Origin of the sequence: Achromobacter animicus (assembly GCF_902859585.1) — a bacterium.
In the GTDB taxonomy this organism is placed as follows: domain Bacteria; phylum Pseudomonadota; class Gammaproteobacteria; order Burkholderiales; family Burkholderiaceae_B; genus Achromobacter; species Achromobacter animicus.
The window spans coordinates 55,995-168,814 of record NZ_CADIJM010000007.1; the positions used below are offsets into that span (position 1 = coordinate 55,995).

Annotated in this window: 116 protein-coding genes (1 of these 116 only partly in view); 41 read left to right on the forward strand and 75 right to left on the reverse strand. The window is 64.2% G+C overall.

The window, feature by feature from the left end; genetic code table 11:
• The 3 genes in view from HV681_RS17470 to HV681_RS17480 are tightly spaced (each overlapping or abutting the next) and all read right to left on the reverse strand, a layout consistent with a single transcriptional unit that may run on beyond the window.
• Positions 1–193: the 5' end (the start) of an imelysin family protein gene (locus HV681_RS17470; protein ID WP_175124255.1), read on the reverse strand. The gene continues 896 nt to the left of window position 1, outside the view; 193 of the gene's 1,089 nt are visible here — the first part of the coding sequence; the start codon lies at positions 191–193; its stop codon lies off the left edge, out of view.
• On the reverse strand, positions 193–1,710 hold the full coding sequence (locus HV681_RS17475; RefSeq protein WP_175124256.1) for a di-heme oxidoreductase family protein: 1,518 nt from the start codon (positions 1,708–1,710) through the stop codon (positions 193–195). Before HV681_RS17475 ends, HV681_RS17470 begins: the two co-directional genes overlap by 1 nt.
• Entirely contained in the window at positions 1,707–3,005 is a 1,299-nt protein-coding gene (locus HV681_RS17480; protein WP_175124257.1) for an imelysin family protein, read from the reverse strand. The genes HV681_RS17475 and HV681_RS17480 overlap by 4 nt, the downstream gene beginning before the upstream one ends.
• Before the next feature lie 202 nt (positions 3,006–3,207).
• On the opposite strand from HV681_RS17480, the gene HV681_RS17485 reads away from it, so the two are divergent.
• The 3 genes from HV681_RS17485 to HV681_RS17495 all read left to right on the forward strand — a co-directional run bounded on the left by HV681_RS17485 (position 3,208) and on the right by HV681_RS17495 (position 6,096).
• Positions 3,208–4,134: a LysR family transcriptional regulator gene (locus HV681_RS17485; RefSeq protein WP_175124258.1), complete on the forward strand. Its 927-nt coding sequence runs from the start codon at positions 3,208–3,210 to the stop codon at positions 4,132–4,134.
• Positions 4,135–4,241: 107 nt separating this feature from the next.
• Positions 4,242–5,042 (forward strand): class II aldolase/adducin family protein, encoded by an 801-nt coding sequence (locus HV681_RS17490; protein ID WP_175124259.1) that lies wholly within the window; start codon positions 4,242–4,244, stop codon positions 5,040–5,042.
• 97 nt (positions 5,043–5,139) lie between these two features.
• The gene (locus tag HV681_RS17495) at positions 5,140–6,096 is read left to right on the forward strand and encodes a Bug family tripartite tricarboxylate transporter substrate binding protein (RefSeq protein ID WP_175124260.1); all 957 of its coding nucleotides are present in this window, start codon (positions 5,140–5,142) and stop codon (positions 6,094–6,096) included.
• 7 nt (positions 6,097–6,103) lie between these two features.
• Here HV681_RS17495 and HV681_RS17500 read toward each other — a convergent pair whose 3' ends face one another.
• Complete coding sequence (locus HV681_RS17500; RefSeq protein WP_175124261.1) at positions 6,104–7,015, reverse strand: LysR family transcriptional regulator; 912 nt, start codon at positions 7,013–7,015, stop codon at positions 6,104–6,106.
• A gap of 255 nt (positions 7,016–7,270) precedes the next feature.
• On the opposite strand from HV681_RS17500, the gene HV681_RS17505 reads away from it, so the two are divergent.
• Genes HV681_RS17505 through HV681_RS17530 form a run of 6 tightly spaced genes read left to right on the forward strand, consistent with a single transcriptional unit; the run spans position 7,271 to position 12,324 of the window.
• The gene (locus HV681_RS17505; protein WP_175124262.1) at positions 7,271–8,278 is read left to right on the forward strand and encodes an ABC transporter substrate-binding protein; all 1,008 of its coding nucleotides are present in this window, start codon (positions 7,271–7,273) and stop codon (positions 8,276–8,278) included.
• A 3-nt stretch (positions 8,279–8,281) separates the two neighbouring features.
• Positions 8,282–9,151 (forward strand): ABC transporter permease, encoded by an 870-nt coding sequence (locus tag HV681_RS17510; protein WP_414631993.1) that lies wholly within the window; start codon positions 8,282–8,284, stop codon positions 9,149–9,151.
• Positions 9,152–9,973: an ABC transporter ATP-binding protein gene (locus tag HV681_RS17515; protein WP_056563596.1), complete on the forward strand. Its 822-nt coding sequence runs from the start codon at positions 9,152–9,154 to the stop codon at positions 9,971–9,973.
• Between the two features lie 42 nt (positions 9,974–10,015).
• Positions 10,016–10,198 (forward strand): DUF4089 domain-containing protein, encoded by a 183-nt coding sequence (locus HV681_RS17520; protein ID WP_056563598.1) that lies wholly within the window; start codon positions 10,016–10,018, stop codon positions 10,196–10,198.
• Positions 10,195–11,583, forward strand: a complete 1,389-nt coding sequence (locus HV681_RS17525; RefSeq protein WP_175124263.1) for an AtzE family amidohydrolase — start codon at positions 10,195–10,197, stop codon at positions 11,581–11,583. Before HV681_RS17520 ends, HV681_RS17525 begins: the two co-directional genes overlap by 4 nt.
• Before the next feature lie 33 nt (positions 11,584–11,616).
• Positions 11,617–12,324: a GntR family transcriptional regulator gene (locus HV681_RS17530; RefSeq protein WP_175124264.1), complete on the forward strand. Its 708-nt coding sequence runs from the start codon at positions 11,617–11,619 to the stop codon at positions 12,322–12,324.
• 174 nt (positions 12,325–12,498) lie between these two features.
• On the opposite strand, the gene HV681_RS17535 is transcribed toward HV681_RS17530, so the two are convergent.
• Positions 12,499–13,038 (reverse strand): antibiotic biosynthesis monooxygenase, encoded by a 540-nt coding sequence (locus tag HV681_RS17535; protein ID WP_175124265.1) that lies wholly within the window; start codon positions 13,036–13,038, stop codon positions 12,499–12,501.
• A gap of 200 nt (positions 13,039–13,238) precedes the next feature.
• Between HV681_RS17535 and hpxZ the strand changes: the two genes are divergently transcribed.
• Both hpxZ and HV681_RS17545 read left to right on the forward strand, forming a co-directional pair.
• Complete coding sequence (hpxZ, locus tag HV681_RS17540; protein WP_175124266.1) at positions 13,239–13,613, forward strand: oxalurate catabolism protein HpxZ; 375 nt, start codon at positions 13,239–13,241, stop codon at positions 13,611–13,613.
• A 126-nt stretch (positions 13,614–13,739) separates the two neighbouring features.
• On the forward strand, positions 13,740–14,294 hold the full coding sequence (locus HV681_RS17545; protein WP_175124267.1) for an NADPH-dependent FMN reductase: 555 nt from the start codon (positions 13,740–13,742) through the stop codon (positions 14,292–14,294).
• Positions 14,295–14,418: 124 nt separating this feature from the next.
• Here the strand turns inward: HV681_RS17545 and HV681_RS17550 are convergent, their stop codons facing one another.
• The 4 genes from HV681_RS17550 to HV681_RS17565 all read right to left on the reverse strand — a co-directional run bounded on the left by HV681_RS17550 (position 14,419) and on the right by HV681_RS17565 (position 20,534).
• Entirely contained in the window at positions 14,419–15,321 is a 903-nt protein-coding gene (locus HV681_RS17550; protein ID WP_175124268.1) for a hypothetical protein, read from the reverse strand.
• A gap of 182 nt (positions 15,322–15,503) precedes the next feature.
• A complete protein-coding gene (locus HV681_RS17555) occupies positions 15,504–16,406 on the reverse strand; it encodes a DUF6708 domain-containing protein (RefSeq protein ID WP_175124269.1) in 903 nt (300 codons plus the stop codon).
• 7 nt (positions 16,407–16,413) lie between these two features.
• Entirely contained in the window at positions 16,414–19,413 is a 3,000-nt protein-coding gene (locus HV681_RS17560; protein WP_175124270.1) for a T6SS effector BTH_I2691 family protein, read from the reverse strand.
• A 905-nt stretch (positions 19,414–20,318) separates the two neighbouring features.
• The gene (locus HV681_RS17565) at positions 20,319–20,534 is read right to left on the reverse strand and encodes a dodecin (protein WP_056563617.1); all 216 of its coding nucleotides are present in this window, start codon (positions 20,532–20,534) and stop codon (positions 20,319–20,321) included.
• 186 nt (positions 20,535–20,720) lie between these two features.
• Between HV681_RS17565 and HV681_RS17570 the strand changes: the two genes are divergently transcribed.
• Positions 20,721–21,239 (forward strand): DUF6496 domain-containing protein, encoded by a 519-nt coding sequence (locus HV681_RS17570; protein ID WP_175124271.1) that lies wholly within the window; start codon positions 20,721–20,723, stop codon positions 21,237–21,239.
• A 53-nt stretch (positions 21,240–21,292) separates the two neighbouring features.
• Here the strand turns inward: HV681_RS17570 and HV681_RS17575 are convergent, their stop codons facing one another.
• Positions 21,293–22,195, reverse strand: coding sequence for a LysR family transcriptional regulator (locus tag HV681_RS17575; protein ID WP_175124272.1), 903 nt, complete (start codon positions 22,193–22,195; stop codon positions 21,293–21,295).
• 113 nt (positions 22,196–22,308) lie between these two features.
• On the opposite strand from HV681_RS17575, the gene HV681_RS17580 reads away from it, so the two are divergent.
• Both HV681_RS17580 and HV681_RS17585 read left to right on the forward strand, forming a co-directional pair.
• The gene (locus HV681_RS17580) at positions 22,309–23,103 is read left to right on the forward strand and encodes an SDR family NAD(P)-dependent oxidoreductase (protein WP_175124273.1); all 795 of its coding nucleotides are present in this window, start codon (positions 22,309–22,311) and stop codon (positions 23,101–23,103) included.
• Between the two features lie 25 nt (positions 23,104–23,128).
• Positions 23,129–24,142: a zinc-binding alcohol dehydrogenase family protein gene (locus tag HV681_RS17585; protein WP_175124274.1), complete on the forward strand. Its 1,014-nt coding sequence runs from the start codon at positions 23,129–23,131 to the stop codon at positions 24,140–24,142.
• 63 nt (positions 24,143–24,205) lie between these two features.
• On the opposite strand, the gene HV681_RS17590 is transcribed toward HV681_RS17585, so the two are convergent.
• From HV681_RS17590 to HV681_RS27870, 4 genes are all read right to left on the reverse strand, one after another.
• Positions 24,206–24,562, reverse strand: a complete 357-nt coding sequence (locus tag HV681_RS17590) for a hypothetical protein (RefSeq protein WP_175124275.1) — start codon at positions 24,560–24,562, stop codon at positions 24,206–24,208.
• 67 nt (positions 24,563–24,629) lie between these two features.
• Positions 24,630–25,532: an aldose epimerase family protein gene (locus HV681_RS17595; protein WP_175124276.1), complete on the reverse strand. Its 903-nt coding sequence runs from the start codon at positions 25,530–25,532 to the stop codon at positions 24,630–24,632.
• A gap of 98 nt (positions 25,533–25,630) precedes the next feature.
• A complete protein-coding gene (locus HV681_RS17600) occupies positions 25,631–26,023 on the reverse strand; it encodes a YkvA family protein (protein ID WP_175124277.1) in 393 nt (130 codons plus the stop codon).
• A gap of 163 nt (positions 26,024–26,186) precedes the next feature.
• Positions 26,187–26,645 carry a hypothetical protein gene (locus tag HV681_RS27870; RefSeq protein ID WP_254595005.1) on the reverse strand — a complete coding sequence of 153 codons (459 nt, stop codon included), beginning with the start codon at positions 26,643–26,645 and terminating at the stop codon, positions 26,187–26,189.
• A 107-nt stretch (positions 26,646–26,752) separates the two neighbouring features.
• Here HV681_RS27870 and mutS point away from each other — a divergent pair, with 107 nt between their 5' ends.
• Together mutS and HV681_RS17615 are read left to right on the forward strand one after the other, a co-directional pair.
• Positions 26,753–29,407: a DNA mismatch repair protein MutS gene (mutS, locus tag HV681_RS17610; RefSeq protein WP_254595006.1), complete on the forward strand. Its 2,655-nt coding sequence runs from the start codon at positions 26,753–26,755 to the stop codon at positions 29,405–29,407.
• Positions 29,404–30,597 carry a ribosomal protein uL16 3-hydroxylase gene (locus HV681_RS17615; RefSeq protein ID WP_175124278.1) on the forward strand — a complete coding sequence of 398 codons (1,194 nt, stop codon included), beginning with the start codon at positions 29,404–29,406 and terminating at the stop codon, positions 30,595–30,597. Before mutS ends, HV681_RS17615 begins: the two co-directional genes overlap by 4 nt.
• Before the next feature lie 211 nt (positions 30,598–30,808).
• Here the strand turns inward: HV681_RS17615 and HV681_RS28190 are convergent, their stop codons facing one another.
• The 5 genes from HV681_RS28190 to HV681_RS17640 form a co-directional block, all read right to left on the reverse strand.
• Positions 30,809–31,150 (reverse strand): hypothetical protein, encoded by a 342-nt coding sequence (locus HV681_RS28190; RefSeq protein ID WP_175124279.1) that lies wholly within the window; start codon positions 31,148–31,150, stop codon positions 30,809–30,811.
• Positions 31,151–32,275, reverse strand: a complete 1,125-nt coding sequence (gene bamC, locus HV681_RS17625; RefSeq protein WP_175124280.1) for an NlpB/DapX family lipoprotein — start codon at positions 32,273–32,275, stop codon at positions 31,151–31,153.
• Positions 32,276–32,292: 17 nt separating this feature from the next.
• Positions 32,293–33,198: a 4-hydroxy-tetrahydrodipicolinate synthase gene (gene dapA / locus HV681_RS17630; protein WP_175124281.1), complete on the reverse strand. Its 906-nt coding sequence runs from the start codon at positions 33,196–33,198 to the stop codon at positions 32,293–32,295.
• An 87-nt stretch (positions 33,199–33,285) separates the two neighbouring features.
• Entirely contained in the window at positions 33,286–33,933 is a 648-nt protein-coding gene (locus HV681_RS17635; protein WP_175124282.1) for a site-2 protease family protein, read from the reverse strand.
• Positions 33,934–34,002: 69 nt separating this feature from the next.
• Entirely contained in the window at positions 34,003–34,629 is a 627-nt protein-coding gene (locus HV681_RS17640) for an L-threonylcarbamoyladenylate synthase (protein ID WP_175124283.1), read from the reverse strand.
• 85 nt (positions 34,630–34,714) lie between these two features.
• Here HV681_RS17640 and ypfJ point away from each other — a divergent pair, with 85 nt between their 5' ends.
• The 3 genes from ypfJ to HV681_RS17655 all read left to right on the forward strand — a co-directional run bounded on the left by ypfJ (position 34,715) and on the right by HV681_RS17655 (position 37,119).
• A complete protein-coding gene (gene ypfJ / locus HV681_RS17645; RefSeq protein ID WP_175124284.1) occupies positions 34,715–35,566 on the forward strand; it encodes a KPN_02809 family neutral zinc metallopeptidase in 852 nt (283 codons plus the stop codon).
• Between the two features lie 255 nt (positions 35,567–35,821).
• Complete coding sequence (locus HV681_RS17650) at positions 35,822–36,358, forward strand: hypothetical protein (protein WP_175124285.1); 537 nt, start codon at positions 35,822–35,824, stop codon at positions 36,356–36,358.
• Positions 36,355–37,119 (forward strand): DUF1828 domain-containing protein, encoded by a 765-nt coding sequence (locus tag HV681_RS17655; RefSeq protein WP_175124286.1) that lies wholly within the window; start codon positions 36,355–36,357, stop codon positions 37,117–37,119. Before HV681_RS17650 ends, HV681_RS17655 begins: the two co-directional genes overlap by 4 nt.
• 19 nt (positions 37,120–37,138) lie before the next feature.
• Here HV681_RS17655 and HV681_RS17660 read toward each other — a convergent pair whose 3' ends face one another.
• From HV681_RS17660 to HV681_RS17670, 3 genes are all read right to left on the reverse strand, one after another.
• Positions 37,139–37,414 (reverse strand): hypothetical protein, encoded by a 276-nt coding sequence (locus tag HV681_RS17660; RefSeq protein WP_175124287.1) that lies wholly within the window; start codon positions 37,412–37,414, stop codon positions 37,139–37,141.
• Between the two features lie 230 nt (positions 37,415–37,644).
• Positions 37,645–38,301 (reverse strand): N-acetyltransferase, encoded by a 657-nt coding sequence (locus tag HV681_RS17665; RefSeq protein WP_254595007.1) that lies wholly within the window; start codon positions 38,299–38,301, stop codon positions 37,645–37,647.
• 139 nt (positions 38,302–38,440) lie between these two features.
• Positions 38,441–39,169, reverse strand: coding sequence for an ArsR/SmtB family transcription factor (locus HV681_RS17670; RefSeq protein ID WP_175124288.1), 729 nt, complete (start codon positions 39,167–39,169; stop codon positions 38,441–38,443).
• Positions 39,170–39,247: 78 nt separating this feature from the next.
• Here HV681_RS17670 and HV681_RS17675 point away from each other — a divergent pair, with 78 nt between their 5' ends.
• The gene (locus tag HV681_RS17675; protein WP_175124289.1) at positions 39,248–40,618 is read left to right on the forward strand and encodes an MFS transporter; all 1,371 of its coding nucleotides are present in this window, start codon (positions 39,248–39,250) and stop codon (positions 40,616–40,618) included.
• 4 nt (positions 40,619–40,622) lie between these two features.
• Here the strand turns inward: HV681_RS17675 and HV681_RS17680 are convergent, their stop codons facing one another.
• Positions 40,623–41,255 carry an FMN-binding negative transcriptional regulator gene (locus tag HV681_RS17680; RefSeq protein WP_175124290.1) on the reverse strand — a complete coding sequence of 211 codons (633 nt, stop codon included), beginning with the start codon at positions 41,253–41,255 and terminating at the stop codon, positions 40,623–40,625.
• Positions 41,256–41,389: 134 nt separating this feature from the next.
• On the reverse strand, positions 41,390–41,584 hold the full coding sequence (locus HV681_RS17685; protein ID WP_175124291.1) for a hypothetical protein: 195 nt from the start codon (positions 41,582–41,584) through the stop codon (positions 41,390–41,392).
• A gap of 232 nt (positions 41,585–41,816) precedes the next feature.
• Here HV681_RS17685 and HV681_RS17690 point away from each other — a divergent pair, with 232 nt between their 5' ends.
• From HV681_RS17690 to HV681_RS17705, 4 genes are all read left to right on the forward strand, one after another.
• The gene (locus HV681_RS17690) at positions 41,817–42,515 is read left to right on the forward strand and encodes a DUF3313 domain-containing protein (protein WP_175124292.1); all 699 of its coding nucleotides are present in this window, start codon (positions 41,817–41,819) and stop codon (positions 42,513–42,515) included.
• A 117-nt stretch (positions 42,516–42,632) separates the two neighbouring features.
• Positions 42,633–42,800, forward strand: a complete 168-nt coding sequence (locus HV681_RS17695; RefSeq protein ID WP_174245436.1) for a hypothetical protein — start codon at positions 42,633–42,635, stop codon at positions 42,798–42,800.
• Positions 42,797–43,414, forward strand: a complete 618-nt coding sequence (locus tag HV681_RS17700; protein WP_246282960.1) for a YiiX family permuted papain-like enzyme — start codon at positions 42,797–42,799, stop codon at positions 43,412–43,414. The genes HV681_RS17695 and HV681_RS17700 overlap by 4 nt, the downstream gene beginning before the upstream one ends.
• Positions 43,415–43,451: 37 nt before the next feature.
• Entirely contained in the window at positions 43,452–44,441 is a 990-nt protein-coding gene (locus HV681_RS17705) for a DUF4105 domain-containing protein (RefSeq protein WP_175124293.1), read from the forward strand.
• An 89-nt stretch (positions 44,442–44,530) separates the two neighbouring features.
• Here the strand turns inward: HV681_RS17705 and HV681_RS17710 are convergent, their stop codons facing one another.
• The 12 genes from HV681_RS17710 to nadE all read right to left on the reverse strand — a co-directional run bounded on the left by HV681_RS17710 (position 44,531) and on the right by nadE (position 66,211).
• Positions 44,531–45,925, reverse strand: coding sequence for a metal-dependent hydrolase family protein (locus HV681_RS17710; protein ID WP_254595008.1), 1,395 nt, complete (start codon positions 45,923–45,925; stop codon positions 44,531–44,533).
• A gap of 30 nt (positions 45,926–45,955) precedes the next feature.
• Positions 45,956–47,776 carry an SLC13 family permease gene (locus HV681_RS17715; RefSeq protein ID WP_175124294.1) on the reverse strand — a complete coding sequence of 607 codons (1,821 nt, stop codon included), beginning with the start codon at positions 47,774–47,776 and terminating at the stop codon, positions 45,956–45,958.
• A gap of 27 nt (positions 47,777–47,803) precedes the next feature.
• A complete protein-coding gene (locus tag HV681_RS17720) occupies positions 47,804–49,234 on the reverse strand; it encodes a basic amino acid/polyamine antiporter (RefSeq protein ID WP_175124295.1) in 1,431 nt (476 codons plus the stop codon).
• A gap of 82 nt (positions 49,235–49,316) precedes the next feature.
• Positions 49,317–50,558, reverse strand: a complete 1,242-nt coding sequence (gene arcA, locus HV681_RS17725) for an arginine deiminase (RefSeq protein ID WP_175124296.1) — start codon at positions 50,556–50,558, stop codon at positions 49,317–49,319.
• Between the two features lie 16 nt (positions 50,559–50,574).
• Positions 50,575–51,996, reverse strand: coding sequence for a basic amino acid/polyamine antiporter (locus HV681_RS17730; protein WP_175124297.1), 1,422 nt, complete (start codon positions 51,994–51,996; stop codon positions 50,575–50,577).
• 73 nt (positions 51,997–52,069) lie between these two features.
• A complete protein-coding gene (locus HV681_RS17735) occupies positions 52,070–53,056 on the reverse strand; it encodes an AI-2E family transporter (protein WP_175124298.1) in 987 nt (328 codons plus the stop codon).
• Positions 53,053–54,543, reverse strand: a complete 1,491-nt coding sequence (locus tag HV681_RS17740) for an alpha/beta hydrolase (RefSeq protein WP_175124299.1) — start codon at positions 54,541–54,543, stop codon at positions 53,053–53,055. Before HV681_RS17740 ends, HV681_RS17735 begins: the two co-directional genes overlap by 4 nt.
• The gene (locus tag HV681_RS17745; protein WP_175124300.1) at positions 54,540–56,072 is read right to left on the reverse strand and encodes an efflux transporter outer membrane subunit; all 1,533 of its coding nucleotides are present in this window, start codon (positions 56,070–56,072) and stop codon (positions 54,540–54,542) included. The genes HV681_RS17740 and HV681_RS17745 overlap by 4 nt, the downstream gene beginning before the upstream one ends.
• On the reverse strand, positions 56,069–59,257 hold the full coding sequence (locus HV681_RS17750) for a multidrug efflux RND transporter permease subunit (RefSeq protein ID WP_254595009.1): 3,189 nt from the start codon (positions 59,255–59,257) through the stop codon (positions 56,069–56,071). Before HV681_RS17750 ends, HV681_RS17745 begins: the two co-directional genes overlap by 4 nt.
• An 11-nt stretch (positions 59,258–59,268) precedes the next feature.
• Positions 59,269–60,423 (reverse strand): efflux RND transporter periplasmic adaptor subunit, encoded by a 1,155-nt coding sequence (locus HV681_RS17755; RefSeq protein WP_175124301.1) that lies wholly within the window; start codon positions 60,421–60,423, stop codon positions 59,269–59,271.
• A gap of 696 nt (positions 60,424–61,119) precedes the next feature.
• On the reverse strand, positions 61,120–65,250 hold the full coding sequence (locus tag HV681_RS17760; protein WP_175124302.1) for a CheR family methyltransferase: 4,131 nt from the start codon (positions 65,248–65,250) through the stop codon (positions 61,120–61,122).
• Positions 65,251–65,371: 121 nt separating this feature from the next.
• A complete protein-coding gene (nadE, locus tag HV681_RS17765) occupies positions 65,372–66,211 on the reverse strand; it encodes an NAD(+) synthase (RefSeq protein ID WP_302478747.1) in 840 nt (279 codons plus the stop codon).
• A gap of 134 nt (positions 66,212–66,345) precedes the next feature.
• Between nadE and HV681_RS17770 the strand changes: the two genes are divergently transcribed.
• Positions 66,346–66,855 (forward strand): DUF421 domain-containing protein, encoded by a 510-nt coding sequence (locus tag HV681_RS17770; RefSeq protein ID WP_175124303.1) that lies wholly within the window; start codon positions 66,346–66,348, stop codon positions 66,853–66,855.
• A 68-nt stretch (positions 66,856–66,923) separates the two neighbouring features.
• Here the strand turns inward: HV681_RS17770 and HV681_RS17775 are convergent, their stop codons facing one another.
• Complete coding sequence (locus HV681_RS17775) at positions 66,924–68,474, reverse strand: PAS domain-containing hybrid sensor histidine kinase/response regulator family protein (RefSeq protein WP_175124304.1); 1,551 nt, start codon at positions 68,472–68,474, stop codon at positions 66,924–66,926.
• A 167-nt stretch (positions 68,475–68,641) separates the two neighbouring features.
• On the opposite strand from HV681_RS17775, the gene galU reads away from it, so the two are divergent.
• The 4 genes from galU to HV681_RS17795 all read left to right on the forward strand — a co-directional run bounded on the left by galU (position 68,642) and on the right by HV681_RS17795 (position 71,596).
• Complete coding sequence (gene galU, locus HV681_RS17780; RefSeq protein WP_175124305.1) at positions 68,642–69,475, forward strand: UTP--glucose-1-phosphate uridylyltransferase GalU; 834 nt, start codon at positions 68,642–68,644, stop codon at positions 69,473–69,475.
• Positions 69,476–69,524: 49 nt separating this feature from the next.
• The gene (locus tag HV681_RS17785) at positions 69,525–69,926 is read left to right on the forward strand and encodes a VOC family protein (protein WP_175124306.1); all 402 of its coding nucleotides are present in this window, start codon (positions 69,525–69,527) and stop codon (positions 69,924–69,926) included.
• A gap of 227 nt (positions 69,927–70,153) precedes the next feature.
• Positions 70,154–70,369, forward strand: coding sequence for a hypothetical protein (locus HV681_RS17790; RefSeq protein WP_175124307.1), 216 nt, complete (start codon positions 70,154–70,156; stop codon positions 70,367–70,369).
• Positions 70,370–70,522: 153 nt separating this feature from the next.
• Entirely contained in the window at positions 70,523–71,596 is a 1,074-nt protein-coding gene (locus HV681_RS17795; RefSeq protein ID WP_254595010.1) for an FUSC family protein, read from the forward strand.
• 78 nt (positions 71,597–71,674) lie between these two features.
• On the opposite strand, the gene HV681_RS17800 is transcribed toward HV681_RS17795, so the two are convergent.
• Positions 71,675–72,844: a zinc-dependent alcohol dehydrogenase gene (locus tag HV681_RS17800; RefSeq protein ID WP_175124308.1), complete on the reverse strand. Its 1,170-nt coding sequence runs from the start codon at positions 72,842–72,844 to the stop codon at positions 71,675–71,677.
• 455 nt (positions 72,845–73,299) lie between these two features.
• Between HV681_RS17800 and glf the strand changes: the two genes are divergently transcribed.
• The 4 genes from glf to HV681_RS17820 are packed head-to-tail and all read left to right on the forward strand — an operon-like array spanning position 73,300 to position 79,348.
• Positions 73,300–75,546 carry a UDP-galactopyranose mutase gene (gene glf, locus HV681_RS28135; RefSeq protein ID WP_217467860.1) on the forward strand — a complete coding sequence of 749 codons (2,247 nt, stop codon included), beginning with the start codon at positions 73,300–73,302 and terminating at the stop codon, positions 75,544–75,546.
• Positions 75,547–75,554: 8 nt separating this feature from the next.
• On the forward strand, positions 75,555–76,700 hold the full coding sequence (locus tag HV681_RS17810; protein WP_217467861.1) for a beta-glucosidase: 1,146 nt from the start codon (positions 75,555–75,557) through the stop codon (positions 76,698–76,700).
• Between the two features lie 3 nt (positions 76,701–76,703).
• Positions 76,704–78,500, forward strand: a complete 1,797-nt coding sequence (locus HV681_RS17815; protein WP_175124311.1) for an ABC transporter ATP-binding protein — start codon at positions 76,704–76,706, stop codon at positions 78,498–78,500.
• A 32-nt stretch (positions 78,501–78,532) separates the two neighbouring features.
• Positions 78,533–79,348, forward strand: coding sequence for a DUF2243 domain-containing protein (locus HV681_RS17820; protein ID WP_175124312.1), 816 nt, complete (start codon positions 78,533–78,535; stop codon positions 79,346–79,348).
• 445 nt (positions 79,349–79,793) lie between these two features.
• On the opposite strand, the gene HV681_RS27890 is transcribed toward HV681_RS17820, so the two are convergent.
• Positions 79,794–80,336 (reverse strand): SDR family NAD(P)-dependent oxidoreductase, encoded by a 543-nt coding sequence (locus HV681_RS27890; RefSeq protein WP_254595011.1) that lies wholly within the window; start codon positions 80,334–80,336, stop codon positions 79,794–79,796.
• Between the two features lie 258 nt (positions 80,337–80,594).
• Here HV681_RS27890 and HV681_RS17830 point away from each other — a divergent pair, with 258 nt between their 5' ends.
• Positions 80,595–81,488 carry a manganese catalase family protein gene (locus HV681_RS17830; RefSeq protein WP_175124313.1) on the forward strand — a complete coding sequence of 298 codons (894 nt, stop codon included), beginning with the start codon at positions 80,595–80,597 and terminating at the stop codon, positions 81,486–81,488.
• A 61-nt stretch (positions 81,489–81,549) separates the two neighbouring features.
• On the opposite strand, the gene HV681_RS17835 is transcribed toward HV681_RS17830, so the two are convergent.
• Both HV681_RS17835 and HV681_RS17840 read right to left on the reverse strand, forming a co-directional pair.
• Positions 81,550–81,789 carry a hypothetical protein gene (locus HV681_RS17835; protein ID WP_175124314.1) on the reverse strand — a complete coding sequence of 80 codons (240 nt, stop codon included), beginning with the start codon at positions 81,787–81,789 and terminating at the stop codon, positions 81,550–81,552.
• Between the two features lie 22 nt (positions 81,790–81,811).
• Positions 81,812–82,540, reverse strand: coding sequence for an SDR family oxidoreductase (locus HV681_RS17840; RefSeq protein WP_175124315.1), 729 nt, complete (start codon positions 82,538–82,540; stop codon positions 81,812–81,814).
• 141 nt (positions 82,541–82,681) lie between these two features.
• Between HV681_RS17840 and HV681_RS17845 the strand changes: the two genes are divergently transcribed.
• Entirely contained in the window at positions 82,682–82,906 is a 225-nt protein-coding gene (locus HV681_RS17845) for a hypothetical protein (protein WP_175124316.1), read from the forward strand.
• Between the two features lie 28 nt (positions 82,907–82,934).
• Here the strand turns inward: HV681_RS17845 and HV681_RS17850 are convergent, their stop codons facing one another.
• From HV681_RS17850 to HV681_RS17865, 4 genes are all read right to left on the reverse strand, one after another.
• Positions 82,935–83,081: a hypothetical protein gene (locus HV681_RS17850; RefSeq protein WP_175124317.1), complete on the reverse strand. Its 147-nt coding sequence runs from the start codon at positions 83,079–83,081 to the stop codon at positions 82,935–82,937.
• Between the two features lie 106 nt (positions 83,082–83,187).
• On the reverse strand, positions 83,188–83,694 hold the full coding sequence (locus tag HV681_RS17855) for a YciE/YciF ferroxidase family protein (protein ID WP_175124318.1): 507 nt from the start codon (positions 83,692–83,694) through the stop codon (positions 83,188–83,190).
• A gap of 152 nt (positions 83,695–83,846) precedes the next feature.
• Positions 83,847–84,410 (reverse strand): DUF4142 domain-containing protein, encoded by a 564-nt coding sequence (locus HV681_RS17860; protein WP_175124319.1) that lies wholly within the window; start codon positions 84,408–84,410, stop codon positions 83,847–83,849.
• Between the two features lie 132 nt (positions 84,411–84,542).
• Entirely contained in the window at positions 84,543–84,800 is a 258-nt protein-coding gene (locus HV681_RS17865) for a DUF1488 family protein (RefSeq protein WP_175124320.1), read from the reverse strand.
• Between the two features lie 457 nt (positions 84,801–85,257).
• Here HV681_RS17865 and HV681_RS17870 point away from each other — a divergent pair, with 457 nt between their 5' ends.
• The 5 genes from HV681_RS17870 (at position 85,258) to HV681_RS17890 (ending at position 88,250) form a co-directional block, all read left to right on the forward strand.
• Positions 85,258–85,482 carry a CrpP-related protein gene (locus tag HV681_RS17870; RefSeq protein ID WP_175124321.1) on the forward strand — a complete coding sequence of 75 codons (225 nt, stop codon included), beginning with the start codon at positions 85,258–85,260 and terminating at the stop codon, positions 85,480–85,482.
• A 216-nt stretch (positions 85,483–85,698) separates the two neighbouring features.
• Positions 85,699–85,950: a hypothetical protein gene (locus tag HV681_RS17875; protein ID WP_175124322.1), complete on the forward strand. Its 252-nt coding sequence runs from the start codon at positions 85,699–85,701 to the stop codon at positions 85,948–85,950.
• 354 nt (positions 85,951–86,304) lie between these two features.
• A complete protein-coding gene (locus HV681_RS17880; RefSeq protein WP_175124404.1) occupies positions 86,305–87,183 on the forward strand; it encodes a ZIP family metal transporter in 879 nt (292 codons plus the stop codon).
• 194 nt (positions 87,184–87,377) lie between these two features.
• Entirely contained in the window at positions 87,378–87,677 is a 300-nt protein-coding gene (hdeA, locus tag HV681_RS17885) for an acid-activated periplasmic chaperone HdeA (protein ID WP_056563757.1), read from the forward strand.
• A 264-nt stretch (positions 87,678–87,941) separates the two neighbouring features.
• A complete protein-coding gene (locus HV681_RS17890) occupies positions 87,942–88,250 on the forward strand; it encodes a hypothetical protein (RefSeq protein ID WP_175124323.1) in 309 nt (102 codons plus the stop codon).
• An 11-nt stretch (positions 88,251–88,261) separates the two neighbouring features.
• Here the strand turns inward: HV681_RS17890 and HV681_RS17895 are convergent, their stop codons facing one another.
• A complete protein-coding gene (locus HV681_RS17895) occupies positions 88,262–89,347 on the reverse strand; it encodes a calcium:cation antiporter (RefSeq protein WP_175124324.1) in 1,086 nt (361 codons plus the stop codon).
• A gap of 117 nt (positions 89,348–89,464) precedes the next feature.
• Between HV681_RS17895 and HV681_RS17900 the strand changes: the two genes are divergently transcribed.
• Entirely contained in the window at positions 89,465–89,935 is a 471-nt protein-coding gene (locus tag HV681_RS17900; RefSeq protein WP_437340389.1) for a low affinity iron permease family protein, read from the forward strand.
• Between the two features lie 49 nt (positions 89,936–89,984).
• On the opposite strand, the gene HV681_RS17905 is transcribed toward HV681_RS17900, so the two are convergent.
• The 29 genes from HV681_RS17905 to HV681_RS18040 form a co-directional block, all read right to left on the reverse strand.
• On the reverse strand, positions 89,985–90,572 hold the full coding sequence (locus HV681_RS17905) for a TetR/AcrR family transcriptional regulator (protein WP_175124325.1): 588 nt from the start codon (positions 90,570–90,572) through the stop codon (positions 89,985–89,987).
• 111 nt (positions 90,573–90,683) lie between these two features.
• Positions 90,684–91,274, reverse strand: coding sequence for a hypothetical protein (locus HV681_RS17910; protein WP_175124326.1), 591 nt, complete (start codon positions 91,272–91,274; stop codon positions 90,684–90,686).
• On the reverse strand, positions 91,249–91,641 hold the full coding sequence (locus HV681_RS17915; protein ID WP_175124327.1) for a phage holin family protein: 393 nt from the start codon (positions 91,639–91,641) through the stop codon (positions 91,249–91,251). The genes HV681_RS17910 and HV681_RS17915 overlap by 26 nt, the downstream gene beginning before the upstream one ends.
• Positions 91,642–91,801: 160 nt before the next feature.
• Positions 91,802–93,490: an ATP-binding protein gene (locus HV681_RS17920; RefSeq protein WP_175124328.1), complete on the reverse strand. Its 1,689-nt coding sequence runs from the start codon at positions 93,488–93,490 to the stop codon at positions 91,802–91,804.
• A complete protein-coding gene (locus HV681_RS17925) occupies positions 93,477–95,000 on the reverse strand; it encodes an ATPase domain-containing protein (protein ID WP_175124329.1) in 1,524 nt (507 codons plus the stop codon). The genes HV681_RS17920 and HV681_RS17925 overlap by 14 nt, the downstream gene beginning before the upstream one ends.
• A gap of 266 nt (positions 95,001–95,266) precedes the next feature.
• Positions 95,267–96,145 (reverse strand): putative Ig domain-containing protein, encoded by an 879-nt coding sequence (locus tag HV681_RS17930; protein WP_175124330.1) that lies wholly within the window; start codon positions 96,143–96,145, stop codon positions 95,267–95,269.
• A 477-nt stretch (positions 96,146–96,622) separates the two neighbouring features.
• A complete protein-coding gene (locus HV681_RS17935) occupies positions 96,623–97,444 on the reverse strand; it encodes a response regulator transcription factor (RefSeq protein WP_175124331.1) in 822 nt (273 codons plus the stop codon).
• 151 nt (positions 97,445–97,595) lie between these two features.
• Complete coding sequence (lysC, locus tag HV681_RS28195) at positions 97,596–97,796, reverse strand: Rz1-like lysis system protein LysC (protein ID WP_422652830.1); 201 nt, start codon at positions 97,794–97,796, stop codon at positions 97,596–97,598.
• Positions 97,699–98,097, reverse strand: a complete 399-nt coding sequence (locus HV681_RS17940) for a hypothetical protein (protein ID WP_175124332.1) — start codon at positions 98,095–98,097, stop codon at positions 97,699–97,701. Before HV681_RS17940 ends, lysC begins: the two co-directional genes overlap by 98 nt.
• Positions 98,094–98,504 carry a M15 family metallopeptidase gene (locus tag HV681_RS17945; RefSeq protein ID WP_175124333.1) on the reverse strand — a complete coding sequence of 137 codons (411 nt, stop codon included), beginning with the start codon at positions 98,502–98,504 and terminating at the stop codon, positions 98,094–98,096. Before HV681_RS17945 ends, HV681_RS17940 begins: the two co-directional genes overlap by 4 nt.
• Before the next feature lie 36 nt (positions 98,505–98,540).
• Complete coding sequence (locus HV681_RS17950) at positions 98,541–98,849, reverse strand: hypothetical protein (protein ID WP_175124334.1); 309 nt, start codon at positions 98,847–98,849, stop codon at positions 98,541–98,543.
• A 109-nt stretch (positions 98,850–98,958) separates the two neighbouring features.
• Positions 98,959–99,387, reverse strand: coding sequence for a hypothetical protein (locus HV681_RS17955; RefSeq protein WP_175124335.1), 429 nt, complete (start codon positions 99,385–99,387; stop codon positions 98,959–98,961).
• Complete coding sequence (locus tag HV681_RS17960; protein ID WP_175124336.1) at positions 99,387–100,604, reverse strand: glycine-rich domain-containing protein; 1,218 nt, start codon at positions 100,602–100,604, stop codon at positions 99,387–99,389. Before HV681_RS17960 ends, HV681_RS17955 begins: the two co-directional genes overlap by 1 nt.
• Positions 100,594–101,268, reverse strand: a complete 675-nt coding sequence (locus HV681_RS17965) for a DUF2612 domain-containing protein (protein WP_175124337.1) — start codon at positions 101,266–101,268, stop codon at positions 100,594–100,596. Before HV681_RS17965 ends, HV681_RS17960 begins: the two co-directional genes overlap by 11 nt.
• A complete protein-coding gene (locus HV681_RS17970; protein ID WP_175124338.1) occupies positions 101,265–102,476 on the reverse strand; it encodes a baseplate J/gp47 family protein in 1,212 nt (403 codons plus the stop codon). Before HV681_RS17970 ends, HV681_RS17965 begins: the two co-directional genes overlap by 4 nt.
• Before the next feature lie 7 nt (positions 102,477–102,483).
• Positions 102,484–102,834, reverse strand: coding sequence for a contractile injection system sheath initiator (locus HV681_RS17975; protein WP_175124339.1), 351 nt, complete (start codon positions 102,832–102,834; stop codon positions 102,484–102,486).
• Positions 102,831–103,562, reverse strand: coding sequence for a Gp138 family membrane-puncturing spike protein (locus HV681_RS17980; RefSeq protein WP_175124340.1), 732 nt, complete (start codon positions 103,560–103,562; stop codon positions 102,831–102,833). The genes HV681_RS17975 and HV681_RS17980 overlap by 4 nt, the downstream gene beginning before the upstream one ends.
• The gene (locus tag HV681_RS17985) at positions 103,555–104,418 is read right to left on the reverse strand and encodes a baseplate hub protein (RefSeq protein ID WP_175124341.1); all 864 of its coding nucleotides are present in this window, start codon (positions 104,416–104,418) and stop codon (positions 103,555–103,557) included. The genes HV681_RS17980 and HV681_RS17985 overlap by 8 nt, the downstream gene beginning before the upstream one ends.
• Positions 104,415–104,714 (reverse strand): phage baseplate plug family protein, encoded by a 300-nt coding sequence (locus HV681_RS17990; RefSeq protein WP_175124342.1) that lies wholly within the window; start codon positions 104,712–104,714, stop codon positions 104,415–104,417. The genes HV681_RS17985 and HV681_RS17990 overlap by 4 nt, the downstream gene beginning before the upstream one ends.
• On the reverse strand, positions 104,711–105,355 hold the full coding sequence (locus HV681_RS17995; protein ID WP_175124343.1) for a hypothetical protein: 645 nt from the start codon (positions 105,353–105,355) through the stop codon (positions 104,711–104,713). Before HV681_RS17995 ends, HV681_RS17990 begins: the two co-directional genes overlap by 4 nt.
• Positions 105,355–107,019: a phage tail tip lysozyme gene (locus HV681_RS18000; protein WP_175124344.1), complete on the reverse strand. Its 1,665-nt coding sequence runs from the start codon at positions 107,017–107,019 to the stop codon at positions 105,355–105,357. The genes HV681_RS17995 and HV681_RS18000 overlap by 1 nt, the downstream gene beginning before the upstream one ends.
• A gap of 168 nt (positions 107,020–107,187) precedes the next feature.
• Positions 107,188–107,622, reverse strand: coding sequence for a hypothetical protein (locus tag HV681_RS18005; protein ID WP_175124345.1), 435 nt, complete (start codon positions 107,620–107,622; stop codon positions 107,188–107,190).
• Between the two features lies 1 nt (position 107,623).
• Positions 107,624–108,055: a phage tail fiber protein gene (locus HV681_RS18010; RefSeq protein ID WP_175124346.1), complete on the reverse strand. Its 432-nt coding sequence runs from the start codon at positions 108,053–108,055 to the stop codon at positions 107,624–107,626.
• A 9-nt stretch (positions 108,056–108,064) separates the two neighbouring features.
• Positions 108,065–109,543 (reverse strand): DUF3383 domain-containing protein, encoded by a 1,479-nt coding sequence (locus HV681_RS18015; protein WP_175124347.1) that lies wholly within the window; start codon positions 109,541–109,543, stop codon positions 108,065–108,067.
• 4 nt (positions 109,544–109,547) lie between these two features.
• Positions 109,548–110,081, reverse strand: a complete 534-nt coding sequence (locus HV681_RS18020) for a phage neck terminator protein (RefSeq protein WP_175124348.1) — start codon at positions 110,079–110,081, stop codon at positions 109,548–109,550.
• Between the two features lie 292 nt (positions 110,082–110,373).
• Positions 110,374–110,643 carry a hypothetical protein gene (locus HV681_RS18025; protein ID WP_175124349.1) on the reverse strand — a complete coding sequence of 90 codons (270 nt, stop codon included), beginning with the start codon at positions 110,641–110,643 and terminating at the stop codon, positions 110,374–110,376.
• Positions 110,640–110,996 (reverse strand): hypothetical protein, encoded by a 357-nt coding sequence (locus HV681_RS18030; protein ID WP_175124350.1) that lies wholly within the window; start codon positions 110,994–110,996, stop codon positions 110,640–110,642. The genes HV681_RS18025 and HV681_RS18030 overlap by 4 nt, the downstream gene beginning before the upstream one ends.
• Positions 110,977–111,732, reverse strand: coding sequence for a hypothetical protein (locus HV681_RS18035; RefSeq protein ID WP_175124351.1), 756 nt, complete (start codon positions 111,730–111,732; stop codon positions 110,977–110,979). Before HV681_RS18035 ends, HV681_RS18030 begins: the two co-directional genes overlap by 20 nt.
• Positions 111,719–112,507 (reverse strand): YdaU family protein, encoded by a 789-nt coding sequence (locus HV681_RS18040; RefSeq protein ID WP_175124352.1) that lies wholly within the window; start codon positions 112,505–112,507, stop codon positions 111,719–111,721. The genes HV681_RS18035 and HV681_RS18040 overlap by 14 nt, the downstream gene beginning before the upstream one ends.
• Positions 112,508–112,820 lie beyond the last annotated feature (313 nt).

The window sequence follows — 112,820 nt, forward strand, 5'->3', positions numbered from 1 at the left end:
CGCACCAGCCGCCCAGCGCGCTTTCCAGCGCGGCAGCGGCGTCCGTCATCTTCGCAACCGCCGGCCGGGCGTAGTCGCGCGCCAGGCGTTCGCCCAGGTCGGCGGGCAGCGCGGCCTGTGCCGCAACCACGGCAATCGGCGCCGTCAGCATCAATGCCGCAGCCGCAGCGCGCATGAACAAATGGCGGGCCATCACAGGGACTCCAGGAAGCGGATCAGGTCCGCGCGTTCTTCGGGCGTCATGTCGACGACGCGGTCGCGCGCGGGCTTGGCGGCGCCGCCATGCCACAGCACGGCTTCCAGCAGCGTGCGGGCGCGCCCGTCGTGCAGCCAGGTCGCATTGGGATTGACGGTCTTGGTCAGGCCAATGCCCCACAACGGCGGGGTGCGCCATTCGCGGCCGGTGGCCATGCCGTCGCTCACGCCGTCGGCCAGGTCGTCGCCCATGTCGTGCACCAGCATGTCGGTGTACGGCCAGATCAGCTGGAAACGGTGTTCCGGCTGCTTGGCGTTGCGGCTGGTCACGTACTTGGGCACGTGGCAGGCCACGCAATTGGCTTCGTAGAACAGCTTCTTGCCCGCCAGCACGCGCGCGTCATCCGCATCGCGCCGCATGGGCACGGCGAGGTTGGTCGAATAGATGGTGACGAAGTCCATCAGCTTGCCCGGCACTTCCTCTGGCCCAAAGCGCGGCTGCGCGCCGTGCGGCATGTCCAGGCATTTCGTCTGCGCAGGCGTGCATTCGCCGGAATGCTTGGGGAACAGCGGCGTGGACAGGCCCATGTCGTTGGAGAACGCGGCAGCGCTCTGCTGCTCGACCGTCGGCTGGCCTGCCTTCAGGTTGAAGCGGCCCAGCACGCGCGCGCCGGTGCGCGCATCGGTGACCCAGTTGGCCTTGCCGACGATGCCGTCGCGCTTGTCCGCGCCGACGTTCGCCAGGATGTCCGACTCGTGGATCGATTCCAGCAGGCCCAGTCCGATCATCGGCGGCGCCAGCCGCGGCGAGATCTGCGTGTCCGCACGCATCGGCCCGTAACCCAGGTTCTCGATGCGATACGTGGGCTTCATCAGCGTGGCGGTCTCGCCGCCGCGCAGCGCCACGGGCACGGCTTCGTATTCAATTTCCATGCGGCCTTCGGCCGGCAGGCCCGCGACCGCGAAATTCTGCAACTGCACGCCGTAGACGGGTTCGGGCAAGGCCGCAATCTCGTCGGCGCCCAGCTTGGGATGCCCGCGATCGGCCCCTTCCGGCACGGCCAGGCGCAGCAGCAGCGCGACGGCATCCGTGCGTTCAAGCGGATCGAAGCCCGGCACCGTGCCGCGGCCGTCCTTGGTGTGACAGGCCTGACAGGAGCGCGCGTTGAACAGCGGACCCAGGCCGTCGGACGCCTGCGTGGACGAAGGCGCGGACACCCAATCCTTGCGGAACAGGCCGTTGCCGACGATGAACTCCTGGCGGCCTTCAAAGCTCATGTTGGCCGACGGTTGCGAAAAGATGTCGGCGTTGATGAGCTTGTTGGTCGTCGTGGCGCCGGCCTGCATGGTCTCGAAGGATTCGACCTTCGAAAAATCGCTGGTGGGCGCCGTGATGGCGGTGACGCGTTTCTGGTCTTCGGGCGTCAGATCGTCACGCCCGCCGGGAGCGGCGGGCGCGGCGGCGGCGACGGCATGAACCGACGCCGCCAGTACGGCGGCTAATGCGAGTTTCACTTGAATACGGCGTCAGGTTTATCCAGGCTGTCGGACCCTTCGATGGCGACCTTGCCCAGGTCCAGCAGCGCGATCACGCGTTCCAGGCTGCGCGTTTGCGCGACGAGGCTGTCGATGGCAGCCTGCACCACCGCGTTGCCCTCCTTGTTGCCTTCCGCGATCATCTGGTCATAGGTCTCGACCGTCTCGGCGCGCGTCTTCATGGCCTGCATGGCGGCGACGGTGGCGTCCAGCTTGGCGCGCACTTCGGCGTCCAGCTTGGAATCCTTGGCCTTGACCAGTTCGGACAGGCTGGCGCCGGTCACCTTCTTGCCATCGATGCGCGTGTACGAACCCAGATAGACGTTGCGGATGCCGATCTGGTCGTAATAGTGCGAATTGTGTGTGTTGTCCGAGAAGCAATCGTGCTCTTCCTCGGGATCGTGCAGCATCAGGCCCAGCTTCATGCGTTCGCCCGCCAGTTCGCCGTACGACAGGCTGCCCAGCCCGGTCAGCATGGCGATGAGGCCGGCCTTCGGATCCTCTTCGACCGCCTTGCGCGCCGCGCCGTCCTTCTTCCAGTTGCCCACCATTTCTTCGAGATCAGTCACCAGCAAATCCGTCACCGCCTTCAAAAACTCAATGCGGCGTTCGCAATTGCCGCCGGTGCACTGTTTCGGATCGAAATCCGTATGCGGGCGATTGCCCGAGTGACGCTCCTGCGGCGTGCCCTTGCGGTCCGCGGGCGCGGCGCCGGTGCCGTTCAGGTCCTGGCCCCACAGCAGGAACTCGATCGCGTGATAGCCCGTGGCCACGTTGGCCTCGTTGCCGTCGGCCTCGTGCAGCACGTCGGACAGCAGCTCGGGCGTGATCTTGCTGACGTCGACCGTCTTGCCGCCCACCGAGATCTTGGAATTGGCGATGACGTTCACGGCGTAGAACGCGTTCTGGTCGTTTTCCGTGCCGTAGGAGGCGTCGACGTAGTCGATCAGGCCTTCATCCAGCGGCCAGGCGTTCACGCGGCCTTCCCAGTCGTCGACGATGGGGTTGCCGAAGCGGTAGGCCTCGGTCTGCTGATACGGCACGCGCGCCACGATCCATGCCTCGCGCGCGGCCTTCAAGGTTTCCGCGCTGGGCTTGGCGACCAGCGCGTCGATGGCGTCGCGCAGCTTCTTGGCGGCCGTCAGCGAATCCTCGTAGCCGGCCAGCGCCAGGTCGGAGTACGTGGCGACCACGGCCTTGGGTTCGACGGCGGCCTGCGCCACTCCGCCATACACCGCGGCGGCCAGCACCGCACCCAAAAGCAACTTGCGCATCGTCTTTCTCCCGTAATTCGGACGGCCCGCCCCCGCGGCGGCCCGTTCCGGCTTGAATTTTGTGGATGCGAGTGTAAACAATTTTCGTTTGATATTCAGGCGTTGTTCAGATAGCTGACATATTTTTGAACGGAAAAAGTATGCTCCGGCAGGTCACCCGGGGCCCCGCCGGCCTCGTTTTCTTCAGCCTGGAAATCGCCTCATGGAACTGCGCCAACTCCGTTACTTCGTCCGCGTCGCCGAGCTGGGCAGCATCGGCCGCGCCGCGCGCGACCTCGGGGTGGTCGCGTCGGCGCTCAGCCAGCAGATCAGCCGGTTGGAGAGCGAGCTGGCGACGCGGCTGCTGACGCGCAGCCCCACCGGCGTGACCACCACGCCGGCCGGCGCCGCTTTCCTGCGCCAGGCCCAACTGACCCTGCGCCACGCGGAAAGCGCCGTGGCGGCCGCGCGCGAGGCGCGATTGGCCGGCACCGTCAGCGTCGGCTTTGCGCCCACCACTGCGTCGCTGCTGGCCCGCCCGTTCTACGCCGCCATGACCGAGCGCTATCCCAACGTGCGCCTGCATCTGGTCGAGGGGCTTTCGGGCAATCTGGGCGACCTGCTCAACGCCCGCCGGCTGGACCTGGCCGTGCTGTTCCAGAACGACACCGCGCAAGGCCGCAGCGTGGTGCCCGTGCTCGACGAGCGTCTGTTCCTGCTGGCGCCGCGCGGCATGGTGGAGCGACCCGATGGCGAGCCAGTCCGTATGACCGATCTGGCCGGATTGCCGCTGGCCGTCACCAGCAAGGCGCATGGGCTGCGCGCCTGGGTCGAAGCGGCCTTCGAGCGGGCCGGCATCGAACCCTGGATCGGCGTCGAGGTCGACGGCCTGACGACGCTGATGGACCTGGTGCAGGCCCATCCGATCGCGACCATCCAGCCCGGCGCGGCCGTGGCCCGCGTCGAGACCGGCCTGCTCAGCATGCATCCCATCGATGATCCGTATCTGTTCCGCCGCAACCACATCTACTGCATCAGTGACGACGAGCTGTCGCCCGCCGCGCTGGCCGCGCGCGTGGTGCTGCTGGACGCCATGCGCGGGCTGGTCCGGCACGGCGGCTGGCCGGGGGCAACCCTTCTGGATTCGTGATGCCCCCATAGCCTCGGGATGCCTAGGCGGTTGGATTTTCTGAAGATAAATTGATCCACATCAAGTCGCAGCGCGGTGCATGCGACGATCAACCTTCACGAAATCCGATGACCACTTCCCCCTCTCGTCCCGGCCGGCTGGGCATTTCCTCCATGCGGGCGCACTGCTCCGAAGCGGAATGGCAGGCCCGGGTGGACCTTGCCGCCTGTTATCGCCTGGTCGAGCTCTACGGCATGGCCGACATGATGGCCAACCATATCTCGTCCCGCGTGCCCGGCGAGGACAACGCCTTCCTCATCAACCCCTACGGGATGATGTACGAGGAGATCACCGCGTCCAGCCTCATCAAGGTCGACGTGGACGGCACCATTCTGTCCAAGCCCGATTTCGGCGATCTGGACTACGGCATCAACAAGGCCGGCTACGTGATCCACAGCGCGGTCCACGCCCACCGGCACGAGGTGGACTGCGTCATCCACACGCACAGCTGGGCATCGATGGCCGTGTCGTCGCTGGAGTGCGGCCTGCTGCCGCTGACGCAAACGGCCATGCGCTTCCTGAAGATCGGTTATCACGACTACCAGGGCGTGGTGCTGGGCACCGAGGAACAGGCGTCGCTGCTCGAGGACCTGGGCCAGCGCGAGGCGCTGATCCTGCGCAATCACGGCGCGCTGACCGTGGGACGCACCGTGGGCGAGGCCTTCAACTGGATGCACCGCCTGGAACTGGCCTGCCGCTCGCAGTTGGCGGCGATGGCGACGGGCGCCCCGCTGCAAGCCGTGCCGCCGCCCGTCCTGGAGGCCACCTGGAACAACTACCAGCCCGGCACGCGCCGCCCGTATGGCGTCATGGAGTGGCCCGCGCTGCTGCGCAAGCTGGACCGCATCGACCCTGGCTACCGGGACTGAGCCCGCGCCCGGAATCCCCCTGAACATTTCCAGCGCCGGCCGGCGTGGCGGCACGGCGCGATATCCCACACGACAACGACCACGCGAGGAGACATTCATGAACACTGCCCAAGCCCTGCTGGCTTGCGCGGCGCTGGCGGGCGCCTGTATCGCGCCCGCCAGCGCCGCCGGCTACCCCGACAAGCCGGTCAAGGTCATCGTGGCGTTCTCGCCCGGCGGCACCACCGACACGCTTACGCGCAGCGTGACGAACACGCTGACGCAGAAGCTGGGCCAGCCCTTCGTCGTGGAAAACAAGCCCGGCGCGGGCGGCAACATCGGCACCGAATACGTGGTGCGCGCCGCGCCCGACGGGCACACGCTGATCGTGAACTCGGTCGGCCCCATCGCCGTCAATCCCACGCTGAACAAGCTGAACTACGACCCGCTGACCGACCTGGTCCCGATGGTGCAGATCGCCACGGTGCCCAACGTGCTGGTCGTGCCGCCCTCCTCGCCCGCCAAGGACATCCAGGGCTTCCTGAAATACGTCAAGGGCGCGCGAGAGCTGAACTACAGTTCGACCGGCGTGGGCACGTCTTCGCACCTGTCCAGCTACATGCTGATGGACGAGCTGAAGGTGAACGCCACGCACGTGCCCTACAAGGGCGCGGACGCGGTCAACGATCTGCTGGCCGGCCGCATCGACTTCATGTTCGCCACCATTCCGTCCGTGATCGGCCACATCCGTTCGGGCAAGCTGCGCGCGCTGGCGGTCAGCACGTTGCAGCGGTCCGCCACCCTGCCCGAACTGCCGACCATCGCCGAATCGGGGTATCCAGGCTTTGACGCCGGCTCGTGGTTTGGTTTCTTTGCGCCCAAGGGCACGCCGCAGCAGGTGGTGGAATTGGTCAACCGCGAAGTAAACACCTCGTTGCCCGCACTGAACGAACAGATGATTCGCGAAGGCGCCGAGCCTGTCGGCGGCACGCCAGCGCAATTCGCCACGTTCATCAAGGGCGAGCACGACAAGTGGGCCGTGCTGGTACGCAAGTTCGACCCGCAGGCGCATTGACGCTCGGTTAATGGGCTGATCCCATACCCGGGGCCACGACGGCGGCCGTGAACTGATCCGAGGCGCGGCACGCCAGTTCCGCCACCAGCCGGATCGCGTCTGAGCCGCCGCTTTCCAGATAGCTCACCACCAATAGCTGCGGCGGCACCGGCAGATCGGTGCGGATGACCTGGATCTCGCCGCGCGCAACGTACTCGTACATGGGCGGCAACGGCACGAGCGCACGGCCGAAGCCGCTGCGCACCAGCCGCGCCAGCGCCGAGATCGAACTGACGAAATGCACCTTGCCCTGCGGCATGCCGACCTCGCGGTACAGCGCCTTCAGCGCCTCGTGCGGCTGCGATCCCGGGCTCATCGTCAGCACCGGCTCGCCGAGCAGATCGTGCGCCGTCATCGTCTCCTCGCTGCCTGGCGGCCCAACCCAGCCCAGCTCCATCGGCAGACAGGGCATGCTGATGATGCCCGTGTCGTTCAGCACGTCGGTCTGGAACGCGATATCCAGCGTGCCTTCGCGCAACCCGCGATGCAGGGCGCGCACCGTCTCGGACGTCAGCTGGACCTCGATGCCGGGATACGTGGACCGCAGGTTCGTCAGAAAGCCGATCAGCCACGTATGCACCACGGTCTCGATGGCGCCGATCCGCACCAGACCGGCGACCTCGTCGCCGCGCTTGCCCAGCGACAGGATCTGCTGGCGGATCTCGAGCAGGCGCTCGCCGTAATCCAGCAGCCGCGTACCGACCGCCGTGAGCTTCAGTTCCTTGGCGTCACGTTCGAACAGGCGCGCGCCGATGTCCTCTTCCAGCGATGCGATGCGGTTGGCCACGGCCGCCTGCGTGATATGCAGGCGGTCGCTCGCGGCGCGAAAACTTCCCAGCCGCGCGGACCACAGAAAGGCTTCGACAAAACGCGTGTTCATGCGCCGATGCTACTGCCAACGCAGCAGCTGCGGCGCGTCATTGCCGGCGAGCGGACACGGCGAGAGGACACGTTATGTCCCCTTATGTGGTGCGCCCCGCACCAACTTGGTTCACGCCGGGCACCAGCCTGAGGCGGCGTGACCCGGCGTCATGGGAGAAGCCGCCCCGCGCAAAACCTGGCACGGCTATTGCTTGATGACTGGTATGCAAGCTTGTCTACAAGCGCCCCCAATCAAGCCGCCCAGGAGCCTTACATGATCCATCGCAATGCACCCTACGCCTTCAACGCCACCCGCCGCCGCCTGATCCAGGGCGCCGCCATGGGCGCGGCGACGCTCGCCGCCCCGGCGCTGGTGCGCGCGCAATCGGGTCCGGTCATCCGCATCGGCTTCTGGCCCGTGGCCGCTGGCCTGCCGTTCTACGCCGCGATCGAGAAAGGCTATTTCAAGGAAGCCGGCCTGAACGTCGAAGCGCTTAAGTTCGCGGGCGCGCAGCAGGTCATGGAAGCCATGCTTGCGGGCCGCGCCGATGGCAGCGCCAACGGCACGGGCTCGGCCAACCTGGCCATCGGCGAGATCGCTTCGCCTGGCCTGTTCAAGATTTTTGCGTCCAATCCCAGCAACGCCAAGAACGTGCTGGATGAGTTCATCGTCGCAAAAGACAGTCCCATCAAATCCATCGCAGACCTCAAGGGGAAAAAGGTCGGTTCTGGTCCCGGCATCCAGAATTCCACGCTGGCCAAAGCAGTCCTGGAGCGCGCCGGCGCAACGGGGGCAACCGTGGTCGAGTTGGCGATCAGCCAGCACGTCGCCGCGGTTGCCGCCGGCCAGTTGGATGCGTGCTACACGCTGGAACCCACGGGCACGGTGGGCCGCCTGAACGGCACGACCCGCGTCCTGGAGACCGGCGTCATCGCCAAATACGTCCTGGGCGATCCGATGGCGCCGTGGTTCGGCGGTTCGGCTTCGCTGACCACCGCCTTCCTGAAGAAGCATCCCGAGGAAAGCAAGAAATTCATCGCCGCGTATGCGCGCGGCATTGAACTGATCCGCACCAAGCCTGAAGAGGCGCGCCCCTTCCTGAAGGGCTACACCGCCATCGAAGGCCCGATGACCGAGGAAGTGCCGTTGGCCGCCTACACGCTGCACAACGAGTTCACGCCCAGCGACGTGCAGTACTTCCAGAAGTTCTTCGACCTGTTCACCGACAAGGGCGTCTTCGCGCAGAAGGTCGACGTCTCGACCATGCTCTACAAGGGTTGATCCATGACCGCAACCACGGCTACGGGCGCCACGCCCGCCCCCTCCCAGGCCTCTGCCCCCGCGCCGGCGAAGACGCAGCCCGCCAAGGCGCAACCGGCCATGTCCAAGCCGCCGCGCAAGTTCGACACCTCGCGCCTGCTGCCGCTGATCGGCCCGCTCGCGCTCTTTGTGGTGTGGGACCTGGTGGTCCGCCTGCAGCTTGTCAGTCCGGTTTTGCTGCCCACGCCCAGCGCGACCATCGTGGCGCTGGTCAAGGGCATGGCGGGCGGCCCGCTGCTGGCTGACTTTCTGTCGTCGCTGAACCGCACCGTTCAGGCCTTCCTGATGGCCGGCGTGATCGGCGTGCCGCTGGGCGTGCTGCTCGGCAGCAATGAAAAGGCCTACCGCAGCGTCGAGTTCCTGGTGGACTTCTTCCGGTCCACGCCGTCCTCCGCGCTGATCCCGCTGTTCCTGATGATCTTCGGCGTGACCGACATGAACAAGATCGCCATCGCCGCCTTCGCGGCCGTGCTGGTGATCCTGTTCAACAGCGCGTACGGCGTCATCAACGCCCGCAAGCAGCGCGTGATGGCGGCGCGCGTGATGGGCGCGTCGCGCTGGCAGATCTTCAAGGACGTGCTGATCTGGGAAAGCCTGCAGCCCACGTTTGTCGGCCTGCGCAGCGGCGTGTCGATGGCGCTGGTCATCGTGATCGTGGCCGAGATGTTCATCGGTTCGGACAGCGGCCTGGGCAATCGCATCATCAATGCGCAGCAGGTGCTGAACGTGCGCGAAATGTACGCCGCGATCCTGGCGGCCGGCGCGCTCGGCTATGTGCTCAACATTCTCTTTCTCGTGCTGGAAAAGCGCGTGGTTCATTGGAGCGGCCGATAAATGTCTACCGTCATCAACCCCGTCATCGCCCCCGCGCCAGCCGCCGCGCCCTTCCAGCCCGGCCCGCTGGGCACGCACATCACCATCCGCGGCCTGACCAAGTATTTCGCCGGCTGGCCGCTCTATGAAGACTTCAACCTCGACATCCCCAAGGGCAAGATCGTCTCGGTCTTCGGTCCCAACGGCTGCGGCAAGTCCACGCTGATCAACATGATCGCCGGCCTGATCCCCATCGATTCGGGCGAGATCCTGTTTGACGGCAAGTCGCTGGCGCAGACCAAGATCGGCTACGTGTTCCAGAACTACCGCGAAGCCATGTTTCCGTGGCTGCGCACCATCGACAACATTGCCTACCCGCTGCGCCTGGAAGGCCGCAGCAAGGCCCAGGTCGATGCGCGGGTCGAGGAACTGGTGGCGTCGTTCGACGTGAAGTTCGACCTGAACCGCTATCCGTACGAGCTGTCGGGCGGACAGCAGCAGACCGCGTCCATCATGCGCGCGCTGGCCCCCGGACCGGAGGTGCTGTTCCTGGACGAACCGTTTTCCGCGCTGGATTTCGAGATGACGCTGTTCATCCGGGAAAAGCTGCAGGAAGTCTTCCTGCAGACCGGCACGACCATGCTGCTTGTCTCGCATGACCTGGAGGAAGCGGTGTACCTGGCGGATCAGGTGCTGCTCTTGACCAAGCGCCCCACGCGCGTCGCGGAGATCCTGGACTACACGGACGCGCGCCCTCGCACGGTCGAGACGCTGTCCGAGCCAAGCTTCATCCAGATGAAGAAACTGAGCCTGGAAATCTTCCAGCGCGAAGTGCGCAAGTGATTCCACGCTATTAATCCCAAGCCAATACCGGGAGCATTCGCCATGACACAGGAAACCATCGACCAATACGTGCGCAGCGCGCTGGCGCTGTCGGGATATGCATTGCGCGAGTCCGCCGCCGAGCAGGTCGTGCAGCAGTTCTCGCGCATCCACGACATCGCGTCGACCTTCGCCGACGAGCCGCTGCCCGTGGAACTGGAATCCGCTTCGGTGTTCCGTCCGTGACCGGCCCCGCTCACGACATCGCCCGCCAGGTCCGCAGCGGCGAACGCAGCGCCGCCGCCGTGCTGGACGCCACGCTTGCCCGCGTGCGCGAGCGCGATCCCCGCTACAACTGCTTCACGGCCGTCACGGAAAGCCGCGCGCGGCAGGAAGCCCTGGCCATCGACGCGCGCCGCGCACGCGGCGAAACGCTGCCGCCCTTGGCGGGCGTGCCGTACGCCGTGAAGAATCTCTTCGATATCGCCGACGAGGTCACGCTGGCCGGCGGGCGCGTCAACGCCTCCAACCCGCCCGCTCGGCGCGACGCGCTGCTGGTCGAGCGCATGCGTGAGGCGGGCGCCGTGCTGATCGGCGCGCTCAACATGGACGAGCACGCCTACGGCTTCACCACGGAAAACACCCATTACGGCGCCTGCCGCAACCCGCACGACACCTCGCGCATCGCGGGCGGCTCGTCAGGCGGCAGCGCCGCCGCCGTTGCTGGCGGTCTGGTGCCGCTGACCCTGGGATCGGACACCAACGGTTCGATCCGTGTGCCCGCCTCGCTGTGCGGCGTCTTCGGCCTGAAGCCCACCTTTGGCCGCCTGCCGCGCACGGGTTCCTTCCCGTTCGTGGGCAGCCTGGATCATCTGGGTCCCTTTGCAAACAGCGCCAGCGACCTGGCTGCGGCCTACGACGCGCTGCAAGGCCCCGATGCCGCGGACGTCGCCTGCGCGCAGCGCCCGGCCGCGCCGACATTGCCGGCCATCGCCGAAGGCACTGGACGGCTGCGCGTCGCGGTGCTGGGCGGCTACTTTTCGGAATGGGCGGGTCCCCAGGCGCGCCGCGCCGTGGAAATCGCCGCGCGCGTCCTGGGCGCGACTGACGTGGTCGAGATGCCGGCCGCCGTGCAGGCGCGCTCCGCCGCCTTCATCATCACCGCAGCGGAAGGCGGCGCGCTGCACCGCCGCCGGCTCGTCACGCATTACGACTACTACGAACCGCACTCGCGCGACCGCCTGGTCGCCGGCAGCCTCGTCCCCGCAGCCTGGGTGCAGCAGGCGCAGCGCGTGCGCCATCGCGCCTACCTCGAGGCGCTGGCCCTTTTCGACCAATACGATGTGCTGATCGCGCCCGCCACGCCCGTCAGCGCCACGCCCATCGACGCGGACTGGCTGACACTCGCGGGCAAGCAACTGCCCGCTCGCGCCAGCATGGGGCTATTGACGCAACCCATTTCCGCCATCGGGCTGCCGGTCTGCACGGCGCCCACGTGGCCGGAACTGGACGAAGACGGCCACCTGCCGCTGGGCGTGCAACTGATCGCCGCGCCCTGGCGCGAAGCCGATTGCCTGCGTGCGGCCCACACGCTGGAGCAGGCTGGCGCGGCACGCACACGGCCGGTCTGACGTTCCCTACACCGCAACGCCTGGAGCTTCGACATGGAATCCGCATTCGCCGCCATCGACATGCCGCGCACGCTGGCCGACTCCGCTTACACCACGCTCAAGCGTGACATCCTGGAGTTCCGGCTGGCGCCGGGCGACCGCTTCACCGAAACGGAGATCGCGGACCGGCTTCAGGTCAGCCGGACGCCGGTCCGTGAGGCGCTGTTCCGGCTAGAGCGCGAAGGCTATCTGGAGGTGCGGCAACGCAATGGATGGCTGGTCAAGCCGCTGGATTTTGAAACGCTGGATCATTTCTATGAGCTGCGCAGCGTGCTGGAAGCGGCAGCGGTTCATGCGCTGTGCACGCCCGGGCAATCGCCCGATCCGCTGCTGGCGCTGCGCCCGCTCGTGGAGACGTGGCTGGTGGATGAGAGCGAGCGGTCCAGCGATTGCGAATGGCTGGCCGACCTGGACGAGCGCTTTCATATCGAATTGGTGGCCGCCGCCGGCAACCCAGAGATCGCACGGGTGCATCGGGCTGCGACCGAGCGGATCCGCATCGTGCGCCGGCTCGATTTCACCCAGCCCGATCGCATCGGCACCACCTACCGGGAACACGCCGCGATCCTGTCCGCCGTACTGGCGCGCGACGGCGCGAGCGCCGCGGCGCTGCTGCGCGCGCATATCAAGGACAGTCAGGAGGCCGTGCGCAAGATTACGTTGCACCGGCTGTACGCGACACGCCGCGCGAAGGCGGCGTGAAGGCGGGCGGGCGGGGGGCCTGCGGGGGTTGCCAAAATTCGGGCTTGGGGGCGCGCGGGCTTTCGGGCTTTCGGGCCTTCGCGCTTTTGGGCTTTTGGGCTTTTGGGCTTTTGGGCTTTTGGGCTCTCGGGCGCTTTCGGGCCGCTCGTCGGGCGGCCGCCACGCCGGCCCGGTTCAGCTGGCGCGCAACCAGCGGTGCAGCACGCGCGTGATGACGGGTATGCATACAAACACCATGATGGGCGTCAATATCACGCTCGTGATCAACACGCGCCAGAACACCGGCAGGATGCTCAAGTGCTCGCTCACCAACACCGAGAACACCAGCAGCACCGGAAAGTAGGCCAGCCAGATGCTGACCGCCTGCTTCCAGCGCGGCGGCGTGCTGGCCTTCGGCGCAAACCACCCAGCCGTGCCGCTCACCCGATGCTCATGACTCGCGCGCACCAGCGTCGCGCCGCGCTCCAGCCACATGCGGCGTGGCAAGGACTTTTCCCATCGGTTCAGGCTGGCCTCGTCAGTGAAGCGCAGCACGATCTGATACTCATCGCCGCCTTCCGGCGGCTGCAGCACGCCAGATCCAAGGAACCCTGGAAAACCCGCCGCCAGGATTTCGCCCTGACGCATCCAGGACAGGAAATCGCTATAGCGCTCGGGCGCGATGTGGCGCGTCACCAGCATGGTGACCGGACTGGAAACGGCAGAATGAGACATGGCGGAACTCCTGGGCAGCGTGCAGCGTGTTATGCACGTTAACCCTAGCAATCCGTGTGCCAGCCTTGCGGCGCAGCATTTGCCCCTTGGCGGTGTCATTAAGCCAGACGGCCCAAGTAATTGCGCACCGCAACACACCCCATATTGGTGATAACCCCTACTCGACGCACCAGTTCGGTGCATATCGGAGATAAGCAGCAATGGACATCAACCTACCCGACGTCTTGGCCGAAGTCACGACCGCCGTTGAACGCTACGAAGCCGCACTGGTTTCCAACGACGTGCAAGTGCTCGACACCCTGTTCTGGAACAGCCCTCACACCCTGCGTTACGGCGCCGGCGAAAACCTCTACGGTTACGACGAGATCCGCGCCTTCCGCGCACGGCGTTCCCCGCAAGGCCTTGCAAGAGAGGTCCTGCGCACCGCCATCACCACCTATGGCCAGGACTTCGCCACCGCGAACCTGGAATTCCAGCGCGAAGGCAGCACGCGCATCGGACGCCAAAGCCAGACCTGGATGCGCACGCCGCAAGGCTGGCGCGTGGTGGCGGCGCATGTCAGTTTGATGACCTGACGCGGCCATCTGCCTTGGCATGACTCGCGACCGACGACGCCATATGAATATGCGCAATCGGCATTGAGCCTGGCCCCGTGCAGGTCTACACTGGCTGTTCCTTTTTCCTCGTTGGAGCACACGCTCATGAGCACATACAAGATTGCAGTCTTTGTCGGAAGCCTTCGTGCCGCCTCGATCAATCTGCGCCTGGCGCGTGCGCTGGAAAAGCTGGTTCCGGCCGACTTCAAGTTCGAGTATGTGAGCCTGGGCGACATCCCGCTCTACAACCAGGACAACGAAAACAACCTGCCCGCGCCCGCCGCCAAGCTCAAGCAACAGATCGCCGACGCGCAAGGCATCCTCTTCGTCTCGCCCGAGCACAACCGCTCGGTCCCGGCCGCCATCAAGAACGGCATCGACTGGGGCTCGCGCCCGTGGGGCCAGAACTCGTGGCCCGGCAAAGCCGTCGGCATCGTGGGCGCATCGCCCAGCGCCGCTGGCACCGCCATGATGCAGCAACACCTGCGCAACATCCTGGCCGCCGAAGGCGCCAACGCCCTCACCACGCCGGAAGTCTTCCTGCAGTATTCCGAAGGCCTGGTCGACGACCAGTTCATCATCACCAACGAAGGCACCCGCAAATTCCTGCAGGGCTGGGTGGACCGCTACGTCGACTGGGTCAAGAAATTCAACACCTGATCTGCCGCCGACGCCGGCCACGCGCAGCGTGCCGGCGCCGATCGCCCGACCTACCTCCGGGCGATCAAGCCCCTCGATTCGTCGAGGGGTTTTTTTTATCTAGGTATCTGGCACTTGAGCGCGCTCATCGTTGACGACTCGCCATGGCCTCGTCACGTCCCCTACCTGGAACAGGCGGCGGCAGACCTTGGACCTTCAACATTCGGCACGCCGAATACCAACAAAGTGCGCAAAACATGTTGTACGGAAAAAACACGAACCACAGCGGTAAGAGCCAATTGCTCTTTCCTTGCGTCTCATTGGGTTCCCCAGTTCGCCAAGGCAAGTAATGGCGTAACGCTTCGGCGGGAGTCAGGCAGATGCGAACGTTCGGACTGTTCCACCAGCTAGATTCGCCAGGTTCAGGCAGTTCATCTGGACCTTTATCCATAAAAGTTCGGACGAACTCCCATATTTGCGCCACATATATTTCGAACGGCTCGGTCGGCGCGTTGCTTTCGATCGAAACAAACAGTGAAACCGGCTTGGTTTTAGCACTGCCAATACTGGTTAATTCAGCCTGCATTCTGATTATCAAAGAATGGACTACAACTACAGCCCTACCGGTAAATTCCACCTCCGACTGATGACCGGCGGTCGCTGACCTCCAGTCGCCAGAGATCACCTGCCCGCGTTGTCTGTAGTAGACCTTTCCACTAAATCGGTCAAATACGAAGTCGGATAGATTTTTAATCATCCGAACCCTCATCACCAGCACCAGAACCATAAATACCCAGACAGAGGCCACCGTAATCAGAAGACCGTAACTAAACCAGGCATATCCAAGAGCTGCCGCCATGAAATAGCATGCCGCTGCTAGCCCACCCCCAATAACGGCCGACGCGTGCAGTTTTCCCATCATCGCGGAATCTGCGATCCATGGGTTTCGTATCCGCAAAAAGCCCCGGTCCACACTCACCAGTTGGTCTCCAATTGCTGGGGGCACACCGGCGCTGTCCTTAACTAACCAAATCCAGTCTATCGCCACTGGCAATCCTCAATTTATGTGCTAATAGTGCAATTTTGTATAAACGATTGATCGCCTTTTGATCTTCCGACCCGTGTGGCATTAAGAATAATCCTGAAAAACGCGTTCGATCTAAGCCCCAAACACCCATTGCCCATGTTCAGCGGACTCGACCGATTATTTTGAAACGATTCGCACTGCGCTCATCGTCGACGACTCGAAGCCGAATGGTCATGTCCTAAACCTTGAACAGGCGGTGGTAGGCTGCGGACTTTCAACAGTCCACATACCAAGCACCAACTAAGCGCAGATAACATGTTGAAGGGGAACAACACTAGCCACAGCGGCAACAGCCAATTCTTCTTTCCTTGCATCTCATTAGGTTCCCCCGTGCGCCAAGGGACGTAATGGCGCAATGCTTCGGCTGGTGTCAAGCAAATACGATGATGCGGTGTGTGCCACCAATTCGATTCCGCATGTTCAGGAAGCCTGTCCGGCCCTTCATCCATGAACCGCCGAATGAACTCCCATATTTGGGCCACATATAAAGCGTGTGGCTCGGTCGGCTCATTGCTTTCGACCGAAAAGATCAGTCGCGACGGCTCCGAAACGGTCTCACCGCGCTTGACTGTTTCAGCGGCCATTTTCAGAACGAGCGAATGAGTCACCACTACTGCCCTACCGGTGAATTCCAGTTTTGACTGATGACCTCCAACTGCAGAATCCCAGTCACCAAAAACCACACGACCGCGCTCTTCGTAATAAACCTTCCTGGTGGACCTATCGAACACATAATTAGATCGGCTTTTTATTAACCATATTCTCAATGCCAGCATCATAGATACAAATATCAGCATGACAACTACTGAAATCAATAACGCGTAATCGAATTCAACGCCATCACAAATTTCGGCGAGAAAAAACCACGCCGCAGCAGCCGCCCCACCAACCAATGTAAAAGCATGCATTCTCCCCATGAATGCAGAGTCCGAAACATCTGAATTTCGAATTTGCAAACAGGTGCCATCAATCTTTACAAGCTGGTCGCGAATCGCTGGCAGCACCCCGGCACTATCTTTGCTTGACCAATTCCAATCGGATAGCATATGGCGCTCAATCTTTGAACAGAAAATTGGCTTTGACAACGACGTCCTCATCCAACCCTTGATTAGGCGTGAATTCAGCCTTCATTAGCACACTGGCATAATCCACATTTTGTATTTGGTAATGCAACACCAAACCGGAGGAAGTGACAGTACACGTTGGGTCGTCTCCGAATATCGTGACCGTGGGCAGTTCGAGACTTGCCGTTTTTCCAAACCGCACGCGCCGATCAATACTCCAAACCCCGCCATCCCACGTGCTCTGTCCCAGAATGAAGCCGGGTAGGAGAACAACGAATTCAATCTTATCTTTAGACAACCAATTGTCGTGCCACCCGCTTCCTATATCTTTCATCTCTAAGGATTCGACTTGATCTGAGTCGAGTAATATTGGCGCAAAAAAGGCTTGATACCACCCTTTTATTTCGGACTCCGAGTCGGGGTATGTGGGGAGCTTGCGATCTTCATCAAGGACTATATCGTCGCGCTGCTCGCCGTCATTCTTAAGCGTTCCGAACCTGCACCGAGCGGCCCAAAGTTCGATCGGGGAATGCGCTTCTGCAGCAGCCCGAGCTTGAAACCAACCCCCAACCGCCATAATGGCCGCGCCCGTCAAAGCGACTACCGCCGCAATCCAACCCGCAACCGGCACCCCTGCCGACGCTCCTGCGACGGCAGAAAGACCTGCCGCAATTGCACCGGGATACGTAGCCATTCCGACCCCGGCCGCTAAAAACACTGCTCCAGCGTAAGTATATTTTTTCGCCTCGTCGTTCCCACCTCGGCCTAGGCGATAGCCTTTTTGGGCGTCTGCCAATAATCCGAGCAAAATGGCAAAACCACCCGTAAGTCTTCCATAGAGCTTGGACAGGACAACTTTCTTTATTGCAACGGAAAAGGCAAGGCCAGGAAGTTTGTATCCGAACTTCGCCATTACCGCTGAGTAAGCGGTTCGCGTACTCAGCGCTGCGGCGCCCATGGAAGCTATAATTCCCACAAGCGCCGAGGCGAGATTAGTAGCCGCTTCGTGCGTGTATTTTTTCTCTAGCGTCTTAAGCGCATACCCCAGATTAATAATATTGAAGTAGACCATTCCAAAGTTAAAACCAGTTCCGATCGCCGTAGCGCTCAAGGACTTGATCTTAGGTTTGACCGTGGCGGTCTGGGTTTTCTCGAGCAGTACCGTTCTATTTCCTTTAACTTTGACAGTACTGCTTGCCAGCTCCACCTCGGCCATACCTTTATCCACCATTTCCTGCAACTCCTTGGAAATCTCATGTTTCTTGATGAGCTCATCCAGAGTGATATAACGTCCCGCCATCAACCCCAGCGCTTTCTCCAAATTTGCCTCACGGGCAGCCGCGAGAACTTGTTGGCGCAGATTGCGGCTTGCGTCCCAGCGAGTTTTCCCCTTGAGCCGCTTTAGTACTACGGTGGTAACGGTTTGGGATGTCAAATCGGTGACGCCGTCGATGGCTGGAAATTTGAGGCCGAGCTCGGAGATGATGGAATCCGCGGCACCGAGTATGGATCCCACCGCATCCGCTTTATCTTTAAACGGATTAAATGCGGCCAATGAAACATAAACGGCACTTTCAGGATCATCACACCACTTCTCGAGCCGTTCATATCGAGAGTCTCCATCCTCTTTAATGGCGAGCGATTGCGTCATGCTCTGCAGCATCAACGCGATAGACAACTCCAATGCTGCCGCAGACTGGCGATTATTCCTGTCAAATGCTTGGAACGCTGCAGCCAAACTCTTCGGGTCGACCTTATGCTTCGATTCCGCAGTGGATATCCAGCAGTCATGATCTGAACTCGCCTGTTCCAAGTCATGCACCATCACACGCAGTTGCGCATCTGCTTCTTTGCGTTGCCTTAAAAACTCGAAATACCGCTCTGTATCTATTCTTTTAGCCAGGCGCGCCCCAGACGAAGACATTCTTTCGTCGGTCAAAACTTCATATTCCAGCTGCTCCTTCGATGGTATCGACCGATTCGTCGGCTGATTCCGATGCCACTCGCCTCGCCTTGACGCGATACTCTCCGGATCGCCGTGGTTAGTTGGAAACATTGACTTCAAGGTACGAGTCAGCAGCAAGGCGGTCAGATTCTTGTGATGAAACTCTGAACTGGCCAGGTGGATTTGTTCGACGTCCAAGCTGAGACAGTCGGGCAGGTGATGCTGACTGGCGCCTTCTGCCCGCTGGCCAGGCCTGCGTTTCAGATCCGTGATCTGATGCTGATACGCAGCGGCGATCAAACCCAAATCAAGGCTGATCCCCTCGGCGTCATTGAGCGCGACCACCGCAGGGACGCGCGGTCGCGTGAAGCGGTAATGGTTGCCCTGAGCGACAAAGGTCGCGACCGACAGGTCATCCTCGCTGGCGTGGCAACTCCATTCAAGCGGCATGCGCTGCCCAAGGGGCTTGAAGTCTTCCACCCAATCCGTCAAAGAATCGGCCGGCAGTATGTGGGCTTGACCAGACGGTGATTTGACGCCGGAGGTCAGTTCGACCATGTCCAAGGGTCGCATGTGAAGCTGGCGCGCTTCAGCATCTTTGGCAATCCTGGCCGTCATGGCATTCGTCCAAAGATGTGTGCTGTAGCCGATCCACACCTCTTTGGCGGTGTCCGGGCTGGTGTCTGCCCACACCCAGCCCATGCGCGCTCCCGTCCTGTACCTGTTCGGCTTGTCGTAGTCCTCCAGACCTGTGTACGTCAGTTCCTGATAATGTCCCTCACCGTCGTACTCATGGATAACGAGCTTTTCGCCCTTGGGACCCTTCATGAACACGTAGACGTATCCCGGACGAAGCGCGCGCAAGGTATAGGACGAAAGCCGCAGACGCTGGAAATCCGCTTCCAGATTGAAGCCGGACTTGGCGTACCGATACAAGGCAGATCCATCCGCATTCGGGACGACCGCATATCGAATAGGGAGAATGGGAATGCGCGGGCAGCAGGCCGGCGCCGACGTTGCTCCGCCGGCCGTTGTCTTGGACATAGGTGGTTTCCTTTGCGTGCAGACCTATCTCCACCTTCGGGGAGGATCCAGGCCGCCAATAGGAACGCGTCCACCGCAAATGGGAAGTCGCGATGGACGCGCATGGAGTGCGCTTGCATTACCCCATACCTACCCAACATCGGATATCAGACAAAAACTATTTTTCGCGGCAAGCAGCCTGAATGTTCACAAGCTCGCCGGCCTGCAAGCCGTGACGACATTTCGTCAACCCCAAGCGAGCTAGAACCGGCGTTGCACCACACCGCCCTTGATAGTTCCGGACCGAGCCTCCGGAGGTTCTTCCAGTCGGCCGCACTTATCCCCTTCAACTGTGGAGAAAGGTGAGGACAGCCTTGGGGCAGATGCAAAATTCCCTGACGCGCCAAGCACTTGCAGGGCGCGGTCAATAAATGCGCAATCATCCTTATGGACGATTTCTGATGGAGTTATCCCCGGCTTTTGGCGCTAGCGTCCAAGAAAGCCAGGTGTTGCGCACTTCAATGTGGATTTGTCCCCGCCTTCTGTGGAAAAGCATGAGGACAGCATGCGCACAGGTTGAAAATCCTGTTGCATATCAACGCCCTGCGGGGCGTGGTCACGAAACGCCCAAACGCAGTTTTTTTGGGCCTGTGTTGTCCCCGCCAAATGTGGATAAGCCTGAGGACAGCCTAGGGGGAGTCTGCAAAAAGCCTTGCAGGTCAGGGACTTGCAGGCCGCGGGCAAGAAACGCTCACTAGGCAACCGAGATGCGGGCCGCATCGTGAATGACAGGCCTCTTGCAAAAAGCAGACAGGCTTGTCCCCATGGAATGTGGACAAGCCTCTGAACAGTCGCACAACAAGTACAGAAACCCGTTATGCGACAGTCACTTGCGAGGTGCGGTCAAGGAATGACCAGCACCGGGATCAGGAATCGCCTTCGAGGCGCATGCCAATCTTCAATCCCACCTGCCAGTGCGCCACCTTGCCGTCCTTGATGTGACCGCGCACTTCTGTCACTTCAAACCAATCCAGGTTGCGCAAGGTTTCGGACGCGCGCTCAATGGCTTTCGCGATCGCATCGTCGGAGGATTTGGTGGAAGAGCCCACCAACTCGATCTGCTTATAGACATGATTCGACATAGCTCGTCTCCGCTGTGAGGTGAGTCGTGAATCGTCGGTGCTTGGCCGTGTTCCGGCGCTTACGACCGGCAATCCATTCGAACACACAGGATACCTGCGCAGCGATAGAGTGGTGTTACGAGTTCCGTCGCGCGGTCTCGACCGGCGACGGAATCGCTTTTGCAACGCGAAGCAAAGGAGATCACCATGCCTGAACGAAAGACCATCGACCGCGCCAAGCGCGACAAGCGGGAGGGAAAGTCCGCGTCGACGCAGGCCGGCGAATTCGTGCGCGAGGAAATCGACAACGTGCGCGAGGGCAAGCATGGCGTGCGGTCCAGCAAGCAGGCCATCGCGATCGGACTGTCCAAGGCGCGCCGCGCCGGTGTGAAGCTTGGCACGCCCAAGAAGGCCAGCGCCGAAACCAAACGCAAGGCCGAGCAGGACACGCGCGCGGCACACGACGGCCATGCCAAGTCGAGTACGCGCTCCAAGGCGGCGACCAAGGCCCTGAAGAAGGAAAGCACCAAGCCCGCATCGAAGTCGGCGCTGTCACGCAACGCGACCAAGACGGCGAGCAAGCGCACGGCTGCGGACCGCTCGGCTGCGGCTCGCAAGGCCGCGGCGACCAAGGGTGCGGCTGGCCGCTCGGCCGCTGCCAAGAAGGCGGCGCGCACGCGTGCGGCGAACAAGCAGGCAGCGGGCGGGCATCACGCGGCGCATTGATTTGGCGAACGGCTGCGCCGTATCCCTGCCGCGACCCCCCAATCAACGCGCCGCTAACCGGCCTCGAACGCCTTGAAACGCTCCTGCAAAAACTCCCGCAGCCGCCGCACTGCGGGGGATAGGAGCATGCGGTGCACGCACAGCAGGTACAGCGGTGACGATTCGCTGACGTAGCCGGTCAGCAGCTCGACAAGCCGGCCCGCACGCAGATCCGTCAGCACGTCGTAGCGTGATTTGTACGCCACACCGTGCCCGGCCAGCGCCCAGCGCCGCACCAGGTCGCCGTCATCGCCGACGCGATCGCCCTTGACCGGAATGGTGAGGCTGGTGCCGTCATGCTCGAATGTCCAGCGGTCATGCAGGGTTTCGCCGAGCACGAACGACAAGCAGTTGTGCCGCCGCAGATCCGCCGGCGTTTGCGGCACGCCATGTCGCGACAGATAGGCGGGCGCGGCGCACACCACGCGCCGGTTGTGTTCGGCAAGCGGCAGCGCAACAAGGCTTGAGTCGTTCGGGGTGCCGTAACGCACGGCGATGTCGACCGGCTGCCGGTACAGGTCCGCCAGCCGGTCGCTGATGCGCAACTGGAAATTGACGCGGGGATGCTGACGCTGAAACTCGTCCAGCCACGGCAGCAGCACGTGGCGGCCCAGGTCGGAAGGGATCGACACCGACAAGGTGCCGGCGATGTCCGTCTTGTCGCGCGCCATGGCGTTCTTGCCAGCCTCGAGCGTGGAGATCGCCGACCGGGCATATTCCAGATAGCGCTCGCCGTCGCTGGTCAGCCGCAGGCTGCGCGTGGACCGCACAAAGAGCCGCGTTTCAAGTTCCTGTTCCAGCCGCTTGAGCGCGGCACTGGCCACCGCCGGCGTCAGGTCGAGCTCGCGCGCGGCGGCGGAAAAGCTGCCCAGATCCGTCGCGGCGACAAAGATCCTCAAATCCTCGAATCGGACCAATTCCGGCCTCATTTTCAAAAAATTATTGAAACTGCCTGCGATGCTAGCCGGTTTTTCGTGGCTGCGGTGTGGGTAATCATGCACTCATTCCCCGACACGCAAGGAGTCACCGCATGAACATCGAACTGAAGGGCAAGAAGGCATTGGTCACCGGATCGTCCGGTGGCATCGGCCTGGCCATCGCCACCGGATTGGCGCAGGCCGGCGCGCAAGTCGTCCTGCATGGTCGCAATGCAAGCAAGCTGGCGCAGGCCGCGCAGACCATTTCACAGCAGGTGGAAGGCGCACAGGTCACCACCGTGCAGGCGGACCTGGCCACTGCGGACGGCGCGGCGTCGGTCAGCGCCGCGCATCCCGACGTCGACATCCTGGTCAACAACGCCGGCACGTTCACGCCCAAGTCCTTCACCGAAATCACCGACGACGACTGGCAGGCCATGATGGACACCAACGTCATGAGCGGCATCCGCCTGTCGCGCTATTACCTGCCGCGGATGCTGGCGGCCAACTGGGGCCGAATCGTGTTCATCTCCAGCGAATCCGCCGTGCAGATTCCCGCCGAGATGATCCATTACGGCGTCAGCAAGACGGCCCAGCTGGCCGTGTCGCGCGGCCTGGCCGAACTGACTGCGGGCACCAATGTCACCGTCAACGCCGTGCTGCCGGGCCCGACGCGGTCTGAAGGCGTCTCCGACTTCTTTGCGGAAATGGCCAAGGAGCAAGGCGTTTCGCAGGAACAGATGGAGCAGGACTTCATCGCCCAGCACCGCCCGACCTCGCTGCTGCGCCGCCTTGCCACGGTGGAAGAAGTGGCGAACATGGTCGTCTACACCTGCTCGACGCAGGCGTCAGCCACCAACGGCGCGGCCCTGCGCGTGGACGGCGGCGTGGTCCGCTCCATCATCTGATCCCTTGAATCACCAGAACCCCATCATGAAAGCCATTGCCTACTTCAAGAACCTGCCCGCCGACCACGCCGAAGCGCTGCAGGACATCACCGCCCCCGAGCCCGTGCCGGGCGACTACGACCTGCTGGTGGACGTGCACGCCATCTCGGTCAACCCTGTCGACGTGAAGATCCGCGCCAACCGCAAGCCGCAGGAAGGAAAGCCCGAAATCATCGGCTGGGACGCCGCGGGCGTGGTGCGGGCGGTCGGCGCCCGGACCAGCCTCTTCAAGCCCGGCGACCGCGTCTGGTATGCCGGCGCGTTGACCCGACCGGGCGCCAACAGCGAACGCCACATCGTGGACGAGCGCATCGTCGGCCACATGCCCAAGAGCCTGGACTTTGCACAGGCCGCCGCCCTGCCCCTGACCACCATCACCGCGTGGGAATTGCTGTTCGACCGCCTGCGCGTGCTGGACAACGCCGCGCCCAGCCAGCGCAGCCTGCTCGTCATTGGCGCGGCCGGTGGAGTTGGCTCGATCCTCGTGCAGTTGGCGCGTCAGCTCACCGGCCTGACGGTGATCGGCACGGCCTCGCGTCCCGAAACCCAGGCTTGGGTGCGCGAACTGGGCGCGCATCACGTCATCGATCACACGCGGCCGCTGACCGAGGAGCTCAAGCGCATCGGCTTTGAAAACGTCAGCTATATCGCCGGCCTGACGCACACGGACAAGCACTTTGCGCAGATGGCCGAGGCAATTGCGCCGCAGGGCAAGATCGCGCTGATCGACGACCCGGCCGCCGTGGACGTCCGGCTGCTCAAGGGCAAATCGGCGTCGCTGCATTGGGAATTCATGTTTGCGCGGCCGCTGCACAACACGCCCGACCTCATCGCCCAGCACGAGCTGCTGAACCAGGCCGCCCGCCTCATCGACAACGGCACCCTGCGCACGACGCTGGGCGAGCACTACGGCAAGATCAACGCCGAAAACCTGCGGCGCGCGCATGCCTTCATCGAAAGCGGCAAGGCGCGCGGCAAGATCGTGCTGGAGGGGTTCTAGAAACGCGGCGATCCCGAGCGGGTCGCATGCGCCAGCGCGGCGCGCGGGGCGCGACCAGGCCTGTCAGGCCCGGCCTTCGCGCTTGGCGCGTGCGTGCGGATCGTTGATTTCGGCTTCCAGCTCGGCAATCAGCCACTGGAACCAGCCATTTTCCGTGCGGGCATAGACGGCGGCCGCCGGCGTCTTGCCTTCGCGCCAACCCGTCTGGTGCGCATCCATCCAGGCGGACAGGCTCTTGTGCGGAGCCAACAGGCCGGACAGCCAGGACCACACGTAATCGGGCACGTTGCGGCGAAAGCCCTTGGCGCTGGCATAGATGGTCGGCTCCAGCGGCAGGTTGCCCGCACGAGCCAGCTTGGCCTGCGTCCGGCGCAGCGTCTCGACAGCGGCCTGCAATTGTTCGGTGCTGAGCTTTTTCACGTACGACTCCTGATTCTTGATTTGTGCGGATTATCGCCGCAGGGTGCGGCGGTTACCAAGCTGCCATTCACTTTTTGCGAGCCGGCGCAAGGCCTAATAGCAGCGTGGCGGCAAAACGCTCGCCGGGTTCCAGCACCTGCATGCCGGTGCGGGTCTCGCCAGCCGCAGCGAGGTTGAACGCGTCGGCCACGTTGGTGACCGGTTCCACACAAAGAAAATCCGCGCCCGGGGCCGTGTACACCACCAGATGCGCGAATGCCGGATCGGCATGCAGCGCCAGTTCGTGACCGTCGGGCCAGTGCAGCGTCGCCCGGCCCTGCCATTGCGACAGGTACGTGTCGCAGCCCTCGGCGGACTGGCGCAATTCACGCACCGTCGTCGTTTTGCTTCCCGTGGGGAGACCATTCTCATCCGACGGCCAGATGCGTCTGGCGTGCAGCGACACGCGCTGGGCCGTGAAATACGGATGGATGCCCATACCACATGGCATCGGGGTGTCGCCTTGGTTGGTGATGGACAGCTTCAGGCTAAGCCCGCGGCTGTCCAGGCGCCAGCGCTGCACGCACTCGAAGGGCCAGGACCAGCCCAGTACGCCGGCTGGTTGGTCGAGCACGAGGTCGACGCTGTCGGGTGTCAGATTGCGGACCTGCCAGGACTGGAACAACCCGGCTCCATGAATCGCCTGCGGGCGGTTCGGCACGGACTGCAGCGCGTATCGGGCGCCGTTGAAGGTGAAGACGCCGTCGCGGATGCGGTTGGAATATGGCGCGAGCGGATAGGATCCGGCCCGAGGCCATTTGCCGGCGGGCCATTCTGTGGCGGTCAGGGGCACGATCCAGTCGTGAGCGCCGGTGGAGAGACGCGTCAGCCGCCCGCCCCCGCCTGGTGCGAATTCGGCTTGGTGGTCGCCACTGGAAATGGAAACGCGCTCGGTGGCGTCCAGGACGGCGGGAACGGCAATGTCGGGCATGGGGGTGAAACTCCTGCGGCGTCCACGTGCGCCACGAGGGGGGATTGTGCCCGGCGGGGCAATAAGGCTGCAAGTTGGCGGGATCGTGACGCCGGCGGCTAGTCTCTGGCGGACCACCACAGCCATGCCGCCACGGCAAAGGCTGCCCAGGCCGCAACAATCAATATCGCGCCGAGGACGCTCCGGGGCTTTGCACCCTTTTCTCGCATCCATTCATCAGCGTGCTGGCGGCAATCCGAGATGACATCCGAAGGAAGGAGTTTGATAATCAGCCAGATCAGGACGGGGAGCAGCAGGACGTCGTCGACGTATCCCAGCACCGGGATGAAATCCGGAATCAGGTCGATCGGGCTCAAGGCGTAAGCCACGACCAGCACGCCAAGCGCCTTCGCGTACCAGGGCGTCCGCGGGTCCTTGCCGGCAAACCATAGCGTGACGCCGTCACGCTTGATTCGTTTGGCCCAGGTCTTCAACTTTTCGCTTGTGGTCACGGATGGGCAGACCGTCTGGATAACGCGCCAATTGTATTAGTCGGCATGCGGATCGGCGGGGCTTGCCATCGGTAAGGGGCGCTGCAGATCACGGCGCGGCCGCTGGCTCGTCTAACGCTTGAAGATGTCTGACACTGGACGGAAATGTTTAAAAAGTCGCTTGTCAGATGCTGAGCCAAGTCGCCAGCGGCGACAACGACAGCAGCACACCAGCCCACGCTACCTTGCTGCCATCTCGGTGTATGGCATAGACGCCGGAAGCCACGCCGGGAAGCCCGGGGATCAATTCGAAGATGATGTACGGCCAGAGTCCCTCGTGCATCACCACCCACCAGTGCAACCAGGCAGTAGCAATACCGCAAATCAGCGCAAGGATGCTGTAGAAGGACCAACCCAAATCGCGCAGCATGCTGATTCCCTTCTGCTGGTTAATGCTGTTGCCTCGCTTGGTTAGCGAGCAATCGTACCCGAACAGCGTAAACGCATCCGCGAAGGTGATCGCATCTGCAAGCGTATCGGCTAGATCGCCCGGCATGGTTGTGAACGTACGCTCGATCTCAATCTGGCCCTTCATTGCCCGATGGAGTTCGACGGTGTCAAAAATCGAGGGATTTCTGTTCAAGCCACCGTGCACACGAACCGCCCGCCCATCCGAAAAATCGCAACCCGCCGCCAAATCGTCCCGCCCCAGCTCAGCAGCCCCTTCCCCGCCCCGATACAATCACGGGCATGAATTCTGCACTGCAAAACACCGCCGCCGACGCCCACGCGGGCCACACCCCCATGATGCAACAGTACCTGCGCCTCAAAGCCGAGGCCGGGCCGTTGCTGCTGTTCTATCGCATGGGCGACTTCTATGAAATGTTCTACGAAGACGCCGAGCGCGGCGCGCGGTTGCTTAACCTCACGTTGACCAAGCGGGGCTCGTCCAACGGCGTGCCCATCCCCATGGCCGGGCTGCCTGTGCATGCCATGGAGCAATACCTGGCGCGGCTCGTCGCGATGGGCGAGTCCATCGCCATCTGCGAACAGATCGGCGATCCCGCCGCCTCGAAGGGCCCGGTCGAGCGCCGTATCGTGCGCATCGTGACCCCCGGCACGTTGACCGATGACGCCCTGCTGCCCGCCAAGGCGGACCGCGCGCTGGCGGCCATTTTCGTCAGCGGCAGCGCGCGCGCGCCGCGTGCCGGGTTGGCCTGGCTGAATCTGGCCAGCGGCGAGTTCCGGGTGACCGAATGCGCGCCGGCTCAACTGGAATCCGAATTGCACCGCATCGCGCCGGCGGAAATCGTTTGCGCGGACAGTGCCGAGTTCGATTTTCCGTTCGAAGGCGCGCGTTCCCGGGTGCCGGATTGGCACTTCGAAAGCGACGGCGCCCGTGCGCATCTGCTGGCGCATTTCAAGACGGACACGTTGGCAGGCTTTGATATTGAAGACATGCCAGCCGGCATCTGCGCGGCGGGCGCCCTGCTGCGTTATGCAGCGCGTACGCAGTCGCAGGCGTTGGCGCACGTGCAGAGCCTGTCGGCCGAGCGGCCCGGGCAGTTCGTGCTGCTGGACCCGGTCACGCGCCGCAATCTGGAACTGACGCAGACGCTGTCGGGCGAAGACTCGCCCACGCTGTTCTCGTTGCTGGACGGTTGCCGCACGCCGATGGGTAGCCGTCTCCTGCGCCGCTGGCTGCATCACCCCTTGCGTGAAAACGACCAGGCGCTGGCGCGTCAGCAGGCCATTTCGGCGCTGCTGGCCGGGCGCATGGACGTCGAGCAGACCTTCGGCTCGGCGGGACTGCTGGAAGCCCTGCGTGCCTCCTTGAACGCCTTTCCCGATATCGAACGCATCGCGGCGCGACTGGCGCTGCGGTCCGTGCGCCCGCGCGAACTGGCCAGCTTGCGCGATGCGCTGCAGGCCCTGCCGGCGCTGGCCGATCTTGTCGAGCCCATGTCGGCCTCGCCGCGCATCGGCGAACTGATCTCCCACCTATCGGTGGATCCCGCGCTGGCCGCGCTGCTGGTGCGCGCCATTGCCCCCGAGCCGGCCGTGGCGATCCGAGATGGCGGTGTGCTGGCAGCCGGCTTTGATGCGGAACTGGACGAATTGCGTGGACTGGCCGCCGATGGCGGCGACTTCCTGGTCCAGCTCGAAGTCCGCGAGCGCGAGCGCACCGGCATCAGCAATCTGCGCGTGGAGTTCAATCGCGTGCATGGCTTCTATATCGAGGTCACCAAGGGCCAGACGGCCAAGGTGCCGGAAGACTACCGCCGCCGCCAGACGCTCAAGAACGCCGAACGCTACATCACCCCCGAGCTCAAGACCTGGGAAGACAAGGTGCTGTCCGCGCAGGACCGCTCGCTGGCCCGCGAAAAATGGCTGTTCGAGCAATTGCTCGACGTGTTGGCCGAACACGTGCGCCCGTTGTCGGACTGCGCCGCAGCGCTGGCCGAACTGGACACGCTGGCCGCCCTGGCCGAGCACGCGCAGCGTCACGACTGGGTCGCGCCCGAACTGTCCGAGCAGGCCGACATTGACATCGACGCCGGCCGCCACCCGGTGGTGGAGCGCGCCATCGAACGCTTTACGCCGAACGGCTGCCGCCTGGATCCGGCGCGGCGCATGCTGTTGATCACCGGCCCGAACATGGGCGGTAAGTCGACGTACATGCGGCAGGTGGCGTTGATAGTGCTGCTGGCGCGCATTGGCAGCTTTGTGCCTGCGTCGCGTGCCCGGATCGGGAAGATCGATCGCATCTTCACGCGCATCGGCGCGGCCGACGATCTGGCGGGCGGACGCTCGACCTTCATGATGGAGATGACGGAGGCCGCGGCCATTCTGTCGGCCAGCACGCCCAACAGTCTGGTGCTGATGGACGAGATCGGCCGCGGCACGTCTACCTATGACGGCCTGGCGCTTGCGTGGGCCATCGCCTGCCGCCTCTTGTCGCACAACCGCGCGCTGACGCTGTTTGCCACGCACTATTTTGAATTGACGCGTCTGCCCGCCGAGCAGGCCACGGCGGCCAACGTGCACCTGGCCGCCGCGGAATCGGCAAGCGGCATCGTGTTCCTGCACGAAGTGCGCGAAGGTCCGGCCAGCCGCAGCTATGGGATTCAGGTGGCGCAGCGCGCGGGCGTGCCCGCCGCGGTCATCCGCCAGGCGACACGCGAACTTGAACGCCTGGAAGCGCAAGGCGCCCCGACGCCGCAGCTGGGCCTGTTCTCGGCCGTCGCCGAGGCCGACGCGCAGGCGTACGCCGAAGCCGAACGTTCGGACGCCATCGAAGCGCTGGACTCGCTGCGCGAGGAGCTTTCCGCCATTGACCCCGACAGCCTCACCCCGCGCGAAGCGCTGGATGCCCTTTACCGATTGAAGAAGCACCTCCAATGAACCTCGACCACCCGCTGCCGCTCCTGGGCAATCAAAGCCCCAACGACTTCATGCGCCGTTACTGGCAGAAGAAGCCGCTGCTGATCCGCCAGGCCATTCCGGCTTTCAAGCCGCCCGTCACCATCGCGGCCATCAAGAAGCTCGCGCGCCGCGACGACGTGGAATCGCGTCTGATCTGGCGCGAGAACGGCGAATGGCAGATGGAAAACGGCCCCTTTGCACGCCTGCCCAAGGACAACGAGGGTGATTGGACGCTGCTGGTGCAGAGCGTGGACCTGCATAGCGATGCGGCGGCCGAACTGATGGCCTTGTTCCGCTTCATTCCGGACGCGCGCCTGGACGATGTGATGATCAGCGTCGCCAGCCACGGCGGCGGCGTCGGTCCGCATTTCGACAGCTACGACGTGTTTCTGCTGCAGGCCGCGGGCGAGCGCGAATGGAGCTACGGCCGCCAGAAGGACCTGTCGTTGGAACCGGGTCTGCCGCTCAAGATCCTGAGCAACTTCCAGCCCGAAGAAAAGGCTGTGCTGGCGCCGGGCGACATGCTGTACCTGCCGCCGCAGGCCGCGCATGACGGCATAGCCATGGGCGACGGCTGCATGACGATCTCCATCGGTTTCCGGGCGCCGACGCAGGCGACACTGGCGCGCGGCCTCCTGGAAGCCGCTGCGGACCAAGTGATGGCCCGCGTGGGCCTTCTGGGCGGTCCCTATGGCGAACCCGCCCTGCCCGGCCCCAAGCTGTCGGCGGTCTACCGTGACCCGGGCCAGCCGGCGGTGGACACGCCCGCAGCACTCCCCGACGGACTGGTGGCCGCCACGCTGGAAACGGTTGAAAAGCTGCGTTTTGACGATGCCCTGGCATCGCGCTTCCTGGGCTGCTGGCTGACCGAGCCCAGCAACCTCAGCGTGTTCGATGCGCCCGAGGGGTTGGATGTCGATCTGGAAGAAGATTGGCCCGCGTCCGGCCGCCTGGTGTTGGATCGCCGCAGCCGCATGCTGTATCGCGGCAAGCAGCTTTTCATTAACGGGGAAACGGCCATGACGCCCGCCGATGTGGCATTGCGACTCTTGGCCGATGCGCGTAGCCTGGATTGTGCGCATCCCGCTTGCGCCCGTCTGTCAGAGGAAGCGCGCGCCTGCCTGGCGGATTGGCTGGACTCGGGTTGGATTCATTACCGCCCCGAGTAGTATCTGGAAACCTGAAAGTATCCGTGTCGCACAGAAAGAAATCAGGTCTGTAAGCCGGGTCACATCAAGAAAGAGATAACACCAAGCTGAAAGGTTTGTTGCTTTTGGGATGCCACCGCTTTAACTTTCACACGCGATCGGCATGAACCTTCCTGTAGCCTGAGTTCTGGTTTCCCCTAACGGGGTTTCAAGAGTCGTCATCTACAGGAGTTCAAATAATGATGAGCAAAACCTTGATTATTGCCTCGGTGCTGGCCGTTGCGCTCAGCGCTTGCAACAAGAAGGAAGATGCCCCGGCACCGGCGGCTAACCCCACTCCCGGCGCGACCACGCCCGCTCCTGGCGGCACGCCGCCGGCATCGCCCGCGCCGACCCCTGGCACGACGCCCGGCTCTGGTTCGACCACCCCGGGCGGCTCGACCACCCCCGCATCGTAAATCTTCAGGCACGAACCCCCGCCCTGAAAGACGCAAAAAAAACCCTGGCATGTCATGCCAGGGTTTTTTTGTGCCTTGCCGCGGCACGCTGAGCGTGCGCGGCGAGGTCGTTTCAATTACATCTTGTCCTTCAGGACGCTCAGCAGGCGCTGCGCCGTCGGGCTGTTGTCAGGCGAACCGTTGGCGTCCAGTACCGAGACGGTGGTCTGTTCGCCGTTGCCCACCAGGTGGATGCGGTACTGGGGCGCCTGTGCCTTCTTGTCGCCGGAGAACATGCGGCTGAAGAAGCCGGGCTGTTCCATCTTTTCGCCGGTGTCCGTGTCGACATAGCGAACGAAGTAGTCGCCAGCCGAACGGTCGCGGTCTTCGACGGCGAAGCCGCCACCATCGAGCGCCACGCCGACACGGCGCCAGGCGCGGTCGAAGGATTCGCTGACGATGAGCGACGCGCCCTGCGCGCGGACGTCCTGCTGAACAGCCGGACGCTGCGGCGAGGCTTCCGCCTGCTGCACCAGCCTGCGGGCGTTGTCGACGTCGGTGCCCAGGTAGACCATCATGCGCGCCAGCATGGCGGCGTTCAGGCCCGGGTCTTCCTTGCCGTTCTGCCACTGCACCTGGGCGCCGTCGGAACCGACGCGCTTCTCAAGCATCTGGCGGTGGCTGACGTAGATCTCGGTGTGGCCGTTGACGCGTTCGACGCGGGTGCGGAATTTTTCGCGCTCGCCGCTATCCCAGGCCGTTTCCAGCACGGCGCCCAGGGCTTGGCGCAGCCAGCTTTCCGGGATCTTGGCGCGGTTCTCGGCCCAGTCCGTTTCGATCAGGCCGGCGCCGGGGTTGTTGGTGGCGACAGTAAAGCCGCTTTCGGTCCAGAAGTCGATCAGGCGGGGGAATACCTGCTCGGGCGGACGGTCCACCACGAGCCAGCGCAGGTCGCCGTCGCGTTCGACACGCATGTCGGAGCGGCTGGGCAGCACGTTGCTGGTCTTCGGGGCGCTGGCCTGGGCCACGCCTTGCTGCTGGAACTCAGAGAAGGTGGTGGAGCCGGATGCCGGCGCGCGGTAGCGGGGGTCGCTGTTGGCTTGCGTCAGGTCGGGCGGAATGCTCAGGGGCTCTCCGCGTTGGTTCACTGCGCTCTTGTAGTCGACCGATTCTTCATTGCCCAGGAATTGGTTGACCTCGGAGCACCCGGCCAGCAACACCAGAGACATCAATGCCGACAAACCGGCATGACGCTTGTTCATACGTTTCCTCACGATATTTAGAGCAGTCCCGTTTCCTGGAGCGCGTTGCGCACCGTTGCGTGATGCGGCGCGCTCAGTTCGACCAGTGGCAGTCGGTAGCCAAGCGCGCTGCGGCCCATTTCGGCCAACGCCCACTTGACGGGGATGGGGTTGGCTTCAACGAACAAAGCCTTGTTCAGACGCGCCAGGAACGCGTTAAGTTCACGGACCTTCGGCACGTCGCCCGCCAGGGCGGCGGCACAGAGGTCGCGCATGAGCTTGGGCGCCACGTTGGCCGTGACGGAAATGTTGCCGCGCGCCCCCAGCAGGATCAGGGCGGCCGCGGTGGGATCGTCGCCGCTGAAGACCTGGAAGCTGGCAGGCGCCTCGCGGAGGAGCAGGCCGCCGCGGGCGATGTCGCCAGTGGCGTCCTTGATGCCGATGATGCCCGGCACCTGCGCCAGACGCAGGATCGTGTCGTTGCTCATGTCGGCAACGGTACGGCCCGGCACGTTGTACAAGATGGTGGGCAGGTCGACGGCTTCCGCGATGGTGCGGAAGTGGCGGTACAGGCCTTCTTGCGACGGCTTGTTGTAGTAAGGCACGACCGACAAGCCCGCGTGGGCGCCGACCGCCTTGGCGTGGCGCGTCAGGTGGATGGCTTCGTCGGTGGAGTTGGCGCCCACGCCAGCAATGACCGGAATGCGGCCGGCGGCGTGTTCGACGGCAACGCGGATCAGTTCCGCGTGTTCTTCCATGGAGACCGTGGGCGACTCCCCGGTGGTGCCCACCACCACCAGCGCGTCGGTGCCTTCCTGGACGTGCCAGTCGATCAACGACCGGTAGGCAGCGTAGTCCAGGCTGCCGTCGGGTTGCATTGGGGTGACCAGGGCCACCATGCTGCCCTGGAAATTAACGCCTGCGGCGGTAGCAGGGGATGCCATAGATTCGGGCTCCAAAACCCTGCGGCGGGATTGCCCCAGGGCCTGATTCAGTGAAACCGCTGAGTTTAACGGATATTAGGGGGAATCTTACAGAAACCACTGAACGATCGTCGTTCCCAGCCCGAGCACCGGTTGCATCAATAACCAGAGCACATCGGTGACCAAAAGCACAATGACGATGATCAAGCCATACGGCTCGATTTTCGAGTATTGCCAGGCCAGACGATTGGGCAGCAGGCTGAACAGGATGCGTCCGCCGTCCAGGGGCAGGATGGGCAGCAAGTTCAGCGCCATCAGCACGAGGTTGACGTTGACGCCCGCCACCGCCATTTCGAACCAGAAGCTTTCGTGCAGGCCGCTTTCCATGAACAGGCGCAGCGACAGCGCCCACAGGATGGCCATGAACATATTGGCAGCCGGACCGGCCAGCGCCACCCAGGCCATGTCCTTTTTGGGGCGGCGCAGGCGGCCGAAGTCGACGGGAACCGGCTTGGCCCAGCCGAAGAGCAGCATGGAGCCGCCGATGAGCTTGGAGGCCAGCAGGATGGCGACCGGCACCAGCAGCGTGCCGACGGGGTCGATGTGCCGCGCCGGATTCAGGCTGACCCGTCCGGCCTGGTAGGCGGTCGGATCGCCCAACATGCGCGCCACGTAGCCGTGCGCGGCCTCGTGCAGGGTGATGGCGAAGATAACCGGTATCGCGTAGACCGCAATGGTTTGGATGATGTCATTCATGGCGAACCGGATTGTAGATGAGCCACGCCCGCGCGCGGCACGTCTCGTGCATCGAGGCGAGGGGTGAAATCAGACAAGTCCGAGCGTGGCGGGATCGCCGCGGCCCAGGCGCACGACAACCGGCTCGTCGGCCGTGAGGTCGATCACCGTGGTGGGCGCCTGCGGGCAGGCGCCTGCATCGATGATGGCGGCCAGATCGTGGTCGTAGCGCTCGCGGATTTCTTCGGCGTCGTTCAGCGCCTCGGTTTCATCCTTGGGAATGAGCGTCGTGGACAGGAGCGGCGAGCCCGCCTGCTCCAGCAAGCCCAGGAGGACGGCGTGATCCGGCACACGGATGCCGATGGTCTTGCGCGATGGGTGCGATACGCGCCGCGGGACCTCTTTGGTGGCCTCTAGGATGAAGGTCCACGGGCCGGGCGTCGCGGCTTTCAGCAGTCGATACTGCTTATTGTCGACGCGGGCGAAGTGGCCGATTTCAGCCAGGTCGCGGCATAGAAGCGTGAGGTGGTGGCGTTCGTCGAGTCCGCGCAGCCGGCGCAGCCCGTCGGCGGCGCTTTTGTCGTCCAGGCGGGCGACGACGGCATAACTGGAGTCGGTGGGCACAGCCACCAGCCCCCCGTCATTAAGCCATTGCGCGGCTTGCTTGAGCAGCCGCGGCTGGGGATTTGCTGGGTGAACGGAGAAGTACAAAGCCATGGGTTTATCCTAACATCCTTGAAGGCCGCTCAATTGCGCGGCGATGCAAAATGGCGGTATCGCCGATCCGCCCCGGAGAACGAATATGCGCCTTGGAAATTCGCGCCAGAGCAACAATGTGGAAGACCGCCGGTCGGGCGGCCCGCGAATCGGGGGCCGCGGCACCATCGGCATAGGCACGATAGTACTTGCCCTTGTCGCAATGTACTTCGGCGTGGATCCCCGCGTGGTCCTCGACATGGCCGAGGGGCCGGCGGTACAGGAACAGGCGCCCGCCACGGCCCCGCCGGCCAACGATCCGCAGGCCGTCTTCGTGTCCAAGGTGCTGGGCGAAACCGAGGACGTGTGGAATGCCATCTTCCAGAAGGAACTGAACCGCCAGTACGTCGAACCCAAGCTGGTGCTCTTTCGCGGCGCTACGCCGACGGCCTGCGGCACCGGCCAATCGGCCATGGGGCCCTTCTACTGCCCTGGCGACAGCAAGGTCTATATAGACCTGTCGTTCTTTGACGAGCTGCAGAACCGGTTCAAGGCGCCGGGCGATTTCGCGCAGGCGTATGTGATCGCGCATGAAGTCGGCCATCATGTGCAGCACCTGCTGGGCATTTCGGACCAAGTTGACCAACTGCGCCGTCGCAACCCGTCGCAGGCCAATGCGCTGTCGGTGCGGCTGGAGCTGCAGGCGGACTGCTTTGCCGGCCTGTGGGCGCAGCGCGCCGATGCGGCGCGCAACATTCTTGAAGGCGGCGACGTCGAAGAAGCGCTGGCAGCGGCCACCGCCATCGGCGACGACCGGCTGCAGAAGCAGAGCCAGGGCTACGTGGTGCCCGATGCCTTCACGCACGGCAGTTCCGCGCAGCGCGTGCGGTGGTTCAAGCGCGGCCTGGAAAGCGGCAGCATCAAGCAGTGCGACACGTTTGGTGCGACATCGCTGTGACGGCAGATTCGCGCTGGGCACCGGCAGCGGCACCGGCACCGGCACCGGCACCGGCACCGGCATGCCATCATTCCAGGCCGGCCGCCCGCTTGACTGTATATCCATACAGTCAACCAACCCCTGCCGTCTTCATCTTGTAAGATTACGCCCCCTCGCAATGCTGCGCGCGCGTGTTCATCTCCGCGGCGCGGCGGGCGCAGCGCACGCCACTCGCCGGTTTGCCCACGCGCCCTCCAAGACCCTTTATCTGTTTCCATGGCCAACAAGTTCGAACCGCTAATCACCGTTGATGAGGTGCAAGAGATTCTTGCCGAACCCAAGGAAACCGCGAAGCCCATCGTCTGGGTCCCGAAGCCGGCGGCGGGCAGTGCGCAGTGGATGGAGTTCAGCAGCCCTTGCAAGATCAAGGGCGACGTGCGCGAAGACGTGATCTTTCGCGTCATGTACCGGGGCGCCCGCACCGCAGTGCACGGCCAGGCCACCATCTTTCTGACGGAAGCGTTCTGTGCCAGCCTGTTCGTCGGGCCGCACCGGGTGTACGGGGTGGACACCGACGACTCGTTTCACACCAGCCTGGTGGGCGCGGACCGGCCGCAGTACCGCAAGCCGCTGGCCGACCGCAGCCATGAGCACATCTGGGTCGAGGAAGGCGAAGGCTATGCCGAGCCCGTCGTGCCCGCGCTGGACACCATCGCGGCGCTGATGCAGTATTTCCTGCCGCGAGCGAATCTGACGCTGGCCGGCGGCTTTGCGCATCCCCTCAAAGGCCGCCAAATCGAACTGATCCTATGAGTAATTTTCTGGAAGCCTCCGGCTGGACCGTCCTGCCGGCGGGCGAACACGCCATCCGCGCCGTGTCTCCCATGACGCTGGGCCTTGACGGCCAGCACGCGGCCTTTTTCATCGCGCATCCGGACGAGTCGTCGTTCTACCTGACCGACGCCTGTGAGACCGCGATGCACGCGTCGAGCTTCGGCATCGAGGTAGCGGCCAAGCGCATCGACATCCTGAACGAGACGCCGGGCGTCACCCTCGCCCACTTCGACCGGTCGGGCGCGATCGTGGCGTCGGGCCCGAATGAGCAGTTGCAGGAAGCGCTATGGGACGCGGTAAAGCTGGCGATGGCCCTGTCGTTTCAGTGCGCGAAGTGGATGCCACGTTTCAGCCAGCTGCGCTTCCGCGCCCAGGTGGGACGCGCGCTGGCCGAAGGCGTGGGCGTGAACCGCATGGTCAAGGGCGCGCGCGCCAAGGGCAGCAGCGGTCACACGGCGGACTTCGCGTACGCGGTGCGTGCGGCGGGCAGCACCGCCCTCACCTACATCGAGCCCATCGCCCTGAAGGCGGGCAAGAAGATGGACTGGACGCAGGTCTATCAGACTCACGGCAAGATGTCGGACGTGAAGATGGCCGATGCGCGCAACTCGCGCATGGTGATTCTGGAAGACGGCGCGTCGGCCGAGGAATTCAAGAAGGCCGTGACGATCCTGGAGCAGTCCGCCACCGTGCAGACGCTGGCCAAGACGCGCGACTGGCGCGAAGTGTTTTCGACGTAGCCGTCAAAAGTCAGGCGGGTCAGGACGGCAGATTGGTCAGGCCGTCCACGATTTCGCGGCCATGCAGAATGGCCGCATGGACGGCCTCGCGCGGGCTGTAGACAAAGCCACCGCCGGCAAATTGCGGTACGGGGTATTCGTCGCCGCCTTCAAGGATGGCGCCTGCCTGCACGACCATCACCGATGCGATGAAGACAGGGCCGCTGGATTGCGCCGGAACTTCGATAGCGCCGCTGCCCCGGGAAACCTTGGCCGTGAGGCGGTATCCCTTGTAGATCAAGTTGTTCTGATGCACTTCGGTAGTCCTCTATCTGCCGTCGAGCATACTCCGTGATTCGATGACAATCCGGATAAGTTTTGTAACCCAAGCAGAAAATGGAAACACTGTTGCGCTGCCGCAAGCGCGTCCCCGTTTCTCAACCGCTGGGAATCAAAATGGCCATTTGGCCGAGAGTCAGCGTAGACGCGGCTTGCGGGGCTGCACCGCCATTTAGCGGTGCAGCATCAACAGCGGTTTCCGGGGATTTACCCTAGGCCCTGTTGCGAAAGTGCATCCTGGGACACTTTCATCCCTGTCATGCGCATGTAATCGTCCAGCCGCCAGCCTTTACCGAGCAGGATCATGCGGGTATGCAGGTCGTCCCGCACGGCCGGACTGACCTCACTTCCCAGATACGTGAGCTGCTTGCTGCGCAGGTCCACGAAGCCCAGCACATAATCGCGCGCCAGCCCCATCCACAGACGATGCGCCCCCACCGACTGACGGGCGCCGCTTAGGATGCACAAACCCGCATCCAGCGCCCAGCGGTACACCGCGGTGGCCAGTCCCATGCCTTGGTAAGGGGCGGCGTACTTGGAATGCGGCGCGCGCACGTAGGGATCGGCGCGCCGCCCCACTTCGATCAGGCGGTTGAAGACGGTATAACCCGCCAGCCGGCCGCGCCGCACGTCCACCACATACACGTAATACTCGCCGTCGGCCTCGCGGTAGCGAAGCACAATGCCAGGGATATCGGTCTTGACCTCCGGCAATCCATGCAGGCGGTCCATTGGACGATTCATGCGGTTGTGGATGGCATCGAGTTCCTTATCCACTTCTTCGGGACTATGGTTAACGTCGATGCGCAATTCCGTCACGATCGACATGACGTGACGGAACGCGTGCAGGGCCAGCGTAGGCAAGGCCACCTCCTGTACAGGGTTGAGAAGCTGTCCGCGAGGGACGGGACGTAAAAAAAGCCGCATCCGCGGCTTGAAAGGTTGTGTGCGGGTGCACCGCCGTATGGGGCGGTATGGATGGGGCGAGGCGCGGAGGAAGCGATCAGGCTGCTGCATGCGCGTCCCTTTGGGCGGCGGGCTGGTCGCCGGCAAGACCGAAGAAGGCCGGAAACTGGCGTTCGCCCTTGGCCGTGATGCGCAGCGCGCGTGAGTCCAGATCCTTGCTGATCCAGCCGCGCGCCAAGAGCGCATCGAGCAGCGCGGCGCCCAGTGCGCCTCCCAGATGCGAGCGCCGCTCGCTCCAATCCAGGCACGCGCAGGCAAAGCGGCGGCGGCGCTGGCGCGCTTGCGCGGCATCAACGCCCACCTGCGCGAGCGACGCCTCGCCCAGCGGCGTCAGCAGATAGTCGCGGCCGTCCGGCGTCAACCAGTGCCGGGCCAGCATCGCATCGTGAATTTGCACCGCCAGCGTGCCGGCCATGTGGTCGTAGCAGGTGCGGCTGTCGCGCAGCGCGGAAGGCGTGGTCGGCTTGAACGGGGCGCGGTCGGCGCCCGCCACTACCAACAGCGCCTCCAGCGCGTGGCCGACGTCGCCGCTCGCCAACCGGTAGTAGCGGTGCTTGCCCTGCACGGCCATCTCGACGAGACCCTGATCGCGCAGACGCTGGAAATGGCTGCTGGCCGTGGACGCGCCGATGTCGGCGGCCGCGGCCAATTCCGTGGCGGTGCGCGCGCGGCCATCCAGCAGCACGCATAGCATGCGCGCCCTCGCGGGATCGGCAATGGCGCCCGCCACGGCGGACAGGTTGATGTCGGCGAACTCGGATTCCATGATTCGGTATGGACCAAAGTGTTGTGTGCAGGACGTAAGCATACTTCGACTCAACGAAAACAACATCCACGCCATCCCATGCCTGCTTCCCCTTCCTTTTTCGGCTGGAAAGTCCTCTACGCCACCTTCATGCTCGCCATTTTCGGCTGGGGCGTCGGCTTTTACGGGCCGCCGGTCTTCCTGCATGCCGTCGTCCAGCGCACCGGCTGGAGCGTCGGGCTGGTGTCGGGCGCGGTCACCCTGCATTTTCTGGCGGGCACGGTGGTGGTGGCCAATCTGCCGCGTCTGTACCGGCGCATCGGCGTCGCTCGTACGACCGCAGGCGGCGCGGCGCTGTTGGCGCTGGGCGTGGCGGGATGGGCGGTGGCGCAGGCGCCGTGGCAGCTTTATGCCGCCGCAGTGGTCAGCGGAATGGGCTGGGTCACGCTGGGTGCGGCAGCCGTCAACGCGCTGATTGCCCCGTGGTTCGTGCGGCGGCGACCCGCCGCGCTGGGCATGGCGTACAACGGCGCCAGCGTCGGCGGCATCGTCTTTTCGCCGCTATGGGTGTTCCTGATTGCGCAGGCCGGCTTCGCGCAGGCAGCCCTGTGGGTTGGCATTGCGATGGTCGCCGTCATTGCCGTGCTGTCGCACAAGGTGTTCAAGGTAACCCCACAGCAAATCGGCCAGGCGCCGGACGGAGATTTGTCGGGCGGCGTGCCGTCGGGCGGCGTCCCGTCGGGCGGCGTCCCGTCGGGCGGCTCATCGTCGGCCGGCTCATCGTCGGGCGGCATCCAATCTAGCGGCACGCCCCCGGCTACCGCCCCATCGCGCGCAGTGCAGGAAAGCGCCGCACCGCCCACGCCAACACTTGCTACCAAGCTGCGCCAAGACCGGGCGTTCGTGACGCTGGCCGCCGGCATGGCATTGGGGCTGTTCGCCCAGATCGGTTTGATCGCGCACCTGCTGTCACTGCTGGCGCCGATCTTGGGTGCGCAGACGGCAGGCCTGGCGATGGGACTGGCAACGGCCAGCGCCATCGCCGGCCGCTCGCTCGTCGGCTGGCTGATGCCGCCAGGGGCCGACCGCCGCAAGATAGCCTGCGCGGCATACGCCGTGCAGATTGGGGGATCGCTGGTGCTGATGCTGGCCGCCGACCATGCCTGGGCGCTGTGGACGGGCGTCGTGCTGTTCGGGTCGGGCATCGGCAACGCCACGTCGCTGCCGCCGCTGATCGCGCAGACGGAATTTTCCCGCGAGCAGGCGGCACGCGTGGTGCCGCTGATCGTCGCGCTGTCGCAAGGCGCGTATGCCTTTGCGCCCGCGGCATTCGGCGCGCTGCGCACGTGGCTGCAGCCTTCGGGATTGACGCTTCCCGGCTTCCTGGCTGCGGCCGCCCTGCTGCAAGCCGCGACCATCGCATGCTTTGCGGCCGGCCGGGGCGCGCACGCCAAGCGCGGCGCGCCCTGATGCCTCAGGCGCCTTTGCCGCGCCGGGCCACCAGGCCGGCCATGACCGCGTCGCCGCGTTCGCTGACCAGGCCTTCGGCGACGCCCTCGCGATCCGCCGCGTTGCGGTTCTGGCTGACCTTCCACTTGCCTTCGATACGGGCAATGGGGATCTCGACGCCGATAATGGCGCGCATCTGCGCGGCAATGAAATCGGCGGGCGCCTCGTCCACGCGCCACGGCTGGACGCGCGCCTTTTCCTGACTGTCGGTCAGCGCCTCAAGCTGGGCGCGCAGCCAGGCCGGATCGTCCTGGATCACCGGCGTGCCCCACACATGCACGGCCACGAAGTTCCAGGTCGGCACGACCTTGTGCGTTTCCGCCTTGGTCGCGTACCAGGACGGCGTGATGTACGCCTGCGCGCCATGAAAAGCCACCAGACACTCGCGACCCGCGGCCAGCTCGGCCAGCTGCGGATTGGCGCGCGCCACGTGCAGGCGCAGGACGCCGTGCTCGCCTTCGGGATACAGCAGACAGGGGATGTGATTCGCCATCAATCCGCCCTCTCCGCTGGTGAAGACGACTCCCAGCGGGTGGGCGCGGATGAACTCGTGCTGGATTTCCAGCGAATCTTCGCGAAAAGCGGACGGCAGGTACATGGCAGCGGCGCGATCAGTAGGGAGGAAAACGACAACATACCGCGCGCGTGGCACCACTGAAAGAGCCACACAACCTGCCTTTCATGGAGCCATGCGCGGCGCAAACCCGAAGCACCGCCCGTGCCCGGCTTGCCCTATTGCCGGGATCGACCGTACGCCGCGTTCATGCGCTCGCGAGCCTGCGTTTCATGCGCGAAAGCGCGGTCGTAGTTTTCCAGGCACCCTGCCGTGGGATTGGGCCACTGGATTGCAGCGATTGCGTCGGTCAGTTCGTCACGTGCCCGCTGCCATTCCTTGACGGCGGCATACCATTCGTTAGCGGTGTCCATAGATACTCTCCCCCTTCTATGTGCACAGGCCAAACGTAGCGCTGGCCAATACCAGCGAGACAGCGTTTTCGCATGGCCAAATGGATGATGTGGCGGCGGCGCAGCGATGCATTGCGCGAGCGAAAAAATTGCCGCGCCGCGCCGCGGTTCAGGCAGATAATTTCCAGCAAGCATCGTGCCGGTTTTGCGCCTGCCTGCCGCGGGCGCCGTTTTTCTGACAAGGGAAAAAGCCATGAAGCCCAACCTCGCACTGCTCGCGGCCTGCTGCGCGCTCATCGGACTGGCCGGCTGCACCAATCTGCCCAAGGCCAAGGACTATTCCACCGCGCTCGGCGAACCGCAAAGCCAGCTTCAGCAGGATCCCAACTGGAGCGGCGGCCGCATCTGGGTCAGGCCAGGTCCGCCGATCGGCAGCCAGTTCGACAAGAAGCTGCTCATGGAAGACGTCACCTACATTCCGGGCGACCGGCCGGACGAGCTGGACTTCCGGGACGACGCCGAGATGCGCCAGCGCGTGCTGGCCTACATGAACGCGGCCCTGCGCCGGGAGTTCACGCAGGCGGGCTATCAACTGATCTCCGCGCCAGCCCCGCGCTCGGTGCGGCTGCGCGCCGCCATCACCGGCACCTTCCGCAACGACCGCGATCCTCGGCCGGGCGAGTATGTGCCCATTGGTTATGTGCTGGGCCAGACTGCCAAGGCTGCAGGCCTGCGCGACCAGTCGGCGCGGCTGCTGATCGAAGCCTCGGCGCGCGACGCCACCACCAACCAATTGCTGATCGCGTCGTTGGGCGCAGTCACAGGCAGCAATTTGCCGGAAAACCGCAAGCCCACCGCCGCCGACGTGCAAAGCGCCATCGACGACTGGGCGCGCCGGGTCCGCGAGCAGTTCGACCGCATCTGGGTCGGCGAAATACCCAAGACCAAATGACGCGCGGCGGACATTTTCCGCCTTCATATCACGATGTGATGAATATTGACGTCAACCCTCACTTACCCAGGGCCGCCGGCTAATGCTACTGTTCCGCCTGTGCAAGGAGTACATGCAATGGATCAGAAAACGAAGCCCTGGGCATTTCCCAAACCCCACCCCGAAAACACGCCACGCGGCGAACGCAACAAACAAGAGTTCGACACGCCGCCCAAGGAAGAAAAACCCGCGGCCAAACCGCGCGCCAAAAAGCAGACGCCTGCGACCGGGCGGGCGCGCCCGTGAGGCTGGCGGCAAAGGTCTGTACGGCAGCGCTGGCGGCGCTGTCCGCGGTGTCCATGGCGGCCGCCGCCGCGCCCGACATCCAGACGGGCGACATGGTGTTCCAGCAGTCCCGGTCAGCGCAAAGCCTGGCCATCCAGCAAGCCACGCACTCGCCCTACAGCCACATGGGCATGATCGTGACGCGCCAAGGCCAGCCCTACGTGCTTGAGGCCGCGGCGCGCGTCAGCTACACCCCCCTCTCTCAATGGACCGCGCAAGGCGAGCGCGGCCATTACGTCGTCAAGCGGCTGCGCGACACTTCCCTGCTGACGCCCGACGCGCGCGATCGGCTGGCGAAGGCGGGCGCCGCCTACGTCGGCAAGCCCTACGATCTGGTATTCGCCTGGTCCGACGATCAGATCTACTGCTCCGAACTGGTGTGGAAAATCTATCAGCGCGTACTGGGCGTGAAGGTCGGCGCGCTGGCGCCGCTGAAAAGCTTCGATCTCGCCTCGCCTGCCGTGCAGGCCAAGATGCGGGAACGCTACGGCAAGAACATTCCGTGGGAAGAACCCATCATCTCCCCGGCCGCCATGTTCGAGTCCGACCAACTGGTCACGGTAGGCACCTTCTGATTGCAGTGCGCGGCGCAACCGCCGTCCAAGGAGCGCAATGACGGTTTCCATCCTGCTGGGCATCGCCATTGCGCTGGAAACGGGCTGGGGTGCGCTGGCATTGTGGATCCGCGCGCCGCTTTCATCTGCATGGAAATTGGTCGCAGTGCTGGCTTGGGTGATGTTGGCATTGGCGGCCATCGCCGGGCTGGTATGGCCGCGTTGGTGGCCGGGCCTGGTTCTGCATGGCGCGGCGCTAGCCGTTCTGCTCGTGTGGTGGCTGCGCATCCGCCCGTCCAACGACCGCCCCTGGCTTGCCGAAGTCGCCCGCCAAACCCACGGCGTCGTCAATGGCAACACCGTCACGCTGCACAACGTGCGCAACTTCGACTGGCGATCGCGCACCGACTTCACGCCCCGCTGGGAAACCCGGCGTTATGCGCTGGACACGCTGCAATCGGTGGACGTGGCCCTGTCGTATTGGGGCCGTCCCGCCATCGCCCACGCGCTGGTGTCGTTCGGGTTTGGCGACGACGATCACGTGGTGTTCTCGGTTGAAATCCGCCGCAAGCAGGGCGACCGGTTTTCCGAGATCGGCGGATTTTTCAAGCAGTACGAACTGAGCGTGATCGCCTCGACCGAAGCGGACAGCCTGCGGGTGCGCACCAACGTGCGCGGCGAAGACAGCTACCTGTATCGCATCCACATGCCCGAGGGCACGGGGCGCGAACTCTTCGTGGCCTACGTCGACGCCGCCAACCGCCTCCGGACAACACCCCGCTTCTATCACACGCTCACGGCAAACTGCACCACCATCGTCTTCCAGATGGCCCGGCGCATCGTGCCCGGATTGCCGATGGATTACCGCCAGCTTCTGTCAGGCTACCTGCCGGAATACCTGTACAAACTGGACGCCCTGCGGGGGGCCGGCAGCGCCGCAGAGTACCGGCGCCGCGGCCGCTACACGGACCGCGCCCGCGCCACCACCGACCCTGCCGAGTTCTCCCGCAACATCCGGCAGGGCGTGCCCGGCATCGCGCCTGAATGATCCGGGTCCACGGCGCCGCCGTCGGAACGCCGGCCTCGGCCACGCGACACGCGTCGGGTTACGGCCAGCGCCACGAGCGGACGCCTCGCTCAACGGACGGGCACTGCGTCCTTGTAGATGACGCCATCCTTCATGATGACCAGGAAGTTCTTGTCCGGATCGCCGATCAGCTTGATGTCCTGGAGCGGGTCGCCATCGACCAGCAGCAGGTCGGCAAGCGCGCCTTCGCGCACGACACCCAGATCGCCGCGGTAGGGATTGCGCTTGCCCGACAGTTTCAGCAGTTCTGCGTTCGTGCCGGTCGCCATGATGAGCGTCTGCGCCGGCGTGTACCACCGCGTCAGGCTTGCCAGGATGCGGCCCTGCTGCTCGGCCAACTGGCTTGAAAACAGGATGTCCGTGCCGAACGCCGTCTTGAGCTTGTGCTTGATAGCCAGCTGGTAGGTCCGGTCCGTCCCGGCAAAGACCTCCTGCGCCTTTTGCCATTGATCCGATCCTCGCGGAAAGGCGTCGGCCAGTTCGTCCGGAAAGGGCTGCGTGCTCAGCCACACGCCCGCGCGCGCCATCAGCTCGGCCGTTTCCTCGTCCATCATGCTGCCGTGCTCGATGCTCTGCACGCCCGCCTTGATGGCGCGCTGGATAGCGGTGGGCGTGTAGGCGTGCACCGCCACATACGTACCCCAGTCGGTCGCGGCATCCACCGCCGCGCGCAACTCCCGTTCGGTGAACGTCACCACATCCAGCGGGCTGTGCGGCGACGACACCCCTCCGCCACCGGTCAGCTTGATCTGCGTCGCGCCCTGCATCAGCTGTTCGCGCGTGCGAAGGCGCACTTCGTCGGGGCTGTCGGCGATCGTGCTATCGCCGGACAGATCGTGCCGCGAGCCCGGCGCGCCCAGGGTTCGCGGCAGGTCCGCCATCGAGCGGAAGTCACCATGCCCGCTGGTGACGCTGATCATCGCGCCGGACGGATAGATGCGCGGACCGGGGATCACGCCCTGGTCCACCGCCAGCTTCAGGCTGAAGGCCGAGCCGCCCAGGTCACGCACGGTGGTGAAGCCGCGCATCAGCGTCTTCTTCGCCTCGACGCCCGCGACGATGTTCAGGTAAGTGGGATCCTGCGTCATCGCCACCGCCAGCGGCACGCCCACGAACATGCTGTGCCAATGCATGTCGATCAGCCCCGGCATCAGTGTGCGGCCGCCGCCATCGATGACGCGCGCGCCGTCTGCCGCAACCTTGTCCCGCGACACTTTTTCGATGACGTTGCCGTGAACCAGAACACTGCTCGCCGGGCTCAGGTCGCCGGACACGCCGTCGAAGATGCGCACGTTTTCAAACAGGATCCGCGAATCCGCCGCGGCCTGCGCGGTCGGCGGCGGCGCCGTGGCAGCCGGCGCCGCAGGCAAGCTATGGGAATGCGCCAGCGAAGCGCCAAGAAGCAGCGATGCCGCCATGAATGCAATGCCAGTCCTGACAAACATGATCGAACCTCCGGATGGGGTCATCCGCCCTCAGGACGGAAACAGGATCGGAATCAGCAGCACGCTGACCACCAGCGAAAACACAGCAAGTGGTGTCCCGATCTTCAGATAGTCGGCAAACCCGAAACCGCCCGCCACGCTGACCAGCGCATTGGAGGGCGTAGACACCGGCGACATGAACGCCGCCGACGACGCAATGGCCACCGTCATCGCAAATGCATAGGGAGACGCGTGCAGGCTTTCGGCGATGCTGATGGCGACCGGGCCCATCAGCACGGCGGTCGCGGTGCCGGAGACCACCACGCCCAGCGTCACCGTCGCCACGAACACCAGCGCCAACTGCCCGTAGATGCCCCAATCGCCCGAATAGTGCAGCAGGAACTGCGCGGCCAGATCCACGCCGCCGCTGCGCTTGAGCGCCAGCGCAAACGGCAGCATGCCCACGATCAGGATCAGCGCCCGCCAGTTGATCGACCGGTACGCCACGTCCAGCGTCACGCAGCCGAACAGGCCCATCATCAGCGCGCCAATCAGCCCCGCCATCACGTTGGGCACCCAGTCGGTCAGCATCAGGAACACCACCGTCGCCAGCGAGAGCAGCGCATGGATGGCGCGGTTGGGCACCGGCACCAGCGAATCGGCTTCGACCGGCATCGCCAGGCTGACCAGATCGTGCTCTTCGGCCTGCAGGGAAAAAATGCCCGCCCACGGCCCGACCACCAGCAACGTGTCGCCCACGCGCATCTTCACGTCGGGCAGGTCGCGCTTGGCCTCTTTGCCGCGCCACAGGCCCACGACGAAAAGACCATGCCGCCCCAGCACCACGGAATCGCGCGCATTCGCGCCGTCCAGCCGCGATTCCGACGGGATGATGACCTCCACCATCCCCACATCACGGGCCTGATCCGTGAAGTACACGCCGGACATCTCCAGCCGCCGCAGGTGATGCCGGCTGCAAAAGCCGTCGATATCGAACCCCTCTGCGTCCCTGTCCAGGAGCAGGATGTCGCCCGCCTCCAGGACGTCGTCCGCCGTCGCGCGCATGACGGCCCGCGCGAACCGCGTGTTGCGCTCGATGGCGATGACGAATGCTGCCTTGCCGAGTTCGCCCGCCCACAGTCCGAGCTGGCGTCCCACCAGGTCCGAGTCGGTCTGCACCAGCAGGCGGCATGCCCGGTTCTGCAGGGAATATTTGGTCGCCCAGTCGCCCAGGCTGGGCCGGTTCAGCGCGCGCGGCCCCTGGCCCGCGTCGATGAGTTTGCGCGCGAACAGCATGTAGGCAACGCCGCCCGCCAGGACGACGATCCCGATCGGCGTGAAGTCGAAAAAACCGAAACCCTCGTAGCCCGCATAACCGAGCGCGCTATTGAGCACCAGATTCGGCGTGGTCGCCACCAGCGTCAGCATGCCGCTGATCGCCGCCGCCGCGCCCATCGGCATCAGGATCCGCCGGGCCGCCATGCCGGATTTGCGCGCGATCCGCAGCACGATGGGGATGAAGATGGCCACGACGGCCGTGGAGCTCATCACGGCGCCCATCGCGCCGACCGCCCCCATGACCAGCAACACCAGCCAGCCCTCGCTCTTGCCGCCGTGCCGCAGCAGCAGGTCGCCGACGGACTGCGCCACCCCGGTCCGCACCAGCCCCTCGCCGACCACGAAGAGGCACGCGATCAGGATGATGGCGGGATTCGAGAACCCGTCCAGCGCCTCGCGGTAGGTTACGGTGCCACTCAGCGGCAGCAGCAGCATGACCAGCAGCGCGACGGCATCCGACCGCGGCCGCCCGATGACGAACAGCACGACGGCCGCACAAAGGATGGTGAGGACAATCGCCAGTTCGCTGCTCATTGCCGTGCTGCCCCCTGCCCCTTTCGGCTAGAACGCCGTATTGCCCGTGCTGATCGCCCACACGCCGATGCCGCAGGACACCAGCACGAGCAGCAGGATCGGCCACTCGTACGGCGCGAAGATGTTGCCGCGCTGTTCGCGGCGCGATATCAGGAAAAGAATGGTGCCCGGCGCGTAGATGACGCAAGACAGGACGAAATACCGGAAACCGCCCGCATACACCAGCCCGGCCGCATAGACCGTGGCCGCCACCGCCAGCCCCAGCTCGATCTTGCGCCGCCGGCTCCAGCCGTCATAGGTTTCGCCGCGTACCGCCAGCATCAGCCCGAATGCCGCCACGAAGAAGTACGGAATCAGGCTCATCGAACTGGCCATGTTCTTCAGCAGCACAAAGGTGTCCTCGGTGAAGAGCGTGACGATCAGAAAGAGCTGCACGATGCCGTTGCTGAGCCACAGTGCCGCCGCCGGCACGCCGTGGCGGTTTTCCCGCCCCAGAAACGACGGCATGATGCCCGCGCCCGCCGCGGCGCGCAGCACTTCGGCGGCCAGCAGGATCCACGCCAGGTAGGCGCCCGCCACCGACACCATCAGCCCCACGCTGACCAGCATGCTGCCCCACGGTCCGACCGCGGCCCGCAGCACGCCCGCCATGGACGGGTTGCGCAGCGAGGCCAGTTCCGCGCGCGGCAGCACGCCATACGACAGCATCGTCACCAGCACCAACAGCGCCAGCACCAGCAGGAACCCGACGATTGTCGCCACCGCCACGTCCTCACGGCGCTTGGCGTAGCGGGAGTAGACGCTGGCGCCCTCGACGCCCAGGAACACGAACACCGTGACCAGCATCGTGTTGCGCACCTGTTCGAAAAGACTGCCCTTGCCCCCGCCGCTAAGCCCTTCGGCAATGTTGGCGCGCAGCACGTCCAGGTCCACGGCAAACGCGGCGAAGACAATGAAGATGGCGATGGGCACGACTTTGGCGATGGTCACGACCGTGTTCATGCCCGCCGCCTGCCGGATGCCGCGCAGGATCAGGAAATGGGTGGACCACAGCAGGACCGACGACACCAGCACGGCGGCCACGGTATCGCCGTCGCCGAAGAACGGCAGGACGGCGCCCAGCGTTCCCTTGAAGATGACGAAATAACTGACGTTGCCCAGGCAGGCGGCCGTCCAGTAGCCCAGCGCCGCCAGAAAGCCCAGATACAGCCCGAATCCGGCCTTGGCATACGCGAAGATGCCGGCGTCCAGATCGGGGCGCCGGCGCGACAGGAACTGGAACACCATCGCCAGCGTCAACATGCCCGTGCCAGCAATGGCCCAGGCCACCAGGCCGCCCACCGGCCCGGTATTGCGTGCAAAGACGCTGGGCAGCGAAAAGATTCCCGCGCCCACCATCGATCCCACCACCATGGCGGCCAGCGCCATGCGAGAAAGTTTGGCAGTTTCCCCGCTCACGTTCTTCTCCTGAAAGCGATCCGGTGGTTGCGCGCCCGCGCGGCCGCCCTTTTCAGGGATGGCCGCGCGCGGCAGTGCGCCGCTAGGCGGGATCCCGCGAAATCGGGCACGTCATGCAGTGCCCGCCGCCGCGGCCCCGGCCCAGTTCGGCGCCGACAAAGGTGACGACCTCGATCCCCGCCTTGCGCAAGAGCGTGTTGGTGTAGACATTGCGGTCATACGCCAGCACGACCCCGGGCGAGATGCAGACCAGGTTGGCGCCGCTGTCCCACTGCGTGCGCTCGCGCAGATAGGCGTTGCCGCCGGTCTCGACGACGCGCATCTTCTTGATGCCCAACGCCTCGCCGATCACGTCCACGAGCGACCCCTTGTCCTTGTGCAGCTCCAGCGACCCCGGCGCGCTGCCCGGCCGGTAGGAGAACGCCTGGATGTTGTTGACGATGTCGGGATACATCAGCACGCAATCGCGGTCGGCAAAGGTCAGCACGGTGTCCAGGTGCATGGCCGCCCGCAGCTTGGGCATGGCCGCCACGATCACCCGGTCTGCCGCATTCTTGGCGAACAGGCTGGCCGCCAGCTGGCTGATGGCCTGGCGCGACGTGCGTTCACTCATGCCGATCATCACCGTCCGGTTGCCGATGGGCATGACGTCGCCGCCCTCCAGCGTGGCCAGTCCATGATCGGCGGTGGGGTCGCCCCACCAGACGTTCACCTTGCCGGCAAAGCGCGGATGGAACTTGTAGATGGACGACGTCAGGATCGTCTCTTCGTGCCGCGCGGGCCAATAAAGCGGATTGAGCGTGACGCCGCCATAGATCCAGCAGGTCGTATCACGCGTGTACAGCGTGTTGGGCAGCGGCGGCAGCAGGTACTCCGTGACGCCGGCGGCTTCCTTGATGAGCGTGAGCTGTTCGCCGCCGATCGACTCGGGGAACTCCTCGGTCGACAGCCCGCCGATCAAGGTCTCGGCCAGCTTGCGCGCCGGCAAGCCGTCCAGGTAGCTGCGGATCTCGTCGAGCAGGCCCAGGCCAACCTGGTTCGCCACGACCTGGTTGTCCAGGATCCACTTCTTCGCTTCAGGTATCGCGACCGTTTCGGCCAGCAGGTTGTGCATTTCCACGACGTCCACGCCGCGGTCCCGCATCTTCGTCATGAAGTCGAAATGGTCGCGTTTCGCGTTGTCGACCCACATGACATCGTCAAACAGCAGCGCATCACAATTGGAGGGCGTCAATCTTTCGTGGGCGCGTCCTGGCGCGCAGACCATCACCGTGCGCAATTGCCCGACTTCTGAATGGACTCCAAATTCCTCGGTATCAGCCATGACTAGCTCCCAGACGTTAGATGGCAATCCAGCCGTAGATCAGGCCCACGATGGCGGCCAGGGCTCCGACGCATGCCACGATGAAAACGACCAACTCCCAGCCGGTGAAGAATTTCCGGCCCTGCTCACGCCGGGCCCAGAAGTACAGGACCGACCCGGGTGCATACAACAGCGCCGACAACAGCAGGAACTTCAAGCCGCCGGCGAAGATCATGAAAAGCGTATAGACGGCCGCGATGCTGGCAAGTGTGAGATCGCGCTTCTGATCCTTGCCGCCGACATAGGTTTCGCCGCGCTTGGCGAGCTGCCAGCCGAAACCCGCGACCAGCAGGTACGGAATCAGCGACATCGCGCTGGTCAGGCTGAGCATCAGCGAAAATGCATCGCGTGACCAGTACGTGCTGATGACGAAAAGCTGCACGATGATGTTGGTCACCCACAGCGCGACGACCGGCACGCCGTTCTTGTTCTCGCGGGCGAACGCGCGCGGCATGTCTTCCGTCTTTGCTGCCGCGTGCATCACTTCGGCGCAGATCAGCGACCAGGCCAGATACGCGCCCAGCACCGAGATCAGCAGACCGACGCTGACGAATACGGCGCCCCACGGCCCCACCACCGACTCCAGCACGCCGGCCATGGACGGCTGGCGCAGCGCCGCGATGTCGGTCTGTTGCATGGCGGCATAGGGCAGCAGAGACACCAGCACCATCAGCAGCAGCGCGGTCACAAACCCGATCAGCGTGGCCACCCCCACGTGCGAACGCTTCGACGCGAAGCGGGAATAAACGCTCGCGCCCTCGATGCCCAGGAAGACGAAGACCGTCACCAGCATGGTTCGCCTCACCTGCTCAAACAGGCTGTAGCCGCTCATGTCGCCCCAGAAATTGATGCGGAAGAGGTCAACCTTGAAGGCCACGAACAGCACGATGATGAACACCACGATCGGGATGATCTTGGCCACGGTCACCACGGCATTGATGAACGCCGCCTGCTGCACCCCGCGCAGGATCATGAAGTGGAACATCCAGATGCCCACGGACGCCACAGCGATTGCGATGACCGTGTTGCCGTCGCCAAAGACGGGAAAGAAGGCGCCGAGCGTCGATTTGATCAGCACCCAATACGACACGTTGCCGATGCAGCTGCCGATCCAGTATCCAAACGCGGACAGAAAGCCCAGGTAATTGCCAAACCCGGCCTTGGCATACGCAAAGACGCCCGCGTCCAGGTCGGGCTTGCGCTCGGCCAGCGCCTGGAACACACGGGCCAGCGTGTACATGCCCGCGCCCGCGATGATCCAGGCGATCACCGCCCCAACCACGCCCGTTGCCCCGCCAAAGGTCCGGGGCAGCGAAAAGATCCCGGCGCCGATCATCGACCCCACCACCATGCCCGTCAGGGCAAGCAATCCAAGCTTCTTGGGAGTACTGCTTTCCATCATGCACCTCCAGTATTGAGCAAAGACGTGAGCAGGTCGGCCACCGTCCCGGATGCTGCCCGGGAAGGTCGGCTCAGCCGCGGGTAACGCGCAAACTGCGGCTGGCGCCGTATACCGTGGTCATCGTGATAAGAAGCGGCACGCCGATGAACGTGCCCGGTATGCCCCACACCAACCCCCAGAAAAACACCGCAAACATCACCATCAGCGGCGACAGCGAAAAAGCGCTGCCGGCCAGCCGGGGTTCCAGATAGCAGCCGTAGACGATCTGGATGCAGTTCAAGACGACCAGCACCAGAATGCTCGTCTGCAACGATCCGTATTGCACGAACGCGAAGAACGCCGGAAACACCGTCGCCACCAGCGGTCCGAGAAACGGGATGTAGTTCAGCAGGAACGCCAGCCCGCCCCAGGCGGTCGCCAGCTCCAGCCCGGCGTAGATCGCAAACAGCCAGACGGTCACACCCGTCAGCACGCTGGCGATGGTGCGAATCACCATGTACCAGCGCAGCTTGCTCGCCACCTCGCGTGCGACCGCCATCCAGCGCTGCGCCCTTGCCTCGCCCAGCAGGCGGGTCAGCCGCTCCGGCGCCTCGTCCAGTTCGAACAGCCCCAGCGCAATGAACACGAAGGCGATGAAGATCATGCCCAGCATGCTGTTGATCCGCAGCGCCACTTCCTGGATCGCCCGCACCAGCCATGACACGTTGAAGCTGTCCTGGAACATCTGGATCGCCATCGCGCCGTGCGGGTGCAGCGTTTCGGTCTCTAGCGTGAACAGGCGCTGGAAGCGCGCAGCGTTGGCCATGACCCACTGCGCGACCAGGCTGAAGCCCCATGCCGCCAGCGACAGGAACACCACCGACACGACCAGCGTCACCACCAACGCCAGGATCGCCGCGAGCGGCGCGGGCATCTTGCGGCCCAGGTACTGGCGCAGCGGCGCGACCAGGCAGATCACGAACAGCGCGAACGTCAACGGCACGAACACCGGGCTGGCCAGGTACAACAGCCCCAGCAGCAGGATGGCGAAAATGCCGGACAGTGCGAAAGACATCATCTTGGTATCACCCCATCAACGCGCTTGACCAGATAGGCATAGAAAGGATTGGAGGTCAGCCGGGTCAGCGTATCCATGCCGATCACGAAAGCCCCGACCTCGCCGCGCATGGACATGGCGCCCAGGCTGATGCCGAATTCCTCGATGTTGTCCGGGTGCGTGCCGTACAGCGCGTCGTCCGTCGGGAACGGCAGCGCCACGTGCGACAGCGAATAGACCTCGCGCGGGTAGTCCATGCCGATGGCGCGTTCCACGACCGCGGTCGCGTTCGGCTCGATGACGCGCTCGATCATGGCGCTGGACGTGGGGCTGGCGTTGGTGACGAGCGTCAGCCGGTAATTGCGCTTTTCCCCTGGCAGCGTGCCCGCCAGCTGCCAGGCCACGCCACGGCGGAACAGCGGCCCGAGCTTGGTGGCGCGGTTCAGGTCGAACAGCACCAGGTCGCTGCCGTTGGCGGGCAGACGCGCATACAGGGCGTTGATCAGCGCGCGCGTGCTGACGGTGAAGTCCAGCACCGAATGGAACGTGATGATGGGCGGCAGACGCTCCAGGCCGCCGGATCGCTGCTGCGCAACCAGCCTGTCCTGCAGCGTCTGCGTCAGTTCGAACGACTGGCGCGCCGCGTGGACCGGGAAAGAGTTGTACTTGAACGGGTTGAACTCCGGCACGATGCTCAGCCACGCGGCCTTGGCGAACGCGGGCAGGATGGCGGGCAGCCCGGCCACGCCCGCAAAGCGCGCGAACGACGTGATGCCGACCATCGGCGACAGCAGCACCAGCCGGTCGGGCTTGTCGAGCTTGGGATTGTCCAGCGCGTCCAGCGTGTGCATCAGCGCCAGCGCCCCGCCGTTGGAAAAGCCCACCATGTGCAGCGGCTTGGGTGCGGGCACCCGGCGCCGCGCTTCGCGCACCGCCAGACGCGTCGCGGCCGCCCAATCCCCCCAGTGCGCGTCCGTCAGCCCGCCCGGCACCGTGCCGTGGCCCGGCATCCGGATGGCGATCGCCACGTAGCCGACGGACTGATAATGCGCGGCGACATGGCGCAGGCTGTACGGCGAATCCGTCAGGCCATGCAGCAGCACCGCCACGCCCTGCGGCTCTCCCGCCGGCGTCAGGACGAATGACCGGTTCCAGTCGTGCGCGAAGTGTTCGGGGTAGACCTTGGCGTCCGCGAAATAGCGGTTGCTGTCCACCTTGTCCTCCGGCAGCAGCTTGTCGCCTACGTTCTGCCGGACCAGCGCGAAAAGCGCGTCCTCGTGCGCGAGGTAATCGTCCCAGGTGCTGCGGTCCAGGCGTTCGGCGTCCAGTTCCTGGGGAACATACGTGTGCCAGGCGGCCAGCGGCGGGCCCTGCTGGATGTCGTACAGGCGAACGCCCATCAGCGTGACGACGACCAGCACGGCAAGGCCGGCAAGGATGAACACGGCTTTGCGCAGCCTGCGCCACCCCGGGCGCGGGCCGGCGCTGACGGGCTTGCCGGCGTTCACTGGGGCGCTCCCACGCCGGGCGGCGGAACGGGGGTAGACATGGCGGGTGAATCGCCTGCCGCAGGACCGCCTGCCGCCCCCCCCGCGCCCGGCGGCGATCCCGCCATCACCACCTGCGGCTGCTCATCCCCGCCCCCCAGCGCGACATACAGCGACACGCCGTTCTGAAGCTGGGACGCGCGCAGCGTCAGCATCTGCTGCTCTGCATTGAACAATCCGCGCCGGGCGTCCACGACTTCCAGGTAGATCGAGATGCCGTTCATGTAGCGCAGCTCGGCAGTCTCGGCCAGGCGGCGCTGCGCCTGGATCGCCGTTTCCTGCGCGGTCACCTGCTCCTGGAAGCGCTTGCGGTTCTCCAACGCGGTGGCCACTTCGCTGAACGCCGTCTGCACCGTCTTGCGGTAGTTGGCGATCAGTTCGTCGCGCTGCGCCGTGGCAAGATCCACCGCCGCGCGCCGCTGCCCGTAATCGAAGATCGGCCATCCGATTCCCGCGCCGATGTTCCAGATCTGGCTGGGCGACGAAAAGAGGTCCGACAGCTCGGTGGAGGCATAGCCGAACGAACCGGTCAGCGCAATGCGCGGAAACAGGGCTGCACGCGCGGCGCCGATATTGGCGTTGGCGCTGCGCAAGCGGTTCTCGGCTTGGCGGATGTCGGGTCTTACGACAAGCAGCGACGACGGCAGGCCGGGACTGAGCGCATCGAACTGGCCCGCGGCCTCAATCGGCGGCCCAACGGTCATCTCCCGCTGCAGGTCTTCGCCCACCAGCACCCACAGACGGTTCCAGTGCGCCGCCGTGGCGCGCTGCCACTCAGCGAGCTGGGTCTGCGCCTGCGTCAGCAGGATGGCCGACTGCTCGAAGTCGACCAGCGAGGTCACGCCGGCGTCCAGCCGGTCCTTGGCGACGCGCAGTGCATAGCTGCGGGTTTCGACCGTGCGCTGCGCCAGCGCGATGCCTTCCTCGCCCGCCCGGGCGTCGTAATAGGTCGAGGCCACGTTCGCAATCAGCGACAGACGGAATGCCCTCCGCCCTTCCACGGTCGCCAGGTATTGCTGCAACGCGGAGGCGGTCAGGTTGCGGATCCGCCCCCAGAAATCCAGCTCGAAGGACGAGACCATTACCTGGGCGCTGAACTGGTTGAACTGCACGGTCTGCCGCGACCCCGCCAGCGCCGGATCCAGTACGGTCAGCGGCTGCTGGTTGCGCGACGCGGCCGCGCCGGCATCCAGTTGCGGCAGCTGGTTGGCGCGTTCGATGCGGTAGAAGGCGCGCGCCTGCTCGATCCGGGCCGTGGCTGCGGCCAGATCCTGGTTCAGTTCCAGCGACCGGGCGATCAGGCGCTTGAGTTGCGGATCGCCGAAGAACTGCTCCCACGTGACGTCCTGCGCCGCCACCGCATCCGGCGGGACCTCGCCGGGAAATACCGCAGGCGTCGCGACTTCCGGCTGGCGGTGCTCCGGCGCGAAATTGCAGGCGGTCAGCCCCCAGCCCATCAGCGCCAAGATGGCAATGCGCGTCGGCCTCATGGGTTCTCTCCCCGCTCTTCGGCCTTGGCCGGAACGCTGGCAGCAGGCGAGGACCCGGGCTTGGCCGCATTCTTGCGCGGCCCCGACCAGCGCCGCGCAACCATGTAGAACAGCGGCGTGAAGAAAACGCCGAACAGCGTGGCGGTCAGCATGCTGCCCATCACGCTGGTGCCCACCGCCTGACGGCTGGCCGCGCCGGCGCCGGTGGCCAGCACCAGCGGCAGCATGCCCAGCACGAAGGTGATGCTGGTCATGATGATGGGACGCAGACGCTGCCGGGCGGCATCGACCACGGCCTCCTTGCGGTCGCGCCCTTCCAGTTCCTCTTTCAAGGCGAACTCCACGATCAGGATGCCGTTCTTGGCGGCCAGGCCAATGATCGTGACCAGCCCGATATTGAAATAGATGTCCGCCGACATGCCCCGCCCCAGCGTGAACGCCGCCGCGCCCAGAATGCCGAACGGCAGGATCAGCAGCACGGACACCGGCACGGACCAGCTTTCGTAGAGCGCCGACAGCAGCAGGAACACCACGATCAGCGACAGTCCCAGCAGCAGCGCTACCTGGTTGCCCGCCTGGCGTTCTTCGTACGCCGTACCGGTCCATTCATAGGTGATGCCCTGCGGCAGGACGCGCCCGGCAATGGCTTCCATCTCGGCCAGCGCCACGCCGCTGGAGCGGCCGGCGGCGGCCTCGCCCGAGATGGTGATGGACGGAAAGCCGTTGTAGCGCTCCAGCTGCTGCGGGCCGTCGATCCAGCGCATCCGCGAGAACGCCGAGAACGGCACCATCTCGCCCCGGTTGTTCGGCAACTGCAAGGCGGCAATGTCCTGCGGCTGCATGCGCTGGTCGGCCTCGGCCTGGATGAACACCCGCTGCACCGAACCGTCGAGCAGGAAGTCGTTGACGTAGTTCGACCCGAACGCCAGTGTCAGCGCCTGGTTGACCTGCGCGACCTGCAGCCCCAATGCGCGCGCGTGCACCCGATCGATCTCGACATACAGGCGCGGTCCCGGCGGCATGCCGTCCAGCCGCACGCCGGTCAGCACGGGGCTGGCCGCAGCGGCCGCGATCATGGCCGCGCCGGTGGCGGCCAGACCCGCGCCACCCTGCGCGGTGCGGTCCTGCACCTTCATGGAAAAGCCCGACGCGTTGCCCATCGACGGAATGGGCGGCGGATTCAGCGCAAAGATCATCGCCTGCGGAATCGAGCGGAAGGCCAAATTGCTGCGCCCGACCAACGCATCGACCGCCTGGCCGCGCTCCGTGCGCTCGCTCCACGGGTGCAGGTCCACGAACGACAGCGCCGCCGTCTGCCCCTGGCCGAAGAAGTTGAAGCCGACCACCGACGCCACGTTGCGCACGGCTGGCAACTGGCGCAGCTGGCTTTCGGCCTGCTGCACGGCGGCCTCGGTCTGGTCCGCCGTGGTGCCGGGCGCGCCGGTGTACGACACGAAGAAGTAGCCTTGATCTTCCAGCGGCAGATAGCCGCCCGGCAGGCGCGAGAACAGAAACACCGTCAGGCCGCAGACGCCCAGGAATATCAGCATCCAGCGCAGGGGCCGCACCAGCATGTGTTCGACCGCGCGCACATACTGGCGTGTCATCGCGTCAAAGCCGTTATTGAACTTGTCGAAGACCCACTGCTTGCCCTTCGAGATCCGGCCCTTGGGCGGCTTGCCGTCCGGCAGCTTGAGCAGCGTGGCGCACAACGCGGCGCCCAGCGACAGCGCCAGCACGGTCGACACCACGATCGCCACGGACAGCGTGATGGAAAACTGGCGGTAGATGGCGCCGCTGGAACCGGGAAACATCGCCATCGGCACGAACACCGCCACCAGCACCAGCGTGCTGGCGATGATCGGCCCCCACACCTGGCCGACCGCCTTGCGCGTCGCTTCCGGCGCAGAAATCTTCTCGTCATGCATGATCCGCGCGACGTTTTCCGACACCACGATGGCGTCATCGTTCAGCACCCCGATCGCCACCACCATGCCAAAAAGCGACAGCAGGTTGATGGATGCGCCGAACAGGAACAGGCCCGCGCAGGTGCCGATCAGCGCGATCGGCACGATCAGCGTGGGGATCAGCGTGCTGCGCCAGCTTTGCAGGAACAGGAACACCATTGCCGTGACCAGCAACAGCGCCTCGACCATGGTGACCAGCACCGAGCTGATGGACGTGGTGATGAAAGGCGTGGTGTCGAACGGCACCGTCCAGCCGACGCCCGCCGGAAACACGGGCTCCAGCTCGGCCATGCGCTGCCGCACCTGCCGTGCCACGTCCAGCGCGTTGGCGTCGTTGGCCAGCTGAATGGCGATGCCGGCGGCCTCCTTGCCGTTGACGCTGAGCCGGAAGTTGTAGCTTTCGTTGCCCAGCTCCACCCGCGCCACGTCGCCCAGCCGCACCAGCGAGCCGTCGTTGTTGACCCGAAGGATGACCTGCCGGAACTGCTCGGGCGTGGAAAAGCGGCTCTGCGCCACGATCTGTGCATTGAAGTCCGCGCCGCGCGCCAGCGGCAGGTCACCCAGCGACCCGCCGATCGTCTGCGCATTCTGTTCCTGCACCGCGCGCATCGCGTCACTGGCCGACATCTGAAAGCTGGCCAGCTTGCGTTCGTCCAGCCAGATCCGCATCGCGTACGACGAGCCGAACAGCTGCACGTCGCCCACCCCGCGGATGCGGCGCAGCTCGTTGAGGATGTTGTTGGACGCGAAATTGCCCATCTCGACGGCGCTGACGTTGCCGCTTTCCGATTGCAGCGCCAGCAGCATCAGGAAGCCGGACGACGCCTTGGTCACCGCCACGCCAAGCTGGCGGACTTCCTGCGGCAGCCGGGGTTCGACCCGGCTCAGGCGGTCCTGCACCTGGCTGCGGGCCACGTCCAGGTCCGTGCCCGGCTGCAGCGTCACCGTGATCTGCGACGTGCCGTTGGCGCGGCTGACCGACGCCATGTACAGGAAGTTGTCGACCCCGTTCATCTCCTCCTCGATGATGGAGGTGACCGTGCGGTCGATGGTGGTGGTGTCGGCGCCCCGGAAGGTCGCCTGGATGGTGATCGAAGGCGGCGCGATGTTCGGGTACTGCTCCACCGGCAGCAGCACTACCGCGATCAGCCCGAACAGCAACAGGAACAACGCCACCACCCAGGCAAATACCGGCCGCAAGACGAAGAATGAGCCCATGACCGACTCCGCTAGGGTTTCGCGGCTTGCTGTTCGACCGGGTCAACCTGTTGGCCTGGCCTTATCTTGTGCCAGCCATCCACGACCACTTTCTCCCCTGGTTCAAGGCCGCGGCGCACCAGCCAGCTTCCTGAGATCTGCTCACCCACCTCGATCTGCCTGGGCACCGCCGTGTTGTCGGGCCCGATGACGAACACGGTGGCCGTATCGCCGTTCAGCCGCGCCGCCCGCGCGGGAATCAGGACGCCCTCCTGGCGCACGCCGACGAGTATCTGACCGTTGACGAACTGGCCGGGCAGCAACTCACGCTTGGCGTTGTCGAAACGGGCGCGGATGGTCTGCGCGCCAGTGGTCCGGTCGACGCTCAGGTCCGCGAAATCCACGACCCCGGTCTCGCCAAACTCCCGGCCGTTGGCCAGCGTAAGCCGCACCGGAAACGTATTGCCCGCCGTCGCCAGCGCGCCGGAGCGCGCGTAGTCGGTCAGGTCCATGATGGCGGTGTTGGACTTGGTGAACGTGGCGCTGATCGGCGACAACTGATTGACCTGCGCCAGCAGCGTGGCCGCCGATGCGCTGACCAACGCCCCTTCGGTGACCAGCGCGCGGCCCACGCGACCGGCGATGGGCGCCCTGACCGTGCAGCGGTCCAGCCGCAACTGCGCCAACGTAACCGCGGCCTGCGCATCGGCCACATTGGCCTGCGCCTGCCCCAGCGCCGCCAGCGCGGCTTCGTATTCCTGCGCGCTGACCGCTTGACGCTGCACCAGCGGACGGAACCGGTCCGTGACCGAGCGCGCATTCTTCTGCACGGCCTGCGCACGCTGCAGCATGGCGTTGGCCTGCGCCAGCTGCGCCTTGTAGTCGCTGGGGTCTATCTGGAACAGCGGATCGCCGGCCTGTACGTCGCTGCCTTCGGTGTACAGCAGTTTCTCGACGATGCCGTCAACGCGTGCCCGCACTTCAGCGGTGCGAATCGGTTCGATCCGCCCGGGCAGGTCCACGTTCAGGTCGACCGGCTGGCGGCCGACGGTCATCACGAACACCTTCATCGGCGCAATGGTGACGGCCGCCGCGTCGTTCCGGTCACCACATCCCGCCAATGCAAGCGTCCAGGCGCCCAAGGCATACAACATGACACGACGGACATTGCTGCTTACTTGCGTCATCCACTACTCCCAGGCGGTCGAACTCGGGGTCTCGCGCTGCCCTCACCTCATGGCGGAGGCAAGAGCCTTACTTGGACAGCTTGTATGCGGAACAGCTTATGGGTGGACATCTTGCGGGCGCGTCTGGGCGCGCCGGACTGACGGACGTGCAGCTTATGAAGCGAGGGCGCAGCAAGGCGCCATGGGGTTATCGCGTTGAAGTAGGAGAATGCCGCCAATCGGGAAAAGTCCGACCCAGGCGGAACCTGCCCAATTGAGGCCAGGCTGGCTCTGGCCCGGCGTCGGCCGGGCGCCATGCAAAACGAACAAGACCATCGACTTTCGCACAAGCATCCTTTATGTCGTTGACGAGGAAGACTGGCTGAAATAGGGCTGCATGGTCGAGCGGCGGAGGGGGAATCCGCTTGCGGGCGCTGGCACGGCACGTGCTGGGCGCGGCGCGAAAGCACAGCTTAAGTAGCGATGGCACTTAGTGCAAGCTTTTCTCGTTTGCGCCGTTGGCGAACGGGAACGAAAGCGATGCGTTGGGAACGGGTGTCGCAGGACAGGGCGATGGGGAGAAGTGCCCCGGGTCGGGCGTCCACTTGAGCAGTTGTTGCCAGACTAAACAAATAGGATCAGAAAGAATCCGCCGCGGCGAAACGAGCCGGGAAGTGGCGGCAAACGCATGTGCCCGCCACTTCCCAAACGCGCGGATCACCCGCGCAACCGCAGCTTGCGAACCACTTCGAGCAGATCGTCCAGCGACACCGGCTTGCTGATGTGGGCGGAAAAGCCTGCGCTGACGGCTTCGCGCATGTCTTCCTTGGCGCCAAAACCGGTGAGCGCGATGGAAGGCAGATCGGCGCCACTGTCTTTTTCGCGAATGGCGCGCATCAGCGTATAGCCATCCATCTCCGGCATGCCGATGTCCGACAGCATCAGGTCGAAGCGGGCGGTCTCCAGGATTTCCAACGCCTGCCGGCCGTTGGAGGCGGCCGTGACTACCGCCCCTTCCATGTCCAGCAGCTCGTGCATGATGTGCAGGACGTCCTCGGAGTCATCGACCAAAAGCACCTTCAGCCCTTCCAAAGGCATGTCGGCGTTGGCTTGCGGCGCGTCCTCGGCTTCAAGGGAACCGGCCAGATCCAGCCATACCGTGAAGCGCGCGCCAAGTCCCACGCCATCGGAATGGACCTGAATCGCGCCGCCATGCGCACCCACCAGCTCGCTGACAACCGCCAGGCCGATGCCCAGTCCAGAGGTGGCGCCCGTCTTCTGGCGCACGTCGCCCTGGCTGAACATGTCGAACACCCGGCCGATGAACAGCGGGTCGATGCCCTGGCCCGTGTCGGCGACTTCCAGTTTCAAGCGGTTGTCCTCGATGGCCAGCTTAAGCGCGACGGAACCGCCCTCGGGCGTGAACTTGATCCCGTTGTTCAGCAGGTTCCAGATCACCTGTTCGATGCGCACGGGATCCGCGTCCAGGTAGATCGCCAGCGCAGGATCAAAGTCGCTGCGCAGATCGATGCCGGCCGACGCCGCCACGGGCTTGAGCACCTCGAGGATGTTTTTCGCGATGGCCACGACGTCGATGATCGATTTGTTGAGCGCCAGCTTGCCCGTCCGGACGCGCGAGAGATCCAGCAGATCGTCGATGATGCGGGCCTGGCCTTTGACCGAACGCTGGATCAGGTCCGTGGCACGCGCGGCGGGGCCGAAATTGCGCACGGCCGGCGTGCGGGCCAGCAGCTCTGCATTGAGCTGGATCAGGTTGAGCGGGTGCTTCAGTTCGTGCGACACGACCGCGAAGAACTCGTCCTTCAGCACGCTATCCGCATGTGCGCGGTCCAGACGGGACTCCTGCTCGGCGTCGCGCAACTTCAGGTCAGTGACATCGCGCACGATCTTGGCAAACCCCTGATAGACAGGATCATCCATCCGGTTCACGCCGCCCGTGCAGAACACCAGGCTGCCGTTCTTGCGCTTGTGCCAGCGTTCGTCAGGGGCGTAGCCGATCTTCCTGGCGCGATTCAGCTCATGCTCGGGTCTGCCGGCCGCGATGTCCTCGTCAGTGAAGATGATCGCAATAGGCTTGCCTTCCGCCTCGGCGCTGGTGTAGCCGAACATCAGCTCGGCGCCGATATTCCAGTTGGTGATGATGCCGTCGTTGTCCAGCGTCATAATGCCGAAATCGCGCGCGCTCTCGGTCATCAGCTTCAAGTGGGCCTCGCCCAATCGCACGCTTTCTTCCGCCTTGCGCCGGTCCGTGATGTCGATGAACGTAAGCACCGCGCCCTCAATGCGGTGGTCACCGCTCCGGTACGGTAGCAGCCGCGCCAGATACCAACGGTCCGTCGTGCTGTGCACCTCGCGTTCCAAGGGGCGCAGCAGTTCGAACACGCCGGCGGCATCCTTGGCCAGGTCCGGGTACTCCAGACGATGCGTGATGTCGAGCACCGAACGTCCGGCGTCGCTCGGGATCACATTGAAGATGTCGGACGCCCGGGGCGTGAACCACTGGATGCGCATCATGCGATCCACGAACACCGTGGCAATGTCGGTGGACGCGATCAGGTTCTGCAGGTCGTCATTGATCTTCGCGGTTTCATCGACCTTGGCCTTCAGTTCCGCATTGACCGTGATCAGCTCCTCGTTGACGGACTGCAGCTCTTCCTTGCCGGTCTCCAATTCTTCCGTGGTGGAGCGCAACTCTTCGTTGATGGCCTGAAGCTCTTCGTTGGAGGCCTTCAGTTCTTCGGTGGAGGTTTCCGCCTGCTCGATGGTCGCCTGCAACTGGCCCCGGGTGCGTTGGAGTTCGGCCTCCAGTTGCGTCAGTACCACTGCGGAGCCCGTCGCGGGGCTGACAACACCCTCTGCGCTCATGATGTCCTCGACTTCCTCGAAAAGCACAAGCAGGTAATCACTGGCCGTCTCATCGTGCCGGAATGGCCGCACCACCATGTTGACGTAGGTCTGGCGCTCGCCAAGCGTCATTCTCACGCGCCGCGCCTCGACACTCTTTCGCGAATGCAGGGCCTGAAACATCGCGGTGCGCAATTCCGTGCGCAATTCCGGATGCACCGACAAGGACAGATTGCGGGAAGGTTCGCCGCCCGGGTGGCGCAGGAAGCGGCCTGCCCGCTCCGAAATGTGCACGATGTCGCTGTGAGCATCGACGATGACACTAGGCGGCGCGAACATTTCGAGCGCACGCTGGTGCACGGCGGCATACGAGACCTTGGGCTGGCGAACCGGCGCCGCCGAAGCGTGCACCGGCCGAACGTGATTAATCCCGCCGTCGGCCAGTTCGGGCATGCCGCTCAGTTGCGACGGCGTTTCCCGAGCGATGTAGATGCGGTGGCGCTTGTCCACCACCTGAAAAAGCTGCGGGCACGCATCGGCCGATTCGGAACTGCCGAGGAAAAGATAACCGCCCGGCTTCAATGCGAAGTGAAACATGCGCAACACGTCGCGCTGCACTTCGCGGTCCAGGTAGATCAAGAGGTTGCGGCAACTGACCAGATCCAGCTTCGAGAACGGGGGATCGCGCAGGATGTTGTGCACGGCAAACAGCACCCGCTCGCGGATTTCCTTCTTGACGCAATACTCGTTGTCCTGCTCGCTGAAGAAGCTTTGCAGCATGGCTTCAGGCACGTCGCCCTTGATTGCCAACGGATAAGCCGCCGCCCGGCCCACGGCTAGCGCCGATTCGTCGATGTCGGTGGCAAATAACTGGATCTTGGGCGGGTGGGGCAACGCATCGGCCTGCGCGCTCATCAGCATGGCCAGCGAATACGCCTCTTCACCTGTAGAACAACCAGCCACCCAGGCGCGCAACGCCACTTCCGGCGTGGTGCTCAGCGACTTCAGCAGCTTGGGCAACACGAATTCATCCAGATTGGCGAAAGCTTCCTTGTCCCGGAAAAACTGCGTGACGCCAATGAGCATATCGGACAGCAGTTTAGGGGTCTCGTCGATGCGCTCCTGAAGCAGCTTTCCGTATTCGGGCAAGGTTGACACGCCCGTGACCTGCATGCGGCGCTCGATTCGGCGGAGCACCGTGGCCTTCTTGTAGTGACGGAAATCGTGCGCCGTGCGGGCGCGCAAGAGGGCAAGAATGTCCCGCAACGCATTGCGTTCCTGTTGCGCCCCGTCCGTCGCCTGCTCGGCATCCGCGGCGCCGGAGGCCTCGGCCTCGGTCAGCGGCGGCAGATGGATGCTGTCCATGTTTTCCGCGATCTGCTTGAGACGCTGCGGCATGGTGGACACAGGCAGCACAATGTCCACCATGCCGGTGGAAATTGCATTGCGCGGCATGGTGCCGTGCTCTGCTTCCTCGGGCAACTGCGCGAACGTCACGCCGCCCTGTTCCTTGATGCGGGCAAGGCCCACCGATCCGTCGGACCCGCCCCCCGACAGCACGATGCCGACGGCACGGTTCGTATGCACATCGGCCAGCGTGCGGAAAAATTCGTCGATCGCAATCTGGCGGCCTTCCGGGCGACTGGCCCCCGCCGAAATACGCAGGTAGCCATCATTCATCGACAGCGAGGCCGCCGGAGGAATCACGTAGACGTGATCACGCAGGATCGGCACCGGCTTGGTGACCTGCTCGACCGGTAGCCCCGTGCAGGCCTGCAGAATCCTGTCGAGAATGCTTTCGTGATCGGGAGACAGATGCACCACGACGACGAAGGCCATGCCGGGTTTGGCCGGCATGTTCGAGAAGAAAGTCTTGAGCGCGTCGATCCCTCCCGCAGAGGCCCCCAGTCCGACCACCGGGAAGTTCAGGTCGCTTCGGACGACTCCCGGTTTGATGTTGGGAACAGACGGCGATTGGGACATTTTGGGCCTGTAGGTTGCGTGCGTGGGAGTACCCGCCATGATACAGCCGCCAGTTTGCGTGAGGTGCCGCGACAGCAGTCTCAAAGACAGATGTTTGGCGTCGTCGCGCAGCGTCTTCAAATCATTCGATGGGCCCCGGCGGCAGCATCCGCTTGTGCGCCGTGGCGCGGTACTGGCGCTCGATCACCGCGACCGCGTCTTCGGCAACCTCCTCGCCTTCCAGATAGCCATCGATCTGCGCGTATGTCACACCGTACGCGTCCTCATCCGGGCGCAACGGCCGCAACGACTCGAGGTCGGCGGTCGGCACCTTGAGCACCAGCCGGTCCGGCGCGCCCAGCAGCGACCCCAGCGCCCGTACCCGCCGCTTGGTCAGACCGCGCAGGGGCAGCACGTCCGCCGCGCCGTCACCATGTTTGGTGAAAAACCCCATCAAGGCCTCGGCGGCCTGGTCCATGCCGATCACCAGGCAGTCAAGCGCGCCCGCAATGGCGTACTGGGCAATCATGCGCTGCCGCGCCTTGATGTTGCCCGCGCCGAAATCCTCGGCCGCGTCGTCGGCGTATTCCAGGCCGGCGGCGCGCAGCGCCTCGCGTTGCGCATCCACGGCGGGCTTGATGTCGATCCGCATACGGCGATCGGGTGCAATGAAATCCAGTGCCTGCGCTGCGTCTTCTTCGTCGCGCTGCTCGCCGTAGGGCAAGCGCACGGCGACGAACGTGGCCGGTCTCCCCTGGCCGCGGACGCGCTCGACGGCAAGCTGCGCGATCCGCGCCGCGACCGTGGAATCCACCCCGCCGCTGATTCCCAGGACATAACCTGCGCGGCCTGACTGCATCAGGTAGTCGGCGAGGAAGGCAATGCGCCTTTCCAGCTCTTCGGTCGCGTCGAAGTCCGGGGTTACTCCCAATTCTCCGGCGATGGCATCCCGCAAGCGCAAGGGGGTGTTACCTGAATTCATTTTTACTTCTCCACGTTGGCGCATCTGAGCAGCAATCAGCGTTCCTGCGTGCGACTCATGCCCTGCGCCGCGCCAGGCTTGTTCGGGCACGGCACTTGCTCGCCGTTCGATGTTTCATTGTCGGAGGCGCCACGATGGACCCGGACTGGTCGACGATGTTTTCGTTTTCGCTCTCGCCGCTAGAGATTTTCATCCGCGGGACGATCGTCTATTGGTTCATCTTCTTGCTGCTGCGGCTTGCCGGCCGGCGCGATGTCGGCTCGCTGGGCGTGGCCGACATGCTGGTGCTGGTCCTGATCGCCGACGCCGCGCAGAATGCGATGGCGGGCGAATACAAATCCATTCTGGACGGCATGGTCCTGATCTCCACGATCATCGGTTGGACCGTGCTGGTCGACCGGGTAGGCTACTTTTTCAAGCCGCTTGGCCGCCTGCTCGAATCGGACCGCGTATGCCTCGTGCGCGACGGCGTGATCGCCAAGCGCGCGCTGCGCCGCGAATACCTGACGGAAGACGAGCTGATGAGCCAGCTCCGGCTGAAAGGCGTCCTCGAAGTTTCAGAGGTGCGCCGCGCGTATATGGAGCCGGATGGAGATATCAGCGTCATCAAGCGCCGGGCGCACAGCCGCTTTCGCCGGACCTAGCAACGCGATGCGCGATGCCGGCTCGGCGGGATGTCGGCCCCCGCCCCAGCAGCGCCGTGTCCCGGCCCTTACGGCAGCGTGTGCGCATCCTCGGTCAGTACCTGCAGCAGCGCCTCGACGGAGTATGGCTTCTGCATGACCGGGAATCCCAACGCCCGCGGCCCGGCCATCGCATCGCTGTAGCCGCTGGCCAGCACGATCCGGATGCCGGGCCAGCGTTCGCGGATGCGGCGGGCGAGGTCCATGCCGTTCATGCCGGGCAGCACCAGATCCAGAATCGCCAGGTCAAAGCCCCCATCGCGCTGTTCCAGTTCATGCAGCGCTTTCTCGGCATCCACCGTCCAGGTGAGATCCTGACCCAGTTCCGCCAGCCACGCCGACACCACCTCCCCGACCATGCGGTTGTCTTCCACCAGTAGCACCTGACGGCGCACCGGCACGTTGACGATGACGCCGGCGGCGGGCGTCTCGACCACCTCGCCGGGGGACGTCACGGCCGGCAGGTACAGCGTGAACGTGGTTCCCTTGCCAACCGTGCTGTCCACCGTCACGTCGCCGCCGGACTGCTGCACGAAGCCCTGCACCTGGCTCAGACCCAGGCCGGAGTTCTCATGCTGGCCTTTGGTGGTGAAAAAAGGCTCAAACACGTGCGCCAGCACGCCGGGCGCGATTCCCGCGCCGGTGTCCTGCACGGACAGGGCCACGTGCGGGCCATTGAGTTTGGTATGGGCTTCCAGTTCCGACGCGTCCGGCACGACCTTAGCCAATATCTTGAGTTGGCCTCCAGCCGGCATGGCGTCGCGCGCATTGATGATCAGATTGAGCAACGCTGATTCAAGTTGCCCCGGGTCCGCGAAGATCGTGCAATCGTCCGGCCCGAACTCGTAGCTGATTGCCACGTGCGATCCGACCGAGGTCTCGAAGAGCTCGCGCATCGACGCGAGGCTGTCACGCACGTCAAACGCGTGCGGCTGCAGCGGCTGCCGCTTGGCATAGGCCAGCAACTGCCGGGTCAGCTGGGCCGCCTTTTCGGTGGTGTCGATGATGATGCCCACGTAGCGCATCAGCGAGGGGGGCAGCTCGGGATAGCGCTTGATGAATTCCGCGGAAAAGCGGATCGCGGTCAGGAAATTGTTGAAGTCGTGCGCGACGCCGCCAGTAAGGCGGCCGATGGCTTCCATGCGTTGGGCGTGATGCATGGAATCGCGGGCTTCCTGCAGCTGCTCGTGCCGCTCCTTCTGTTCGGTGATGTCGCGCGTGATCTTGGCGTAGCCGACAAGGACGCCCCGGTCGTCATGGACGGGATCGATGACCACGCTGCACCAGAAGGTGCTGCCGTCCTTGCGGACGCGCCAGCCCTCGGCCTCAAAGCGCCCTTCACGCCGCGCCGTCTCCAGGGCACGCTCCGGCACGCCGGCATTTCGGTCTTCAGGTGTGTAAAAAACGGAGAAGTGCTGCCCGATGATCTCGTCCGCGCCATAGCCCTTGAATCGTTCCGCGCCGGGATTCCAGCTGCTTACGCGGCCCTTGGCGTCGAGAAGATAGATAGCGTAATCCCGCACTGCGCCGACTAGAAGGCGATAGCGGTCCTCGGACGGAAAATCCGGTAAAGAAGTCATGCAATGTCCCCACCTGCGTGTTTATTCATGCTCATCGCTCTCAGCAAACGCCGTGCCGTTCAGAAAATCCTGTTACAGCAATCGCCAAACGGGCACAGAATTTGCTGTAACCCGTAGTCAGTGGGCGGCCCATTCCAGGCGCCGCCCGGGCATAGAGGGCCTTAATAATGCAACCGATTCGTAAAGCTGTATTTCCCGTCGCGGGCCTGGGCACCCGCTTTCTTCCCGCCACCAAGGCCATGCCCAAGGAAATGCTGCCCATCGTCGACCGGCCGCTGATCCAGTATGCCGTTGAAGAAGCGGTCGCGGCAGGCATCACCGAACTGATCTTCGTCACTGGCCGCAACAAGCGGGCGATCGAAGACCATTTCGACCGGGTGCCCGAACTGGAGTACGACCTGGAGGCGAAAAACAAGAACGCCCTGCTGGAGACCGTCCGTAACGTCATTCCGGACAGCGTCAAGTGCGTGTACACCCGCCAGCCGGCAGCCCTGGGGCTCGGCCATGCGGTGCTCTGCGCGGCGCCCATTGTAGGCAACGAACCGTTCGCCGTGCTGCTGGCGGACGACATGATAGACGCCGACGCCCCCGTAATCGGCGAAATGATGAAGGTGGCCCGGGAGTTCGAAGGCAGCGTCCTGGCGATCCAGCAGGTGCCGAAAACCAACACGCATCAGTACGGGATCGTGTCCGGCAGCCGCAAGGCGCACAGCGTCATGAGCCTGACCGGCATCGTGGAAAAGCCCAAGCCCGAGGACGCGCCGACCGACCTGGCGGTGGTCGGCCGCTACATTCTGGAACCCCAGATATTCGCGCTGCTGGAAGCCACCCAGGCGGGCGTGGGCGGTGAAATCCAGCTGACCGACGGCATTGCCGCCCTGCTCAAGACGCGCAAGGTGTTCGGGTTCGAATACGACGGCGTGCGCTATGACTGCGGCAGCAAGGAAGGCTTTTACCGCGCCACGATGGAAATCGGGCGCAAGTACCACAACCTGGCTTGATGCCGCCACGCTTCGCGACGCTCCCGGGCGTCGCGGGGTTTGTCCCGCCATGTACACCCACATCCAACTAGGCGCCCGCGACTGGCCGCGGCAGGTGCGGTTTTACGACGCTGTCCTGCGGCCCCTCGGTCTGCACCGCGAAAACGGCATCGAGGATGCCGGCCCCGCAGGCGTGATCTGGCGGGCTGGCGCGGCGCGCTGGCCGTCGTTCGTCGTGGCGCCGCCCTTCAACGGGCTGCCGGCCACCTGGGGCAACGGCTGCCAGGTGAGCTTCGAGGCGCCCACGCCGCAGGTCGTGCGCCAATGCTGGGAGGAAGCCCTGCGGCAAGGCGGAACCGACGAAGGCGCGCCGGCGCTGCGCCCTCACTATGCGGCAGATTTCTACGCGGCCTACTGTCGCGATCCGGAAGGCAACAAGCTGGCGTTCGTCTGCGCCGCATCCCCCGCGTAACCCCCGCCGCACCATGGAAATTTTTACCGCGCCGGGTCCGGCGTTGCGCTATGGGCACGGGCTTCCGACCGCGTGACGGTCGGGCGCGCGAGCCCGCAAAACGGGTCGGGAAGCGCGAGCCGGCGCAGGCACGCGATTTGCGATTCCGTCACGCGCGCTGGGATCGTCCGTCTGGCTGACACGTCAACCGTCCGGCGCAATCCTATTCATCAGACAGGAAGCCTCTCATGACCGACTCGAAACCCGCTCCCCCGCCCAATCCGCCGCCGTCTCCGCATGTCGACCGCGCCGAGACCGGCTTCACGGGCCAACCGACCGAGGACGGACCGCCGACGGGGGAAGTGAATCAGGACCCGGACACCAATTCGGGCTACCCCGCCGGCGGCTCGCAAGCGCCGGCCGGGAAAGATCCGTACGGACGCCCCAAGAAAGCCGATTCCTGAGCCTTCCCGCCTGGGTTTTCCTTGCACCTTCAGCGACCGCACGCGGCTTTCAGCGTGCGGTCGCTGCCATGTGGGTGCCGTAATTCAAGCGGTCCGTGGGCGATGCCGACGCCGCCGTGCGATGCCTGCCTGCTGTAGATGAATTAGTTGCCGATGAGCCCCCTCTTTTCCCATTTATTGAAACGCGCTGCCGCCTACCGTGCCGCCATCGCCGAGGACAGCGTCCGCCTGCCGCTGCAAACCGTGGCGGCGGTACTGCTTGCCTTCGGCTGCATGACGTGGTGGCAGATGCCGGACGTCGCGTGGGGCGCCTTCTCCGCCCTTTTTGTGGTGCGCGCCACGGTCGAGGGCACGGTCGGCGAGGCCGCGGCCCGCATCCTGGGCGCACTGATCGGGGTGGCGCTGGGCATCACGCTCGTGCCGTTGGCGCACGCCGCCGACATTCCGGCGCCATGGAGCATCGTGGCCGGCGTGGGGGCCGCCGCCTGCCTGTCGATACGCTGGCCGACGCTGAACTACAGCCTGGTCACGGCAACCATCCTGACCGTCACGCCGGACGCCGACATCGTCGCGGGCGCGGTGAACAAGACGCTCGCCATCGTCGTGGGGTCCATTGCCGGGATCCTGGCCGCTTTTGCGGTGCTGCCCCTGTCGGCCCGATACAGCATGCGCTACAACCTGGCCGCGTCGCTGCAGCTCTATGGCGAACTGCTGGTCGAATGGGCCGCCGCCGTGAACGAAGGCCGTGCCCGGCCCCGGCCCCGCGACAAGCCCGCCCTGGAACGTACCCACTGGCGCGCACGCGACATGGCAAGCCAGTCGCGATCAGTGCCCATTCGTATTCTGGGCGCGGACACGCAGGCCCATCGGCTGCAGGAACGGATCGAGGAACTGTGGTTGACCGTGCCGCTGATGGAACGCATCGGCGGCATGGAGCTGACCGACAACGTCTGCCACCGTCTGGGCCCCGCGCTGCACGACGTCGCGATGGCGGCACGGCAGCAGATCGATGGACTGGCCCGCGTCATTCGCGACAAGGGCGCCGAAGCGCCCATGTGCAGCACCGGTGAGCCATTTGCCAAACTGGATGCCGCTGTCGAGGAAGCCGCAAGCGGCGGCGGCTTCACGGCCCGCGAGCGCGTGGCCGTGGATCTCATCCGCTGGTCGTGGCAGGAAGTCACGCGGGAACTGGACGCCTTGTGCGACACCGTCCAGCCGGAGTCCTGACAAACGCGAGGCCGGATGCAGGATTTCCGGCCTCGGTGGTCAAAGCCCAACGATTAAATGGGTCAACGCGTCAAGACTTCAAGGCGTCAGCACGACCTTGATGCAGCGGTCTTCCTTGTCACGGAACGTCTTGTACAACTCAGGCCCGGCCTCCAGCTTGGCGCGATGCGTGATGACGAACGACGGATCGATCCTGCCCTGCACGATGAGGTCCAGCAGCTCGTCCGTCCAGCGCCGCACGTGGGTCTGGCCCATGCGCCACGTCAGCCCCTTGTTCATCGACGCGCCAAACGGAATCTTGTCGATCATCCCGCCATACACGCCGGGCACCGACAGAATGCCCGCCGGCCGGCACACGTACATCATTTCGCGCAGCACGTGCGGCCGGTCGGTCTCGGCGCCCACGGCCTGCTTCATGCGGTCGTACATATGCTCCATTGTGCTGCTGGCGTGCGACTCCATGCCGACCGCGTCGATGCATTTCTCCGGCCCTTTGCCGTTGGTCAGTTCCTTCAACCGCTCCACGACATCCTCGTCCTGAAAGTTGATCGTGATTGCGCCAGCATCGCGCGCCATCTGCAGGCGTTCCGGCACGGATTCGATGCAGATCACCTGGCGCGCGCCCAGCAGGATCGCGCTCTTGATCGCCATCTGGCCGACGGGGCCACCGCCCCACACCGCGACCGTGTCGGTCGATTCGATGTCGCACTGCTTGGCCGCCTGCCAACCGGTGGGCAGAATGTCTCCCAGAAATAGCACCTGTTCATCCGACAGCTCGTCGGGCACCTGCACATGCGTCGAATCGGCAAACGGCACGCGCACGTACTCCGCCTGGCCGCCAGCGTAGCCGCCCGTCAGATGGGTGTAGCCGAACAACCCGGCCGTCGTGTGGCCGAACATCTTGGCCGCCTGCGCCGCATTGCGGTTCGTGCGCTCGCAGACCGAGAAGTTGCCGCGCTTGCACTGGTCGCACTCCCCGCAGGTAATGGTGAACGGGATCACCACGCGATCGCCGATTTTCAGGTTCTGCGCCTGCGCGCCGACTTCCACGACTTCGCCCATGAATTCATGGCCCATGACGTCGCCGGATTTCATGCCCGGCATGAATCCATCGAACAGATGCAGGTCGGACCCGCAGATTGCGCACGCGCTCACCTTGATGATCGCGTCGCGCGGATGCTCGATGACAGGATCAGGGACGGTGTCGTAGCGGATGTCGTGTTTGCCGTGCCAGCAAAGTGCTTTCATCAGAATCTCCTTTGACGTGACCGCAACACGCGATCAGGCAGGGCGCAGCAACTGCCATGCCGCGAGCCACGATTCATCTGAAATGTCCGCGCGGACGCAGGAGCGAACGCAGAACTTGCAACGCCGGTCGAAAAATATCCACGACGCGTCAACACCTTGGGCCGCAATCGCCATTGATCCCCGCGATTTATCGCAGCCCCGCGTCCCGCGCGCGTTCGGCACGATGCTTGCGAAGCCCTTTCACACGCTTTCGGTGTGATACCCCGGCTCAAGCCGCCCCGCCATCACCAGACCCATCCCCATCTCCTGGAGTTTCCATGCGTACCGTCGATTCCTCAATTGGCGGCGCACCCCACGCCCGCCCTCCCACCGCACCGGAAGCACCTGCGGCGAACGGATGGCTGACGCGCGAGCGCCCTGCGATATTGTGCTTTTCCCATCTCCGTTGGAATTTCGTGCACCAACGGCCCCAGCATCTGATGACGCGTTTCGCGCGGGCCCACGCCGTCTACTATGTCGAAGAACCTGTCTGGGAAGACACCGCCCGCCACGGCTGGCTCGAGTCCAGCCGCGTCGATGGCGTCACCGTCATCACACCGCACGTGGCGCGGGAAACGGCCAAGCAAGACCAACACCGCTTGCTTGCTGAGCTTGTCCGCGAGCACGGACTTGCCACACCGGTCCTGTGGTACTACACGCCGATGAGCCTGCCGTTTACCGAAGATCTGGACGCCGGGCTCGTGGTGTACGACTGCATGGACGAACTGTCCGCGTTTCGCGGCGCGCCGCCGGAACTGGTCGCGCTCGAACGGCAACTGCTCTCGCGCGCCGACGTGGTCTTCACGGGCGGGCATAGCCTTTACGAGTCCAAGCGACGGCTGCACCCGAATGTTCAGGCGTTCCCCAGCAGCGTGGACCGGCAGCATTTCGCGCGGGGCCGGACGTCGGCCAGCATCCCTGCCGACCTGCTCGCGATTCCATCTCCTCGCCTGGGCTTTTACGGCGTGCTGGACGAGCGCTTCGACACGGCACTGCTGGCGCAGGCGGCCGGCATGCGGCCCGAGTGGCAGTTCGTGCTGATCGGCCCGGTGGTCAAGATCGACCCGTCCACGCTGCCGCAGGCGCCCAACATCCATTACCTTGGCTCGCGCACGTACCCCCAGCTTCCTGACTATCTGGCGGGATGGGACGTCGCCCTGATGCCGTTCGCGATGAACGAATCCACGCGCTACATCAGCCCGACCAAGACGCCGGAATACCTGGCGGCGGGCAAGCCCGTCGTCTCCACACCGATTGCGGACGTCGTGCGCGCCTACCGCGGCTGCCCCGTCGTGCACATCGCTGCGGACGCGCCAGCCTTCGTCAACGCGATAGCGCTTGCGCTGGACGCGGCGGCCGATCCGGACACGGTGGCCCAGCACGCCGACCGCGCATTGGACGGCATGTCGTGGGATCGAAGCTGGGAAGGCATCTGCGATGCGATGAATCGCGCCTGGACCAGCTCCGCGCGCGGGGCCAGTCAGGCGTTCCCGGTGCCGGCCGCCCTGCGGCTGCCGCAAAGCCTGACGCCCACGCACTACGACTGTCTGATCGTCGGTGCAGGCTACGCTGGCAGCGTGCTGGCCGAACGCCTGGCGCGCGGCAGCGGCAAGCGCATCATGGTGGTGGACCGGCGTCCGCACATCGCGGGCAATGCTTACGACTTCTATAACGAGGCGGGACTGCTCGTGCACCGTCACGGTCCCCACATCTTCCACACCAACTCCGACAAGGTGCTGCAATACCTGTCCCGGTTTACGGAATGGCGGCCCTATGAACACCGGGTCCTGGCCCGCACCGACGGCATGCTGGTTCCGATGCCGATCAACCTCACGACCCTCGAACGGCTGAACGGCCGGAGCTTCACCGCCGCCGAGGCCGAACAATTCCTGCAGACGGTGGCCGAGCCGGTTTCCGTCGTGTCCAGCGCCGAGGACTACGTCGTGTCGCAGGTCGGCCGCAACCTGTACGAAAAGTTCTTCCGCGGGTACACCCGCAAGCAATGGGGCCTGGACCCCTCGCAACTGGACCGTTCCGTCGCCGCGCGCGTACCCACGCGGCTTTCGCGCGACGACCGCTACTTCACTGACCGCCATCAATGCATGCCGCTCAAAGGCTACACGCACATGTTCGAGCGCATGCTGGACCATCCCAACATATCCCTTGCGCTCGGGATGGACTTCGAGGCAGCCAAGTCGGCGTTCAGCTATGACGAGCTGATCTATACCGGCCCCATCGACGAATACTTCGGCTATTGCTTTGGCCCGCTGCCGTACCGGTCCCTCAAGTTCCGGCATGAAACGCTGAACGAGGAATGGCACCAGCCCGTCGGCGTCGTCAACTACCCGGCCGAAGACGTCCCTTACACCCGCATCACGGAATACAAGCACCTGACCGGCCAGCGCCACGCGAAGACCGCCGTGACCTACGAGTATCCCAGCGCGCAGGGGGACCCGTACTACCCCGTCCCGCGCCCCGAAAACGCTGCGCTGTTCCGGCGGTACCAGGCGCTGGCGGATGCGTGCGAAGGCGTGCATTTCGTCGGCCGCCTGGCGACTTATCGCTACTACAACATGGACCAGGTCGTGGCGCAGGCCCTGTCCACGTACGAGGAGATGGCAAACCGGCAGGCAGAACCGCGCGGTGCGGTCGTGGCCGAATGAATCGGGGCATGGCGTTTCAGAGCTTCCTGCAGGCGGGGTTCGAGTGCTCCTGTCACCGCTTCCCCGATGGCCGGCAGCTTGACCTGATCGAGTCCACGGGCCATGCGAAGTGGGCGGCCCAGGACTACGCCGCCATCGCCGCGCTGGGCATGCGGACGGCAAGGGACGGGGTGCGCTGGCACCTCGTCTGCCCCGCCGCCAACGTATACGACTGGTCTTCGCTGCTGCCGCTGCTACGTGCCGCCCGCGACAGCAACGTCGAAGTGATCTGGGACCTGTGCCACTACGGCTGGCCGGCGTGGCTGGATATCTGGTCGCCCTCCTTTCCCGAGGCGTTCGCCCGATATGCCGCCGCAACGGCCCGCCTGATTGCAGGAGAAACCGATATGCCCACCTGGTATTGCCCGATGAACGAAATCTCGTACTGGAGCTGGGCGGGCGGCGACATGGCGCACTTCGGGCCATGCACGCTCGGGCGTGGCCTGGAACTCAAGCGGCAGCTCGCCCGCGCCGCCATCCAGGCCAGCGACGCGATCCAGGAAGCCGACCCGGACGCGCGTCTGGTCTGCGCCGAGCCGCTGATTGCCATTCAGCCCGCGCAACCCGGCGACGCCCTGGAAGCCGCGGCGGCCAGCGAGGCCCAGTTCGAAGCACTCGACATGCTGTGCGGACGCGGGCACGCGGACCTGGGCGGCGACGAGCGCTACGTCGACGTCATCGGGTTGAACTACTACCCCCACAACCAATGGCTGCACCGCGGCGCGCCCCTGCCATGGGACGACGCGCGCTACACGTCCCTGGCCCACCTTCTGCAGGGTTGCGCGCACCGCTACGGCAAGCCCTTGTTCATTGCAGAAACCGGGGCCGAAGGTCTCGCTCGCCCCCGCTGGATGCGCTATGTCGCCGACCAGGTCGCGCTGGCGCAGGCGCGCGGCGTCGACGTCGCGGGCATCTGCCTGTATCCGGTGACGGACTACCCAGGCTGGGAAGACGACCGCCACTGCCCGACCGGCCTCCTCAGCGCGCCCGCGTCCGATGGCCGGCGCAGCGTGTACGCCCCGCTCGAAATCGAACTGCGCGCGCAGGCGGTACGCGCGGGCCGCGGTCCCGCCGGCCTGCTCCCGGCGCCCGCACGCAGCGCCGACGGAGATTGAGCCATGCCAGACCTGCCCGCCCTCCCCACCCATCCCACGGCCTTTCTCTGGCGGTACGTCCGCCAGCGGCCCTGGGCGTTCGGCTTGCTGGGGTTGATCGTCGTCCTGGCCGGGGTGTGCTCGGTGACGGTTCAGTACGCCATGAAGCTCATCGTCGACGCCATGGCCCTGGGCGCAGACGCATCCGTGCAGGTGTGGTGGGCGCTCGGCCTGTTCCTCGCCGTCATCGCCATTGAAGCCGCACTATGGCGCTGCGGCGGATGGCTGGGTTGCCGCAACATCGTGGCCGCCTGCGCGGCGCTGCGGGTCGAGGTCTTCGAGCACCTGAGCCACCATTCCACCCGCTACTTCCGCCAGCACCACTCCGGCGCCCTCGCCAACCGCATCTCGTCCACCGCAAGCGCCGCCGGCGCCATCTACGGCGCCATGGTCTGGAGCATCGTGCCGCCCTGCGTCGACTTCCTGGGCGCCGTCGTCGTGCTCAGCATGGTCGACTGGCGCATGGCCGCCGCCCTGCTCGGCTTCGTCCTCGTGCTGGCCGCCATCATCATCTCCTTCGGCGCGCGCGGGCGCAGCCTGCACCAGCAGTACGGCGAGCAGGCCGCCCACGTCGGCGGAGAAATCGTCGACGCCATCTCCAACATCTGGGCCGTGCAGGCCTTCTCCGCCCAGGCGCGTGAGCGTGCACGCCTTGAAAAGGCGCTCGGCGAAGAAGCCCGCGCCCAACGCCGAAGCTGGATGTACGTCGAAAAGGCACGCGTCATCCATGACGCCTGCCTGTGGCTCGTGGCCGGCGGCATGCTGCTCTGGGTGCTGCGCGCCTGGGAACAGGGCCAAGCCAGCCCCGGCGACGTCGTCGTCGTCAGCGCGCTCACCTTCCGCATCCTGCATGGCTCGCGCGACCTCGCGCTGGCGCTCGTCGGCACCGCGCAGCAGTTCGGCGTCATCGCCGAGATGCTGCGCTTGGTCGGACGGCCACACTCCGTGCCCGACGTACCCCACGCCCAACCGCTGCGCGACCCCGCCGGCGCCATCGCCTTCGAAGGCGTCCAATACACCTACCCAGACGGCTGCCATGCGCTGCGCGGCATCACCCTATCCATCCGCCCCGGCATGAAAGTAGGCCTGGTCGGCGCCTCCGGCGCCGGCAAGTCGACCCTGCTCTCGCTATTGCAGCGCGCCGACGAACCGCAACAAGGCCGCATCCTGATCGGCGACCAGGACATCCGCGAGGTCACGCTAGCAAGCCTGAAAGACGCCATCTCCGTCGTGCCGCAAGACGTCAGCCTCTTTCGCCGGACCATCATGGAAAACATCCGCTACGGCCGGCCCGACGCCACCGAAGAAGACGTCATCACCGCCGCGCGCCAGGCCCATTGCGACACCTTCATCCAGCGCCTGCCCGACGGCTACGCCACCATCGTCGGCGAACGCGGCGCCCTGCTGTCGGGCGGAGAACGCCAGCGCATCGGCATCGCCCGCGCGTTTCTGAAGGACGCGCCCATCCTGCTGCTCGACGAAGCCACCTCCGCGCTGGACAGCTACTCCGAACAGCTCATCAAGGACGCCCTGGCCGAACTCATGCGCAGCCGCACCGTCGTCGCCGTCGCCCACCGGCTGTCATCCCTGACCCGCTACGACCGCATCGTCGTCGTAGACGCCGGCCGCATCGTCGAAGACGGCTCCCTGGACGAACTCCTAGCCGCCCGCGGCCCCCTGCGCGCACTCTGGGACCTGCAAGCCGGCCACGACCGCCGCAGCGGCCAGGACGGCATCCACCCGGTCCCCGCCACCGCCTGACCGAACCTTCACCCACTAATCCAGGAGCCCCAATGGAACTCGTCCGCCCTCCGGAAGATCCGACCGTCCCCCGCCGCCTGCGCCGCGCCAGCTTCCTGCTGGGCTTCGCCATGGGCGGTTTCTTCGATGGCATCCTGCTGCACCAGATCCTGCAATGGCATCACCTGCTCTCCAACATACAGGTTGGCCCCCTGGGCACCCTGACCGCCCAGGTCGCCGCCGACGGCATCTTCCACGCCATCATGTACGTCATCGCAGCCGCGGGCTTGATCGAGCTGTACCGCGCCCGCTCCGCCGCCACGGCCGGCCCCGCGCTCCGTCCGCGATGGGGCCACTTCTGGATCGGCTTCGGCGTCTGGCACATCATCGACGCCCTGCTCTCGCATTGGATCACCGGCATCCACCGCATCAAGATGGACGCGGAGAATCCGCTGGTGTGGGACTTGGCCTGGTTTGTCGCATTTGGCTTGGTGCCGCTGCTATACGGCTGGCGCACACGCAACCATCGCCGTCCACCGCCCACAGGACGCACGGGCAAGACGTTTGCCAGCTTGCTGGTTGCAGGCGTGCTGACCGGCGGGCTGATGAACCTTTTTCCCTTGCGCGCGGACGCCGACACCACCGTCATCGCGCTGCGGCCCGGCGCATCGCCCGGGGCGATGTTTCAGGCGCTGGCGGATACCGATGCGCGGGTCGTATGGTCAGATTCGCAGGGATCCGTGTGGGTGATGACCGCGATTCCGACGGCGGAGAAGCTGCGGTTGTTTGCGGCCGGCGCGATGTACGTCAGCGGCTCGGTGGCACCGGCCGGTTGTTCGGCGTGGCTGAAGGCAGGCACCACCAGTTGACGTGCGCTTACCTGCGCCGCCCTCAGACACCCAGCAAAACGATCTGCGGTTCGGAGAAGAGCGCACGCCGCAAGCGCGAAGCGTCATCGCCAAACGCAAAACACCGCGTAAGTCCCACCAGGCCGCCCGCGCGGCCGACGTGGGACGGGCCCCGCAAACCGCTCCATACCCAAAAGACGCAGCCAAGAACCTCAAGAACTCCACCCGCCCCAGCGACCGCCAAGCTCAAGCCACTGGAGGATCAGATCCGCCGTCAGCCACCGCCCCACCGCGCTGCTGCCGAAACAGCCATCCAGCCATACGGTCCGCCAGCCCCGGCATATTCTGACCCAGCGTAGAAATAGCCCGCGACGCGCTCCCCACGTACAAATCCCGCGTCGGATGCTCCGCCGCGTGCAGAATCGCATCAGCCACCGCCTCAGGCGCGTAAACCGGCGCTGGGAGGCTAGGCTGAACGTCCATATAGTTGCGCGCGTGCGAAGTAAACCCCGTAGCGATCGAAGCCGGCTTGATCAGCGTCACCGACACCGCCGCCCCGCACGATATCGTTCAGCACGCTGTTCAGCCTGTTTTCCTGGCGTCCCACCAACACCACCTTCGCCCCGCGTTCAGCCGCCATCTTCGCTGTCGCCGCGCCGATGCCGCTGCTCGCGCCCGTAATCACCATCACCTGCTCACGTAGCGGTTTCAGTTTCAATTTCATTGAGTGCTCCCGCTTCCTAACGCGAAAACCGCGCAGCGGATCGGGCCAGCAATCCCCATTCCTGAAACGCGCCCCAAACGCCACCCCGTCCGCATCCATCATTTGGCTGCCCGAATTCTCGATGCACCCATCCGGACCGTTGTCGAAAAATTTACCGATGCTGGCAGCGTTGGTAATCGCCGTCGCAAGACGCCTGGTGGTCGTGGCCGACTCGCGCTTCAACGCAACGGCCGCCGTGCTGCAGCCGCCGCAGCGGACCATGCGGAACCCTGTTGCCGGCAACATTCCCGCGCTGGTTCGGCTGGCGGGTCGCGCTCGGTGCGATCGCTTTCGTGGCTTTCCTGGCGATCTTTTATCTGATGGTCTTCAAGCAAGCGTGATCGCGAGAAAGCCTGGCCGTCAGGAACATTTGTTGCGGCATCGGTTCGCTGTCCGCGGCTTGCAAGAGGACAGATCCAACCACGGAGCACACACCCTGCGGCACACGTCCAAACGCGCCGCGCACACGCATCCCGGCAGAGCGCCGGGTATCAGGAGAACGTTATGTTTGCACACAACAAGCGACTGCAATACACGGTACGTGTCAGCGAGACCAACCCCGGTCTTGCCAATCTGTTGCTGGAACAGTTTGGCGGCCCGCAGGGCGAACTGGCGGCGGCCTGTCGCTATTTCACGCAGGCGCTGGCCGAAGACGACCCGGGCCGCAAGGACATGCTGCTCGACATCGCCACGGAAGAACTGAGCCATCTGGAAGTCATCGGCACGCTCGTCGCCATGCTGAACAAAGGCGCCAAAGGCGTACTGGCCGAAGCCACGGAATCCGAAGCCGAGATCTACCGGCGTCTGAACGGCCCGGGCAACGACTCGCACGTCACGCAGGTGCTGTATGGCGGCGGTCCGGCATTGATCAATTCGGGCGGCCAGCTCTGGAATGCCGGCTACATCGACACCATCGGCGATCCGTCGGCGGACCTGCGGTCCAACATCGCCGCCGAGGCACGCGCCAAGATCATCTACGAGCGCCTCATCAACGCCACCGATGATCCGGGCGTCAAAGACGCGCTGGGCTTCCTCATGACCCGTGAAGTGTCGCACCAGCGCTCTTTCGAAAAGGCCCTGTATTCGATCGAGCCAAACTTCCCGCCCGGGAAGCTGCCCGGCGACCCGCGCTTTGCCTCGGTGTACTTCAACATGTCGCAGGGCGACGGCGACACCCGCGGCCCGTGGAACAGCGACGCCAACTTCGAGTACATCTCGGACCGCGAAGAACAGGGCGCCATCGACGGCGACGGCATGCCCAATGTGAACCTGACCGAAGACGAAGTGCTGGCCCTGCAGGCCATGGCGGCCCGCACGGCGTCGGACCCGAGCAGCGACCCGGTGACGGGTACGGAGCTCGGGCAGGTGAATGCGGCCGACGAACTGAAGCAGCCGTAACGCGACGCGCCGCAGCCCGGCGCATCCCTTGCCCGCCCCGCCCTTTCGGCCGGGCGGGCTTTCATTTTTTGCGGTCGGGCGGCTGACCTTGTCCGGACCGGTTGTCCACGGGCGGGGCGTCCGGCGTGGCGCTTCCCGGGTCCCACACGTCCGCAGGGTCCATGCCGGGCGGAAACTGGCGGCCCGCGCCCGTGCGGTTCGGATCGGCCGGGCGGTCCGAGAGCGTGCGCTCGCCGGGCGGCACCGGCTTGCGGTCCGCGTCGGCGGGGTCGTCCTGATGGGAATGGGGCTTCGTGCTCATGGGTCATCTCCTTGGGGTGTGTTCAGGGCCAGGACGTTTCCTGCATCGGCAACACCATCACCTCGGGCACCACGGTTTCCGGCGGTTGCGTCAATACGAAGCGCACCGCACGCGCGACGTTGGCGGGATCCTGCAGCGTGCTCGTATCGATATCCGGAAGCCGGTCCAGGAGGAACGGCGTGCGCATGCCGCCGGCGATGACGGCGCTGACCTTGATACCCATTCCGCGCAATTCAGCATGCAGGGCATGCGACAGGCCTAGCAATCCCCACTTGCTGGCGTGGTAGGCACTGGCGTTGGGCCACGCACGCCGCGCTGCGGTAGAAGCCACGTTCACGATATGGCCGCCGGGGCTGAGGCGGTTCTTGCCCAGCTTTGCCATCAGGAACGGTCCCGTCAGATTCGTGCGCAGCACGCGCTCCCAGACGTCGGGATCGAGTTGGTCGATGGACGCGGTGACATCGACGCCGGCGCTGTTCACGATCGCGTCCAGCTTGCCGAACTGCCGCACGACTGCGTCCATGCACTCGGCGACGTCGGCCGCCACGCCCACGTCCATGACGCAGGCCATGACGTCCGCGCCGCCTTCTTTCAGCTTGCCCGCGACAGCATTGGCACGCTGCTCGTCGATGTCGCTGACCGCGATACGGGCGCCTTCGGCCGCAAGCTGCTCGCACAGCGCCGCACCCAATCCGCTGCCGCCGCCGGTCACAAGGATTACCCGTCCGTCCAGACTCTCAAATTCATGCATGGTTGCGCTCCATTAAGCCGCGATGCGTGCGGCTGTCCGACGATCGCCGATCCCTGCGCACGAGTCCCGGATGCTGCGATGCGTATTGACCACGCAAAGCCCGCATGCACCAATACCCCGAATGGCGAACAGGAGGCACACATGGCGAACCCCGCATATAAGCGTGTGATGGAGGTGGTGGCAGCCGCCGCCGATGGCACCACCTACCGGATCGACAGATATTGCTCGCAGCCCCAAGGAGATGCGAAGGCCAGTTCTTATTGCTGCCTGCCTGACGGGCAGCTCGTGACATGGCAGGGAGACGGACATTACAAGCTGCCCGACGGCACGATCGTCACGATGGTGGCATCGCGACTGTGCTCCTAGTGCGCTCGGACCGGATCAAGCAGCGCAGCTATATCCCGCGAATCAACAGCCCAACGATGAACAGCACGGCCACGGCGCCAATCCAGACGGCCAGCATCAGCCACGGTCCCCGGCCAGTCCTGGCGCCGCGCCGCGCCGGGCGGGCGCGGCTGGAAGTATCGTCAACAGGTTTCATGATGCGCTCCCGGATCCCCACGCCCCGCTGGTGAGGCGATGACGGCCCCGCGCCGCGAGGACACAGGGCCGCACCAGCATCGTCACCCGCTTCATGCAGGTGGCAATTACTTTGCCTTGCCCGCCTTGGCCGCTTCAGCATTGGTCTGCTGCAGCGCCAGCATGCTCAGCTTCTCGTCGGTGGCCTTTTCTTCGGCCAACGTTTCCTTCAACAGCTTCAGTGCTTCGGTCTCGCCCAGTTGCTTGGCGAAGGTGCAAAGCGTGCCGTAGCTGGCGATCTCGTAATGCTCGACCTTCTGCGCCGCAGCGATCAACGCAGCATCGCGCACCGGGCCTTCCTCAACGTCTTCGATGACGTCTTTGCCTTCTTCCACCAGGCCTTCCATGGCGGCGCACTTGATCCGCTTCAGCCTGAAATCCGCGCCTTCGACGATCTTGTCGATGCGTTCGATCTGTCCGCGCGTCTCTTCAAGGTGCGTGTTGAAGGCTTCGGCCAACGTGGGGTCAGTAGCGGCGCGTGCCATCTTCGGCAGGGCGCGCGTCAGTTGCTTTTCGGCGCTGTACACATCCGATAGCTCGTGAATAAACAGGTCCTTCAATGTCTTCTGGCTCATGATCACTCCTGTGTGTGGATCGATGGGGAAGCGGGCCTTGCCCGTGCGGTAAACAGCAAGACGCATGCCGGTGAGTCTTACCGAAATAGCGAACGGGCAGGCCCGCTTGATCCATCAGTCGCCGGTGGGGACACCGGCACGTCTCAACGCATTTACTTCTTGGCCGACACGCTTTGCTGCAAGGTCTTTGCGGCCTGCAAGTGCTGCTGCAGGCTGGGCAGCGTTTCGATCGCGAACTGCTTGACCTCCGGGTCCTTCACTTCCTTCGAAGCCTTCTCGAACAGCTTGACCGCGTCCTCGTGCGCGTCCACGCCGATCTCGTCGGCGTACGCCTTGTCGAAGCCTTCGTCACGCAGTCCCAAGGCCTTGAGCTTGGCCGTCTGCATCATCGAAGGATCCTTGGGCGGCTCAAAGCCCTTGCTCTTGGCCAAGGCCTCGAGCTGCTGGGCCACCTTGGTGTGATCGTCGATCATCTTCTGCGCAAATTGCTTGACCTCGGCGTTCTGCGACTTTTCCAGCGCCATCTTGCTGCCGGCAACCTCGAGATGGCCGGACTCCGCGGCGTCTGTCAAAAAGCCGCGAGCCTCGCTATCGAGCTTGTTCGTTGCAGCGGGCACCTGGGCGCCAGGGGCCGCCGGGGTTTGCGCAAGCGCAACCGAACTCATGCCGAGGACAATTGCAGCGCCAAGCCCTGCTTTCAAAAGACGGTTTTTCATTCGGACCTCCAGTAGAAAATAAGTCGCCGGCTGTCGGCCTGATGCCGCCCGGCGAACAAGGAACATCCAGCAAACGTCATGCCCGTCCGCGCCGCGAAGCGCGGCCTGCCAGCGACGCGTCCGCGTTCGCCATTAGCCAAAATCGCCCTCGCCCACCTGGATAGGACCGTCGGTCGGCACCCACTGCGTGCGGTGCGCCAGTTCGCGCAACGCATCGGCGCCGCTTTCGAATGCACGCAGCAATTCCGGCGCGGTGTCATCGGCGGCGCCGAACCGCTGCCGCAGCACATCGCCCGATATCTCGAACTGCCGCGTCACACCGGCCGTTTCCATCTCGAATACGATGGCATCGCCTTGTGCTTTCGCGTTGGTGGCTTTGGTGAATTTCATTTCGGTCCCTCCTCGCGAGTGGTTGTCGGAGACGCGCCGCGGTGCGGAGCGCTTGCGGCAAAGGCAGCAAGTCGTGTTCCGTCACACCGCGCAAGTCAAATCTTCCGATCGTGTAGAAATCGCAGCAGTGCATGCGCATCAGCACGCGCGACGCGCCGTCATCTTTCCGCCACGCGCGACGGGAACAATAGTTGCGGCGATCCGGGAGTCACAGCGGCAGGGTTACCGGTCTCTGGTTGGGGAGTCCGGTGGCTGGCACGGCCTCGCCACGTCGCTGTGACCTTTGCGTTTTGTTGGACCGTGAGTCTTCGCCCCGCATCGCGCGGGGCGCTTTTTTGCGGCAGAAATAGCGTGTTTTACGGCGATGTAACAAGGAAACGCAGCGTTACACGCCCTCCGTTGCGCGAGCGCAGTGCCATCGGCACACTAGCTGCTCGCATCTTTTGGGAGAGTTGCCATGCAAGTGGATATCCAGAAGTTGGGAGCAGACGCCGCGCGCCAAGGGTTGACCCTTTTGGATTGCCCCTACCTTCGCTCCGCAGCCATGCCTGCGCAGACCGGCGAATCAGTCCATGAATGGCGCAGCCGCGTCGAGATGTGGAAAGCCGGCTGGAAAGACGGCGTCAGATCTCGCGTCGTCGGCCGCGCGCCGTCATCCCCCTTCACGATCACCCGCAGGTAGTCACTGCCTGCGGTGCGTATCCCGCCAGGGCCCTGGGCATCGTCCAGGGCCCGATTCATTTGGAGAACCGGCGGGCATTTGGCGGCGCGTTTTCACGAACAAATTCGCTTGCGGGCCTTGGTCGGGAATTCTTGCACTTTGTTGCACCCGCGCGGAGGCAGTTTTTGGAAAATCCCCGGCAGGAAATTTTCCGAACACCACGCTCTGGAGCGCACGATGAATACTGAAAAGGGTATTTGCGTAGATGGATTCAAAGTCCACTGCGATGTCATTGAGTTGCCGAGCGGCAAGTATCGGCTCGACGTCACGACCCGGCGTGACGGCGAACACGACGGGAAGGCCGTCTGGCCCATCCCGAGCGGCAAGCTTTTCTCGGCGCAGCACGAGGCCGAGCGTCACGCCAAATGGATCCTCAAGGGCATCCGGCGCGTCGACGCCAGCGGCGTCCCGCAGTTCTGCCTGACCTGATCTTTGCAAGACCCGGCGCATTGCGCGCTTAAGTCTTCTGGAGCGCCCTCGGGCGCTCTTTTTTCGTTGACCCCGCCCCCGCCGCGGGTCCGGGCACGCGCATTGCTCTGGCGTCACGGTCCTGTAGTGTCAATGCGCTATCGCACCACCGCAGAACCACAGCACGACATGGCCGGCAGCCCAGCAACGAGGCGCCGGCCCTTCAAACCGAGGAGCATCATGAAACGGCCACGCCACCGCACGCAAAAGGATTCAGCGCTTACGGCATACGCATGGCCATCTTGGCCGCTGACGTCGCGACGCTTTCCGGGATCGCGTTAAGTGCCCCGCCCCGCCGTGCAGGACGGCCAAACCCTGCCGGATCCGCGCGCGTCCACGCTGAAGGGCCTGCTTGGAACCTGTCTGCTCGCACTCAGCGCGTTCGGCGTCTTCGCGCTGTGGCGTTACCTGGACGCCTCGCATCCGGCGGTGGGTGCAGCGCTGCTGGGCGGCTTGCTTGCCGCTGGCGCCACCGCGCTGGGCGCGTTGCCGGTGGCCTTTTCGCAACGGGTGCCCGAACGGGTCCAGGACACGTTGCTGGGATTCGGCGCCGGCATCATGCTGGCCGCCTGCGCCTTTTCTCTCATCATTCCGGGCCTGGACGCCGCCCGCGAGCTCGGCAGAGGGCCATGGGGCGCCGGACTCTCCATCGCCGGCGCCATCCTGCTCGGCGCGTCGGCGCTGCTGATTCTGGACCGCGTCCTGCCGCACGAGCACTTCATCAAGGGCAAGGAAGGCAAGCCTGCCCGCAACCTGCGGCGAACGTGGCTGTTCGTGTTTGCGATCACGCTGCACAACTTTCCCGAAGGCCTGGCGATCGGCGTCGGTTATGCCGGAGCAGACCCCGTGCAGGCCGGCTCGCTGGCCTTGGGGATCTCGATTCAGGACGTGCCCGAAGGCCTGGTGGTGGCCATCGCGCTGCTGGCCGCCGGGTATCGGCGCGCGTTCGCGGTGGGATTCGGCATGGCCTCCGGCCTGGTGGAACCGCTGGGCGCAGTGCTGGGTGCAACCATCGTCGGCTGGTCGGCGTCGTTGCTGCCGTGGGGGTTGGGCTTTGCCGCGGGCGCCATGCTGTTCGTCATCAGCCACGAAATCATCCCCGAGACCCATCGGAAAGGTCACGAAGTCCCCGCCACCTGCGGTCTGATGCTGGGATTTGTGTTGATGATGGTGCTGGACACGGCCCTGCAGTGACGTCAGGGCAGCGATACGGCTTAACCGGTATACACGCGTCATTCCGCCCTTTGGTGCAATGTGCGTTGACGACGCTCATCCGTTTTCAGTAATTTAGGCCGGTGAGCCTCGCGCTCACGTTTTTTGTATAGGCCGTTTTTGTCCGTTTCTCAGTAAGCCGTTTCGTCTGCAAGCCAACCCCCAGGAGCTCGAATATGAAGAAGCACCTACTGATGATTGGTCTTATTGGCTCAATGACCTTCGCGGTCACCGGCCAGGCAGCTGATGCGAAAAAGCCTCTTGCGCTATGGCAATGCCAGGATTTCCTAGGCGTCCAAGAGACCTATCGCCCCGTCGTCGTCAGCTATGCAGAAGCGCTTAACAACAAGGGCAAGCCCGAAGAGGCCGTGCTTGACGTCGAGGGCATCAGCACCCGCACGCCGATGCTCGTCAAGCAGTGCAACGAAAACCCCAAACAGATGCTGCGCGACGCCCTGGCGGGTCTGAAGAAATAATTGTTCGCGCTCCCCTGGAGCCTGCGCTCCGGGGGATTTGGCTGAATCCCCCGTTCCCTCACGCTTTTCCCCCGCGCTGCCCATCGGCGGTGTCGCGGTCCCCCTCGCGATGCAGACGGTCCAGAACCGACTAGCGCATGCAGCATGCGTAGCATCGTCCCCATCAACGCGCCCCAAGGTGACGAAGCGGCCGAGCCGGTACTGGCGTCGGCGCGCGGATAGGCACGCGGCTTGCAGCCGGAATGCGTTTTCAAGGAGAACACCATGAACGCCATCCATCCCGGCGGCCGCGATACGGCCGCAGACGCCCACGATCCGGCGCGTGCCGCCACGACCGCAGACGGCAATCCCGCCCCCGACCCGTCGACCGAAGACCAGGTCGATATCGCGGATCGTGTGCAGAAGGATCTCGCCAAGGCCAACGACCGGGAGCGCGCCCGGCAAGATGCGTCAGTGGAGCAACAGGCCATTGATGGCAATTCCGCGCCGCAGCCGGACGTGGAAGGCGGCATGTTCAAGCCGGCCGACGACACGCCGGCCGTGCTGCCGGAGAAGTCCGGGCCGAAGGAGTAAACCTTCCGTCGCTATAGCCCCAGGGTCAGCAGCATCAGGAACGCGCCAAACAGCACAAAGTGCGTCAGGCCTTCGATAGCGTTGGTCTGGCCGTCATTCAGGTTGATGGCCGCCACGATCAACGTGACCAGCATCATCAGCGTCTGCAGCGGCGTCATCGCCATGTCGATCCGCTGGCCGGTGAAGAGGGCCATGGCCTCCATCGCCGGAACGGTCAGGATCACGGTCGACAGCGACGCGCCGAGCGCGATGTTGACCACCGACTGCATGCGATTGGCAAGCGCCGCCCGGAAGGCCGTCAACATCTCGGGCGCGGCCGAGATGCCCGCCACCACCAGGGCGATCAGCCCGACCGGCACATCCATCCCTTCCAGACTGCGGTTCAGCGCATGCGACATCAGCTCGGCCAGCGCGCCCACCGCCACGATGCCGACCGCCATCACGGCGGCCGACTGGCGCCAGGCGGGACCGCCGCCGGGCGGCACGGGCGTGCGCGTCTTTTTTTCGGGATAGCTGTAGCTGAAGAAATAGCTGTGAGGCCCGGTCTGCATGCGCACAAACACGCCGTACATCAGCAGCATCGACACCACGGTGAAGGCGCTATAGGCGCGCCAACTGGGCTGCGGCACGAACTCGGGAATGATCATCGACACCGTAACGGCGGTCAGGATCATCACGCTGTACGTGCGCGCCGAATCGTCGTTGTATGCCTGCTCGCCGTGCTTGAACCCGCCGATCAGGGCGGCCACGCCAAGAATGCCGTTGATATCCAGCATGACCGCCGAATAGATGCTGTCGCGAACCAGCGTCGGCGAGCCCGCCTTGGACGACACGATCACCAGCACGATCACTTCCACCAACACCGCTGACAGCGTCAGGATCATGCTGCCGTACGGGTCGCCGAGCTTCTGCGCGATGCGTTCGGCATGGCGCGCAACGCTCAGGGAGGCGGCAAGGATCGCCGCGATCAGCACGGCCGTTTCCGCCAGGCTTGCGGCTTGGCCTAGACCCTCAAGTTGCGGGTTGATCATGAACCCCGCGATCGCAAGCACGCAGGCGAGCAGCAGGAACTTTTCGGAATGCAGTAGGGATTTCATCGCAACGTAGCGGGCCGAAACATCGAGAGCCTAGCACGCACCGTTCCAGCCGAGGCGCGCGGAATCGGGCATGCGGCTTGCTGTCCATGGGGTCCGTGCATGTATGGATGGAGCGCCATGCCGAAAAGGAACGCAGCAATGCGGCAAACGAGATCCAGGCCGCAACCACGACCCCGGAAGACCGGCAAACCCAATCCGGTTTCCCATTTTTTTGACCGCTTCGCGTCGCTTGTGACCAAGTGGGCGGGCTCACCCGTCGCCTTTGGCATCGCGCTGATCGCGGTGGTGTTATGGGCGATCTCGGGCCCCGCGTTTGGCTTCTCCGAGACCTGGCAACTGGTCATCAACACTGGCACCACGATCATCACCTTCCTGATGGTTTTCCTGATTCAGCAAAGCCAGAACAAGGACAGCGAGGCGCTGCATCTGAAACTGGACGAGCTGCTGATTGCGGTCAAGGGGGCCGACGAGCAACTGGTCGACGCCGAGCGTCTGGATGAAGACAAGCTGCTTGCCTTGGCGTCCGCATTGACGGCCCGCGCCCGCAAGCAGCATCGTCAACGGGCACGCGGCCGCCGCCGCGATTGACCCATTACCGGGCCGTCGGGCGCGCACTTTCGCACGCGTCGTGCTGCTTTCACGCCTGCACAGCCATTTGCCGGATCGCGGCCTGGGTGATCGCGGCAAACGCCTTCGGATCGTTGAACGCACGCGCGGTCAGCATGGCGCCATGCACGGTGGACATGAAGGCCTGCGCCTCGACCTGCGCGCTATCGCGCAATTGAAACTGCCCTGCCTTCGCTCCGGCTTCAAGCACCGAGGCGAGCCAAGCGGTCAAATCCTTGAAATAAGCCCGCACCTCGGCCGCGACTTCCTGGGGAATCATCGGCGACTCCGCCGCCAGCATCGCGCAGATGCACATCGACGCGCTGCCTTCGCGGATGCACTTGGCCCAGTAGTCCGTGTAGGCGGTCAGGCGTTCCACCGGATCTGCCACGTGCTGATCCAGCGCCGCCAGACCCGCGAGCGCTTCTTCGCGATGGCGGACGACGACGGTCAGGACGAGTTCGGCCTTCGTCGGGAAGTGATGATGGATGCTGGGTTTGCCGATTCGCACGCGTTCGGACACATCGGCATAGCTGAACCCGTGATAGCCGCCTTCGGCGAGCAGCAGTTTGGTGTGCGCGACGATCTCGGCGGCGCGGGCAGAAAGTTCCAGGCTCATGGCCAGAATGACTCCGATTGGCGGGGGGCAAGTCGATGCGAATGCGCGCCAATCTACTAGTTGGTCGGTTGCGTGTCAAGACGGCCACCGCGCCGCCTTGTCCGTGTCCAACTATGGAATCGCCGACACGTCCCGGCCGGTAGGCGCCTCGAGATTGCCCGAAGGATGCGCCGGCCGCGACAACTGCGCCGGACTCGACCGGGCCGAAGGCATCGGCGGACGTCCCGTACGTGACACACTCGCCGGATCCGCAGGCCGCAACGCGCGAGAGGCTTGCGTGGCCTGCAACGCCCGCGCTGTCCGCAGCCGCCTCACCTGGTCGTCCAGCTGCGCACGCAAGCGCTCGATCTCCGCGTCATCGGCCGAGCGCAACGCGGCAGCGCGCACTTCCTCAATCATCTTTTCCAGCCGCGTCATGTCCGGATCAGGCAATGGATTGCTGACGCGCCGCACCTGCATGCGGCCCATCAACTCGTTAACGCGGTCGCGCAGCGCCACGGCAGCCATCGCGCGCAGGGGCTGCCGTATAAACTTTGGCCATCCGAGCGAAGCTCCCGCGGCCAGTGCCGCCGTCCGCGCCCACGCCCCGCCGACCTTGCTGCGGGGCGCGCTGCGCGCCATGGGAACGGAGAGCGCCTGGCGGTCACGTTCCATCTTGGCCAGAAGGGCCGCCTTGTCAGCTAGCGTGGTCATCTTGGGCATAGTGGCTCCGTGCAGCAGCGGTATCGAGGCGCACCTGGTGGCTCAGCTCCGCAAAGGGCGATCCCTTCGGTGCGCTACGTGTCGAAATGGCGAGCGAAATGAGCGTGATGAGCAACCACGCGCCGGCAACGAGCCACGCGGCAAGTTTGCGATGCTCCGTGTCCCAGAAGCTCACGATGGCGGCCACCGACACGAACCCCAACGTGCCCAGCCCGCAGAAAACCAGGGCCACGCTGCTGATCACCGTGGCGACGAGCGCGGCCCGGTACAGGGACAGTTCGATGCCTACCAGCTCAACATAGTCCCCCGAGCGTTCGGCAGCAAAAGCCGCGATGCGGCGCAATCTGCGCAAGCGTTCTGAAATCATGGCGTCTCCTTGGGGCGATGACGGGCGATGTCAGCAAATCTCATACCCGTTCGCACCGCGAGACGCCACAACGCGGCTGTTAACGCCAATGCGCCGGCCAGAGCTGCACGTGGAGTCTGAGCGATTGGCCGGCGACGCGATCCTGCTGGAAGGTGTCGCCCTATCCTCGCCCGGCAGCGCGTCTGCCAGTCAGGCGCAGCAGCAACCCCGCCAGTTGCTCCAGCCGATAAGGCTTGGACAACAGCGGAATACCTTCTTGCCCCGCCCTTTTCACTTCCTCGCCCAGAAAGCCGGTCATCAACGCCACCGGAAGATCGGGCCTCTGGGCGCGCACTTCCCGCGCCAGTTGAATGCCGCTCTTGCCACCGGGCATCATGGCATCCGTCAGCATCACATCAATAGCGGCGCCGTCATTCAACACGTCCAAGGCTTCGGCGGCACTGGCGGCGGGCGTCACGACATAACCCAGCTCTTCCAGCATGCTGGCGGTCAGGGTCGCAACGTCCGCGTCGTCTTCCACCAGCAGCACGTTCAAGGCCGCCGGCCGCTCCTGGACCACGCCGGACTCGCCCGATTTTCCCTGCGCAGCCAGCCGCCGTTTCGACCGCGGCAACAAGACCGAAACCGTGGTGCCGACGTCCATCTCGGTGGAGAGATCGATGGCGCCGCCCGATTGTTTGGCAAAGCCGTACGCCTGCGCCAGTCCCAGCCCCGATCCCTTGCCGACATCCTTGGTGGTGAAAAACGGTTCAAACACGCGTTCAGCCACCGCCGGGCTCATGCCGGTCCCCGTGTCCGACACCCGCAATGCAATGTGATCGACGGTCAATTCACCCTTCCCGGATGCGGTCATGTTCTCGGTCCGGATTTCGATCACACCGCCGTCCGGCATGGCGTCGCGCGCGTTGACCGCCAGATTCAGGATGACGAGTTCCAACTCGCCAGGGTCCACTTCGACCGGCCAGAGGTCGTCGGCCAGCGCCAACGCAATGACGATGTCGCCGCGCAGGCTGCGCTCGAGCATCTCGAGCATGTTTTGAACGACCGTGTTCAGGTTGAGAACCTCCGGACGCAACGCCTGGCGGCGCGCGAACGTCAGCAATTGGCGAGACAACGAGGCGCCGCGGTCCACCGCCTGCCGCATCGAGCCATACAAGCGGGTGCGCCGCGCTTCGTCGATGGGACGCTGCAGCATTTGCAGCCCGCCGGAAATGACCATCAGGAGGTTATTGAAGTCGTGCGCCACCCCACCGGTGAGCTGACCCAGCGCTTCGAGTTTCTGAGCCTGGCGCAGCGATTCCTCGATCCTGCTGCGCTCGCGCATCTGCTGCTGAAGCTCGGCGTTGGCCAGTTCCAGTTCGCGCGTCCGGCTTGCCACGACCGACTCAAGCGCCTGCGCGGCCTGCTTCTCAGCTTGCAGCAACGTGCGGATTTCATATTGCCGGGTCCGGGCGCGCGCCGCCGTTTGAACCGTGGTGGTCAATGCGAGGCTCTGAACCGGCCGTTCCAGGAGCGAGACATTGCCCAATAACTCGGTCATTTTCTCGCGCCAGCGCACGATGGGACCGGTTTGCGTCTTGCCGGTCAACACGACGAACGGCAGCCCCGACCACGCCGGCTGCGCCTTCAACCACTCGGACACCAGTTCCAGGTTTTTGCCAAACAGACCTTCCTCGGTCAGGCAGACGGCCAGGGCGCCAGCGTCCGCCTGCGCCAGCACCTCCTCGATATTGCGACAGACGAACGTGTCGAAACCCGCGCGCTGCAGCAGCCGCGCGCCGGCTTCCCCGTCTCGGCCGATCGGTGCGTAGACGAGCACCCGCGATTCAGCGTCCTCAGGTCGATGCATCGGGATTGTTCAGCAGAAGGCGCAAATCGTCGCCGGTGTATTGCGGCGTTCCCGAAAATATTCCGTGAAACGAGGTCAACGGCGGGCCAACGACCAGCCCATCTTCGGACATGCTGAATTCGCGGATGGCATGTTCGTGCGCGCCACTGCGCTTCTTGACGACGGAGATGGCTCGCCGGACGCGTCCGTCGTGCTCGAAATACCGCAACATGATCACCGTATCGCTGAGATAGCTGATGTCCATGGGCGTTTCCATCGGGCCCACCAGACCGTGCTGGGCCAGGATCATCACCGTCGTCACGCCCTGCTGCCCCAGGTAGCTCAGCAATTCGTGCATCTGCAGAATCAAAAAGCGCCCGTCGGGCATGGCGTTCAGATAGCCGTTCAAACTGTCGAACACCACCACGCGCGCGCCATCATCTTCAACCGCGCGGCGAACTATCGCCGTGAATTCGCCCGGCGCCATCTCCGCGGGATCGACTTGTCTGAAGGTCAGAAGCCCTGCGTCCAGCGCGGATTCCAGCGGCATTCCCAGTGCACGTGAGCGCGCGAAGAACGTGGCCCGGGACTCGTCGAACGCGAAAATGGCTGCGTGCTCGCCGCGCTGCGTCGATGCCAGCGCATAGGTTGCCGCAAGCGAAGACTTGCCCACCCCCGCCGCGCCGATCAGCAGAACATTCGTCCCGCGGTCCAACCCGCCGCCCAGCAAGCTATCCAGTTCGGCGTTGCCGCTGGGCGTGGGCGTCGGGGAAAACGCTTTGTGATGCTCCGCCGCAACGAGCCTCGGATAGACCTCGAGCCCGCCCTTCCTGATCGTGAAGTCGTGGTAGCCACCGCGAAAATCCATGCCGCGCATTTTCAATATGCGCAGCCGCCGTCGCTGGGCGCCGTAGTCGACCGCCAATTGCTCAAGTGCGATCACGCCGTGCGAGATCGAGTGCAATTGCAGGTCGTCCTCTTTGGCCGCCTGGTCGTCCAGCAGGATCACCGTACACCGGCGATTAGCGAAAAAATGCTTCATCGCCAGAATCTGCCGGCGATAACGCAGTGAGCCCTGCGCCAGCAGGCGCAGTTCCGACAGGCTATCGATGACGACCCGTGCTGGGTCAAGCTGTTCAACCTTGTCCAGGATCAGGCGCGTGGTCTCGGTCAGCTCCATCTCGGCGGGGTGCAGAACGGTGAGTTCCCGCTCGGGATCCAACACGTCTTCGGACACCAGTTCCAGGATCTCGACACCGTCCAATGACCACCCGTGGCGATGGGCGACCAGACTGAGTTCGGCCGGACTTTCGGAAAGCGCGACATAAAGCGCGCGCTCGCCGTGACGGACGCCTTCCAACAGGAATTGCATTCCCATGGTCGTCTTGCCCGTGCCCGGCCTTCCCTCGCAAAGATACATTTTGTTGGGATCCAAGCCGCCGCCGAGAATGTCATCGATGCCGAGGTTTCCGGTCGAAATTCGGGGGTCTGGCTTGAAAGCCGCAGTCTGTTCTTCAATCGTTGCGCTCATGGCTTTCCCGTAAAAACGAGTGAGAAAGCAAGCATATCGCCATCGTCAATCCCGAATGGCATCCAGCACGAAAGATATGTTACGTACTGAATCGCACCCATCGGACGAGAATCGCGGCTTCAAGTCCGACCAGAAGGAGGTCAGCGCGGGATTGCACGGCCTGGCTCGCCGCTTGGCCCTGTAACAAAGGCGCAATGCAACCCGCAAGAAAACGCCCGCCTTCTGCATACGAATGCAGAAGGCGGGCGTCTTGCGGGTCAATCAGCTTATTCGAACGAAATCTGAAGTTGAGGATTGATCTTCCATTCGAATCGGGCACTGGCCTCGCCGCCGCCGGCGTCCTGGGCCAACACCACATACCGGCCTTCTTGCGGGGTCGGCGGCACCAAGCCCCGTAGCGTGCCGGTGGCCTCGTCGAACTGCAGGCCTTCCGGAAGCCGGGCGGGCGTCGTGCCGTCCTTGTCGAATAGCGTGTAGCGCACCGCACCGCTTCCGCCCGTGGCGTTTACCACCGGCACCGCCGACGGCATCGTGGCGCCCGCCGTGAGTTCGATCGGAAGGGTGGAGACCTCCAGCGCGGGCGCCAGGTTGAAATCGACGGGAATGGAAACGCGGGCGCCGCCCTCGTCGCTGATGGTGGCCGTAAGCCCCGCCATTTTTTCCAGGGACTTGGGCACCGCGCCGCTGACACGGCCGCTGCCGTCGAGCACCAGCCCGGAAGGCATGCGCATGGCGCTGCCGTCGGGATTGGAATAGGAAACGGCGTAGTTGCCGGTGCCGCCGCTGACGTTGATGAACTTGACGGGGCTCTTGATGCGCCCGCCCGCCGTCGCTTGAATGGAGCCGCCCTCAACGTTCAAGGGCGGATTGATGGTCAGTTGCACGGTACGGCTGGCCTTGCCGCCGCCGCTGTCTTCAACCTGGATGAGATACGTCAACGTCTTGGGGCTGGCCACGGAAGGAGCGGCGCCAGACAGCGAACCGTCGGATCCGAACACCAGCCCGGCCGGCAGTTCGGCGGGTTTGCCGCTGGTATCAAGCAGCCGGAAGTTCAACGCCCCGGTGCCGCCCGACGTGCGCACCCGGATCAACTGGGAATTGAGCGTTGCGCCCGAGGTGATGGAGAGGCCCTTGTCCGGTGCCACGGCAGCCGGGCGGGCGCGGGTGATGTCTTGAGATCCCGTGGTTGCCGCGGACGCCGCCGGCGCTTTGGTGCCGGATGAAGGTGCCCCCTTGGCAGGCGCGGCACGCTGAGTGATTTTCCCCACGGGCGGTTTGAAGTCTTCGGCAGCGATGGCTTGGCCAGGCGTGACTGCGATCAGTCCAACAGCGGCTCCCAAGCACGCGAATCGGGAGATTATCTTTTTATTCATAACGGTCCTTGTGACTTAATCAACGATGCGCAGTGCGCATTACACGTCTCTCTACAAGCTGGGCGCGTCGCCCGCCTTATGAGACCCCAATTACCCTGTGCCTTTCAGCTAGGCCTTGATGCTCCGCTTTGCCTCGTTGCATTTACATAACGGAGTCGCGCAAGGCTGCAGGCCACGTTCAGCGTCAACGAATCTGGAAACTGGGCGACACATTATTCCAAGATCAACAGACCGGAATGCAGAGTAGAACTACCTCTTTGCATGCCCAAAATCGCGGTGCGCCTGAGCGAGCCGCCCGTCGCCCTCGGGCTTTATCAGACCGATGAAAAGGCGGGCCAAGGCGAGCGATGTGTTGATGTTCAACTTCGAATAAATGCGCGCCTTGTGGTTGTCCACGGTTCGGACTGAGATATGGAGATCCTCGGCAATCTCCTTGCTGGAGTTTCCAGCGATGACGCCTTGGACGATCACGAGTTCGCGCGGCGTGAGCATGGCTTTGCGCGCTTCTTCCTGGTCCGCGCAGACACGGTTCAAATGGGCACCACGGCTCAGGCGCAGCGCAAAATGAATGGCCTGGCCGAGCCGGCTTGAGTTCAACGGCTTGGCGAAGAAATCGACCGCGCCGCGCCGCATGGCTTCAACCGCATCGCCGAATTCGGGATCTGCCTTGATGAAGATTGTTGGCAACGCCGCGTTCGCCTGGACCAGGTCGCGCTGCAAGGCGGTCTCGGCAGCCGGCTTTCCGAAATCCATGATCAGGCAATCGCACTCGCCAGCCGTATAGATGGATAAGAATTCGCGGACCGTTCGGCTCTGCACGACCTCGATGGAAAAGTCCGCAAGTATTCGGCGGACCGCCCACGCCGACGACTCGTCTTCGTCAACGATGTAAGCCTTTGCGCCTGGGGGGGTGGGATTCGGCCCGGCCGCGGACGCAGCCTTTGCCTGCGGCGCCAGGCGGGAGTCATGGAAGATACGCGGGTGGTACTGCCCCCACCTCAGCGACTGTTCGAAATACGGCATCATCAGTAATGGCAAGAATGCAAAGCGTCTGACATGGCTGGCACCCATCGCTGCTCGCGTCTACCGCTTGAGCGAGCCATCCGGATTGGCCTGCACAGCGCACCGAAGTATAGATACGCGTCCCCTACCCTCCCATCAGAGGATTATTAATCTCGCGGGGGCAAAGACCTCTTCTGTTGATTGCGCCGCGAAGCCGCCGCTACGGCGTGGCCCAGGCCTTCAAGAGAGCGCCATGCCGGACCGCGCATTCGCCATACTGCACCGCAAGCGCCATATAACTGCGGGCTAGATCGTCCCAGTTGTCACTTGTGACTTCCGGCACCGGCGGGCACGGTTGACCCAGGTTCGCCGGAAGAATTGGCCAGACGGCCGGCTTCGTTGATGTGCCGCAGGCGCTCAGCGTCAATGCGGCAGTCAGCAGGCAGAGGCCTCTGAGCTTCGACACGGGTGTACCTCTGGATTGTCATGGAACGGGCAGCGCGCAATATGGCGAGCGCATCCTCCAGACTGTTGGAAACGACGGCCAGGCGCATCGTCTGATTTTTGAATTCGTGCAACTCGGTCAACGTGTGTTCAGCGTTCGCTTTTGCCATGCCGGCGTGAAACTGGTGAAAGCCATACCACCGGACGCTCATGAACAGCGCCGCCACCAACGTTGCGCCGATCAGGTACGGCGCAATATTGCGCAGTTGCGAAATCAAGGGCGTCCCTCCCACTCGCGTGGAATCTGGAAGTGTGGGCCGTCCTTGAGCGTCTTCCAGTCTCCGCCCCACTCCACCGGAACGCCAAGTTCGGCGGCGCAGCCCTTGACCACGGCGGCCAGATCGGCAAAAGCCTGCCAGTCGCTCCATGGAATGCCGCCGTTGACGATGGGCGCCAGATCGACTGCATGGCTCAAGCCGTCCCGCTGAGGCAGGTGGTAGCTGGCCATGGTCTGACTGGCGCCGCGACGCACATAATCATGCTGCTGCGCGAGGGTTCGCACGCCCTCAACCACGGTGAAATCGACCGAGGTGCGCTGGATGGCGAGCTGCACAACATCGACCAGATCCGGGTGCACCCCCTCAAGGCGAGCGAGGCTGCGCTGCGAAAGTCGAAAGACGCTCATCTTTTCAAACTCCTGAGTTTTTACGGGGCGCCCATGTCAGGGCCTTTTTCCGCGAACGCGGTCGATAACGGCCTGCCACAACGCTGGAATCGGCATGGCCTGCACGGCGTCCCAAGCGCGAGAAACAATAGCCATGCCAAACATCCCGGTAAGAAACCCCGTCAAGCCCTCGGGGATTCCCAACATGACCGAAAGATAAGGCGCCGCGTAGTAAGCGCCGAGCGACCCGCTCAACGCCATACTCAATCGGGCAGGCCACGACCCCTGCAGGTATTGCATGGACACAACCGCGCCGAGCACGCCGGCGAACTTTGCCGCGAGGGCGTCGATGTCCTGGATGTTCAAGTGGGCCTCCTGTTGTCGTAAAAAAGCCCGCGGAGGGCGGGCATGGAAAGCGGATCATCGACACGAAGCGCAAGGAGGTACGGGCGAAGAACGCTGAGCAGCTCCACGCTCAACTGGAGACATCATCGGGACCCGCCGGCCGCAGAAGTTCGGCGCGACGCTCCGGCACCAACAATCCTTTGGCTATGTAGAGATCAAGCCCAGCGGCGATGTGAGGATCCTCCACGTTGATAATTCCAGCTCGATTAAAGTCGTCATACACGAGACCCACCTCCATATCGGTGAGCTGTGCCTTCCTGATCCGGATTTGCTCCTCGACAGCGAATCGCTTCATATACTCACGCGGAGAAAAAACGCTTTTCGCCACGGCGGGAACCTCGGGCGCGGCGAACTTGCCGCTTTCATAGAGATAACCCTCCTGCACCCCTGCGTGCGCTTCGACCCACTTGAATTCGGGATGAAAGCGCCCCGCAGGATCGATGCTCGTTGTTTCAGTAACGCGGCCTTCTTGAATCAATGCCCAAATAGTCATCATCATCACCATTCGATAAATACAACACCGGCGCCGCCTGCGCCCCCTGCTGCGGTGGCGTTATACGCCGCACCGCCCGAGCCCCCCGCACCATGAAATCCGGTGGCACCGTTCACGCCCAACGTTACGTTGCCTGTCAGATTGACGGCGTTGGGGCAAGCGCCATAGAGCGTCGCGCCGCCAGGGCCGGACATGGCGTACACGCCATTCAGCACCGCCGCAAAGCTGCCTGCGGAACCGGGCACCCCCAATTGGCCTGTTCCCGAAGCGCCGCCCCCGCCGGAACCGCCGGGCACCCCACTAACGTTCGGCGCCGGGCTTCCACCAGTCGCCGAAACAAACGTACCGAAGGAAGACATTCCGCCGGATGTACCGACCGTGGTGTTGGAGACGCCGCCACTGCCGCCGGCGCCAACCGTGACCACAACGCTAGAGGCCCCCGCCAGCTCTACCAGGCTGATGACCGACATGCCGCCGCCTCCGCCGCCGGCTGCTGCACCAACAACGGCAGGACAAAAAGCACCTCCGCCGCCACCGCCGCCGCCAATGACTGTCACCCGAACCCGGGACACGCCATTCGGCACGTTCCACGTGTGAACGCCCGCCGTGTCGAATAGTCGAAGGCCGCGTTGCGGAAATAGCTGAGGAAGCGAAGAAGGCGAGATGGCTTTACGCGTCTCGTTGCCGACGAGCGTTTCGGCTGCGGTAGCGATCCGGATAAGACCCTGCCGCGTACTGTCTGCGGTCAAGCTTGCCAGGCTTGCCGGCGTCACCGCCCGGCTGGCATCCATTCCGCTAATGACATCGGCGGAGGTAGCAATTCCGGCCGGAAGCGCCACCCACCCCGTACCGCCCGTATCGGGATTCGAAGAATTTGCATTTACGGTACTCAGCCAATACCGGTTCTCGGCAGCCGAGAGCAAGATTGCGCCTTTGGGATATCCGGAGATCGCGGCGGAAAACTCGGGATCGTACTTGTAGCCGCCGCCCGCGGCAGCCCACCGTTGGCCGTCGGTGACAAAATTCAAAATCCCATTGAAATCCGCCCCATAAGGCGGCACGCCCCCCGCCGCCAGCGGCGTCATGGTCAGCGGCGGAAATCCGTCGGTAAACGATGCCGCGCCGGGCGTTACGCCGATCTGCGAGCCGACGGGAATGGTGTTCTTGGTGCCGAACTGCGCGAACGGCACGGCGGACTTGCTGGGTGCATTGCTAGCTTGCATGGATAAGCCCCGAAGATGTGAAAAATGCGCCGGATCCGAAAGGCTGCATCAGCGCCTCGCGGAACCCGAAGGTGGTTGGAAGGTCGACCTGCAGCACGCTGGCCTGGACCGCAGCCGGCTTGGGGATCGCGCCCGATTGGGTCAGGATGGCGATTTCGTAAGGTTCGAGCGCGAACTCGAACACATAGCGGAACTCCATGTTCCCCGTGTCCGATACGTAGCAGCGCCCGCGGCCGGCGAAGAGGTTGGAGAGCAGCCGGTTCAGGCTGGCCGAAGTGCAGTCGGAGATATTGGCCAGCGCCTTGACCAGGATGAGCTTGCGGTATGCGTCGTCAGTCAGGCGGAAGGTCTGGGTCGCCTGCACGCCGGCGAAGAACGGCGCCTCATCAAACGGCTTCCAGCTGATCGCCTCCTCAAAACCCAAGTAGGAAACATCGCCCGGTACGGTCAGCATGCGGCCGATGTCGACTATCCTGCCCCAGATGTCCAGACCGAACCCCCGCGCCGTCTCCACGTTCCAGACGAAGTCGAAGAACGCATCGAAATCCGCGTCGGGGTTGATGTACTCGTCCATGTTGTTGATCAACTGGACGAGCGTCGGGCTGTTGGCGTACTGGCTGATGAGCGTGCGGGCGACCAGTCCCGGCTTTGGATAGACCGTCATACCAGCGTCACCGAAATGTCGTCGGCCGTGACGGTGGGCCGGCGGTTGATGGGCACCGTGAGGCTGGCTGCGGTCGGCGTCGATGTGCCCAGCAGCAGCGACAGGATCGACACGGACGGGCTCAGCTGCGAGATCGACGCGTAGAACCGGCTGGCGTAGAGCGTCGAGCCGATGCGCGCTCGCAGGCCGCCGTCACCGCCATTGAAGGCGTTGATGATCGCCTGCCGGGTCAGGGCAACGATGTCCGACGGCAGCGCCGGGTTGTCCGCCAACTGCACCTCGAAGAGCACCGGCAAGGCGGCAGGGGTTTCCCACTGCACGACGTACGAGGGATAGGGATAGGAATATCCCTCCCGGTCCTCGACCGTGTACGACATATTGCCGTTGTAGTCGGCGCCGTTGCTCTTCTTGCGCCAGATCGCATCGGCGATGTCCGCCGCCTCGCCGCCCGCCACCGCCACCCAGATCGAGTGCGGCTTCAAGACCACGCCGCCGATCGATTTCGGCGTCGACTGGGTGTTCTCGGTGACGTAGGCATCGATGACGCCCTCGACGTTGGCCACGTTGGCGTATAGCGCGGGAACCGAGCCGCGGGCGTTCAGCGCCACGGACTGGCGCCGGCGCGCTTCGAATTCCGCGCGGCTTTCCACGTCGGCACCCACCGTGCCGGCGTCGGCGTTCGATATCGAGTCCCAGCCCGGAATAGCCTGGTAGATCCGGTTCAACGCGCCCGGCGCACAATCCACCGGCCCGTCGACCGAGCAGGCGAACAGCAGGTCGATGCGGCCACTGGCCGGGATCGTGCCGGCCTGTGTGCACAGGTACAGATGCCCATCCAGGGCTTCTGCGCGCGCGCCGACCGGAATGGTCACACCGGTAAGGCCTGCGCACGTCGCAATCACGGACGTGGGCAAGCCAGGTTTGCGGTCCAGAAAATAGATCCGCCCGATGGCGTCCTGCATGCGGCCATTGGCAAACGCCGGGTCGACCTGGTTCACATACGACGCGAACTCGTTGTTCTTGTCGCCGATGATGGCGGTCGTGCTGGAGGCCAGCTGCCCTTGCGGCGTTTCCAGGGCGTCGTTCAGTCCACCGCCGAACGCGGCGTCCATGTCCGACTGAACCCCGGCCAGGATCGCGGATTCGCTGGGCAGCACCAGTCCTTCCGGCGTGAACTGCACGCGCGGAACGTGAGAGATATTCGACATGGTTTCCTCAGAAGCTGACGGTTTGGGTCGTGCCGTCTTGCAAGGTGATTTCAACGTGGCCCGCCAGGGCCCGATCGGAGAAGGACGTGAGCGTGCAGACGGCATCGGCCACGCCCGGCACCGTCAGCGCGGCTCGCCGGACATGCTCGCGCACCAGCGACAACGGGGGCCGGTGTCCGAGGAATTCCTCCCAGTACGGAACGCCCGGATTGGTGTTGTAGAAGAGCTCGCCGCGAAACAGCTTGATGGCGCTGGCCACGTCCTGCGCCACAGCGTAGGGATCGGCGGCCATCGCAATGTTGCCGGCCGCGTCGAGCACCAGGTCCCACGCGGTCCGGTCCAGCAGTAGTGTGTTCAATTGGGCGCTCCCGTGTTGGACGGCCCGCCTTGCACGCCGGAGTGGGTGTGGGTGCTTCCCACGTCCTTGCCGTTGTTGCGCAGCGTGCCCAGCGTGTTCATGTCGCCTTGCCACGTCGACGTGCCGCCGAAGGATCCGGCGCCCTGCCGCACCGTGCCGTTCAGCACGATCTGCGGCGCGTTGATCGCGCATTGCGTGCTGGCGTTCAACTCGATGTCCGGCGACGTGACCGTCACCTTCGTCGGCGACACCACATTGATGCCCTCGGCCGTGAACTGCACGTATTGGGCCGGCGCGCCGTTCAGCAGGCCGCCGAAATAAAGGCCGTCAGCCATGTCGTGCGACCGCCACGAGCCGGGATTGCTCTGCGCCTTGGCGGCCTTCACGCCGGAGATGTCACGGTTCGCAAAGGCCGCCATGCCGATGTCCCCGGCCTTGGGGTCCAGGATGATCGCGTCCGTGCCGCCCTGCAGGCGGAAGTACGGCAAGCGGTGCAGCACGCCATGCGGCACGGCGTTACCGGCGCCATCGAGCTGGTTGACGAGCGGCTGCACGTCCACGAAACCCACCGGCGACAGGCCGCCCGCATTGGTCACCGAGACCACCTTGACCAGCGTCGCCGTGTTCAAACGCAGCAGGGCCTGGCTGATCAGGAACTGCAGCGCACCGTACTCGCTGTCGCCCTGCCCGGCTTGCGCCAGGCCTGCGTATCCATATTGCTCAGCCATCGAGATTCCTTTTGCAGATGACCGTCGACTGCCAGACGCCGCCGGGGACTTCCGCCTCAAGCTTGTGGGCGAGGCTTGTGATTGTCCATACGCCTTGGGCGGGTTGGAGGGAGCTGGTGACGTGCACCCGCTTGCCGACGCAGAGGTGGGGGTTGTAGAGCGTCGTGAAAGTGATGCCGGTGCTGTTGAACGTCGGGTAGCCGATCAGCCCGGTCTCCGGCGAAATGTCCAAGACATCGCCATCCCTGAAGCCGTCCGCATGCCAGACCGACACGACGCCGCGGTCGATTGTGAAGCTGATGCGTGCAGCCAGCGCACAACTGCGCAGCTGGTCCATATCCGTCCCGCAAAAATAGGGGTTTGCCAGGACGACGTCCTTTCCCGACTTTTCGAACGCGTATCCCATCGACGCTGCAATTTTGCTCGCAACGTCTTGAGCGACTGTTGCGCCGGGAAAAGATCGGGGAGGCACAGGCTTGCACTCTTTGGCGCCGGCCACTTGGCCCCTGACGTAGAAAACCCCTTCAGGGGCCTTCCCAAAGTCAGCCCATGCCGAAGTGATATCCCCTTCATAGACCAGATGGGGAACGTCCAAGCCGCTCTTGGCCATCACTCTAATGATGTTCATTCCTCGGCGTTCCCTCATGTTGGGTCCTACTGTCGTCAGCCGGTTCATCATTTCCAGGCTCAAACCATAAATGCTCAGCTGCACCTCGGAGCTTTCGGCGGACGCGTTGGACGGAGTTTCGACTGCGACCCGGTAGCCGCTGAGCGTCATTTCCGGTCCCGGCTCATCCCCAAGCGCACCCTTCCCCAGGCTGATGGTCACATCGATGCTGCGTTTGACGAAGCTCATAGCTCGAGTGGCTCCATGCAGGCCAGGACGAAACGCGACCCAAAGCCGGTGTACTCCGGATCTGCGTGCCCCTGGGTGTCAACGAAAGTTAGATCACCGACAAAGCCGAGGTATTCCGAACGGACCAACCTCACCCTGTCGTGGCAAAGCACCGCCGTCACGATTGGCGAATTGTTGATGTGGAGATCAAGATAGACGCCCGTGCTCTTCTGGTACACGGAGATCTGGCAGTTCTGGCCGTTCAGCAAGACACTGAGTGTTTGCGACGGCACCGGTTTCAGGGGAATTCCTTTCATTGAATTGGCTCCAGTTCTCCCACCTTGTTTTGGTCTCGCGTGGGATAAGGATCGATCTTGAACACCTGCACCTGGCCGCCGCTCTCCTGATCTGCGCCACTGGGCTCACGCTGCGCCATTGGCCGCAACACCGCCGTCTGTCTCACTTCATTGAACGTCAGCTCGACGACCAGCAGACTGGAACCACTGCTGGCGCTCCGGTTGTACAGATACTTCCCCAGGCTTGCCGACAGGTAGACAATTTCGGGCGTCGCCACCGAGTACAGTTCAGTGCCGCTGGCTATCCGATCCAGGACGGAGAGCATTTGTTTACGCGTCGCCTGGTCGCCGGCATGCGCCAGCTTGATGAGCGCCTGGTACGGGCCAACGACCTTGTTGAACGAGGAGAAGCCACCCTGTTCCAAAGCGAAGCTCGATATCGTGCCAGCACGGTCAAAGTTGACGCTCAGAAACGTGTCGAATAGCAGAACCGGCTGCCCATCTTCGCCATACACCCCCCAGCGAGGGGCGCTGGAGTTCCAATCGACGAGGCGCGCCAGCCCGACGTTCGCCGGTGCGAAAAACGAAGGAACTACGACATCGCGAAAGACTGCGGGGACACCGGAACTCGCCGGCACGTCGGGAAAGGAGATAAGCGGCATCAGAAGATCCCCGAGTTGGCTTGTTGAACAATACGTTGGGAGTCACCAAGCGTGCCCAACTCACGAGCCAGCCCCGGACCGTCGGTCGCTGGCGTCACAATCGTTATGGGTCCATGGATGTGCGTTTCATACGTCGTAGTCGTCGTGGTGTTGTTGCTTGCAGCGCCAATTGCGCCGGCTTGCGCAGCGCTTGTGATCGATGCAGCTGCCGCACTCGCTTGCTCCCGACGTTCCATGTCAGCCACCCCAGCGATCACTGGCGCTGCAAGCTCGCGCTTGCGCGCATCGGCAGCATCGATTGCCTGGTAACGGTCGAGACCGAAGTAGCGATAGGCAGCAACGCCGGCCTGAGCGGCATTCGTAGACTCAGCCAGTTTTTCGCGAGCGCCCCGTTTACTGTTCCTCAGTTCCCAATCCACGAATTCCAATTGCTGCTCAAGCGTCGACTGCTCGATGACTACTCCGATCGCCTGCCGGAAATCAGCTTGGCGCGCGCGATCCCACAACGCGATACCGTAGAACCTGCCGTCTTCTGCATCCGCACGGGGATCGAATCCGCTTTGGATTTGCAAGTGCGCTGCCAGACCGGCGGCCTCGTCGAGGCTATAGCCCTTGCGTTCGAAGAACCTGACCGCATCGCCGACTTCCTTGGTTCTAAGCGCCGGATCGTTATGCGCTCGCACAATCTGCGTTTCGCCAACGTTCAAGTCTTCGCTATAAAGCGCGAGCGCAACGCCCGCCCCAATCCGTCCAGCCGCTCTCAAGGCTGCAGCTCCCACGCCTCTCAATGCCGCCAAACCCTTGCTGGCACCGGCACCACCCAATGCCGCTAGGGCGAAGGCCACTTCCCTCAACGCGGATGCCAGACCCAGCAGCGAATTAGCCCAGGACAAAATCTTTAGCGCCCCCAGGGCGAGCAGCGCGTTCTGCCATCCGCCCACCGCCTGCGCAGCGGCGTCCACCACGTCGATGAATGCCACGACGGCCTTCGCCGTGCCGTCGACCCACTTGGCAATCACATCCTCGTTCTCAAGAAACCAATCGCCCCAGCCTTGAAGGACCTCGAGTGCCCGTTCGAACGCCGGAATGAGCGCGACCAGGATCCTCATGGCCACTGATTCAAAGGTGTCGCGCAAATCCAGATAGCGGTCGCGCAGACGAGCGGCTGCATCCGCGTCCTGCGCGGAAACTGCGGACCGTCGTTCTTGAGCCTGCAACAGCTTTTCCAGTTCAACCGGTCCGCGACGGAACAAGTCGAACAGGGCCTCATTGACACCCATTTCCTCAGCGACTTGAGCGGCGCGGCTCCGGTCCTTCTGATATAGATCGGCGATGATCCGCGACCTGGCCAAAAGGTACGTATTCCCGTCTCTCAGATCCGAGACATTCCCGCCGTTCTGAAGAAAAGCGGGCACGGAATCCGCAGCCTGACCACGATTGAACTTGCTGATCTGCCCCGCTGATTCCCTCAATTGGGCGGAGATAGCTTCGGCAGTCCCGCCAGCCCGCTCGGCTGCCTTCTGCCAGGCAGTAAGCCGTTCGGTGCTGATGCCAAGATTCTGTGCCATCTGGCCCAGACTCGCCGCCGCGGCAATGGAGTCCACTGCGAAGCGCTTCGGATCAAAGCCAACGGAGGCGGCAAGGGCATCGATGATGGTCGCCATGCAATTACCTCGGTTCAGTTAAGACGCGCCTGTTGTGTGCGTCCACCGCAAACACCTCAAGCAGGTTGTACAGGTCTTCGGCGCCATAGACCGTTTGCAGATCATGCAGCAGGTCTGGGCGACGAGAGATCACTACGCCAACATTGCGCGGAATGTTGGCGTAGTGAATCAGGCGCGGGCCGCCACCGGGGACCTGGAGCCCGAAGTCGATGGCGTGGCGGCCATAAAAAAATCCAGGTGCAGGCCCAGGACTTTCTGGCGCAGCGTGAGCAGGGTCGACACCTCTTCGATATCGCCGGAAATGAGCTCTCGCCGCACATCGGGACTCGGCTGGATCTGCACGCAATCCATCATCTTGTCCAGCAGCGGTTTGGCGCTATCGAAGGGCAGCTTGGCAATCGCCTTCAGGCCCATGGCAGCCACGCCTGCCAGACCGGCCTGCGCGATGTTGGCCGGAACTTCGACGCCGGCGTTCATCAACGCGAACAAGGCTCGGCCCGCCCATTCTTCGGCGTCGTAAGCCGACAGTTCCGTCAGGATGAAGGCCTTCCCCTGATCGCGCCCTTCCGAATTGATGGTGACGGTGATCTGCTTTCTTGCCATGTCACACCAACGCCGGCGAGACGTTCTGCCAGGTGATCTGGAACGTCATGGGTTGAAGGAGCGCCTTGGCGTCCGGCGCCGGCGGGATCTGGGTCAGCACGCCACGCGTCAACGTGTACTTGCGATCGATCGACGGAATGCTGAGCGTGCCGTTTGCATAGAACACTTCCCGGGCCGTTTCGCCAGCCGCAGCCCAGATCTCGAAGATGCGCAGGGAAGGAGAGTCGGGTTGGATGGAAATGGTCTGGACGCGGGGAACCGGCACGTAGCTTGCCGACATTCGCCCATCCACTCCCATGGTTACCTGTGCGGGCTTGGCCGCTTCAAAAGCGAACGCGGTTTCCGAGGCGTAGCCCTCGATCTTCTGCGGCACCGGAAAAATCCCGCCCACCGCAAGCATCAGAACGGAATTGGCACTGGTCAAAGTCGCCATGTTGAATCCTTAAAGAATGGCCAGCGAGGCCAGGGTGATGTTTTGGACGGAACCGCCGTCCATGTACCAGAACGTCATGGGCGGGGTGCCGCGCGCTTCGCGCACCTGCGGGGTGGCGTCCTTGATCTGCAGGTACCAGCCGCGGCTCTGCAGCGTGTCTGAGATGTCGACGCCGGCCATGTTGTTGACCTGCGCCTTTTGCTGGCTCGACAGCGTCACGCCGGCGCGGATGGCGCCGAAGTTGACCGCGGCGTTGATCGGGTCCAGGCAGGCCGCGTCGATCAGCGTGTAGCCGTCAAGGTTGTAGGGCACCGAGTTCACCTGGGTCAGCAGCGACATCAGCGCCTGCTGGAAGGCCGCGTTCAGCCAGATCTGGTTGACGTAGGAGTCGACCCATTTCCAGTTGCCGCTGATCTGGCCCGGGTACAGAAACCGGAAGCGATCGTTGCTGGTCGCGTAATCGCCGTAGAAGTTGTAGCCGTTGTCGATCAGCGTCTGCGCGGTCGTGGCGTCGGTCACGGAGAACGCGAGGCCGGACTGGCCTTTGAAGGCCAGCGTGGCGCGGCCGTTGGTGCGTTCGAAGTCGAGCGACGCAATGGCGCCCAGGATGAAGGCCGCGTGGTGGACGTCCTGATAGACCGGCACCGAGCCCGAGTACTCGTTGGCGCTGACGATGGCGGCCCAGTGCGAGGTATTGCCCTGCTGCGTGGCGGTGACATCCGTGTCCCAGCCGACGTAGGCGTAGCGATCGCCCTGGGCGTTGGTCCATGCCGAGAACGCCGTCTTGCCAGCGGTATCGGGCTCGAAGGTCGTCATGAACGCGGCCCAGTTCTGGGTCAGGTCGGTGATCTGGCTCATGTTCACGGCCGGCACACCTGCCCCTACGCCTTGCGACACGACGGCGCCGGCGGCCTGCGTCAGCTTCAGGCCCGACGCGATGGACCCACTGCCGTGCGACACGGTGCTGGCTGCGCCGTCGCTGGCCGACGTGATCACGAAGGCGGCGCGCTGCGCGTCATAGGCGCAGTCCGCGCCCAACGCGGTGAAGGCCGCTTCGATGACGGATGCGGCGTTCGAAAAGCTGGTTGCCGCCGACAGGTCGATGTTGCCGGACGTCTTGGCCACGCCGTCCACGGTCACGGTCAGGGTGCCGGACAGCGCCTGCAGTTCGACAAGCGTGACCGTGGCCATGGAGCCGCCGCGCAGATAGGCGGCAACCGGTTCGGCGGGATATTGCGCGAACAGCAGGTTGCCCGGCTTGCGGGTCGAGTTGTCGAACCCGTTGAAATAGACGTCGGCCAGGTTGGCCTCGGTCGAGGTCGGACCGAAAAAGCGCTGCACGTCGCGCGCCGTCGCGAAACTCTGGACGGCGCCGATGGGGACGGCCGTATCGTTGGTCAGGATCAGGCCGTTCAAATCGAGGGCCGATCCGCCGGCTGCGATCACGCCCGGGACGACCTGGACGATTTCACTGGCGGGAATGGACATAGCGTTAAGCTCCCGTAGGGTAGGTGGTGTCGACCTCGATGAGGCCCACGTGAAGTTGGGCCGCAAACTGCTGCGGCATGGTGATGGAAGGGTTGAACTGCAAGGCGGTGTCGAATGACCACCGTTCAAAGCGCGGGTGGTCCGCGCCGTCGATAGGCAAATGGGTGATCTCACCCGAGTACAGCGGCTGCGCGTGGCCAAGCTCCTTCAGGAAGTCGCAGCCGTGCTGACTGCGCAAAGCCATTGCCAGCGTCAGAGCGTGGTCCTGCGCCTGTTCGCCGTAGCTGTCCACCCGCGCCGACCATTGCGTGGCCTGCGTGATGGTCCGCGCGCCCGATGCGGGCGAGGGATCGGCATAGGTCATGAGCGGCAGCGAGAGTCCCAGCGCGGCCATCGGCGTGATGACGATGCACTCGCGCATGGGAGCAGGAAGCTGGTCAGGAAGACCGCGAATCACTTCGCCATCCACCAGGGTCTTGAAGAAGATGACCAGGTCTTCGACCAGCTGACTTTCAGTGATGCTTATCTGAATGCGCATGGCGCTGGATTCCTGCCTGAAAGGGTTGAACCGAAGCTCGCCCCCAAAACAAAAAGCCCCGGCATGGCCGGGGCTTCGTTTGCTTGGGACGCAATGTCCCGGGCCTATTGTGACCGAACGCGTGACCGATAAGGCGAGGGCTTGTGACGGAACCGTCACACGCGATGTCCCATGCGATCCGCGTCCGGCATGAAGCGGCCAGCGACGGAACAGTGCTACGGAAAGCAAAAAGCCCCGGCGGACCGGGGCTGCATTGGTGATGGGCGCAATGCCCCGGGCCCATTGTGACCGATTACGTGACCGCGATGACGGCGCCTTGTGACGGTTCCGTCACACGCCATGCATACGACCTGCCGTGGCCGCCGGTTTCCGGCTCTTGAATGATGACGCTGCCGGTGTCCTGCAACGCATCCATGGCGCGCTGGATGCCGCGCTGCAATCGCGTCTTCTCGGCGGGCGACAAAGCGCGGCCGTGCGACACATGGCGAACCAGTTCCATCAGTCGAAACGACCGGCCGGGATAGCAGGCCATCAGATCCATCACTTCGTGCGCGTACTTCACGCCAGCCTCCTTTCCACCTGGCTGCGAAACAGGCCCAGGTACAGTTTGTATTCGGTTTCAGTCAGCACCACACCGGTCGTGCGGGCAATCCAGTCCAAGGCCTTTGCCCTGCGCTCGCGCGCCAGCAGCTCACCAAACATCGCGTGCTTCTGGGGATACTCGGCGATGATGATCATTCGTTCATGCCAAGGCAGCGCGGCATGCATCGCTTCCACCACCTGCGCGTGGTGATCGTTGATCGGCCGGTAGTCGTCCTCTTCGGACACGTGCACTGGCATATTGCCCACGGACGCGCCCGACCACGTCCACCTCGCCCAATTCCACATCAGGTCGTCACCCGTCAACTTTCGCATCGTTCGCCTCGCATGGTTTGCCTTGCTTTCCGTGTGCCTTTCCCTTGCTGTCGCACGCCGTCTCTTCGCGTTCGCCCTTGGCGCGCGCGATCATCTGGGCGATGCCCAGGCTGGGGTGATCGCCGCGCGCGATACGCGCCTCCCACTTGGCGATCCAGCTGCGATGCGGGCGTCCCTGTTGTCTCAACAGTTTTTCCGCGCCCATGGTTTTCAAGGCCGCCTCGGCCTCGGCGCGTGTGGCCAGCGTGCGGCCCGGCGCGGGAAGCGCCGTTCTCGGTTGCGGAATGTCCGGCCACGATCCTTTGGCCAGCTCGTCGCTTAGCGTCTTTTCCCAGCGTGTCTTGATGGCCCCATAGGTGCAGCCCAGCAGATCCACGGTGCTCACGCCTACTGCGGCCCAATACACCGCAGGATGCGACCAGGCGCCCTGCTCTCCCCGCCTGCGAGCCGTCATGCCACGCACCGCTTCGTGATACGCCACCTCCGGGACCGTCCACGGACAACACAGCTTGATGAACTGGGGCAAGGTCGGCGGCCATTCCTGCGTGAGGCAGGCCACCAGGCCGCGCCGAACCTGGCTTTCGTTCAGGCCCTCGAGCTTCTGGTTCCATGCGTCTTTCAGTTCGCGCGCCGTCAGGCCCTGCCATTGCTGCGCGAATTTCGAGCCGTACATGAGCCACATTTCGTTGACCACCAGCGCGCCCAGGCTCGTGGGCTGGATGTCAGTGGCTTGCATCGATCGTCCCCATGAACTTTTCCCGCGGGCGGCCATCGCTGGCCAGCACGTCGCGCAGATCGTCGGTCCAGTCGGCGAGGCGCTGCGCCCGGCTTGCCGGCACATTCGATTGGGCTTGAACCCGCGGCGGATAGAGCCCCTGATACCCGCCCGCGATGCTGTTCGCGATCACGGCGCCCGGTTGATGTCCTTCGGCCAGATAGGCGGCAAGCTGTTGCAGCTGGCGCCGGGCCGCCTCCTGCGTCACCGGCTTTCGGCGAACCTTCCGGTCAGCAACCCAACTGCACCATTCCTCGCGATCAAGCCAGTCCGGAAGTTCGATGGTCGAGGCATCGAACCCGTTCACCCGTGCGCGGGGGCTGGGGGGAGTCTCTTTCAATTCCTGGTTCTTGGTTTCTGGTTCTTGGTTGGCTTGCGATCCGGTTTCCGGTGGGTTTACGCCCGGCCCCTCCTTTCTGGGCCGCCCTCCCCGCTTGCCGTTGGCTTTGGCCGTCTCGGCCTTGACGTGATAGGCGGCGATCTCCGCGTCGGCGCGTTTGTTGCGCCAATAGCCCTCGTGCAGTTGAAAGTACTCGGCGAGAATCTGTGCGGTGGCCTCCTTTTCTTCATCGGTACGCGCGCCGACCCAGCGAAAGATCTGCGCCAGGTTGTCGACGATGGGTTCTTCCTCCGCGTAGTACCGCCGCAGCAGGCGGCTGTAGATGGCGTCTTCCACGAGGCTCAGATGGGTCGTCGCCTGGGCGTAGTCGCCGATGTTGTGGCTGTAGTAGTTCATGCGTGCTCCAGCAGCCCGGCGGCGAGCAAGGCGCCCGGCAGGTTTGTGAATGGCTTTGATAGGTGGACTTGCTGAATCCGGCAGCAAGGCCGGTGCAAGCGAGGGACCGGCAACGGGCCCCATCGGAACGTCAGGGCGGCCGCTGATCCTCAAGCCCGATTCGCCTGGCCTCCCACGCCTTGACGGCCTCGGGGCGTGCCAGCCGCAGGAACTCTCGCCACGCCTTCGGGACGCCGTTGGTTCGCCACTGGGATACCGCCCCGGGCGTGATCCCGCAAAGGGATGCCACGCGGCCCGTCCCGCCCAGTGCATC

Bases quoted from the DNA above. Each gene is read 5' to 3' on its own strand.
- HV681_RS17480 (WP_175124257.1), bottom strand. From the start codon at position 3,005: ATGCGCAAGTTGCTTTTGGGTGCGGTGCTGGCCGCCGCGGTGTATGGC.
- HV681_RS17485 (WP_175124258.1), top strand. From the start codon at position 3,208: ATGGAACTGCGCCAACTCCGTTACTTCGTCCGCGTCGCCGAGCTGGGC.
- HV681_RS17490 (WP_175124259.1), top strand. From the start codon at position 4,242: ATGACCACTTCCCCCTCTCGTCCCGGCCGGCTGGGCATTTCCTCCATG.
- HV681_RS17495 (WP_175124260.1), top strand. From the start codon at position 5,140: ATGAACACTGCCCAAGCCCTGCTGGCTTGCGCGGCGCTGGCGGGCGCC.
- HV681_RS17500 (WP_175124261.1), bottom strand. From the start codon at position 7,015: ATGAACACGCGTTTTGTCGAAGCCTTTCTGTGGTCCGCGCGGCTGGGA.
- HV681_RS17505 (WP_175124262.1), top strand. From the start codon at position 7,271: ATGATCCATCGCAATGCACCCTACGCCTTCAACGCCACCCGCCGCCGC.
- HV681_RS17510 (WP_414631993.1), top strand. From the start codon at position 8,282: ATGACCGCAACCACGGCTACGGGCGCCACGCCCGCCCCCTCCCAGGCC.
- HV681_RS17515 (WP_056563596.1), top strand. From the start codon at position 9,152: ATGTCTACCGTCATCAACCCCGTCATCGCCCCCGCGCCAGCCGCCGCG.
- HV681_RS17520 (WP_056563598.1), top strand. From the start codon at position 10,016: ATGACACAGGAAACCATCGACCAATACGTGCGCAGCGCGCTGGCGCTG.
- HV681_RS17530 (WP_175124264.1), top strand. From the start codon at position 11,617: ATGGAATCCGCATTCGCCGCCATCGACATGCCGCGCACGCTGGCCGAC.
- HV681_RS17535 (WP_175124265.1), bottom strand. From the start codon at position 13,038: ATGTCTCATTCTGCCGTTTCCAGTCCGGTCACCATGCTGGTGACGCGC.
- hpxZ (WP_175124266.1), top strand. From the start codon at position 13,239: ATGGACATCAACCTACCCGACGTCTTGGCCGAAGTCACGACCGCCGTT.
- HV681_RS17545 (WP_175124267.1), top strand. From the start codon at position 13,740: ATGAGCACATACAAGATTGCAGTCTTTGTCGGAAGCCTTCGTGCCGCC.
- HV681_RS17555 (WP_175124269.1), bottom strand. From the start codon at position 16,406: ATGCTATCCGATTGGAATTGGTCAAGCAAAGATAGTGCCGGGGTGCTG.
- HV681_RS17560 (WP_175124270.1), bottom strand. From the start codon at position 19,413: ATGTCCAAGACAACGGCCGGCGGAGCAACGTCGGCGCCGGCCTGCTGC.
- HV681_RS17565 (WP_056563617.1), bottom strand. From the start codon at position 20,534: ATGTCGAATCATGTCTATAAGCAGATCGAGTTGGTGGGCTCTTCCACC.
- HV681_RS17570 (WP_175124271.1), top strand. From the start codon at position 20,721: ATGCCTGAACGAAAGACCATCGACCGCGCCAAGCGCGACAAGCGGGAG.
- HV681_RS17580 (WP_175124273.1), top strand. From the start codon at position 22,309: ATGAACATCGAACTGAAGGGCAAGAAGGCATTGGTCACCGGATCGTCC.
- HV681_RS17585 (WP_175124274.1), top strand. From the start codon at position 23,129: ATGAAAGCCATTGCCTACTTCAAGAACCTGCCCGCCGACCACGCCGAA.
- HV681_RS17595 (WP_175124276.1), bottom strand. From the start codon at position 25,532: ATGCCCGACATTGCCGTTCCCGCCGTCCTGGACGCCACCGAGCGCGTT.
- mutS (WP_254595006.1), top strand. From the start codon at position 26,753: ATGAATTCTGCACTGCAAAACACCGCCGCCGACGCCCACGCGGGCCAC.
- HV681_RS17615 (WP_175124278.1), top strand. From the start codon at position 29,404: ATGAACCTCGACCACCCGCTGCCGCTCCTGGGCAATCAAAGCCCCAAC.
- bamC (WP_175124280.1), bottom strand. From the start codon at position 32,275: ATGAACAAGCGTCATGCCGGTTTGTCGGCATTGATGTCTCTGGTGTTG.
- dapA (WP_175124281.1), bottom strand. From the start codon at position 33,198: ATGGCATCCCCTGCTACCGCCGCAGGCGTTAATTTCCAGGGCAGCATG.
- HV681_RS17635 (WP_175124282.1), bottom strand. From the start codon at position 33,933: ATGAATGACATCATCCAAACCATTGCGGTCTACGCGATACCGGTTATC.
- HV681_RS17640 (WP_175124283.1), bottom strand. From the start codon at position 34,629: ATGGCTTTGTACTTCTCCGTTCACCCAGCAAATCCCCAGCCGCGGCTG.
- ypfJ (WP_175124284.1), top strand. From the start codon at position 34,715: ATGCGCCTTGGAAATTCGCGCCAGAGCAACAATGTGGAAGACCGCCGG.
- HV681_RS17650 (WP_175124285.1), top strand. From the start codon at position 35,822: ATGGCCAACAAGTTCGAACCGCTAATCACCGTTGATGAGGTGCAAGAG.
- HV681_RS17655 (WP_175124286.1), top strand. From the start codon at position 36,355: ATGAGTAATTTTCTGGAAGCCTCCGGCTGGACCGTCCTGCCGGCGGGC.
- HV681_RS17670 (WP_175124288.1), bottom strand. From the start codon at position 39,169: ATGGAATCCGAGTTCGCCGACATCAACCTGTCCGCCGTGGCGGGCGCC.
- HV681_RS17675 (WP_175124289.1), top strand. From the start codon at position 39,248: ATGCCTGCTTCCCCTTCCTTTTTCGGCTGGAAAGTCCTCTACGCCACC.
- HV681_RS17680 (WP_175124290.1), bottom strand. From the start codon at position 41,255: ATGTACCTGCCGTCCGCTTTTCGCGAAGATTCGCTGGAAATCCAGCAC.
- HV681_RS17685 (WP_175124291.1), bottom strand. From the start codon at position 41,584: ATGGACACCGCTAACGAATGGTATGCCGCCGTCAAGGAATGGCAGCGG.
- HV681_RS17690 (WP_175124292.1), top strand. From the start codon at position 41,817: ATGAAGCCCAACCTCGCACTGCTCGCGGCCTGCTGCGCGCTCATCGGA.
- HV681_RS17695 (WP_174245436.1), top strand. From the start codon at position 42,633: ATGGATCAGAAAACGAAGCCCTGGGCATTTCCCAAACCCCACCCCGAA.
- HV681_RS17705 (WP_175124293.1), top strand. From the start codon at position 43,452: ATGACGGTTTCCATCCTGCTGGGCATCGCCATTGCGCTGGAAACGGGC.
- HV681_RS17710 (WP_254595008.1), bottom strand. From the start codon at position 45,925: ATGTTTGTCAGGACTGGCATTGCATTCATGGCGGCATCGCTGCTTCTT.
- HV681_RS17715 (WP_175124294.1), bottom strand. From the start codon at position 47,776: ATGAGCAGCGAACTGGCGATTGTCCTCACCATCCTTTGTGCGGCCGTC.
- arcA (WP_175124296.1), bottom strand. From the start codon at position 50,558: ATGGCTGATACCGAGGAATTTGGAGTCCATTCAGAAGTCGGGCAATTG.
- HV681_RS17730 (WP_175124297.1), bottom strand. From the start codon at position 51,996: ATGGAAAGCAGTACTCCCAAGAAGCTTGGATTGCTTGCCCTGACGGGC.
- HV681_RS17735 (WP_175124298.1), bottom strand. From the start codon at position 53,056: ATGATGTCTTTCGCACTGTCCGGCATTTTCGCCATCCTGCTGCTGGGG.
- HV681_RS17745 (WP_175124300.1), bottom strand. From the start codon at position 56,072: ATGAGGCCGACGCGCATTGCCATCTTGGCGCTGATGGGCTGGGGGCTG.
- HV681_RS17750 (WP_254595009.1), bottom strand. From the start codon at position 59,257: ATGGGCTCATTCTTCGTCTTGCGGCCGGTATTTGCCTGGGTGGTGGCG.
- HV681_RS17755 (WP_175124301.1), bottom strand. From the start codon at position 60,423: ATGACGCAAGTAAGCAGCAATGTCCGTCGTGTCATGTTGTATGCCTTG.
- HV681_RS17760 (WP_175124302.1), bottom strand. From the start codon at position 65,250: ATGTCCCAATCGCCGTCTGTTCCCAACATCAAACCGGGAGTCGTCCGA.
- nadE (WP_302478747.1), bottom strand. From the start codon at position 66,211: ATGAATTCAGGTAACACCCCCTTGCGCTTGCGGGATGCCATCGCCGGA.
- HV681_RS17770 (WP_175124303.1), top strand. From the start codon at position 66,346: ATGGACCCGGACTGGTCGACGATGTTTTCGTTTTCGCTCTCGCCGCTA.
- HV681_RS17775 (WP_175124304.1), bottom strand. From the start codon at position 68,474: ATGACTTCTTTACCGGATTTTCCGTCCGAGGACCGCTATCGCCTTCTA.
- galU (WP_175124305.1), top strand. From the start codon at position 68,642: ATGCAACCGATTCGTAAAGCTGTATTTCCCGTCGCGGGCCTGGGCACC.
- HV681_RS17785 (WP_175124306.1), top strand. From the start codon at position 69,525: ATGTACACCCACATCCAACTAGGCGCCCGCGACTGGCCGCGGCAGGTG.
- HV681_RS17790 (WP_175124307.1), top strand. From the start codon at position 70,154: ATGACCGACTCGAAACCCGCTCCCCCGCCCAATCCGCCGCCGTCTCCG.
- HV681_RS17795 (WP_254595010.1), top strand. From the start codon at position 70,523: ATGAGCCCCCTCTTTTCCCATTTATTGAAACGCGCTGCCGCCTACCGT.
- HV681_RS17800 (WP_175124308.1), bottom strand. From the start codon at position 72,844: ATGAAAGCACTTTGCTGGCACGGCAAACACGACATCCGCTACGACACC.
- HV681_RS17810 (WP_217467861.1), top strand. From the start codon at position 75,555: ATGGCGTTTCAGAGCTTCCTGCAGGCGGGGTTCGAGTGCTCCTGTCAC.
- HV681_RS17815 (WP_175124311.1), top strand. From the start codon at position 76,704: ATGCCAGACCTGCCCGCCCTCCCCACCCATCCCACGGCCTTTCTCTGG.
- HV681_RS17820 (WP_175124312.1), top strand. From the start codon at position 78,533: ATGGAACTCGTCCGCCCTCCGGAAGATCCGACCGTCCCCCGCCGCCTG.
- HV681_RS27890 (WP_254595011.1), bottom strand. From the start codon at position 80,336: ATGTTGCCGGCAACAGGGTTCCGCATGGTCCGCTGCGGCGGCTGCAGC.
- HV681_RS17830 (WP_175124313.1), top strand. From the start codon at position 80,595: ATGTTTGCACACAACAAGCGACTGCAATACACGGTACGTGTCAGCGAG.
- HV681_RS17835 (WP_175124314.1), bottom strand. From the start codon at position 81,789: ATGAGCACGAAGCCCCATTCCCATCAGGACGACCCCGCCGACGCGGAC.
- HV681_RS17840 (WP_175124315.1), bottom strand. From the start codon at position 82,540: ATGCATGAATTTGAGAGTCTGGACGGACGGGTAATCCTTGTGACCGGC.
- HV681_RS17845 (WP_175124316.1), top strand. From the start codon at position 82,682: ATGGCGAACCCCGCATATAAGCGTGTGATGGAGGTGGTGGCAGCCGCC.
- HV681_RS17850 (WP_175124317.1), bottom strand. From the start codon at position 83,081: ATGAAACCTGTTGACGATACTTCCAGCCGCGCCCGCCCGGCGCGGCGC.
- HV681_RS17855 (WP_175124318.1), bottom strand. From the start codon at position 83,694: ATGAGCCAGAAGACATTGAAGGACCTGTTTATTCACGAGCTATCGGAT.
- HV681_RS17860 (WP_175124319.1), bottom strand. From the start codon at position 84,410: ATGAAAAACCGTCTTTTGAAAGCAGGGCTTGGCGCTGCAATTGTCCTC.
- HV681_RS17865 (WP_175124320.1), bottom strand. From the start codon at position 84,800: ATGAAATTCACCAAAGCCACCAACGCGAAAGCACAAGGCGATGCCATC.
- HV681_RS17870 (WP_175124321.1), top strand. From the start codon at position 85,258: ATGCAAGTGGATATCCAGAAGTTGGGAGCAGACGCCGCGCGCCAAGGG.
- HV681_RS17875 (WP_175124322.1), top strand. From the start codon at position 85,699: ATGAATACTGAAAAGGGTATTTGCGTAGATGGATTCAAAGTCCACTGC.
- hdeA (WP_056563757.1), top strand. From the start codon at position 87,378: ATGAAGAAGCACCTACTGATGATTGGTCTTATTGGCTCAATGACCTTC.
- HV681_RS17890 (WP_175124323.1), top strand. From the start codon at position 87,942: ATGAACGCCATCCATCCCGGCGGCCGCGATACGGCCGCAGACGCCCAC.
- HV681_RS17895 (WP_175124324.1), bottom strand. From the start codon at position 89,347: ATGAAATCCCTACTGCATTCCGAAAAGTTCCTGCTGCTCGCCTGCGTG.
- HV681_RS17900 (WP_437340389.1), top strand. From the start codon at position 89,465: ATGCCGAAAAGGAACGCAGCAATGCGGCAAACGAGATCCAGGCCGCAA.
- HV681_RS17905 (WP_175124325.1), bottom strand. From the start codon at position 90,572: ATGAGCCTGGAACTTTCTGCCCGCGCCGCCGAGATCGTCGCGCACACC.
- HV681_RS17910 (WP_175124326.1), bottom strand. From the start codon at position 91,274: ATGCCCAAGATGACCACGCTAGCTGACAAGGCGGCCCTTCTGGCCAAG.
- HV681_RS17915 (WP_175124327.1), bottom strand. From the start codon at position 91,641: ATGATTTCAGAACGCTTGCGCAGATTGCGCCGCATCGCGGCTTTTGCT.
- HV681_RS17920 (WP_175124328.1), bottom strand. From the start codon at position 93,490: ATGCATCGACCTGAGGACGCTGAATCGCGGGTGCTCGTCTACGCACCG.
- HV681_RS17925 (WP_175124329.1), bottom strand. From the start codon at position 95,000: ATGAGCGCAACGATTGAAGAACAGACTGCGGCTTTCAAGCCAGACCCC.
- HV681_RS17935 (WP_175124331.1), bottom strand. From the start codon at position 97,444: ATGGGTGCCAGCCATGTCAGACGCTTTGCATTCTTGCCATTACTGATG.
- HV681_RS17945 (WP_175124333.1), bottom strand. From the start codon at position 98,504: ATGAGCGTCTTTCGACTTTCGCAGCGCAGCCTCGCTCGCCTTGAGGGG.
- HV681_RS17955 (WP_175124335.1), bottom strand. From the start codon at position 99,387: ATGATGATGACTATTTGGGCATTGATTCAAGAAGGCCGCGTTACTGAA.
- HV681_RS17960 (WP_175124336.1), bottom strand. From the start codon at position 100,604: ATGCAAGCTAGCAATGCACCCAGCAAGTCCGCCGTGCCGTTCGCGCAG.
- HV681_RS17965 (WP_175124337.1), bottom strand. From the start codon at position 101,268: ATGACGGTCTATCCAAAGCCGGGACTGGTCGCCCGCACGCTCATCAGC.
- HV681_RS17970 (WP_175124338.1), bottom strand. From the start codon at position 102,476: ATGTCGAATATCTCTCACGTTCCGCGCGTGCAGTTCACGCCGGAAGGA.
- HV681_RS17980 (WP_175124340.1), bottom strand. From the start codon at position 103,562: ATGGCTGAGCAATATGGATACGCAGGCCTGGCGCAAGCCGGGCAGGGC.
- HV681_RS17985 (WP_175124341.1), bottom strand. From the start codon at position 104,418: ATGAGCTTCGTCAAACGCAGCATCGATGTGACCATCAGCCTGGGGAAG.
- HV681_RS17990 (WP_175124342.1), bottom strand. From the start codon at position 104,714: ATGAAAGGAATTCCCCTGAAACCGGTGCCGTCGCAAACACTCAGTGTC.
- HV681_RS17995 (WP_175124343.1), bottom strand. From the start codon at position 105,355: ATGCCGCTTATCTCCTTTCCCGACGTGCCGGCGAGTTCCGGTGTCCCC.
- HV681_RS18000 (WP_175124344.1), bottom strand. From the start codon at position 107,019: ATGGCGACCATCATCGATGCCCTTGCCGCCTCCGTTGGCTTTGATCCG.
- HV681_RS18005 (WP_175124345.1), bottom strand. From the start codon at position 107,622: ATGGCAAGAAAGCAGATCACCGTCACCATCAATTCGGAAGGGCGCGAT.
- HV681_RS18010 (WP_175124346.1), bottom strand. From the start codon at position 108,055: ATGGCGACTTTGACCAGTGCCAATTCCGTTCTGATGCTTGCGGTGGGC.
- HV681_RS18015 (WP_175124347.1), bottom strand. From the start codon at position 109,543: ATGTCCATTCCCGCCAGTGAAATCGTCCAGGTCGTCCCGGGCGTGATC.
- HV681_RS18020 (WP_175124348.1), bottom strand. From the start codon at position 110,081: ATGCGCATTCAGATAAGCATCACTGAAAGTCAGCTGGTCGAAGACCTG.
- HV681_RS18030 (WP_175124350.1), bottom strand. From the start codon at position 110,996: ATGCGAAAGTTGACGGGTGACGACCTGATGTGGAATTGGGCGAGGTGG.
- HV681_RS18035 (WP_175124351.1), bottom strand. From the start codon at position 111,732: ATGCAAGCCACTGACATCCAGCCCACGAGCCTGGGCGCGCTGGTGGTC.
- HV681_RS18040 (WP_175124352.1), bottom strand. From the start codon at position 112,507: ATGAACTACTACAGCCACAACATCGGCGACTACGCCCAGGCGACGACC.